The following is a 111,188-nucleotide window of genomic DNA, read 5'->3' as shown; positions in this document are numbered from 1 at the left end:
CGGGCCTGCCGCGGTGATAAACCACGGTCGAAATCCGGTTGTCGATGATCCACATCATGTCGCCGGCCTGGAACAGATATTCGGCGGCGGTCGGCGGCACGAACATCGGATTGTCGGCAAAGCCGTCATTGAGGATCAGCCGCGCATCCTCCAGCCGCACCTTGAAGGCGGAACGCTTGATCGGCTGCCAGACGAAATCCGGGTCAGCGAGCACGGCGCGCTGCTTGTCGCCGAGCAGTTGCTCCGGCTTGCCGCCGTCGAGCGCGATCTCGAACGTCGTCATCGGGAAGGTCGCGGCGTAGCCGGCGCGTTCGAGATGCTGTGCAATGTGCGGCGGCGACCACATCATGTCGGTGAAAGGCGCATGGTCGAACCCGTCGGTCATCACGCCGATCTGCTGCATCGCCGTGAGGTTGAAGTTGCCGGTGACGCGGCTCATGCCGCGCGCCGACAGCCATTGCTCGGCGGCGCGCAGCAGCGCATCGGCCACTTCGTCATCGTCGATGCAATCGAAGAAGCCGAATGCACCGTGGCGGGTGCCGTGCTTGCGGTTGGACGCGTCGTGGATCGAGGCGGCGATGCGGCCGACCGGCCGCCCATCGCGATGCGCGGAGAACAGCGCATAGCGGCCGTGGCCTTCGGTGACGAACGGGTTCTTCGCCGGATCGAACATCCGGTCGAAATCGCTCCACAGCGGCGGCACGTAAAGGCTGTCGGGCCCATAGGCGTTGAGCGCGGCGTCGAATGCCGCCCTGCGGTCGCCCTCGCGGATCTCTGATGTCATTTGGCCTCCGGGGTCAACGCCAGCAGCCGGCGCACCAGCGCCAGCGCGGTCTCAGTGGCGGGGTCGGCCGCGGTGACGGGCACCGCGAGCACGATCAGGTCGAGCGGATCGTGTCCGAGCACGATGACATGGGAGGCGTTGTTGGCTGCGATCAGCGACACGATGCGCTCGGCCGCGGGATCGGTCGGCGCCAGTCCCCACGGCGCGTCGGACCGCCGCAGCACACGCCGTGTCGACAGGAAGTCGTGCAGCAGCGGCGGATCGTAGAGCGCAAGCTCGTTCTCGCGGAAGCGCCGCGCGCTTTCGAAGATCGGGTGCCGCGCCAGCTCGGCGATCAACTGCTCCCTTGTCTGCGCCGGCGATGCCGCGACTGAGTTGAGCACGCCCGGCTCCTGCGATTCGAACAGCGCCCGCAGCGCGTCCGTCATCAACCCGATGGTCAGGACGCCGGCGATCGCAACCGCGACGAAACGGATCATCTGCGCGGCGTCGACGTCGGGCGCCATGAAGGCAGCGGCGAGGCCTAGCAGGCCCGACGAGATCAGCCGCAGCGCCATCATCGCAAGGCCGTGCCGGCGCGTCTCGGCGCCGCCGCCGGCGATCAGCATCACGGTCACGGTGAGCAGCGCGCCCAGCGCGCCGAGCCGCACGGGGATATCGGGAAACAGCGTGCGGAAATCGGTCAGGATGAACGGGATCACGACCAGCGCGCCAACCGCCATGCGGCCGATGCTGCGGTTCTCCGCAGCCATCAGCGAGGCGCGATCGCGCGTTGCCAACAGCAGCGCGCAGGTGGCGAAACCCAGCAGCTGGAACAGCGCCAGCGCCAGCGCGATCGCGTAAGGCATCGCCAGCCGTTGCAGTCCGAACAGGCCGCCGAGACCGAGCAGGATGGCGCCCGCGAGCGCCGCGATCTTGACCGCGCGCGGCGCGTGGCGCCGCAGGATGCCTTCGGTGACGATCAGGGCGCCGAGCGGGACCAGCGAGGCCGGGATCACCGAGAGGCGGTCGAGCAGGCGGCTTCCGGTCCACCAGGCAAGACCGCGGTCGAGGAACAGAATCGCGATCACGCCGAGCGCGAGCAGCAGGCGGCGCGTCAACGGGCTCCTCGGATCGCGCCGGTAGAACGTCATCATCGCCACGGCGAGCCCGATGGCGCCGCACAGATTGACGATGGAATCGGCGATCACCCCGGAGGTCATTTGCCGCCCGTCAGTTCATCGATGGCCCGCCGCACCAGCGGACGCATCAAGGCGGCGACCAGCGCATTGCGCGGCTTCTCGATCGCGGGCCGGTGCGGGTTGAGAAACCAGCCGCGACAATCGGTGCCGGAGGTGCGGCCGAGGATCAGCGCGACCGCCTCATAGGCCATCAGCATGCCGGTCGAGATCACCATCGGCGCAAACGACATCCGGCTGCGGCGGCCGGCGGCGACTTCGCCGGCGATGGCGAGGTCGACATAGTTGCGCGACGAGGAGTGCAGCATCACGTGCTCGATCTCGGCGCGCATCGCGGCGCGGCGGTCGTCCTCGGTGATTTCGGTCCAGTCCTTGCCAAGCGTCGGAAAGCCGAGGCGCTGCTCGGGCCGCGGATCGTGCGGGCGCACCACGATCACCGACGGCAGCGGCGACATATAGGCGTCGATCACCGTTGCATCGGCGCGCTTCGCGGTCCGGTACAGATGCACGCCGGCGGCGATATCGTCCATGCCGTTGACGATGACCGGGCACTGCGCGGCGATCCCGGCCAGCTCGCTGGTCCAGTTCTCGCCAAGCACCTCGATCTCGATGGTTGGATTGATCCGTTTTGCGGCTTCGGCGGCAACCGCCGCCTTCTCGCGCCCGACCTCGTCGGCGAAGGCGAACACCTGGCGGTTGAGGTTGGAGACCTCGAAGCGGTCGATGTCGGCGATCACGAATTTGCCGACGCCGGCGCGCGCCAGCGCCATGAAGGCCGCGCCGCCCATGCCGCCGACGCCGCAGACGAACACCCGCGCCTGACGCAGCAGCTGCTGCTCGTGCTCGTCGATGAAGCCGATATTGCGGCCGGTGAAGGAATAGTAGTCGAAATTCATCGCGCGGCCCCGTTATCCTGCTTGCGCGGACGCAGCGTGCCGAAGGCGCGGCTGTCGTCCATCCAGTAGACCACCGGCAGCACCAGCCGCTGCAGCGCCAGCATCGCGGACGCCGCGAGCAGCGACGGCAGCGAGCCCGAGGGCACCTCGCTCATGAGATAGCGGCGTGCGCCGGCAAGATCGACACGGCCGAGTTGCAGCACGTCGTCGCCGCGGCCGTAATCCAGCTCGCGTGCGCAGAACTCGTTGTAGATTGTGTTGCGATGTTTCGGGGCGATCTCGAAGGTCTTCTTCAGCGCGTCCGAGCCGCCGGTATAGGCGTTGGTGATGACCGAGCGCGCCTCGTCGAAGCCGGCCTCGTCGCCGACGCCGAACACCGCGCGATGCCTTGCCATGATGCCGCGCGCCAATTGGAGATGCGCAAAGCTCTGTCGCGCGCCCGGCAGCGGCGACGGGTAGACGTCCGAGAATGTATCACTGACCATGCCGACCACCGCCGGCACCTGGGTGACGTTGGAGATCCATTTCGGCCGCAGCCCGTCGCGGGCGAACAGCACCAGCGCGGTCAGGCCGTAGAGCACCCAGGACAGCCCCTGCCCGCGCACATCGGGATCGACCATGACGAGGCCGAGATGGGTGACCTCGGCCGGCTCGCCGTCGAGCGGCACGTCCATCACCGACAGCGCGTTGAAGGCGATCGGCCGCCCGGTGTCTTCCTCCGAGATCAGCGTGACGACGGCGCGCGACAGCCGCTCGGGTTCACCGGAGAAGATGCCGTAGGTCAGGCTCTCCTCGGGCAGCGTCTTGGCGGCGACGATGCGCAGCTGCTCGACCAGCGCGTCGAGCTCGTCCCTCGGCAGCGACAGACCGGGCGATTCGACGATGCGGGTGCGCTGGCCGGCCTGGGTGCGCAAGCTGAGGTCGATGGTCGGCTGCGACAGCGCCTTCAGCCAGAAGCCGCCATGGCTGCGCAGACCGTCAAAGGCGGCGCGCGCCTTGCCGAGACTCTTGGCAAGGCTCTTGCTGCCGCGCGAAGCCGGCGTGGGATTGTCCGTGGACGCCATTTCTCTGTCCCTCGGGCGCGATCTCTGCACTCGCCCCTGTTAAGGAGCCATGAGCGCAACCTGACGCTGTTTGCCGCACGGTAAACAAGGCCTTCCGGAAACGGAACAAGTTGGCCGTAAGCGGTCGGCGGCCTATCCACACCGTCATTGCGAGGAGCGATAGCGACGAAGCAATCCATCGCTCGGCATACGCGGAAGAATGGATTGCTTCGCTGCGCTCGCAATGACGGCGGGGTCGGCCAAGTCCCCGGAACGACGAAAGCGGCGGGTGAGAAACCACCCGCCGCTTCGACTTGACTTCGGCTCACCCTGCCTTGGAGACCTCCATCAGCAGGCGCTCCGCCTTGGCGTCCTCGATGCGGTTGACGAACTTGCTGCTCTCGTAATTGTCGCGCACCGTCTTGGTGAGCGTGACGCAGGTCTGGATCAGCATCACGATGCCCATCGTGAGATAGCCCTTCATCCAGAGGTCGATCGGCAGGAAGAACACGCCGACGGCGACGAGGAAGGCGGAGGCTGCAAAGGACGCGTAGGTGAAGGTAACCCAGCTGCCGCTGTGGGGTTGGATGGTCTGGTTCATGGTCGTCTCCTTGATGATAGATGGTTTGAAATTGGCTTGGTTTCAGACTTGAAGTTCAGGCTTGAGGTTTCAGGCTTGGGATTTCAGGCTGCTGGCGGGCGCTTGGCTTTCAGCCGCGCCAGCACGTCGTCAGCGGTCGATTTCATGCGCGGGCCAAAGCCCTGCTCGGCGAGCTTCTCGGCGGTGGCTGATGGTCCCGAGGCGGCGTCGATCTCGACCAACGCCTCGTCGGCGGCCTGGATCTCCATCTGTCGCTCGCGCAGCCGCTTCAGCGTCGCCTCCGCTTCCGGCAGCGTCGACTCGTAGGGGCGCACCGCCTCGATGCCGCTCCGGCGCAGCGAACGCACCGCTTCCGATGCGCGGGCCAGCCGGCGGCCGCGGTCGAGCTCGGCGATGCGCGCCTCGGCGGTGCCGACATGGCGCTTCAGCCGGGTGATCTCGGAAGCGAACAGCGCGCGTGCGGTCATCGCGGCGTCGCGCTCGGCTTCGAGATTGGCGATCGCCTGCGCGGCTTCGCGGGCGAGGTCTTCCCGGCCGCCATCGAGTGCCGCCGACGCGCGCACCTCGAGATCGGCGATCCGGGCGTTGGTGGCGTCGAGCCGCCGGCCCTCCTGCTGGTCGCCGGCGATCGCCAGCGCCAGGGTCCGCTTCGAGCGGTCGACGGCGGCGGCGGCATCGCGCATCTGCTGGTCGAGGATGACCAGCGCGGTGCGGTCTTGAAGTTCCTCTTCGGCCACCGCAACGGTGCCGCGGAAAAGAGTGAAAACAGTTTTGAACATTTCATCGCTCCCTGTTATGAGCATCGCTCATGAATCTCTTGTACCACATACTGAGCATTGCTCAAGAATTATCTGAGCGACGCTCAAGATGAAGGTTAACGAAGGATCAAAGATGTCCAAGGCATTGGAACGACGTGCAAAATTGCGAGAAGCGCTGATCGAGGCAGCGGAACGGGCGATTGCGGCAAAGGGTCTCGGCGGCCTAAAAACCCGAGAACTGGCCCAGGAAATCGGCGTCGCCAATGGCGGCGTCTACAATCTGGTCGAGGATGTCGACGAGCTGATCCTGCGCGTCGGCTCGCGCACGCTGGCGCGGCTCGATGCGTCGCTGTCGCTGGCCGAGATCGGCGGGGCGGCGGCGCCGCGCGAGATGCTGGTGCGGATCGCGGTCGCCTATTGCGACTTCGCCGCCGACAATCTCGAACTGTGGCGCGCGCTGTTCGAGCACCGCATGCAGCCCGGCAAGCCGGTGCCGGAATGGGCAATCACGGAGCAGATGGAATTGTTCCGCCACATCTACAAGCCGCTCGCCACGCTGTTTCCGCAGCGTTCGCCGGCGCAGCTCAGCGTCACTGCGCGCAGCCTGTTCTCCGCCGTGCACGGCATGGTCGCGCTCGGGCTGGAGCACAAGCTGATCGCGGTGCCGATCGGCGCGCTGCGGAGCGAGATCGCAACGTTGACGCGCGCGATGGTCGACGGACTGACGGCGAAGAAGGATTAAGCCGCGTGGCCCCAAACCGCACGATGTCCCCGCCATCCGGTCAAGCAAAGTTGCCGCAGAGCACCGTGAATTGCAGCCGTTGCCCCAGGGGACGCAGCGGCCGAGGTCAGAAAGGGGGAAAGCCACTTGCGGAATGACCGAACCGTAGCTATCTACCGCTGATCGAATTTCGGCCGAACGACTTGGCCTCGCCGCTGATAGCGTGCCTGACTGACGACCCTCACCCCCTGAACTTCGAATTCGCCCGCTGCACTCGTGAGTGCGGCTCCAAACACGCATCTATAGGACGATTTTCCATGAGCATGGGAACTGTGAAGTGGTTCAACAGCCAGAAGGGTTTCGGCTTCATTCAGCCGGACCAGGGCGGCCAGGACGTTTTCGTTCATATCAGCGCAGTCGAACGCGCCGGCATGAGCACCCTCAACGAGGGACAGAAGGTCTCTTTTGAGATCGTTGCAGACCGCCGGACCGGCAAATCTGCTGCGGACAATCTGCGCGCGGTGTAAGCTGCGACAATTGGCCATGCTGCTTTGACCACGGATGAACTGGCAAAGCCTCTGGTTACGCGACCCCGCGACCGGTCACCCGGCCGCGGGGTTCTCTTTGTCAACACCGCGCGCAATGCCCGCCAGGACCAGGACTTGAACCGTCTGCCGGCGAAACGGCCCGCGCATCGAAGCAGCTGAGGTCGCGAGCGTGTCCACCAATATCGATCCAGCTCGGCAGCACGACGACATCATGTACCCGCAGGTCCTCCCGTTTCTGCTGGTCCACGCAGGGTGTCTGGCGGCGATCTGGACGGGCGTCTCATGGCAAGCGACCGCAATTTGCGTCGCTCTGTATTGGCTGCGCATGTTTGCGATCACCGCCGGCTATCATCGGTACTTCTCGCATCGGGCTTATTCAACAAGCCGGGCCTTTCAATTCATCCTCGCATTCCTCGCCCAAAGCAGCGCTCAGAAAAGCGTCCTTTGGTGGGCCGCGAAACATCGACATCACCATCTTCATTCGGATACCGAGCAAGATGTGCATTCGCCGGGGCATAAAGGCTTCGTGCACAGTCATCTCGGGTGGATTTTTTATCGACAGCACGATGCAACTGATCTGACGAAAGTTGCGGATTTTGCCTCGTATCCGGAATTGATGTGGCTTCACAGATTGGAGGTCTTGCCGGCGATCGTGGTCGCAGGTCTGTGCTTCCTCATCGCCGGATGGCCCGGGCTCGTGGTCGGTTTCTTCTGGAGCACCGTGCTGCTGTATCACGCCACGTTTTGCATCAACTCCCTCGCGCATGTTCACGGGCGCAAGCGGTACGTTACGGGCGATGACTCCCGCAACAATTGGCTGCTGGCTCTGTTTACGATGGGTGAGGGTTGGCACAACAATCATCACGCCTACCAAAGCAGTGCGCGGCAAGGCTTCCGGTGGTGGGAGATTGATGTGACCTATTATGTTTTGGTGACTTTGTCCTTGCTCGGTATTGTCTGGGATCTGAAGGCGCCGCCCACGCTGGTTCTCCGCAACGAGCAGCGCTTGGGATCGCGTGTGATAAAGCGAACGGCTGAACAACTCGCTGGTCGCTTCAATCCCGAGTACATCGCGCAGGCCATCAAATCGTCGGTCCACGAAACCGGATTGTCGGTGCGGGAAGCGCTTGTTCTGTTACAGCATCGCGCCGACTTGCATCTGCCCAGCATACCAACGCGCGACCGGTTGTTGGCTGAAGCCCAGGCCATGTTCGCGAAGACAAGTTCGTTGGACGACATTGTCGACCGTGCGCATGAACTCCTGGTGGAGTCGGTTTGCCTCCTGCTCGCGGTTCCACCTCGGATGGCCGGCGCAAGCCCGAAACCTCAGGTGAGCCAACCGTAACATTTTGCCTTGGCCTTTTCCCGACCTCACGGCTCCATCGCGTAGGCGCGCCCGGGCTCGAGCGCGTAGATCGTCAGGAAGCGCAGCGGCCGTTCCGGATCGCAATTGCGAAACAGCGTGTGCGGAACGTCAGGGCGATCCTGCAAGGTCTCGCCCGCCCGATACTGGCGCGGCGCCTCGTCGTCATACGCGGACTCGGCAACGCCTTCGACGATGAAGACCACGCCGCCAACGGGATGCCGATGCAGCGGGGCGCCCCCGCCGGGCGGAAAGGTCACCTCGGCAACGACAAGCTCGCGATCATCGCCGGGCAAAGCGAGACGCTCAAGGGTCCTGCGGGTGACGCCGGCGAATCCGGCTTGTTGGGCTTTTGCCTGACCGTCGCTGCTTTCAGCCATTGGAACCCTTCCCTGTCACGCGCGCCTTTGCCCCATTCAGATCAAGGCTGCGGTGACTATGGGGGCGCTTCAACGACGCAACAAGCGCCCAAGCATTTCAACACATGTCGCGCGGGCGAGGCGAAGCCCTTGCCACCCCTGCTCCCACGTTGCAGGATTCCTGCGAGAACCTTCAGCAGTGGGCCTTGCATGAAAACGAGTATCGTCACGACGCGGGCGTCGGGGATCGCCGCCCTGGCGCTCATCTTTGCATTAAATGTCACGCCGGCATCTTCGGCGCAGCCCGTGCCGGAATGTTCGATGTCGATGACATTGGCGGATTGGGGCGAGAATTCGAGCGGCGATATCGACGTCGCCTCGGGCGAAAGCTGCCAGATCCCGATCGGGATCCGCGGCACGGTGACGGACTCCGCGATCTCGCAGAAGCCGGCCTATGGCAAGCTGAAGAAGATCAACGCATCGACCTTCGAATACAGGGCGAAGGCCAAGTACAAGGGCAGCGACACCTTTGCCATCAAGGCAACGGGCCAGGGGCCGAAGGCATCCGGCACCTCGGTCATCACCGTGCACGCGACGATCAAGTAGTCCCTCGGTCGCGCGCCGCCTAAACGCGACGCGCGAGCATTACATCGGTATCAGGCCGGCCGCGCGCCGGTGCGGATGATCGATCCGACATGCTGGCCACGCAGCGCCGCCGCGAGCCGGCCGGGAACGAGGCCGTTCACGACCTGCACCCGCTCGATATGCCGCGCATTGGCCATCACCTCGAGCAGCGCGGGATCGAACGGCAGCGTGCCCTTCAGCTTCGCAAGGTCGGCGAGGCTGGCCTCGCGCAGCAGCTGCGCCTTCTTCCCCTCGGGACCATTCGGATCGTCGGTGTAGACGCCGTCGACATCCTCGACGATCGTCAGGCCGGCGGCACCGAGCGCATCGGCGATCAGGAACGCACCGGTGTCGGCGCGATGCAACGGGATGCGCGAGACCGGGAATTCATGATGGTGATAGGGCGGAAACGCGCTGCCCACCACGGCGCGGGCCGCGGAGAGATGGATCGCAAGCTGGCTCGCGATGGTCGGATGCTCGATATAGGACACGCCCTCCGGCGCGAGCAGGCAGGCCAGGATGTGGCCGTTTTGGCCGGCTTCGCTCGCCGCGAGCGGCGCGAGCGAGCCGACCGGCAGGCCGAGATCGAGGCCGACGCTGTAGAGATGACGGGCGCGGATGCCGGCGCCGGTCAGGATCAGCAGGCGGTGCTCGGGCAGCAGCGAACGCAACTCGGCGACGATCGGCAGGATCGCCTCGTGGCCGCGATCCATGATGGAGCGGCCGCCGATCTTCACCACCTGCACCCAGGGCAGCAGCGGGATCGGGCGACCGCCGGCGACGGGACGGGTGAGATCGCTGTCGAGCAGGGTCTGGCGCGCGAGCGGCGAGGCGACGTGCTTGATGGTGTCGTCCATGGTCGTGTCCCTGCTCAGTTCGCGGTGATGATGGTGCCGACATGCTCGCCCGCAAGCGCACGGGTGAGGTTGCCGGGGACGAGGCCATTGACGACCTGCACCTGCCGGACATGGCGCGCGGTGGCGAGCAGATCGAGCACCGGGAATTCGAGGATCGAATCCTGCAACCCCTTGGCCTTCATCTCGGCGACCGAGATCTTCGGGATGAAGGTCGCGCCCTTCGAGGTCTTGGGGTTCGCGGTGTAGAGACCGTTTTCGTCCTTCACATAGATCATCGCCTTGCAGCCGAACTGTTCGGCGACCAGGAAGCATCCGGCGTCGGTGCGATAGGGCGGGATCATGCCCTCGGGTGCCGGCCGCATCCAGAGGCCGTAAGGCGGCATGCCGCTGAAGATCACGGCGTTCACCTCGGCAAGATAAAGCGGCACGGCCGACAGCCCGGCGCCGCTGACCGCGGAGATGCCGTGCCTGGCGAGCAGCTGGCCCAGCATCACCGCGTTCTGGTCGGCGACCGAGGCGCCGAGCTGCGACAGCACGCCGGCCGGCAGCCGCAGCCCGGCCGCGATCGAATAGAGGTGCCGGGCGCGGGTGCCCGCGCCGGTCCCGATCAGGATCTTGTGCGCCTTGCGGGCCGCGACGATCTCATCGACCAGCGGGTAGACGGCGGCGCGGCCGCGGTCGATGACGCTTTGCCCGCCGATCTTGATCACGGTGGCATCCGGCAGGATCCGGAAGTCCGATGCCGCCTCGGCCGTCGCCAGAAGCTGCGGATCGGTCAACGATCGCTGCATCAGCAGCGCTTCAAGCTCCGCCGTCGTATTCGCCATGAGAAACGTCCTTTCTCCAATGCGCCTGGCATTGCTTCCATCGGCCCGCGATGTTCGATGTCTCCACCGGTGTCTCGCAAAGACCCGTGTTCGAATTGCACGGCTAACGGCAAGCCTGGCGCGTCTCAAGCCGCAACGGCGGGGATAGACCATCGCGAATGGCACCGGCGAGTGCGTGTCGCGACACCCGCTGCGAGGCCGTTCGGAACGGGATACCTATGACGTTTTGCCGCACGCGACTCGACGATGGGTGTGACACCCACCATAGATGCTGCATTGAAATTCTGCGATCCTGAATTTGATATTAACGATTTCTTCGGAATGCGCTGATCTCAGCCGGACGATACTAATCTCAGCCTGGCCCGCCTCACGGGCCAAAATTGATTGCCTTGCACCTTGGAAATTAGCCGGTCTCGACCGGCGCACCCCACGAGGAAGCAAACCATGGCCAATTCCGCACCGGTCGTCACGATTGGTAACCACAGCCTGTTGTACAATCAGTGGCAAAAAATACAGCCATGGCTCACCTATGCCGACTCCGACGGCAATCCCGCGCAGAAATTTCAGTTCTGGGACGGCGGCACAGCTGCGAACAGCGCCTATTTCTGGACTTCCACCAACGACCATTGGGCCGCCAACACGACGATCGAAGTTTCGGCCTCTGACCTCTCCGACGTGTGGGTGCGTGCTGGTGCGGTCGGCGGCACCGAGACACTGTGGGTACGCGCTTTCGACGGGACCGATTGGGGTAACTGGACGTCTTTCACGCTCACGACGATTCCAAACACTGCGCCGGTCGTCACGGTCCCCGACGTGCAGCTGCACACCAATACTTGGACGCAAGCCAAGAATTGGCTGACCTACTCCGATGCCAACGGGGATGCAGCCACCAAATATCAATTCTGGGACAGCGGCACCTCCGCAACAAGCGCCTATTTCTGGACTTCCACCAATGATCATTGGGCTGCCAACACGACGATCGAAGTGGCGGCCGCCGACCTGGCCGATGTCTGGATCAAGGGTGGCTCGACAACCGGTGCAGAGACGTTCTGGGTCAGAGCGTTCGACGGAACAGACTGGAGCAACTGGGACAGCTTCACGCTGACGTCGGCCAATACTCCGCCCGTCGTGACAGCCGGTGATCATTCCATACATATCGATCAATGGGTCACCGTCGACAACTGGTTGACCAAGACCGATGCCAATGGCGATGCGATCACGAAGTACCAGTTCTGGGATAGCGGCACCGCCGCCACCAGCGCCTATTTCTGGACACCCGACAATTCCCACTGGGCTGCCAACACGACGATAGACGTTTCGGCTGCGGACCTCGCCAATGTCTGGATCCATGGCGGCTCGACAACCGGTTCCGAGACGATGTGGGTAAGGGGATTCGACGGAACGGAGTGGAGCTCCTGGGACACATTCACCGTGACGTCGACGCCGAACACGGCTCCGGTCGCGACCATCAACGACCAGTCGCTGCACGTCAATCAATGGGGCAAACCGCAAGGCTGGCTCACTGCCACCGATGCCGAAGGTGACACGATCACCAAATACCAGTTCTGGGACGCCGGCGCGGGCGCGACCAGCGCCTATTTCTGGACACCCGACAATTCCCACTGGGCTGCCAACACGACGATCGACGTTTCAGCATCCGATCTGGCCAATGTGTGGATCAAGGGCGGCTCGACGACCGGTTCCGAGACGATGTGGGTAAGGGCATTCGACGGTACCGCCTGGAGCAATTGGGACAGCTTTAATCTGACGTCGACCAATACTGCTCCGACCGCGACGATCAACGATCAAACGCTGAACGCCGCGCAGTGGGCGCAGCTCGTCAACTGGACGACGGCATCCGACACTGACGGCGATGCAATCACCCAATACCAGTTCTGGGACGGTGGCGGGGCTGCGACCAGCGCCTATTTCTGGACGCCCGACAATTCACACTGGGCGTCCAGCACGGTCATCGACGTCTCGGCGTCCGACCTCGCCAATGTATGGGTGCGAGGTGGCACCGCGGCCGGTACCGATTCCATGTTTGTGCGCGCTTTCGACGGAACGAGCTGGAGTGCCTGGGACAGCTTCACCGTGACCAGCCTGGCAAACCACGCACCCGATGCCTCGATCAGCAATCAGACCTTGCATGTCAACGAGTGGAGCCAGGTCGGCAACCTGGTGTCCTATGCTGACGCTGACGCGAATCCCGCGGCCGCCTATCAGTTTTGGGATGGCGGCGGCAACGCCAACAGCGGCTATTTCTGGACCTCTGCGAATTCCCATTGGGCAGCCAGCACCGTGATCGACGTCAATGCCGCCGACCTCGATGATATCTGGATGCGTGGCGGCGCCACCACCGGCAGTGAGACGATGTATGTGCGCGCCTATGATGGTATTGACTGGAGTGCGTGGCACGCGTTCACGCTCTCGACCATCGTCTAGCTGCCCCGGCGTGACGTCGTGAGGACATGCGCCGGCGAATATCGGGGGGTACGACCTAACTTGGCGTGAAGATCACCTTGCCCTTGAATGCCGCCGCCTGCGCGATCGCCTGTGAAAAATCCTCCAGGCGATAGGTGCCGACCACCGGCGCGCTGATCGCACCCGATGCGACCATCGGCACCAGATGGTCGTACATTCCGGCCAACGCTTCGTCCGTCGCAGTCTTGCCCCAATGACCGAGCCAGAAGCCGCGCACCGACACCTCGTTGAAGATCACGCTCAAGGCCGAGCCGGAGAACGGCTGTCCGCTCATCGCGCTGTAGATGACGAGCACTCCTTTTGGCGCGAGGCAGTTCATCAGGTTCAAGGCGGATGAGCCGCCGACCATGTCGAGCGCCAGCTGGATCGGCGCCCCACCCGTTTCCCTGGCGACGCGCTTGGCGAGATCCGGCCCGTCGAGCAGCACGATATCGCCGCCGACCGACTTGACCTCGTCCACGACGTCCTCGCGGCGGACGATGTTGACGGTCTTGAGCCCGAGCGACTTGGCGATGGCGATCACCGCGCGCGCCGTCGCCGAATTGGCGCCGTTCTGGATCACCCAGCCGCCGGGCGGCACTTTCACGAAATCGGTCAGCAAGAGATAGGCGGTGGCCGGATTGACCCCGATCATGGACAGTTGCTGGACATCGGCATTGTCAGGCAGCGCACGCTGCCATGATGCGGTGAATTTGACCCGCTCGGTCCAGGTCGGGACCGTGAAGGGAATCAGCGTGCGGTCGCCCTCCTTCAGATTCCTCACCTGCGATCCGGCGGCAACAACCCGCCCGACGCCCTCGATCCCGAGCGTGGCCGGCGGTGACGGCAGATAGCCGTAGCGCCCGGCGATGATCATGAAATCCGAATTGTTGATCGGCGCAGCCTCAACCGCGACCACGATCTCGTCGGGGCCGGGGCTGCCGACGTCCGGCACCTCGTTGAGCTTGACCACGTCCGCTGCACGTCCGAACGCAACGACCTGAACCGCTTTCATGGCGTGATCTCCCGATTTCGTTGTGTACTTCTAAGTACAGAATATGGATTGCGTCAATAGCCGGATCTGCCTTCACAGCAAGGTGAAGGCTTCACATCCGACGCGGGAGTACATAAAAGATGGATATGGCAAGGCCGCGCAGCTTCGATCCGGACGATGTCCTGGAAATCGCCCGCCAGATGTTCTGGCAGAAGGGCTTTCAGGCGACTTCGCTCGACGACATCACGGCGGCGAGCGGCGTCGCGAAACCCAGCCTCTATGCGGCGTTCGGCGACAAGAACGCGTTGTTCCTGAAGGTGCTGGACCGCTATCACGACGGCATCCTCGGCTGGGCCGAGCGCGTGCTGGCGCAGCCGGGGCCCACGCGGGACGTCATCAGGCAGTGGCTTACCGGCTTCATTCCCTATTGCTCGGGCGAGAAGGGACAGCGCGGCTGCCTGTCGATCAATTCCGCGACCGACGGCTCGCTCGACCAGGTCGAGCTCCGCAAGAGCATCGAGCGCTACAACCGGCGGCTTGAAGAGCTGCTGCGCGCGCGGCTGCGCACCGATCGCGCCCAGTTCAGGAAGGGCTTTGACCCTGACGTCACCGCCCACACCATCATGGTGGTGCATGCCGGACTGCTGGCGCTCGCGCACCAGAGGCCGGATTCGAAGCAGGTGAAGTCCGTGATCGACCAAGTGATGAGCCTGCTCGCCTGAGTTTGTCGGCACCCGGCCTTCCGGCAGCCCCCGCGCGCTCTCACGATTGTGATTATATGACGATTATCATCTAATTGATGTCCCGATCTCGATGACCATCTCCGGGCTGGCTGTCATGGGCTTTCCGGATTTTGGGGATCAGATGAACAAACGGTTTTGGCGTGCGGCAATCGTTCTAGTCACCGCCCTGCTGGCGAAGCCGGCGATCGGGCCGGTGCAGGCCCATGATCACGGGCATCCCGAATTGAACGCCTGGTATGAGAGCCTGCGCACCGTCAAGGGCCCCTGCTGCGACGGCAGCGACGCGAAGCGTGTCGATGACGCCGATTGGGACACCAAGGACGGCCACTATCGCGTCCGGCTCGAAGGCGAGTGGGTCGACGTTCCCGATGAGGCCGTCGTCGCCGGACCGAACCGTGCCGGCCGCACCATGGTCTGGCCGTATTATCTGGACGGGCACCCGAGGCCACGCTGCTTCATGCCGGGCAGCATGGGCTAAACACCATGAGTTAGGTTCAATCGATCTCGCAACGCGCTGACTACACCTCTCCCGCTTGCGGGGTCGAGACGAGCGAAGCTCGCTCTTAGGTCGCATCGCATCGAATATGCGATGCGGGTGGGGGCTCTCTCGGCAGCGTGACTCGCGGAGAGAGCCCCCACCCCAGCCCTCCCCCGCAAGCGGGAGAGGGGCGCACCACCTTGCGATTGCCATTCAATCTAATCTCATCATGCCTTCGGCGACCAAGCTGCGCAGGCCGGCGTCCTGCGGCACAGCTGATCAGAGATCCAGCTGGATCCGGTCCTCGCCGTTGGCCTCCGGCTTCGCCGGCACGGCGCAGCAGATCAGCACCTCGTCATCGGCTACCTCGGCGGCGGGCTGCTTCACATAGGTCACGGCGCCTGCCAGCAATCGCGTTCGGCAGGTTCCGCAATTGCCCTCCCGGCAGCTGAAGGCGGGGCTAAGGCTGCGCGCTTCCGCCAGTTCGAGCAGCGTCCCCGCCTCCGGCGTCCAGCGCGCCTCCTTCAACGAAGTGGTAAAGGCGACCGGGACCGGCGTTGTCGCCGGCGGTCGCCGCGGCGGCGCTGCGGTGACGAGGTCGGGCTTCCGAACCAGCGATGAAGGACCGAATGCTTCGGCGTGAATCCTGCCGTCGGCAATGTTGTAGCCGCGCAGGGCGTCATAGAGCGATTGGGTGAACCGCGGCGGTCCGCACAGATAGAAGTCATAGTCGTTGAACGGCAGGACGCGCGACAACAGCGCCATGTCGATCCGTCCCGCCGCGTCGTAGTCTGTGCCCTGCTCGGCGCCGTCGACATCGCCGAGGACGCGGACGATCCGCACCGCGCCGCCGGCGGCATCCACCAGCTGCTGCAATTCATTGCCGAACGCGCGGTCCTGTTTCGCATGCGCGGCCTGGATCAGGGTCGTCGGCCGGATGCCGCGGGTGCGCAGCCCCTCATAGACCACGTGGCGCAGCATCGCGAGCAGCGGCGTGATGCCGACACCGCCGGCGAGCAGCACCGCGGGCCGCTTCTCGCGCGCATCGATCGTGAAGCCGCCAGCCGGAGCGCGCGCTTCGATGATGTCGCCGACATGGATGGTATCGTGGAGATGCTGCGATACGACACCGTCGCGCTTCACGCTGATCCGGTACATGCCGTCCGACGGCGCGACCGACAGCGTGTAGGTGCGGATGACCGGCTTGTCGATACCGGGCAACGAGAGACGAATCGGCAAATGCTGTCCCGCCCGGTGCGGAAGCAACCCCGCGCCGTCGTCCGGCTGCAAATGAAACGAGCGGATCGATCGGCTCTCGTCGACGATCCCAGTGACCTTGAACGGCCGCCACTGCGTCGCGCGCTCGGCGGCGCGGATTCGGTCGGCGGTCTGCACCCAGTCGCCAGTCATCAGCGAATTCGGCGACCAGCCTTCGGCCCGGAACGCCCAGCGCAGCGGCAGCGCGCCGCGCCGGCGCACCACGCGGCGGGCACGGAAGCTCCACAGCCGCTCGGCACCCTGAAACGCCGCGATCTCCGGCGAGTCCAGCATCACCTCAGCGTCACCGCTCAGCTGCAGCAGGTCGCCGGTTTCGAAATCGACAAACACCAGCCCGGCCTTGCCGTTGACGAGGATGTTGCCGAGCGTGTTGAAGAACAGATTGCCGGCGAAATCGGGAATCGTCAGCGTGCCGTCGTCGGCGACGCGGACGAAGCCCGCCCGGCCGCCGCGATGCGAGACGTCGACCTGACGACGGTCCTCACGCTCGGCATAGGACGCCACGAAGAACGTGTCGGCTGCCCTGATCATGTCGCGCGCGGCCTGATCGAGCGCCGTGCTTGCCTCGATCTCTCCCGTGAACGGTTCGTCCGGCGCGCGCACGAAGGTGAAATCGCGAAGCTGGATATACTGCGCGCAATTGCCAAAGCTCTGATCGAGCTCGAAGCTGAGTGCCTTACCTGACGATGCACGCAGCAGCCCGTTGGCACGGTTGCGGCGCCGCGTGTGCAGTTCGATTCCGAGCAGTCCGATCGCATCGCCCGCGCGCATGCCTTCGCTGACGGGATCGCTGGCGTCAGTCCGCGCATCGATCTCGAGGCTGCGCGGTGTCGGCGAGGAAATGAAGCTGGGCCTACCGGCCAGCAACGAAGCCCAGGCGTCGCCGCTTCGGTCCACGCTGCCGACGACGATGAAGGGAATCTGCGCGAAGAAATCGCGATGCTGGTCGGGCATGAAGTCGCGCACCGCACGCTGGCCGACGGCCTCCATCTTCTCGGCGACACCAACCTGCTGCTGGATCGCCTTTTCGCCGGCATGCCAGGTCGCGAGCTTGCTCTTGGTTCGTCTGTCGCTCATCGTATCGCCCTCCCCTTCGGGGGTTGGACGGGCGCGCCCGACGGCACGCCCGGTCAGGAGGTCACGCGGCCGCCAGACCGACTGGGGTCTTGGCGAAGGCCACGAAGCCCGGCAGCGCCTCGATCCGGCGCAGCCACGCGTTGACGCGCGCATAGGCGGAGAGATCGACATTGCCTTCGGGTGCGCTGGACAGATAGCTGTAGAGCGCGACATCAGCGATTGTCGGCGCCTCACCGACCAGCCAGTCGCGCCCGGCGAGATGGGCTTCGAGCCGTTTCAGCAGAACATGCGCCCGCGCGATCACGTCGTCCGGATTGTGCTTCGCGCCGAACACGGTGATGAGGCGTGCCGCTGCGGGCCCAAACGCAAGATCGCCGGCAGCAACCGACAGCCAGCGCTGGACCGCGGCAGCGCCCTTTGCATCCTGCGGCAGCCAGTCGGTGCGGCCGAGCTTGGTCGCGAGATAGACCAGGATCGCGTTGGAGTCGGGGATGATTACGCCGTCATCATCCAGCACAGGCACCTGGCCGAACGGGTTGAGCGCGAGATATTCCGGCCGCTTCTGCGCGGCGGACTTGAGGTCGACGTCGACCAGTTCGTGCGGAATTTCCAGCAGGGACAAAAACAGCCGCGCGCGGTGCGCGTGGCCGGAGAGAGCGAAGTGATACAGCTTCATGTGCCGTTCCTGATGTGGTGGACGGGTTCATTCCCGATCGCCAGCTCAAGGTGGCCCATTGCAGCGGTTATTATAATTGCCGTCGACGGTACTTCATTATTGCATAAGTCGCAATAACACCTACTTGCGTCATGGCCGGGACTGTTCCTGCCACGACGAGGCCCTCGGCGGCGCACACGGTCGCGCGAACTGCGCCAACCTAAATCTCGACGATCACGTAACTGTCTTCGATGTGCACCGGGAACGTCTCGGCAACATACGGCCCCTTCTGCAACTCGGCGCCGCTCTCGACCGCGACCGGATAGGAGCGGATCCTGAACCGCTTCGGATCGAACCAGGACTGCCCGTTGCGCATGTCGAATTCCCAGCCGTGCCACGGACAGCGCAGCATCTCGCCGACCCGGTCGCGCTGATAGATGCCGGGCTCCGGCGAGGTCAGGCGCGCGACGCAGGCCGCCTTCTCCAGCGGCGCGCCTTCATGCGGGCAGCGATTGAGCAGCGCGAAGAACTCGCCATTGACATGGAACACGACGATGTCGCGGCCCTCGATGCCGAACACCTTGTTGCCGCCGGCCGGAATCTCACTGGTGCGCGCGACGATGTGACGGGTCATCTGTGTCCTAGAACTTGTAAACCGCGCGGGCGTTGGCATTGAAGATCTTGCGACGCTCGGCGTCCGTCAGCGGCGTCTTGAAGGCGTAGCGCGCGTCGTCATAGTCCCAATGCGGATAGTCCGACGAGAACAACAGCCGGTCGATGCCGACCCATTCGATCAGCTGCCGCAGGTGCCTGGCTTCATCCGGTTCGTCGATCGGCTGGGTCGTGAACCAGAAATGCTGCTTCACATATTCGCTCGGCCGGCGCTTCAGATGCGGCACCTCGCTGCGGAAGCGTTCGAAGTGCTGATCCATCCGCCACATCGTCGCTGGAATCCAGCCGAAGCCGCCCTCGATGAACACGATCTTCAGTTTCGGGAAGCGCTCGGGAACACCTTCCAGCACCAGGCTGGTGAGGTTCGAGGCCACCGTGTGCGCGTTCGACTGGTGCTCCTCGCAATAATAGGACGGCCAGCCGCCGCCGGTCGGAGCATGGCCGCCATAGCCGCTGACATGGATGCCGAGCGGCAGATCGAGCTCTTGCGCGCGTTCATAGATCGGCCAGTAGCGGCGGCGCCCGAGCGGCTCGTTGGCACGCGGCGAGACGTTGATCTGGATGTATTCGCCTGATTTGGCGCAGCGCTCGATCTCGGCGAGGCCGAGGTCGGAGCCGTCCTGCCCGACCAGGATCGAGGCCTTGAGGCGGGGATCGCGATGCGCCCAGAACGCCAGTTGCCAGTCGTTGATGGCGCGCTGGATCGCGGCGCCGAATTCCAGATTCTGCTGCGAGAAGATGAAGAGGTCGAGCACCTGCAGGATGCCGAACTCGACGTCGAAGGGATCGAGATGCTGCTTGCGCATGAAATCGAGGTCGGAGCCGGGCACGCCGCCGGTCGGCGGCCAGGCATCGCGCCGCGCGATCAGCGGCGAGGAGCGCGGATACGGCGTGGTGCCGATATAGGGCGTGCGCAGGTGGCTGCCATATTCCTTCAGATGCTGCTGCCAGCGTTTCGGCAGGAACTCGTTGAGGTCGCTGTGCGCGTGAAGGCTCGGATGGATGTCGCAGTCGATGATCTTCAGCCGCGTCGCCGCGGTCTTCTCCTGGTCGAGCATCGGGCGGTCGATGACGTCACTCATGCGATCCTCCTTCTTGTTTGCGCATGATCTTGTCGGAAAACCGGTTTCCACTTTTCCGGATCATGCGCGCGAATTACGAATTCAGCTTCAAACGCGGGAACGTTTCAATCGGGTTGTCTTCGCACATCCGCTTGATGATGCTGTCGGGCAGATGCGGCGGGATCGGATCGTCGCCGTCGAACTGCCAGTGCGGATAGTCGGATGCGAACAGGAACATCTTGTCGGAGCCGATCTGATCGATGATGTCGGCGACACCTGTTGCGTCCAGCGGCGCATCGAACGGCTGCATGGTGACGCGGAAATGGTCGCGGATGATCGCGGCGGGCTCGCGCTCCACCCACGGCACCTCGACGCGCACACCGCGCCAGGTCTTGTTGGCGCGCCACATGAACGCCGGCAGCCAGCTGACGCCCGACTCCATCAGCACGACGGTCAATCCGGGATACTTCCCGAACACGCCCTCATAGATCAGGCTCAACGTCTGCGCCTGGAACGCCTGCGCCTCGGCGAGATAATATTCGTAGCGGTAGGACGGCCAGCCGATCGAGCTCGGCGCGCCCCGGTAGGCACTGCCGGCGTGGATCGCGATCGGAAGCTTGTATTTCTCCGCGGCCTGATAGATCGGCCAGTAAGGCCGCCGGCCGAGCAGCGTCTCGCCCTGCGAGGGCACCAGCACCGAAACGAAGCGATTGTCGCCGGCCCTGCGCTCGATCTCCTCGACCGCTAGGTCCGGCGCCTGGATCGGCACCACGATCGAGGCGCGCAGCCGCGTGTCCCTGGCAAGCCATTCGGCCGCGATCCAGTCGTTGATCGCCCTGCAGAAGTCCGCCGCCATGTAGGAATCGAACACCGCCTGCGCGCCATAGACGACGTTGCAGATCGCGTGGCTGGCGCCGAGCTGGTCGAATGCGCCGCGCTGCACCATGGCAAGATCGCTGCCGGGCTTGCTGCCGTCCGCCGGCCGCCAGTCGGCGCGGCCGGACAGCGGCATCGACGGCGGATAGGAATTGAGGTCGAGCCCGTCGATGGCGCGGCTGACGACCTGTTCCTTCCAGTGATCACTCAGATAGGGCAGCAGCGTGGTGCGCGTTCCCCCCACCGCGGGATGGATGTCGCAGTCGATGCGCGTGGCCGCCATGGCGTTCCCCGGATTGATCTTCTTGTCGTCGTTGTTGGCGGCATCGCTGCCACGGATCGGACTGTGACGCCGATGGCGCGATCGTGCAAGCGGGTCCACGCGGGGCCGCCCTGCCCTGTGCGCGCACCGCACCTCACGCGAAGTTGCGGGATCGCCTATGAATGGCGTCACCTGTTCAGGCCGCGAGACGTGCTAGCGATTCCGCGCCGCGGAAAGCGCGGGCACCGGGAGACGGGAATGAGACTGGGCCGACTGACGATCCTCGCATGTTCATTGTTACTGGCCTCGTCGGCCACATGGGCCGCGCCTGCGACCACCTCGGGCTCGGTCGCGCTGGCGCTCGCCGGCGTCGTGGCGCCCTATTCGCCGCTGCCGGCCAAGGAGAAGAAGGCGGTCGCCGCGTTCTTTGGCGGCGACAGCAACGTCCCCATCACCAGCAAGATCACCGTCACCGCCGACAAGATCGTCTGCCGCGCCAGCAATGTCGACATCACCTCCCGCTCCTGCGAACTGACCTTCGGCGGCAACACCCGTACCGTGAAGGGACGCGAGGCCAACGCGATCTTCGCCACCGAAGCTTTGGCCGGCGTGCCGCCCGACGGCGCCGCGGGCACGATCTACGAGGCGTTGTCGAAACTGTCCTGCACGCTCGATCCGAAAGTGATCAAGGACAAGGCCGGCGGCGGCGCCGACTGCAGCTTCGAGCCGGGGAATTAGTCCCGCTCAATCTCCCTGCACGGCGACGCCCAGCCTCGCCGCGACACGGCGCGCAGTCTCTTCCCGCTGCTCCGTGATCGCGCGCACGGCCTGGCGCGACTGCTGCAGGATTTCGGGTGGCGCGGTCTCCGGCGTGCCGCTGTCGAACGGCGGCTCCGGCGCATACACCATATAGAGCTGGATCGCGCGCGCGGCATCGTCGCCGCGCAGTTCAGCCGCGAGCCGCAATGCGCCATCGATGCCTGCCGTGACTCCGGCGGCAAAGACGAAGCTTCCGTCCACCACCACGCGCTGGTTCACGGGCGTAGCGCCGAACAACGGCAGCAGATGAAACGACGCCCAATGCGTCGTCGCCCTGCGTCCCTTCAGCAGCCCGGCCGCTCCGCAGATCAGCGCGCCGGTGCAGACCGAGAAGATGCGGCATGCCCCCGCCGCCTGCCGGTTGATCCAGCCGAGCACCTCCGTGTCCTCCATCAGGGCTTGCTGACCAAAGCCGCCCGGCACATGCAGCACGTCGAGCGGCGGCGCATCGGCCAGCGTCGCATCCGGTGTCAGCCGCAATCCCTTGATGTCGCGGACGGGATCGGCGGTCTTGCCGTAGATGCGGTAGGTCGAATTCGGAATCCGCGACAGCACCTCGAACGGCCCGGTCAAATCGATTTGGTCGACGCCTTCGAACAGCAGCGAACCGATCCGCAGATGAACATCGTGAGCGATCATCGAACTTCCCTCGAACTTTCCTTGCGCTATGGACAAAGCGAATCTAGCGCGGCAGGTTTCGGCGATGACGCCAACCAGCCCACGTTTTTCGCCAAACCGCCGCCGCTCGATCGAAGTGCTGGCCTATCCGGCCGTGCAGTTGCTCGACGTCACCGGGCCATTGCAGGTGTTCGCGTCCGCCAATGCGCTGGCGGCCAAGGCAGGCAACGCCGAGCCATATGAAGTCCGCGTCGTTGCAAAGGATGGCTCACACGTCGAGTCGTCCGCCGGCGTCGGGCTCGCGGTGCATCCGCTGCCCGCGATCGGCAGCCCGGTCGACACGCTGGTGATTCCGGGCGGCGACGGCGTCAACGCCGCGGCGGCCGATGCCGTCCTGGTGGACTGGGTGCGCGAACGCGCCGGGCAGGCGCGCCGCACCGCATCGGTCTGCACCGGCGCGTTCCTGCTCGCCGCATCGGGCGTGCTCGATGGCCGGCGTGCCGCGACCCATTGGGGATTTTGCGCAGAGCTCGCCGAGCGTTTTCCCGATGTCCGCGTCGAGCCCGATCCGATCTTCGTGCGCGACGGTTCGTTCTGGACGTCGGCCGGCGTCACCTCCGGCATCGATCTGGCGCTGGCGCTGCTGGAGGAGGATCTCGGCCGCACGGCGGCGCTTGCCGTCGCCCGCTATCTCGTCGTGTTTTTCAAACGGCCGGGCGGACAGGCGCAATTCAGCGAAATCCTGTCGCTGCAAGCCACTGACGACAGGTTCAGCGCGCTGCACGACTGGATCAGCAACCATCTGGCCGGCGACCTCTCGCTGTCGACGCTGGCGAAACAGGCCGGCATGAGCGAGCGCAGCTTCAGCCGCCATTACGCCGAAGCGACCGGCTTGACGCCGGCACGCGCAATCGAGCGGCTCCGGGTCGAGGGCGCGCGGCATCTGCTCTCGGAAACGCGCCTGCCGATCAAGCGCATCTCACAGCGCTGCGGCTTCGGGTCGGAGGAAACGATGCGGCGCAGCTTCCTGCGCCTGCTGTCGACCACGCCGCAGGACTATCGCGCCAGGTTTGCGCTCTGACGTGCACGGCCGGCCGCGCGGTCGACGTGCAATGATTGACGCTAGGCGAGACCGTCTCAGCCGTTCCAGGCATATTCCTGCAACGCCGCCTCCAGCGGCGGATTGGTGACGCTGCCGGTGTAGTTGGTGATGGTCGACGCCGCCACGATGGTGATCACCTCAAGCACGAGATCCTTGTAGAAGCCGGCTGCCAGGAATCGTTCGATCTCCTCGTCGTCGAGCCGCCCACGCTTTTCGATCAGCGACCGCGCCAGCGTCGAGAGCGCGCCGAGCGTCTTGTCGGCAGGCGAGCGGCCGGCACGCATCGCGTCGACATCGGCCGGATCGAGCCCAGCCTGCAAGCCGAGCGCGGAATGCAGCGCGACCGCCCAGGCGCAGCCATTGGTCACCGCGTCGGTGAGCAGCACGGTCTGGATCTGCTGCTCGGTGAAGCTGCCGCCGTGAACCTTGTCGAAGATGCCGATGAAGCTCTGGATCAGCACGGGCGAGGTCGCCATCGCCGCCGCAAGGTTCGGGATCATGCCAAACCGCGCCTCGACCTCGCGCAAAGTAGGCCTCGAGGCTTCGGGGGCAGACTCGAGCGTATGGACAGGAAAACGCGCCATTGGAAATGCCTTTCGCGGTATTGTTGAACCCGAAGCCTCCGGTCGCAACCAGGCTGTTGCGATCCGTGCGCCGGCAATCGAGTTTGATGGAGCTGTCTAACCGCGCCCGGATATGCGCGTTCGCCAAACTCCCCACACTCCGCGCCACCAGCGGCAGCGGCGACGTTCAGCCTCGTCGCGCAGACTCCACTAGCCGCCGGCACGGTCCTTCACCCGTCGCGTCACGATCCCGAGCAGACGGCCAAGCGTGCCGGCGGCGGGGCCCTTCTTGCGCGCCAGCGCCAGCGGCGCGACGAGGCCGGTGGCGCGGTCGAGGCGGAGATAGGAGACGCCGGCGGTCTCGAGCCGCGCCATCGATTCCGGCACGATCGAAATGCCGAGCCCCGCCGCGACCAGGCTGAGCGTCGACACCATCCGCGTCGCCTCCTGCGCCACTTTCGGGCTGAAGCCCGCGGCACGACAGGCCGCAATGATGCTGTCATAGAGGCCGGGCCCGGTCGGACGGCGGTAGAGGATCAGCGGCTCGTCGGCGAGCGAGGCCAGCGAAATCCGCCGCCGCGTATCCTTGCGGGCGCGCGGATGATGGTCGGGTAACGCGACCACCATCTCCTCGTCGAGCAGATGCGTGATCGTGAGGTTCTCCAGCCGCTCGCTCGGCGCGCGCACGAATGCGGCATCGAGCCGGTCGGCCTCGACGGCTGCGATCAGCTCGCCGGTCGAGGCCTCCTCGAGCGACAGCGTGATCGCCGGCGCGCGCTCGCGCATTTCGCGCATCACGCCGGTGACGAAAGGATGGAAGGCGGCCGAAGAGGTGAAGCCGATCGCAAGCTGGCCCTCCTGGCCGCGGCTCGCGCGGCGCGCGGCTTCAACCGCGAGGTCGGCGTCGCGCAGGATCGCGCGCGCCTTGCCGACGAAGGCACGGCCGGCCGCGGTCAGCTCGACCCCGCGCGGCTGCCGGCGAAACAGCGGGGCGCCGATCGCGGCTTCCAGGGCGCGGATCTGCTGGCTCAGCGGCGGCTGCTGAATGCCGAGCCGCGCGGCGGCGCGAGTGATATGGCCTTCCTCGGCGACCGCGACGGCATAGCGGAGATGGCGCAGTTCGATCATCAGGACAATCCATATGCAATAGATATGCAAATTCGCATATCCATATATTGGATATTTGGCACGCGGCCAACTAGAGTCGGCTCAACAACAAATCGAACCGGAGCCGCCCGCCGATGGACGCCATCCCCGCCGTGCAAACCACTAAGCATCACGCACCTGACGTCGGCGAGTTGTTCACGGGCTTCTTCATCCTCGGACTGACCGGCTTCGGCGGCGTGCTGCCGCTGGCGCGCCACATGATGGTGGAGAAGCGCGGCTGGCTCACCGGCGCGGAGTTCACCGACCTGCTCGGGCTGTGCCAGTTCCTGCCCGGCGGCAACATCATCAACATGTCGGTCGCGGTCGGGCTGAAGTTTCGCGGCATTCCCGGCGCGTTCGCGGCGATCCTCGGCCTGATCGCGGTGCCGACCGCGGTCGTGATCGGCCTTGGTGTGATCTATGGCCGCTTCGCCGACGACCCGGTCGTCCGTCATCTGTTCGGCGGTCTCGCCGCCGCGGCGGCCGGGCTCCTGATTTCCACGGCGATCAAGATCGCCTGGCCGCTGCGGCGCGATGTGCTCGGCCTCTTCATCGGCGCGCTGTGCGTGCTGGCGATCGCCGTGTTCCGCTTGCCGCTGCTGCCGACCCTGCTGACGCTCGCGCCGCTCAGCATTGTTCTCCGGTCGAGGCAGGCGTCATGAGCGCAACCCTCGTCACGCTCGCGCTGATCTTCGCCGAGCTGTCGTTGCTCGCCTTTGGCGGCGGCAACACCATCCTGCCGGAGATGCAGCGTCAGGTGGTCGACGTGCATCACTGGATGACGGCGCAGGAATTCGGTGCGCTGTTCGCGCTGGCGCAGGCAGCACCCGGGCCGAACATGATGGTGGTGCCGCTGGTCGGCTGGCATGTCGCGGGCTTCTCCGGCGTGCTGGTGACATCGCTCGCCAAGTTCGGGCCGTCGTCGCTGGTGACAGGCTTCGCGCTGCGGCTCTGGGAACGCTTCAAGGATCGGCCCTGGCGCCGCACCGTGCAGGCCGGGCTGGTTCCGGTCACCGCCGGGCTCGTCACCGCCAGCGCCATTGTCATCACCCACGCATCGGCCTCGAGCTGGGGCACCATCCTGATCGCGGCCGGCGTCGCGATCGCCACCACCACGACGCGCATCCATCCGCTTGTCGCGCTCGCCGCCGGCGCGGTGCTCGGCCTGTCCGGCATCGGACAGCCCTGACGCTCTGCTTGCGGCGATGGCGTCTCGTTCCACGCGGCGATGTGCGCGCTTTCGCCGCAATGGATGCGACGTCGCCAGCGGCTATGTTGATAATGCCATGATCGACACGCTCCGCATCGACACCCGTATTGCGCGCCGCGAATTGCGCGCCGGACGTCTGCACGCAGGCAATTAGCCGGACGGCGATCGCGCGCCGTCCGGATTCCTCTACGTCACCAAATCATTTCAGTCCGTCGCGTCGCGAGATATCCGCGCGCCGGCGCTCGTGCGCCTCCGATCAACCGCAAAGATCATCCGCCATGACCCGAACCATTCAGAACAGCTTTACCGCCCCGGCATTGCCGCCGATCGTGATCACCGCGAGCGAGGCGCATCGCCTCAGCGTGCTGGCCGATTCCAGCATGGCGGTGTTTCCCCGCGTCGCCCAGTTCCTCGCACGCGAGACGGACCGCGCCCAGCTGGTCGCCGACGATGCCGATCTGCATGACGTGGTCCGCATGGGCTCGCTTGTGCGCTACCGCGACGACGAGACCGGCGACGTCAGGGAGGTCGTGCTCGTCTATCCGCACGAAGCCGACATCGCGCTGCGGCGCATCTCGGTGCTGACGCCGGTCGGTGCGGCGCTGATCGGATTGTCGGTCGGCCAGACGATCGATTTTCAGACGCCGAGCCAGCAGACGCGTTCGGTGACGGTTTTGGCCGTGACGCATGAGGGCTAGCGACTTTACGCCGCCTGATGACACTGTCCCATCTCGATCCCGTGCCGGCGCCCGCGCGCGATGCCTTCGGCGATCGCCTTCACGACGATCTCGGCGTCTTCGGGGGAGAGGTGATCGAGCGGCTGCCAGGCGCGCATGATGTCGCGTGCGCGATCGAGGTCGCCGTAGATTGCAAGGAGAGGAAGCGATTTGCTCGGCATGTCCGTTGCTCCCAACCGCAGCTGGGCGAGTCTACTCCATCTGGACAGGTCGAGCCATGCGTCCGGCAACCGCGATTGCGTGCATTGCAGATCGCCGATGCATGGCGAGGGCGTTCCTGCCCCCGCCGTCAACGCATTCGGTTACTCCGCGCCGGAGCCGCCCTGCACGATCTTCTCGTTCAGCTTCTGATCGACGGTCTCGACCGTGCGGTCGATCTCGGCGCTCGGCGTGCCGAGCTGATGCGAGATCAGCTTCACCAGCAGGTCGACGCGTTCTATGAAGGGCGCGCCGGCGGCGACCGCGCGGGCCGCCGATGACGGCTTGAGCAGGCTTTCCGCGGCCTTGGCGTATTTCGCGAACGGCACCTGATCCGCGGGATCGGCGCCGAGCTTGCGCGCGATGGCGTCGACATGATCATAGATCGCCTGCGAGCGCGTCAGGTCGCCGTGCACGGCATCGCGGATCGATTGCGGCTCCGTCGGCGTGATGCAGCGATAGTTGCCGGTCAGCAGCATCGACCACTTCGCCAGCGGCACGAACAGCGAATCGAACACCTTCAGCTTCACCGGAACGTCTTGGCCGTCGAGCGTCACCGCGTCGATGTCGGCTTCGAGCTCGCGCAGCACCTTGTTGTGCTTGTCGTCGGCGAAGGCGGACGCCTTGAAGTTGGTCGGCAGGCCGACATGCAGCACATTGGCCTTCTCCTCCGGCGGACGGAAGGCCTGCGGATCGGGCGAGCACAGCGTGACGAGGCCCGGCTCGAAGCGCTCCCACACCTGCGCGTTGGTGTAGGCCTCCTCGAGGTCCATGCCGGCGAGTGCGGGGATCCGCTTCAGATACGGCAACGGCGGCATGTTCATGATCGACAGGCAGGGCAGCTTCGCCGCCGCGATCTTGATCATCAGCACGCGAACCGTGTGGTTGGTGTATTGCGGCTCCTGCATCGCAAGGCCGACCATGTCGTAGCGCGACACGTCGACATCGGCGGGCGTGACGGCATCGAGCTTGCCCGGCAGATCGCGCGAGAAGATCGAGCGGTGCTCCTTCTCGTCGCGCAGCTTGATCCGCACCTCGGTGCCTTCGCGGTTGATCAGGTCGGCGGTGTTCTTCCGGCACACCAGGGAGACGTTGTGACCCGCCATCAGCAGCTTGGTCCCCAGCAGGGAGCCGTAGGAAGCTCCCAAAATCAGAATGTTGCGCGCCATGCTCTCTCCAATAGCCCTTCTCGCGAAAGGCTTGCTCTCCAAAATCCTGTCCGAAGCTGCTGCCGAACCGATGCCCGGTCGATATTGGCCGTCCCGCATCCACGGGCCGACGGTCGCCAAATCACCAGACAATCAAGACCGCTGGTGTATGGTATGCCACCGTCTATCGCAGATCGACAAGCGGCTGCCAAGGGGATTATCTCGCGTGCGGACTTTCGTTCCGCGGTTAAGAAGGGCATTCGAGCTTGCAAGTCGCCGCCGACCCGACGGATCGGGCTGAAGAAATCCTCGTCTCAGCTTCCCGGCTGTTTGCCCGCCACTCCTATGCCAACGTGACGATGGAGCAGGTCGCAGCATCGGTGCAGGCCGTGCCGGGCGCGCTGTATCACTATTTCCGCGACAAGGAAGATCTGATCTTCCACTGCTATCTGCGCGGCCTTGCGATCTATCGCCACGAGATCGAGGCGGCCGCCGAGCCCGGCATCGACGGGCTCGAGATCATCAGGCGCTTCGTGCGCGGCAGGCTGAGGCCCGAAGGCCAGCGCATGATCCTGTTCAGCGATATCGATGCGCTGGCCGCGCCCTACAGCAGCGAGGTCCATGCCAAGCGCTGGCAGAACGCCGCGCTGCTGGCGGACATCCTCGATCGGGGCGTGGCGGACGGCTCGATCGCCTGCGACGAGCCGCTGCTCACGGCGGTGGCGCTGATCTCCATCCTCGACTGGGTTCCGTTCTGGCTGTCCGAACGCGACTACTACACGCGGCAACAGGCGATCGATGCCATCGACGACATCATCACGCATGGCGTCTACCGGCGCGAGATCGCGCTCCCCAAAATGCCCGAGCCGCTCAGCCTCGCCCCTTTTCTCGAGGCTCGCGCAGCGTTGAACAAGCGGGCCGCCAAGTTCGACAGGATGCTGTCGATTGCTTCCGACAGTTTCAACCGAAGGGGCGCCTCGGGCACGTCGCTCGAGAGCATCGCCGTGGATGCGGGCATGACGCGCGCCGGCATCTACTATCACTTCAGTGAAAAAGAGAGCCTGCTGCTGGCCTGCCTGCGACGCGGGCTCGCCGGCGAGGTCAGCATTCGCGAGCATCTGCAAGAGCACAGCCTTGGAGCATTCGATCACATCGTTCAGCGAATTCGCCTGCTGTTGATGCTGCACGACACGCCCTGCGGCCCAAAGGCGACCTACCACAACATCAACTATCTCAACGACGCAGACCGAAAAGCCTATGTCGGAGACGTGCTGGCGACGATCCGACAAGACCAGAACAGCTATCAGCGCTGGGTCGACGAGGGCCGTTTCCGCCGCATCGATACCTATTTCGCGGAGCGCATTCTCACCGGAATGGGCCACTGGTATCCGATCTGGTTCAAGACCAGGCGTGACTGGTCTCCAGCCGAGATCGCCGATCATTTCGCGCGGCTGTTCCTCGCGGGCCTCAAGCCGCGCCGACATCCAGGCTAGATCCGCCACGGTAGCGATCCCGGTTTCCCCTTCCCCCTGAAAGGGGGAAGGTCGGGATGGGGGTCAGCCGCAGGCGACGCTCCAAGTGGAGACAGCCGATCCCCACCCGCTTCGCTCTAACGAGCGAAGCGACCTCCCCTTTTCAAGGGGAGGTTTTGGAGACGGACGACGCCGGTTCGGAACCGAGAATAAGCGTGAGCCCCATCCAAAAGTTTACCAGTAATTCAAAACTGCGCCCGATTCCGGCGACATATGGCCTATAACATCATAATACCTTCTGCTAAAACTTGACGCAGTATTCAAAGCGAAAGTTGCGAAGGCTCGGCGATTGAGGTTATGAGACGGCCTCGATCGCTAAAGATCAAGAAACACGAGCAAGGGAGAACGCAGGATGCATAGGCTGATCGTTGCCGCCGCGGCAGCGCTGACGGTGTTGGGAGGCGCGGCGTCCGCGCAGGAATCCATCAAGATCGGCTATATCGATCCGCTCTCCGGCGGCGGCGCCAGCGTTGGCGAAGGCGGCCTGAAGACGTTTCAGTATCTCGCCGACGAGTTGAACGCCAAGGGCGGCATCCTCGGCCACAAGGTCGAGATCGTCCCGCTCGACAACAAGACCAATCCGCAGGAAAGCCTGGTGCAGGCGCAGAAGGCGGTCGACGCCGGCGTCCACTACATCACCCAGGGCAACGGCTCGTCGGTCGGCGCGGCGCTGGAAGACTTCGTCACCAAGCACAATTCGCGCAACCCCGGCAAGGAAGTGCTCTACTTCAACTACGCCGCGGTCGATCCGGCGATGACCAACGAGAAATGCAGCTACTGGCACTTCCGCTGGGATGCGAACTCGGACATCAAGATGGAAGCGCTGACCAACTACATGAAGGGCCAGCCGTCCATCAAGAAGGTCTACCTGATCAACATGGACTATTCGTTCGGCCAGTCGGTGCGCACCACGGCGCGCAAGATGCTGGGCGAAAAGCGGCCGGATATCCAGGTCGTCGGCGACGAACTGCACCCGATGCTCAAAGTCACCGACTTCTCGCCCTACATCGCCAAGATCAAGGCGTCCGGCGCCGACACCGTCGTGACCGGCAACTGGGGCCAGGACTTCGCGCTGCTGCTGAAGGCGGCGGCTGACGCCGGCCTCAAGGTCAACTGGTACACCTATTATGCCGGCGGCGCCGGCGGACCGACCGCAGTCAAGCAGGCCGGCCTCGAGGGCCAGGTGTTCCAGATCAGCGAAGGCGTCCCGAACTCCGGCAACAAGGCGGCGATGGATTTCGAGAAGGACTTCCGCGCCAAGACCGGCATTTCCGTCTGGTATCCGCGCGCGGTCAACGAGATGCGGATGTTCAAGGCGGCCGCCGAGAAGGCCAATTCGATCGATCCGGTGAAGGTCGCGGCCGCACTCGAAGGCATGAAGTTCGAAGTGTTCGACGGCGGCGAGGGCTTCATCCGCAAGGACGACCACCAGTTCTTCCAGCCGATCTACATCTCCTCGTTCGGCGCGCTGGCCGACAAGACCAAGGAGCCGTTCGACGAGGAAAACACCGGCTGGGGCTGGCGCATCGTGTCCAAGATCGACACCGCGCAGACGATGCTTCCGACCACCTGCAACATGAAGCGGCCCTGATCGGCCACATCAGTCATTCCGGGATGGTGCGCAAGCACCAGACCCGGAATCTCGAGATTCCGGGTTCGCCCGCTGACGCGCGCGCCCCGGAATGACGGGTAAGTTCCTTTCACTCGACAGGCTTTACTCACGTGAACCGTTCCAGTCTCAAGCGAGTGCGCCGTGGCTGAGCTGATCGTCATCTCGACGCTCAACGGCGTCCTGTTCGGCATGCTGCTGTTCCTGTTGTCCAGCGGGCTCACCGTCATCTTCAGCATGATGGGCGTGCTGAACTTCGCGCATGCCAGCTTCTACATGCTCGGCGCGTTCTTCGGCTTTCAGCTCACCCGCTGGATCGGATTCTGGCCAGCCCTGGTGCTGGCGCCGCTGCTAGTCGGCGCGGTCGGCATGGCGGTCGAGCGCTACGGTCTGCGCAACACCCACAAGCACGGCCATGTCGCCGAACTGCTGCTGACCTTTGGTTTAGCCTTCGCGATCGAAGAGATCGTCTCGATGATCTGGGGCAAGAGCCCGGTCGACTACCGCGTCCCGGCGGCGCTCGACTTCCCGGCCTTCACCGTGTTCTCCACCAATTACCCCGCCTACAAGATCTTCATGCTGGTGATCTCGGTCGTGATCTTCATCGCGCTGCTGGTCACCTTGAAGAAGACGCGCGTCGGCCTGATCGTGCAGGCCGCGCTGACCCATCCGAGCATGGTCGGCCATCTCGGCCACAATGTCGGACGCGTGTTCATGCTGGTGTTCGGCGTCGGCAGCGCCCTTGCGGGTCTCGCCGGCGTCATCGCCGGTCCCTCGCTGGTGACGCAGTCCGACATGGCCGCGCTGCTCGGCCCGATCCTGTTCGTCGTCATCGTGTTCGGCGGCCTCGGCTCGCTGCCCGGCGCCTTCATCGCTTCGCTCCTGATCGGCTTGATCCAGACCTTTGCAGTTGCTTTGAACGGCTCGCTCGCCAGCGTGTTCGGCCCGCTCGATCCGAGCCTCGGCCCCTCGCCGCTCACGGACATCTGGAACGTCACGATCGCGCAGATCGCGCCGATCCTGCCTTATGTGCTGCTGGTGCTGGTCCTGATCTTCCGCCCCATGGGCCTATTGGGGACGCGCGAGTCATGAGCAACGCTTCCACGCCCTCCATCGCTGCGGCCAAGCAGGAGCCCGGCAGCGCCTTGAGCTTCTATGGTGTCTGGCTGCTCGCCGCGGTCGCGCTCGTCGTGCTGCCGCTGGTGTTCGGCACCGGCGGCTCGCTGACCTCCTTCAGCCTGATCGGCATCGCGATCATCTTCGCGCTGTCCTACAACATCCTGCTCGGCCAGACCGGGCTGCTGTCGTTCGGACACGCGGTGCAGTACGGCCTCGGCGGTTTCCTCGCCGTGCACGTCATGAACGCGGTCGCGAGCCACAACTGGCCGATCCCGCTGCCGGTGATCCCGCTAGTCGGCGGCATCGGCGGCATGGCGTTCGCCCTCCTCGTCGGCTGGGTCATGACCAAGCGCGCCGGCACCGTGTTCGCGATGATCTCGCTTGGCATCGGCGAGCTGGTCGCCTCGTCGTCGCTGATCCTGCGTAGCGTGTTCGGCGGCGAATCCGGCATCACCACCGACCGCACCTCGCTGATGCCGATGTTCGGCTGGACCTTCGGGCCGCAGATCCAGGTCTATTACCTGATCGCGTTCTGGGTGATGGTGTCGGCGATCGCGATGTATGCGCTGACCCGCACGCCGCTCGGGCGGATCTGCAACGCGGTGCGCGACAATCCGGAGCGCGTCGAGTTCATCGGCTACGATCCGCATGTGGTGCGCTATCTCGCCTACATGTTCGCCGGCTTCTTCGCCGGCATCGCCGGCGGGCTGACCGCGATCAATTTCGAGATCGCCAACTCGGCCTATCTCGGCGCGACGCAGTCGGGCCTCGTGCTGTTCTCCGCGTTCATCGGCGGCACCGCCTATTTCTTCGGTCCGATCCTCGGCGCCATCCTGGTGACCTATCTGCAGCTCGGGCTGACCAGCGTCACCTCGGTCTGGCAGCTCTATTTCGGCATCATCTTCATCGGCATCGTGATGTTCGCACCCGGCGGCATCGCCGGCATCCTGATGAAGCACCGCCCGCTGATCCGCGCCGGAACCCTCGGCACCGTGATCCCGTCCTATCTGGTCGCGACGATCCCGACGCTGGCGCTGGCGCTCGGCATCATCCTGACCATCGAAACCGTTGCGCGCTTCTCGGGCGGCGATGTGATCAACCTACTCGGCGTTCCCTTCGTCGCCACGGCGCCGACGACCTGGGCGGCCGCGGCGGTCCTGCTCGTCGGCGGCTTCCTGGTCGCGCGCATCACCTGGCGGCGCGTTGCGGAAGCCTGGGACCGCGCCGCGACGGTGGCCCGTGACCGGGGGTATCTCGCATGACCGCTGCCATCCAAGTCAACGCCGTCGAGAAGAGCTTCGGCAATGTCGCCATCATCCGCGATCTCAACCTGAGCGTCGCCAAGGGCGAGCGTCACGCCATCATCGGCCCGAACGGCGCCGGCAAGTCGACGACGTTCAACCTGATCAGCGGCCACATCAAGCCGACCTCCGGCGAGATCCGCCTCAACGGCGAGGTGACCTCGGGCTTGCGGCCCTTCGAGATCAACCGGCGCGGGCTGTCGCGCTCGTTCCAGGTCACCAACGTGTTCGCCCGCATGACGGTGTGGGAGAACGTCCGCTGCGCCGTGCTGTGGGCGACCGGCCACCGCTACGCGTTCTGGAAGAACGTCGACAATCTGCCCGAGGTGAAGCAGCGCACCGCGCAGATCCTCGACGACATCCATCTCAGCCACCGCCGCGACGTGCCGGCGGGCCTCTTGACCTATGCCGAGCAGCGCGAGCTCGAGATCGGCATCACGATCGCGGGCGGCGCCAGCGTCATCATGCTGGACGAACCGACCGCGGGCATGAGCCACGCCGAGACCGAGCGCGCCGTCGCGCTGATCCGCCGCCTCACCGAGGGACGCACGCTCGTGATCGTCGAGCACGACATGAGCGTGGTGTTCGGCCTCGCCGACCGCATCTCGGTCTTGGTCTACGGCCACATCATCGCCTCCGGCACACCGGAGGAGATCCGCGGCAACCCGAAGGTCAAGGAAGCCTATCTCGGCGAGGAGGTCGACTGATGCTCGAGGTCAGGAATCTTCACGCCTATTACGGCAAGAGCCACATCCTGCAGGGCGTCGATCTCGACATCGCGGCCGGCGAGGTGGTGAGCCTATTGGGGCGCAACGGCGTCGGCCGCTCGACCACCGTCAAGGCGATCATGGGCGAGGTGCCGCCGCAGGGCACCATCCGCTTCAAGGGCCAGGATATCGCGGGCCTGCCGAGCCACAAGATCGCACGCCTCGGGCTCGGCTATGTGCCGGAGCATCGCGACATCTTCCCGAGCCTGACGGTTCGCCAGAACCTGATCCTCGGCATCAAGGACCCGCGCCGCCCCGGCAAGTGGCGGCTGCAGGAGATGCTCGACATGTTCCCGAACCTCGCCGCGCGCGCCGACACGCCGGCGGGCGTGCTGTCAGGCGGCGAGAAGCAGATGCTGACCACCTGCCGCACGCTGCTCGGCGACCCCGAATTGATGATGATCGACGAGCCGACCGAAGGCCTGGCGCCACTGATCGTGCAGCAGGTCGGCGAGCTGATCGCGCGGATCGCGAAAGCCGGCGTCGCGATTCTCCTCGTCGAGCAGAAGCTGTCGATCGCGATGAAGATCTCCAACCGGGTCTACATCATGGGCCACGGCCGCGTGGTGTTCGAAGGCACCCCCGACCAGCTCAAGAGCAACGCCGCCGTTCGCGAGGAATGGCTCGAGGTGTAAGGCGGGTGACGGCGGATCGACGAAGCAATCGAACGTCGACGTAGCAGAGCCATCAGTCAGTTCGCGAACACGACCCAGACCAGCGCGACCAAGAGACTGTGGAAACAAATTATCGAAGCCAGGAATAGCCAGTCGTCCCCGGTCATGGGGCCGAAAACCACGGCCGAAGCGCGGCGACAGCGACACGCGAGCTGGGACAAGAGGTTCGACTGCATCGGACTGCCCTAGCGGAGTACACTCCGCCAGGTCTTGCTCGTCTGTGCCAGCTAGTTGAGAGCTGGTGTCAGCCCATCACCGATCGCCATTCGAGCTGCGATAGGCCCTCGGCGTGAGGCCGGTCCAGCGGACGAACGCATGCGTGAAGGAAGAGACCTCGCTGTAGCCCAATAGCCATGCGATCTTGGAAATCGGCAGCTCCTCATCTTCGAGGTAATGGCGGGCAAGGGCAATTCGAAACGCCTTGAGAACGTCTGAGAAGTCCACCCCCTCCGACGACAATGCGCGAGCGAGAGTTCTCCGGCTCATGCCAAGACGACGCGCGACCGCCTCGGCATTGGCTTTGCCGTGCGGAAGCAACTGGGCGATGTGTCCTTCGACGCGTGACTGCACGCTGCTTCGTCTCGGTGCCCGGTTAAGAAGCGCTTCGTCGGCATATTGAAGCAACATCCTGTTGAGATGCAAATCGGCCCCCACGACAGGCAATGCGCCGATCCGGGACGGAAACAAGAGCTCGTCGCTGTCCGCTGCAAATTCGATCTCGCATCCAAGAAGAGATCGCACATCCGACGGCGTTTCTCGTCTGGAGTGCTTCAACTTGATTTGCTTCGGGACCAGCCTGCCGTCAGTCAGTGCGCGGCAAATACGGATCAGCGCAACCAGCCAGAATTCCGCATGGTGACGATCCGACGACCGATCGATGTTGACATATTCGAACCCGATGGCGAAGCCGCGATCCAGAGAGCTTCGCAACCGCACACCCTCGTTGTTGATCGCGCAGTAGCGTCCGCCGATTTGCAAGGCGTCAACGAGATGCTCCGATGAAGCCATGACGTAGTACAGAAGCCCGATCTCGCCCAGCTCGAAGCCTTGAGCCAGATGGAGTCCGAAGCAGTCGTCCTGCAATTCCCTTGCGGCGAGTTCGAGCAGCCTGACCTGCGCTCGTGCATCGATGCGGCGCTTGTGGTCCTCGACGTCGTCGATTTCCAGGCCTGCAGCTGACACGATCGGGACCGGATCAACCTGCGCATCGCGCAGCCGGGCACATGCGAGACGCGCGATTCCCCCGGCAGAGCTCGGTATCGACGGCAAGGCGCTAGCAACGCGTGTGGCGGCTTTCATTCGGCACCGAACTGTGTTCGTGGCTCAACGTCGGGAGCTTCTGGGATCGTATTTTGACCTATGTCAAACGAGCTCATGGGTACGAGGCATCCGGTCTGACACCATCTCGCAATTTAACGACCCAGGATCACAAGACGCAACGGGAGCAAATCGTCTAGCCGATTGCTCCGCGGCCACTCCATTTCTGCCTTGAAACGACGGCAGTCAGCTTCCAATGGGCCCGCGCAGGGGCGAACGCGTCATGGGCTTGGTCAAGCATGCAAATTCGCTGGGACAGGCGATTGGTGCCCAAGCGAACAGCCATATGAGCTAGGTCGTGGTTGGACAAACACCTGCCCAGCATAGCGGCATTCATCGTTCAATTCATTACACGATCATTGAAGGCGAGACCGCCGGCACCTGGCGTTACTCGTTCTCCATCGGCGATCGCAACTTCTCGGGAACGGTTCAGGCGGTCCTGGGATTGCTGGCGGCACGCCGCGTGAGGATGAAGATCGATCGGATGTTAAGGCAAAACGCGTCAATTGATCATCAAGGCCGGCAGCGGGTGGAGAAAGAAGTCGAGACGCCCACTCCGCTCGTCCCGCCGGCCGATCCCAAGGACTAAGCGCGGCTGTAGCCGCGCTAGCCCGGCCGGAGCAACGCCACCACATCGCCCGCGCGCAGCGTCTGGCCGGGCTTCACCGGCACCGAGGCGATGCGGCCCGCCGCGGGTGCGTGCACGGAGATCTCCATCTTCATGGACTCGATGATGGCCAGCACGTCGCCGGCCGCGACCTTGGCGCCTTCCTCGACCAGCACCTTCCAGATGTTGCCGGGCACTTCGGAGAACGCGCCGATCTGACCGTCGGGAATCCCCGTCGCGGCGGCTGCCGCATCGATCGTTTCAGCCGGCGCCTCGTCGAGCTTCATCTCGCGCCAGCGCTGGCGCTCGGCGTCGAACGCGGCCTGCTGCGTTGCCTTGAACGCGGCGATTGACGGCTTGGCGTCGGCCAGTGTCCCGGCATAGTCGGCGTAGGAGAACTCGCCCTCTTCGATCCTGATGTCATACTGCCCGTGCGGGAACGCGGCGCGGGCGTCGAGGAGTTCATCGGCGTCGACCGGGAAGAAGCGGATCTTGTCGAAGAACCGCAGCAGCCAGGGATGGCCCGGCTCGAACACCCGCGTGGTGCGCCAGGTGTTCCAGACCTGGATGGTACGGCCGAACAGCTGGTAGCCGCCCGGCCCTTCCATGCCGTAGATGCACATATAGGCGCCGCCGATGCCGACCGCGTTCTCCGGCGTCCAAGTCCGCGCCGGGTTGTACTTCGTGGTCACCAGCCGATGCCGCGGGTCGAGCGGCGTCGCCACCGGCGCGCCGAGATAGACGTCGCCGAGGCCGAGCACGAAATAATCCGCGTCGAACACGATGCGGCGGACATCGTCCTCGCTCGCAAGTCCGTTGATGCGCCGGATGAACTCGACATTCGACGGACACCATGGCGCATCGGCGCGCACCAACTCCTGATATTTGCGCATCGCAAGCTCGGCCTCCGGATCGCGCCACGACAGCGGCAGATGCACGGTGCGGCTCGGCACCCGCATCGCGTCGACCGGCGGCAATTCGCGCTCGATCCGCCTGAGCACGTCGAGCAGCTTCGTTCGCGACAACGCCGTGCCGTCATAATGGATCTGCAGCGAGCGGATGCCGGGCGTCAGATCGATCAGGCCACTGAGCTTCGCCTCTTCCAGCGCCTGCGCCAGCACATGCACGCGCAGCCGCAGCGCGATGTCGAGCTCCATCGGACCATACTCGACCAGCAGATTGTCGTCGCCGGCGCGGCGATAGACCACCGGAGTCGGGCCGTCGTCATTCCGACCGACGATCGCCGATCCGAGCTCAGGCGCGCGCAGCACCGTGGGGCCGGCCACCGGATCGTCGCGTTTGACCGGCACGAAGCGGACGGTGTCGCCCGGCCGGAGCTGGCCGACCTTCCATAGCTCGTCGCGGGCGACCACGGCCGGACAGACGAAGCCGCCGAGGCTCGGTCCGTCGGGCCCGAGAATGATCGGCATGTCGCCGGTGAAGTCGATCGAGCCGACCGCATAGGCGTTGTCATGGATGTTCGACGGATGCAGCCCGGCCTCGCCGCCGTCGGCGCGCGCCCAGCGCGGCTTCGGCCCGATCAGCCGCACGCCGGTGCGGGCGCTGTTGAAATGCACCTCGTAGCTCGCCGCGAACAGCGTCTCGATATCCTCGTCGAGGAAGAAATCCGGCGCGCCGTGCGGGCCGTAGACGACGCCGATCTGCCACGCCGATGTGAGTTGCGGCCGCTCGTGTTCCGTGGCGCGCCGCGGCGCCGCAAGGCCCGATGGCTCGGCACCGATATGCAAGACGTCGCCGGCCTTCAGCGATCCCGTCGCATGGCCGCCGAAGGCGCCGAGCGCAAACACAGCACGCGATCCGAGAATTTCGGGCACGTCGATGCCGCCGCGCACGGCGAGGTAGGTGCGCTGCCCAGGGCCCTTGATGCTGCCGATCGCGAGCGTCTGGCCGGCGCGTACCGCGAGAGGCTCGTCATACGCGACATCGGCGCCGTCGAGCGATGCCTTCATCAGCGCGCCCGAGAGCGCGACGATCGCGTCGGTGTTGAAGCGCAAGGTCGGCCCGTTGACCGTCAGCTCCAGCGCGGTCGTTACTTCCGGATTGCCGACCACGCGATTGGCGAGGCGAAACGACCGTTCGTCCATCGGGCCGCTCGGCGGCACGCCGACATGCCAGAGATGCAGCCGGCCCGGCAATTCCTGCACCCCGCTTTGCGCCCCCGGCGCGACAACGTCGAGGGTGCGCGGGCGATAGCCGAATTCGCCAAGCACACTGGTCGCCACCTGGCCGCTGCGGAACACGTCGGAGGCTGCGATCGCACGGAGATAATCCAGATTGGTCTCGATGCCGGCGACGACCGTATCGTCCAGCGCTTTCGAAAGCCGGGCGATCGCGGCCTCGCGCGTCTCGGCTGAAACGATGATCTTGGCCAGCATCGGATCGTAGAACGGCGACACCTCGGTGCCGGTCTCGATCCAGCCGTCGATCCGCGCCTCCGGCGAAAAGCTGACCTGCGTCAGGCGGCCCGCGCTCGGGCGAAAGCCCGCGCCCGGATTCTCGGCATAGAGCCGCACCTCGATCGCAGCGCCCTTTGGCGTGAGCGCGCGCGCCTGGCCGAGCACGTCCTCGCCGGCCGCCTGCCGGATCATCCATTCGACGAGGTCGACGCCGGTGACCTGCTCGGTGACGGGATGCTCGACTTGGAGACGGGTGTTCACCTCGAGGAAGTAGAAATCCTCGCGCTCGACGTCGTAGATGAACTCCACCGTGCCGGCAGATTCATAAGACACGGCCTTGCCGAGCGACACCGCGGCCGCATGCAGCCGCCGGCGGATGTCGGCGGACAGCCCCGGCGCGGGCGTCTCCTCAAAGACCTTCTGGTTGCGCCGCTGCAGCGAGCAATCGCGTTCGCCGAGCGCGACCACGCCGCCCTTGCCATTGCCGAAGATCTGCACCTCGATATGCCGCGCGCGCGCAACGAACCGCTCGAGATAGACCCGGGCGTCGCCGAAGCTTGCCCGCGCCGTGCGCTGCACCGATTCGAAACGCTCGCGCAGTGTCGCCATGTCGTGGCACAGCTGCATGCCGATGCCGCCGCCGCCCGCCGTGCTCTTCAGCATCACCGGGAAGCCGATTGCGTCCGCCTGCTGCACCGCCTCGTCGATCGTCTCCAGCAGGCCGGAGCCCGGCAGCAGCGGCACGCCGCTGCGCTCGGCGATCTCGCGTGCCTTGTGCTTGAGGCCGAAGGCGTCGAGATGCTCAGGCCGCGGCCCGATGAACTTGATGCCGTGCTCGGCGAGCCGTTCGGCGAAACGGCGGTTCTCTGACAGGAAGCCGTAACCGGGGTGCACCGCCTGCGCGCCGGTCGCAAGGCACGCCGCCATGATCGCATCGACGTTGAGATAGCTCTCCGCGGCGGGCGCCGGACCGATCCGCACCGCCTCGTCGGCGTCGAGCACCGGCCGGGTGAAACGGTCGGCGTCGGAATAGACCGCGACCGAAGAGATGCCCATGCGGCGCAATGTTCTGCCGATCCGCCCGGCGATCTCGCCGCGGTTGGCAATCAGGACCTTGCTGAACATGCCTCACGCCTCCGGCTCGAAGATCGTCACCTGAACCGGCGTCGGAAAGAATCCGTTGCAGGGGTTGTTGATCTGCGGACAGTTCGAGATCAGGCACAGCACGTCCATCTCGGCGACCAGCTCGATGGCGTCGCCCGGCTTGGAGACGCCATCAACCACGGTGAAATTGCCGGCGGGATCGATCGGCACGTTCATGAAGAAGTTGAGATTCGGCACGATGTCGCGCTTCGACATGCCGTATTTCGCGGCCTCGATCACGAAATTCTCGCGGCAGGCGTGCTGATAGCGGGTCTGGTGCCCGAACCGCACGGTGTTGCTTTCGCACGAGCAGGCGCCCGCCGAGGTGTCGTGCAGGCCGCAGCTGTCGGCCGTCACACGCAGCATCACGCGGCCTTCGTTGGACATGATCGTGGTGCCCAGCCCGACATAGGCCGAGCCCTGCGCGCGCAGCGTATCCTGGCCGCTGTAGCGCTCGCCGAAATCACTGGCGCAATAGAACAGCGTGTCGACCGCCTGCTGGCCATGGCTATCGGTGATCCGCAGCGTCTGCCCCTTGCGGATGATCGCCGACCACGGCTTGCGCGCGGGAATTTCGACATCGAGAACGATGCGGCCGGCGGTGCGAACAGGTTGCATGGTCATCGCACGGCTCCTTCCAGGGCTTCGCCGAGATACAGCGCATTGTTCTGATAGGCGCGGGCCGCTTCCGCGGTCGCAGTCCGGCACAGATCGTCGGCCGCCGGCGCGGCCGCGCGGTAGCGCACGATCTCCACGCTCGCCTGCGGATAGGTTTTGGCGGGATCGAGCGGATGCGGGCAGTTCGACAGCGCGACCAGAAGCTCCATCTCCGCGCGCAGGTCGACGAAATCGCCCTGCTGCCGCCGCTGCTCCGACCAGACAAACTTCCCGTCGGCGTCGATCGCGACCGGTGCGAAGAAGCTGACACAGGGATGGACGTCGCGGCGATCGAGGCCAAGCTTGGCCGCAGCGAGAATGAAATTGTCGCGCGTGTTGCGGAAATTTCCTTCGCCGTATCCGGCCAGGTTGGTGGCCGCAGTCGAGCCGCCGACCACGGCATCATGCGCGGCGCTGCTGTCCTCGGTGATCCCAAGCAGCGCGCGCCCCATGTCGGACAGCAGCACCCGTCCCTTCTGCAGCCGCGCCGCCCACTGCACCTTGATGGTGTCGGCGTGGTTGAGCCGCTCGGTTGTGTCGGCACTGTTCCAGGCGAGCAGGCTGACGGTCGACGTCCCCGACGTGTTGACGATGCGCAGGGTGTCGCCGCGGTTCAGCCGCGTGGTCCAGTACCAGCCGGAGGGGATCGTCTCACGGTGCATGACAGTGTCGGCATCGATCGGCGCGGCGTCGCGCGCGGTCGGCGCCGGCAGCGCCCGCGGCGCGTGCTCCTGCCCCGCCGCCTTCAGCTCGTTATACCGCCGGGTATGCGCCGCGATCTCGGCCCTTTGTTCCTCCGTGAGGATCATGGTTGCTCCTTCAAGACGAGAGCGCCGGGCCGTCCCGGCTGATGCTCCTTGCCTGACCGGGTCGTCCCGGTCGGAGCTGGTTGAACTGACGTCCGCAACTCCGCACTGCGGCGCGGGAAGATCTCGAGGTCGCGCGACACCGTGGCGCCGTAGCGCTCGCGCTCCTCGGGGCGGTTGCGCTGCCGCTCCAGCGCGATCACCCGCGTCGCAAGTCCGAAGGCCTCGCTGAGGTCATGCGTCACCATCACGACGGTGAGATGGGTCTCGTTCCAGAGCCGCTTCATCAGGAGGTGAATGTCGGCACGAATACCCGGATCGAGCGCACCGAACGGCTCGTCGAGCAGCAGGATCTTCGGGCCGCGCATGATCGCCTGTGCCAGCGCGAGCCGCTGCTGCATGCCGCCCGACAGCGCCGACGGATATTTGCTCTCCTGGCCGGCGAGCCCGACCTCGGCGAGCAGCTTCATCGCTTCGTCGGCGGCGGCGCGGCGCGCGGCGCCGAACAGCCGGCCGGTGAATTTGGCGTCGCGCAGTTCGCGCCCGAGCATGACGTTCTGCAAAACCGTCAGATGCGGAAACACCGAGTAGCGCTGGAACACCACGCCGCGGTCAGCGTCCGGCTCGCCAGGCAACGGCTTGCCGTCGACCAGGATCTGGCCGCGGGTCGGCTGCTCCTCGCCGAGCAGCATACGCAGCAGCGTGGTCTTGCCGCAGCCGGACGGGCCGACCAGCGCAATGAAGGCGCGCGGCTCGACCTCCATCGTGATGCGCTCGAGCACGATGTGGTCGCCATATTCCTTCCAGACGTCGTCGAAGCGGATCGCGCTCATTCCGCCCTCACCGAGGCAAACCAGGGAAACAGTTTTCGCTGCGTGACGCGCAGGCCGACATCGATCAGGAACGCCAGCAGCGTGATCCAGGCGACGTAGGGAATGATGACGTCCATCGCGAGATAGCGGCGCACCAGAAAGATCCGGTAGCCGAGCCCGGAATCGGAGGCGATCGCCTCCGCCGCGATCAGGAACAGCCACGCCGGCCCGAGCTGCAGGCGCAGCACGTCGATCAGCCGCGGCAGGGTTTGCGGCATCGCGACGCGCAGCGCGATCTGCCAAGTCGAGGCGCCGAGCGTCTGTGCCTTGACGATCTGCTCGCGCGGCAGCTCCTGCACCTTCATGGCGAGATCGCGGATCATGCAAGGCAGCGTCCCGATCACGATCAGCGCAATCTTGGAATTCTCCCCGAGCCCCATCACGATGAACAGGATCGGCAACAGCGCCAGCGGCGGCACCATCGAGGTGACAGACACGAACGGCCCGAGCAGGGCGTTGGCGCCCGGCAACAGCCCGATCACGATCCCGAGCACCAGCGCAGCCGCCGTCGAGATCGCCAGCGCCGAGCCCAGTCGCCCCAGGCTGGCGACGGTGTCGGAGGCCATCAGATAGCCGCCGGTGCGCGGGTCGACCTCGAACGCCATCTGCTTGACGGCCTGCACCATGCTCGGCAGCGCCGGCAGCAGCTTGTCGTTCGGGTTCTGCGCGAGCCGCGCGCTGGAGCCGGCGAAGTAGGCGATTGCGACCAATACGAACGGCAGCGCGAGCAGATAGAATCGCGTCTGCCGTCCCGGCCGTATGTTCACAAGTCGCATGGGCAGCTCCTGCTTGGGGCGACGCGCTGCGCGTCAGAGCTTGGCGTCAGAGCTTGCCCTTGGCGGCCTCGTCCATGTAGGTCGGGTCGAAGCGCAGCTTGACGTTCGACTTGTCGCCCAGCACCGATTTGTCGGCGAGCTCGATGCCGACGGCGTCGGCCGACTTCGCGCCCTTGCCGAGCAGGTCCTTCTCGAACAGGAACTTGCGCACGCGATCCATGGTCGCGCCGACGGTCTGGCTGCGCGTGAAGGCTTCGGCGTCGGTTGCCTTGTCGAACAGTTTTGTGGTCGAGAGCTGGCTGTCGAAGCCGGCGAGGTCGGTGCCGGAGGCCTTGGCCATCGCTTCCTTAGCGGCCTTCGCCGCGGCATCGTTCGCCGTCATTTTCGACAGCGTCTCGTACCAGATGCCGACCAGCGCCTTGGCGAAGTCCGGGTTGTCCTTGGCGACCGCGGTGTTCACCACCATCAGGTCCATGATCTCGCCGGGGATCTGCGAGGAATCGAACACCTTCTTCGCGTCGGGCGAACCGAGGATTTCGGTTACGATGGGATTCCAGGTGACCACCGCGCTGACGTCAGGCGTCTTGTAGGCGGCCGCGATATCGGCGTCGGAGGTGTTGATGACCTTGACGTCCTTCTCGCTCAGCTTGCTGGTCTCGAGCGCGCGCGCCAGCAGATAATGCGACACCGAGAACTCGACCAGATTGACGGTCTGCCCCTTGATCGCGGCGAGATCAGACTTGTTCTTCAGGATCACCGCGTCGTTGCCGTTGGAGAAATCGCCCATCACGACCGCGGTGGTGTCGACGCCGCCGGCTGCCGGAATCGACAGTGCGTCCATGTTGGTGATGGTGACGGCGTCATAGCCGCCGGCGGTGTACTGGTTGATCGATTCGACGTAGTCATTGAACTGCTTGACCTCGATCGCGATGCCGTATTTGTCGGCCCATTTCTTGACGATGCCGGTGTCGGCCGCATAGCCCCACGGCATCCATCCGACATAGATCGACCAGGCGACCTTGAAGCTTTTCTTCGGCGCGGCGTCGGCCGCAGGCGCAGCCGCCAGCACGACCGCGCAGCCGATGACAACAGAGCGAAGGAAGAAAACGAATTTGTTCATTGCCGATCCCTCTTGCGAAATTTCACAAAAAGGGACTGGCGAAAAGACCATCGCTCCGCCAATCCCTTGGCTGACGAGGTCTCCCGGGCTTTTATCCCGCCGTGCACCTGCGGGGATGTCTCCCCCGCAAGCGGCTGCTCTCGGACCAGCACCTTGCTTCGCAAGATCGGAACCCTAGCGGCCAACTCGACGCCATTGATGCACGAGGCGTGCCAGCGGGCCGGCAATTGAATCTCATGAGATTTTTCCGCGCGCGCGGCGCGGCCACGACAGTGTCTTGCTTAAAGATTGCGCAGATCTGCTCAGAATTGGCTCTGTCCTTTCGCCACCGGCATCAGCAGGATCGCACGATGGCTGATGTCGAGGGAGTTCGATGCGCAAGCTTCTGAGCGTTCTGTGCGCCGGCTTCTGGCGCGGATTGCACGGCCGGTTCGGCCTGGTGCCGAATTCCGAACTAAAAGACTGATCGCAAGATCGCAAAAAAAGAGCCCCGCTCTGCAGCGGGGCTCCTGCACAGAGATCCTATTTCCGATCGGAGTTTTGCGCCGGCGTCTGCGGGCTCTGGCCTGAGCCTGACGACGGCGGGTTGTTGTTCTGGTTGGGCTGGCTGGACTGCGTGTCCCGGCCGGCATTTGACTGATTGCCGCTACCCTGACCGACGGTCGACTGGTTCTGCGGTGCAGCCTGGCCCGTCGTATTCTGCTGCGGGGCCTGCTGCTGAGCGGACGGCTGATTTCCGCTCTGGCCGGTTGTCGACTGGTTCTGCGGCGAGTTCGCCTGACCCGTGGTCTGCCCGGTCGTGTTCTGCTGGGCAGGCTGCTGAGTGCCGGTCTGGCCGGTCGACTGGTTCTGCGGCGCGTTGGTCTGACCGGTCGTCTGTCCAGTCGTGTTCTGCTGGGTGCGGCTCTGGCCGACCGTCGACGATGCGCCCGCGCCCTGACCGATCCGATCCGACAGGCCGAGTGCGGTCACCGTGCGCGTGTCGACGCTGCCGCTGGTCGTGATGCCCTCCTGACGCTGGAAGGTGATCAGCGCCTCGCGGGTCCGCGATCCCAATACGCCGTCGGCCTCGCCGACCAGCAGGCCGCGGTCGATCAGCACCTGCTGCACCTCGCGGATCTGCTGCGGGTTCAGGTCCATCATCGCAACGCTACCGCCACCACCGCCGCCGCCGCGATGGCTGAAGCGCGTCCGCGGTCCGACCGGGACCACGTCGACGACGCGGCGCTCGCGATCGAGGAACACGACTTCATCCTCGACGACGAAGAAGCTGTCGTCGCGATAATACGGGAACGCATCGATCAGCGCCGGGAAGGCGGCAACCGACACCGCGTTGAACCTCCGCGGCACCACCACGCCCGGATTGACCGCGAAGTTGATCGTACTGACATTGACACGCGGTGCGTTACGCGCCGACAGCACCGAGCGCTGGATCGTGCTCTGCTGCTGCGCGGTCACGGTGCGCCCGGCCTCGGTCTGGACCGTGGCGTTCGACTGCGCCTGGGTCTGAGCGGTTGTCCCGGCTTGTCCCTGAGCCTGACCGGTGGTCTGTCCGGAGTTCATCCGGTTTTGCGTCGTACCGGACTGCGGAGCGGCCGCGCCCGTGGTCTGGCCGGCTCGCGTATTCGGGGCTGCCGTTGTGCCCTGGCCGGTGGTCGTGTTCGCGCCCTTTGCCTGGCCCGTGGTCGTGCTCTGGCCGGTCGTCATGCCCGGCTTGCCTTGAGTCTTGCCTTGAGCCTTGTCCTGAGCCGTCCCCTGGCCGGTCGTGGTGCCCTGGCCGCGGTTCGCGGTGTTGGCGCGATTCTCCTGCTGCTGCTGGCTTTGCCGCGTCGTGGCGCTGCCGCGTTCGCGGGATTCAGATCGCCCCATCTGCTCGCGCTGGTCTCGGCCCTGGCCGACGGTCTGCTCTTGCTTGCTCTGGCTGCGCTGACCCTGCTCGGCGCGGCCGCTCTCGCGGGCCTGGCCGGTGGTCTGGCTGCGCTCGGCGGCACCGCGGCCCATCTGTCCTTCAGCCCTGCCGGTTTCTCGTGCGCCGCCCTGGCCGCGACCGACCGTCATGCCTTCGCTTCGCGATGCCCCGGGACTGCCATGCATTGCGCCGCCGGAACTGCCGGCCGACGAGCCTGCGGAGCGGCCGTGTTCACCACCGCCGCCACCGCCCGCACCGACGCTTCCGCCGCCGCCCGGGCCGCCACCACCCATGCCGCCCCCGCCACCCTCTCGCATGCCCTGCGCCGATGCGAGGCTGACGCCTGCCAACAGCACGGCCGTCGTCAGCAGAAATTTGCTCTTCATCATCTTGCTCTGCATTACCGATTCCTCCTGCAGTTTGGCGGCTATCCGGATCGCGAAGCTGGCGCCGATGGCTGGCACGCTCCGCGCCGGGGCCGCGTTCCAACAAAGCCGGCGAGCGACGCGACGCAACGGTACGCGCGTCTCGCCGGTGAACTCTGAGAAAACAGCGGCGCCGCCCGCACCGTTCCTAGACACCACCGCGACGCGACATTTCGCGCCAAGGGAACACCACACGTTCATCTTGAGTTCATCTTGAGCCAGCGGCCTGATGTCTGGTCACGCTTCAGGAACCGATGGCCACGCTTTCCCGTTTTCAATCGAAGTGTGCGTTCGTCGTCATGACGATGCTCAGCGAGCTCACGCGGATCATCGTCCGCTGCGACTGGCGGTGGATCGAAACAGGCTCCGTTCGGCTTTGAACATTGGATTCGCCGTCAACGGCAGCACCACTGCGCCCACCTCGCCGCCGGGCCCGGATCCCTTGCAGGCGCGCGGCCATACGCAACCAATGCCACTCTCCTCCGTTGACCGGCTGGGCATCATCATCGAGGAGGATCACATGCGGAAAACAGGGCTTGTTCTTGCAACCGTCGGTACGCTTGGGGTGAGCGCCATCGCGGCCCCGGCGCCCGCCGAAGCACGGTGGGGACACGGAGGGTGGGGGTGGGGTCCGGCGGTCGCGGGCGGATTGATTGCCGGCGCAGTCGTCGGCGGCCTCGCCTCGTCAGCCTACGGCTATCCCGGCTATTCCTATGGTTACGGCTACCCCGGCTACGGCTACGGTTATGGCTATTCGCCCGCCTATTACGGCAGCTATGCCTATGACGACGGCTATTACGCTGCGCCGTATCGTTGGGGCGGCGGCTACACGACGACATATTATAGCGGATACCGGCCGGCCTATTACGGCTACCGCTATCGTCACGTGGTGCGGCCGGCATACGCCTATTATCGCGGCGGCTATCCGCGCTGGCGTCATTGGTGAGATCGGCCAGAGCAACCCGGCGCGGCCAGCCGAGCTGACTGGCGCCGGCAAGAGGCCGACAAGGGTCGACCGGGTTGAGCGGCAGCGTTACCCGGCGACCCGCAGCGCGGTCACGGCGACGCAGGCGTTGCCTAACGGAATCAGCACCACCTGCGCGCCGTGCGGCAGCGCCATCGGCGCGATCACCGAGCGTGCCGGTCTGTCCGTTGAGCTTGGCGAGTTCGGCGGCCGGTGCTCAAGCCTGCACGCGCGCGGACTTCCTGTACTGCGCGGTTTCGGCGCGCAGCAGATCGCAGAATTGAAGTGCGAGACGGCTTCGCGGCCGCTGCGAAGGAAGCAGCAACATGGTGGCGATCTCCAGCCGTGGCACGAACGGCTTGAGTACAATTTTGGAGCTTGCAAAATCCCGGGCCACGATCGGGTCGACGATTGAGAAACCCAGTCCCTGCGCAACCAGGGCACAACGCTGCATGCTGTACTGGATCTCCGCGACCGTCTTGATCTCGACCTTGGCCTCATCGAGGACGCGCTCAAAGCGGGATCGATGCGGTGCGCTCGGGGAAGCTGCGATCATGGGCTCTCCCCGCAGATCTTGCGCTGCGATCGATCGCTTCGAGCGTAACCGGTGCTGGCGGGGCAGGACGCAGACCGCCTCCGTTGTCATGAGGAGCTCGTCGTCGACCGCGGCAAACCCCGCCTGCGGCCGCGCCAGCCCGACGTCGCATTGTCCCGAGGCCACCAGGCTCCAGACGCGCTCGGGGCTGTGGACGGCCACCGATACGACGATGTCGGGATTCTTCCTCAGGAAGCTGCTGACGATCTGCGGCATCAAGGAATAGGTGAACGCCGGAAGACATGCGATCCTGAGCGTCCCGCTGCCGCGCTCGCGAATGCCGCGCGCGGCGCGCGCCAGATACTCGAGGCCGGCCTGGTTTCTCTCGACCTCGCGCAGGAATATCTCGCCTTCCGGAGTCAGCGTGACGCCGCCTCGCCCGCGTTCGAACAACGCAAAGCCGATCTCGCGCTCGAGACGTGCGATCGCGCGGCTGATGAAAGGCTGTCCCACCCGAAGGCTCAAGGCGGCCTTGGTGATTCCGTTGTGGCGCACGACCTCTCGAAACAGGTCAACATGTCTTGGATTCAAGGGCATGACTAATTTGCATATGAACTGGCTTTCCGGTCATTTGACGGCATGCGCATCGGGTGCGTCAATACGGCATGTACCCGTCGAGCAACCATGCAAGCTTCGCCACCGACCGCATCCTGTTGACCAGGATCACCGGCCCGGAGTCTTCGCGCGCACAGCAGCTTCGCGAGGCAGCGATGCTGCGGCGGCTCGATCGCGGCACATCGGATCGGCCGAATGCCGCACGCCCGGCGGCGGCACGGGACCAGGTCGACACCGCGGCCGCGTTCGCAATCGAGGCCGCGGGATCGGGAGACCTGCTCGGCGTGTCCGGGTTCGGCACGATCGACCGGCACGAGAAGCGGGCTACGTTCGCTCCAATCTGGAGCATCGGACGACTGGACGAGGCCGTGCTCGTCAGTCACGTTGCGCATCTGATGACGCGGTATGCGTTCGAAGTGCTCATGGTCGAGCGGGCCGAGGTGCATCTGGACTGGCGCCTGAGGCACATGCTTGATCTCTACGCCGACCTCGGTTTCCGCCGCGAAGGCAGGCTTCGCGCATATTTCGCTGCCGATGAAGAGCCGTCCGCCGATGCTGCGGTCCTCAGCGTGGTTCGCTCTGAATGGCCCTCCGTTGTGCGTCGGCAGCGCGGGGTTCTCGCCGGCGAAACGTGGCGCTACCGGCTTCCATCCGACCGCCCTCCGTAGCGGCGGCCAAGCTCGGACAAAACGATGTCACGAGAATGCGGGCGTATGACTCAACGGTCGAGCCACCCACTCAGTGTCGTCCCTGCGAAAGTGTTTGGTCCCTGCAGATTGGTTGGATGGAATCGGTGTAGAACGAGGCGTGGCCTTTGTTAGGGAGCGCCTCGTGTCATGGAACTGAGCTTGCACGCGAACGCCACGACGACGCCGAAGACACGTGCCTACATCCAGCGCAGCCGGAAGTCGGTCGCTCAGTTGGCGGCCGAACTGGGGGTCAGCGAGACCACGATTTATCGCTGGCGCAGCCGCACGACGGTCGAAGACCGCTCGCATCGGCCGAAGCACCTCACGACAGCCTGTCCGCCCTTGAGGAACGGGCAGTGTGTGAGCTGCGGACATCGCTGCAGCTGCCGCTGGACGATATCGTCGAGGTGATGCGGCGATGCATCAACGCCAAGCTGTCCCGCAGTGCTATTCACCGCTGCCTGCAGCGCAATGGCATCAGCCGGCTTGCCAAGCCTGACAAGCCCAAAGCCGGCGTCTTCGAGAATGCCAGTATCGGCTTCATCCATATCGACGTGAAGTATCTGCCGGCACTGCAGCGCCGCACCAGCTATGCCTTTGTCGCCATCGACCGAGCCACCCGCTACGTCTTTGTCGAGGTCCATTCCAAGCGGGACGGAGCGACCGCGACCGGTTTCCTTAAGCGCTTCCTGGCTGATTTTCCGCACCAGGTTCACACTATCCTCACCGACAACGGTGCCGAGTTCACCGACCGCTTCGCCGTCGACAAGAAGAACAAGCCGCCCGGGAAGCCTTCCGGCGACCACCCCTTTGATCAACTCTGCCGACAGTGCGCCATCCAGCATCGCCTGACCAAGCCCTACCATCCGCAGACCAACGGCCTCGTCGAACACTTCAACCGGCGCATCGCCGAAGCCATTGGCCGCGAACACAAACGGGGCAGCGCGCGCCGTACCTTTGTCAACCACGCCGACCGCGACACCTTCATCGCCAAGTTCGTCCACGACTACAATCGGACCCGCCTCAAATGCCTCGGCTACCTGGCGCCAATCCAGGCCCTCGCCAATCACACGGGACCGAACACGAAAGCAGGGACCCATGACCACGAATGGTCATTGTTGCCCGATGGCTGAACGACGAATCCCTTCAACAGCATCCGCCGCGGAGTATGGGTCCCTGTTTCGCAGGGACGACGTGTGGAGGGAGCCGCAGTCCCTCGGTTCAAACACTGCTGTCTCTGGAATACTGGGTCACCCGCATGCGACGGGTGATGACACCAACAAGACAGGAAACCAACCACGTCATTGCGAGCGAAGCGAAGCTATCCTCCCACCCGCATATGCCGAGCGATGGATTGCTCGTCGCTTCGCTTTTCGCTATGACGGGTCGAGAGATTTATGGAGGTATCAAGAAACGGCTTGCCGAGCCGCAGCTCGCGGCCAAGGGCCCGCCTCCGCCCATTGGGCTTCGGCGCGGCATCCTTCTCTCGCTGCGCGAGCGAAGGATGGTGGGTGCGACAGGGATCGAACCTGTGACCCCTACCATGTCAAGGTAGTGCTCTCCCGCTGAGCTACGCACCCAAAGCGTATTTGGATCGGGTCCCTATAACGGACGGCGGCGGGGCAGGCAAGGATACAAAGTGAAGGTTTTTTGGCGAATCAGGCCGCCAGCAACTTGTTCACTTCGCTGACCAATTCCCTGAGGTGCACGGGCTTGGCCAGCACTTTGGCGTTTTTCGGCGCCTCCGAATCGGAATTGAGGGCCACCGCGGCAAAGCCGGTGATGAACATGATCTTGATATCGGGATCGAGTTCCGAGGCACGGCGCGCCAGCTCGATACCGTCCATCTCGGGCATCACGATGTCGGTGAGCAGCATTTCGAACGGCTCCTCGCGCAGCCGCTGGTAGGCCGACATGCCGTTGTCGTGCGGCGAGACCTTGAAACCCGCGTTTTCGAGCGCCTTGACCAGGAAGCGGCGCATATCGGTGTCGTCTTCGGCGAGAAGTATTTTCGGCATGGCAGGAATCGTCGAATCCGGCTTGAGGAGCAGTCCGAACAGTAAGCCCGACAGACGGTAAATTTCGGGTGAAATTTGCGTCAAGCCAGCGGCAAATGCGCGCCACCCATTTGTGGACCGAACCGGACATCGAATCAACCGGGTGCCGCATTTGCTGCTTTTAAGACGCGTTCCAGCTGAAACCACGCTCTTTTCACTTGGCAGAATGATCGCGATTACCGACAATGCGTGCCCATAAATCTCCGCTTTTCCGGCAGACTCAGTTGCTGCGGGGCGAGGCGGACGCAAGGGACGGCGCCAAGGGAATGACCGAATTTGCTGGCGAGTTGTCGCCCCCGTTCGAGATCGTTGAGCCGCAGGCTTGGCGCGCGCCGATCATCTTCAATTCCCCGCATTCGGGCTCGGTCTATCCGGCCGAATTCCTCGACGCGTCGCGAATCGATGTGGTGTCGCTGCGGCGCTCCGAAGACTCTTTCATGGACGAGCTGATCGCTGGCCTCAGCGATCGCGGCTTTCCGATCGTGCGGGTCAACTTCCCGCGCTCCTATGTCGACGTGAACCGCGAGCCCTACGAGCTCGACCCGCGCATGTTCACCGGGCGGCTGCCGAGCTTTGCCAATACGCGTTCGATGCGGGTGGCCGGCGGGCTCGGCACCATCCCGCGCGTGGTCGGCGACGGCCAGGAGATCTATCGCGAGCGGCTCGACGTCGACGAGGCGCTGCGCCGGATCGAGGTGCTCTACAAGCCCTATCACCGCGCGCTGCGCCGGCTGATCAACAAGGCGCACCAGGCGTTCGGCGCCGTGATCGTGGTCGACTGCCATTCAATGCCGTCGGTCGGCGTGTCGCGCGACGAGCCGCGCCGGCCCGACGTCGTGATCGGCGACCGCTACGGCACGAGCTGTGCGGCGCTATTGCCCGACCTCGTCGAGGAGATCATGAGCTCGCTCGGCTATTCGATCGGCCGCAACAAGCCCTATGCCGGCGGCTTCATCACCGAGCATTACGGCAATCCGGCGAGCGGCCTGCACACCGTGCAGATCGAGCTCAACCGCGCGGTCTATATGGATGAGCGCCGCCGCGAGCGCGGCCCTCGCTTCGCGCAGGTGGCCGCCGACTTTGCGACCCTGGCGGATGCGCTCGCGAAAATCCCGTTCGGCGATCTCGGCCCGTTCCAGGCGGCAGCGGAGTAATCAATCCTTCGTCGGGACTGCGATCCCGACGAAGTCATGAACCAGGAATTCAAGTTGGCGGCGCGATAAGCGCCGAACTGAATTCTCAGTTCACTTGCGGAAACGACGGCCCAAGAAAAAAGGGCCGCTTGAATGAACAAGCGGCCCAAGTCTAGGGAGGAAACGCCCAAGGAGGGCAGCGATAGCGCGAGGCGCTACCGCACCGCAACAATATGCGACCGCGCTGCACAAAACGCAAGAACTTTCGAAACATTTCTTGGGTAATGTTGGAAAGTCTGGCGAAACTGCAACAGGCCGGCAGGAGCGGCTTTCCGTATGTAGGATCAATATCTTACAAGGAAAGCCCCCGGGCGGGCAGCGCTCTGCGCATAGCTTGTATACCAGAATTCGCAACTTCGTGATCGAGACCGGGACCCGGGGCGCTTTCGAATCCGAAGCCAAATCGAAAGTCCGGAACCGCGTCATCGGGCTGGATAACACTCCGTTAATCGTGCGCGCCGCGCCGGATTGAGCTAGGCAAGACCGCATCCGATTTCTACCGCGTCGTTTGCGCAGTTCAGGGACATGCCGTGACGGTCATCGACTTTACCGCCTTCATCGGCCGCCTTGCGACCGCATCCGGCGAAACCATCCTGCCCTTCTTCCGCACCTCGCTCTCGGTCGACAACAAGAGCTCGAACGATTTCGATCCGGTCACCGAGGCCGACCGGGCGGCGGAAGCCGTGATGCGGCGGCTGATCAAGTCGAACTTCCCCCAACACGGCATCGTCGGCGAGGAGTTCGGCAATGAGCGCGAGGACGCCGACTATGTCTGGGTGCTCGATCCGATCGACGGCACGAAATCCTTCATCGCCGGCTTTCCGATCTGGGGCACGCTGATCGCGCTGCTGCACAAAGGTACGCCGGTATTCGGCATGATGCACCAGCCCTATATCGGCGAGCGCTTCTCCGGCGACAACGGCTCGGCGCATTACTCCGGCCCGTCGGGCGAACGGCGGCTCTCGGTACGGCGCTGCGCCTCGCTGAAGGAAGCGACCGTCTTCACCACGAGCCCGCTGCTGATGAATCCGGATGACCGCACCCGCTTCGGCCGCATCGAGAATGCAGCGCGCCTGTCGCGCTATGGCGGCGACTGCTACTCCTATTGCATGCTCGCCGCCGGTCATCTCGACCTCGTGGTCGAGACCGAGCTGAAGCCTTACGACATTGCCGGCCTGATCCCGATCATCACCGGCGCCGGCGGCGTCGTCACCACCTGGGACGGCAAGCCGGCGCAAAGCGGCGGCCGAATCATCGCGGCCGGCGACCCGCGCGTGCACGAAGCGGCGATGAAGCTTTTGAACGCCTGAGTTCCCTGCCTGATTCTTGAGTTGCCGGGCGTCTGATCTGCGCCCATCCTGACCGCAACCAGAAAAGCCAGGGATGGGCGACATGACGATGCGCGGCAGGCTGCTGGCAGCCCTTCTCCTGCTTCTCGCGCCCGTCACGGCTTTCGCCCAGGATTTCCCGACCAAGCCGCTCCGGCTGATCGTGCCGTTCCCGCCCGGCGGGCCGAACGACATCATCGCGCGGGTGATCGGGCAGAAGATCTCGGAGCTCGCAAGGCAGCCCGTGATCGTCGACAACCGCGCCGGCCAGGGCGGCGTGCTCGGCACCGACGCGGTCGCGAAGGCGGCGCCCGACGGCTACACGGTGGCGATCGCGAGCGCCGGCGCGCTGGCGATCAGCCCCAGCATGGAGAGGGTTGCCTACGACACGCTGAAGGATCTCGCGCCGGTGACGCTGGTCGCGACCGTGCCGGAGATGCTGGTGGTCGCCGCCAACGTGCCGGCGAGGAACATGAACGAACTGGTCGCGCTCGCCAGGGCGCAGCCGGGTAAGCTCAACTTCGCCTCCTCCGGCCCCGGCAGCCTGCCGCATCTCGCCTGCGAATTGTTCAAGCTGACGGCCAAGATCGACATCGTGCACGTGCCCTATCGCGGCGCCGCGCCGGCGGTGAACGACCTGTTGGGTCAGCAGGTGCAGATGACCTTCCTCGACCTGCCGGTGATCCTGCCGCAGATCAAGGCGGGCGCGCTGCGGCCAATCGCGCTCGGTGGGCGCGAACGCGCGCCGACCGCACCCGACGTGCCGACCACCGCCGAGGCCGGCATGCCCGAACTGGTCATCGAGAACTGGTACGGCATGGTCGCGCCCGCACGCACGCCGCCCGCGATCGTCGCAAGGCTGAACCAGCTCGCCACCGCGGCGATGGCCGATCCGATGGTCAAGCAGAAGCTCGCCGAGCAAGGCCTGACGCTGGCCGGCGACACGCCGGAGCATTTCCGCGACTTCATCGCCGCCGACATCAGGAAATGGGCGAAGGTGATCCAGGACGCCGGCGTGGTGACGACGAAATGAGCCAGCCGTCAGCGCTGCGCTTCTGCGCGCAGATAGTCCACAAGTTGCTTGGCCGCCCGCGGCAGCGCCTTGAAGCTGCGCGCGCAGATCGTCAGCCGGCGGTTGGCCCAGGCGTCGCGGATCCTTATCGTCGTGATCGGCATCGACGCCGCGCAGCGCCGCGCCGCGGTCTCCGGGATCACGGCGATGCCGACATCGGCGGCGACCATCTGGCAGATCGCGTCGAAGCCGCGCAGGCGGGCGCGGAAGCGCAGCCGCGCCCCGAGCTTTGCGGCATGCCGCGAGATATGAACCTGCAGCGCGGATGTTGCCGTGAGGCCGACGAAATCGCGGCCGACCACTTCCTGGAAGTCGATCTGGCGGCGGCCGCCGAGATCGCCGCGCCGCGACGCCACCAGCATCAAGCGGTCCTCGCTGAACAGGAAGCGCTCGACGCTGTCGGGCAGCGCGTGCTCCGCGGCGAAGCCGAGATCGGCGGCGCCGCTGGCGATCGCGGTCGCGATATCGGTGCTCTCGCGCTCCTCGACATCGACGCTGATATCGGGATGCTCGTGCAGGAAGGCCGCGAGCGCGCGCGGCAGATGCTCCGACAGGCCCGAGGTGTTGGCGAGCAGCAGCACGTTGGCGCGCACGCCGCTGGCATAGGCGGCGAGATCGCTTTGCAGCGCCTCGACATTGTGGATCACGATGCGGGCGTGGCCGAGCAAGCTCTCGCCCGCCGCAGTAAGTTCGACGCCGCGGCGGCCGCGCTTGAGCAGCGCGACGCCGAGCACTTCCTCGAGGCCCTTGATCCGCTCGCTAGCCGAAGCCAGCGCAAGGTTCGCGCGCGCCGCGCCCTGGGTGATGCTGCGCGCATCGGAAACCGCGATGAACAATTGCAAATCGGTCAGGTCGAACCGCATGACGTTTCCCACCCCATACCTTCGGGTCGTCCGAAGGCTAACTCCGTAACCTCCAGATTGTGCCGTTCGCATCGATCGGTCAATGTGCCGCCATGGTCGACCATCTCCTGATCTTCATCGCTTTCGCCTTCCTGCTCGCCGGCTTCGTCAAGGGGACGCTCGGCCTCGGCCTGCCGACGGTCGCGATGGGGCTGCTCGCAACCACGATGGCGCCGGGCCAGGCGATTGCTATCGTGATCGTGCCGGCGATCGTCACCAATATCTGGCAGACCTTCGTCGGCCCCTATCTGCGCGACATCATCAAGCGGCTGTGGCCGTTGATGCTCGGCACCGTGGCGGGCATCTGGATCAATGCCGGGCTGCTGACCGGGCCTTACGCGGCCTACGGCACCGTCGTGCTGGGCGTGCTGCTGGTGATCTACGCGATCGTCGGCCTGAGCAGGTTCAGCTTCAAGATCGCGCAGCGCGACGAGAAATGGATCGGCGGCATCGTCGGCGTCATCACCGGGCTGATCTCGGCGGCGACCGGCGTTCAGGTCATCCCCTCGATGCCTTTCATGCAGGCGATCGGCATGGAGAAGGACGAACTGGTGCAGGCGCTCGGCGTGTTCTTCACCACTGCGACCGTGGCGCTCGCCTTCAACCTCACGGCATCGGGCCTGCTGACGGCAGCCACCGCGCTGCCGGGCGCGGTCGCGATGGCGGCGTCGTTCACCGGCATGTTCATCGGCCAGGCGGTTCGCACACGGATGCACCCCGAGGTGTTCCGCCGCTGGTTCCTGATCGCGATGATCCTGCTCGGCATCTATCTCGCCGGCAGCGCACTGCTCAAGATCCACGGCTAGAGCGGCAAAGCGAGAGCCTCAAGGCGCGAGCTAGCGCGCCTCCAGCGTCGCGACGCGGACGCCGAGATAGATGAAGAGCGCGCCGAGCGAGCGGTTGATCCAGGCGATCACGCCGGCCGATTGCCTGATGTGGCCGGCAGCCCGCGCCGCGAAGGCCGCAAGGCCAAGGCACCACAGCGTGCCGCCGGTGATGAAGATCAGGCCGAGCACCAGGAAGGCGAGCGTCTTGTGCGGCGAATCGGCCGCCACGAATTGCGGCAGGAAAGCCAGGAAGAACAGCGCCACCTTGGGGTTGAGGATATTGGTCAGCGCCCCCTGCCAGAACACACGCGAGATCGAGGTCTCGCCGCCCTGCCCCGTGATGTCAGCGACTGGCCTGGCGCGCGCCAGCAGCATCTGCAGACCGGTCAGCACCAGATAGGCCGCGCCGACCAGCTTGACGACCAGGAACGCGGTCGACGAGGCCATCAGCAGCGCCGACAGCCCGATCGCCGCACCCAGCACATGAACCAGGCAGCCGCAGCTGATTCCCATCGCCGCAGCGGCTCCGCCGCGCCATCCGAGCTGAATCGTGCGCCCGATGATATAGGCGGTATCCGGCCCCGGTGTGACGTTGAGCAGCAGGCCGGACAGGACAAACAGCCAAAGTTCGTGAATTCCCAGCATGGCAGTGAGATTAACCTATGCAAGTAACCGCCCGGAAAGGATGATCAGCCAGCCGGCGCCATCCCAGCGACACACGAATTCAGTAGAGAAACCACTGTACGATCCGTTGGTCGCATGCCAATTCCTGCTACTATGCATTATAGGTGCCTGCAAACCGGGCTTCCGCCGGACCCGGCCTGTCTTGTAAGTATCGGATTCGGTCACCTCGGCTAAGTGGCCATTCCAGGGCACAGGAGACATGGAAAGACGGCTCGCTGCCATTCTTTGCGCTGACATCGCCGGCTATTCCCGCATGATGGGTGCCGACGAGGCGGGGACGCATGCCTCGTTCAAGGCGCACCGCAGCGCGATTTACCCGATCATCCTCAACCATGGCGGCCGAATCGTCAAAAACACCGGCGATGGCTTCCTCTTGGAATTTCCGAGCATCATCGGCGCGATCGAGGCCGCCGTCGCGATGCAGACCCTGATGGCCGAGCGCAACGAACATTTGCCGGCCGACCGCGCCATGCACTTCCGGATGGGCGTCCACATGGGCGACGTGATGGCCGACGAGGACGAGGTGTTCGGCGACGACGTCAACATCGCAGTCCGTCTCGAGACGGTCGCAACGCCCGGCGGCATCGCGGTGTCGGACAAGGCCCGCACCGAAGCGGGACGGCGGCTTGCCGTCACCCTCGTCGACGCCGGCCCGCACCGCTTCAAGAACATCGCCGAGCCGGTCAATGTCTGGACTTGGGCGCCGGCCGGATCCGATGCCCAGGAGCAGGTTCCGGACGACGGCCCGCATCTGCCGGGGCAATACCGGACCGCAATCGTCGGCGTGCTGCCGTTCGACAATCTGAGCGGCGGCGCCGACGAATATTTCTCGGACGGCCTGACCGAGGACCTGATCCACGCGCTGTCGCTGCAATCCTTCTACCGCGTGCTGAGCCGCAACTCGACCTTCGCCTACAAGGGCAAGAACGTCTCGACGCGGCTGATCGCGCGCGAGATCGACGCGACCTATCTGATCCAGGGTTCGGTACGGCGCGCCGGCAACAAGATCCGCGTCTCCGCCGAGCTGATCGCGCCCGAGAAGGGCGAGCAGCTGTGGACCGGCCGCTACGACCGCGACATGGGCGACCTGTTCGCGATGCAGGACGAGATCACCGCGAATCTCTCCGCCGCCGTCGCGCAGGAGATCTATCGCGCCGAAGCATCGGCACCGGCGCGCTCGCCGAACGCCGAACTGACGGCGTGGGATCGCTTCCTGAAGGGGCTGTCGCACTACTACCAGCAGACCAAGGACGATTGCGAAACCGCGATCGCGCTGTTCAAGGAAGCGATCGAGCTCGACCCCGCGCTGTCGATCGCGCGCGCCTATCTGGCGCTGATTCAGATCCAGAGCATCCAGTTCGGCTGGATTCCGAGCACGCGCGAATTGTGGGCCTCGTCGGTCAGCCTGGCCGAGAGCAGCGTGCGGCTCGACCCGCGCTCCTCGTTCGCGTTTTCGCTGCTGGCCTATCTGCACGCGATGCAGGGCCATTACGAAGCCGCGATGGACGCCATCAAGCGGGCGATCGAGCTCAACCCCTACGACATGGGCGCGCGCGGCGTGCTGGGAATCTGCCACATGGTGATCGGCGACCATCGCAAGGCGGTCGATCTGTTCTCGACGGCGGTCCAGCGCGGCAACAGCGACCCGCGCTACCAATGGGCGGCGCTGAACGCGTTCAGCCATTATCTGCTCGGGCAATATGACGCGTCGCTGTCGTGGTCGCGCGAGGGGCTGTATCTGAACCCGAACCATCTGCAGTGCCTTGCGGTGCGCACCGCAGCGCTCGCCCAGCTCGGCCGCGCCGACGAGGCCGCGCAGGCGGCCGAGGCCCTGCTCGCCAACCATCCCGAGCTGACGGTCGAGCGTCACTTGCGCAATTTCCACTGGAAGAACCCGGCCGACATCGCGCATTATCGCGACGGCCTCTTGAAAGCCGGGCTGCCGTTCGGCAAACTCGCTCTGGTTGCATCCACCTCGAAATTCGCCGTCGACTCCTGAGCGAATTCATCCACCGGTAATGGATGCTTTTTAAGCTGAAGCTTTTCAGGATGTGGTTTGATGTCCGATACGGCTGCAAGCGCGGCGCCCGCCCCGCAGATTTCTCCTGACAATCCCTGCCCGTTCCTGCGGGCGCTCGTCGCCGGCAACTATGTCGGCGGCCATATCGTGCCGCTGCCTGAACTGACCGGGACCATCGGGCGCGCAACCGGCAAGACCGGCTTCGAGGGATTCACCGCGCAGGCGAAGATCTTCATGGTGGCGCAGATCGCCAACGGCCTCGGTCCTTTCAGCCAGCTGCGCAGCCTGTTCCAGGGCGCCATTCTCGACGCGTTACGCAACGGCCCGCTCGACAAGCACGGCGCCGGCTCGCGCATCCTCGACCAGCACGCGGTGGTCCATGAGGACGAGATCGCGCGGCTCGCGACCTTCGGCAGCGACCACAAGGCACCCGACGGCAGCGTCGAACGCGGGCTGTCGGCCGCCGAGATCAAGACCTTCATGGCGGCGAACTTCCAGCGCGCCAAGGACGAGCATCCGCCGTCCTACGGCATCCTGCACTGCTACTATCCGCTCCTGATGCTAGGCGAGTGGCCGGTGCTGCTCGACATCATGGGCAAGGGCGAAGGCAAGGACCGCTATCTCAGCGTCGCCGAGGTCAGGACGCTGTTCGTGGACAAGCGCTTTCCTGACCGGATCGTCGCGCTGCTACAGCGCTAGATTTTTGTTGGACGCGTTTTCTTCACGCGAACCGGTTTCCCCTTCGCTCGAAAACGCCATGTTTCACTTGAACAGCGGCGTGCCCGGCACGAACGCATCGAACGCCGCCCAGAATTGGCCGCGGTAGCGGTCCTGCTCCTGCAGGATTTCGTGCTTGGAGCCGGCGATCACCAGATGCGAACCGGCGCGCAAGTGATAGGCGAACTCCTCGATCGCGGCCGTCGACACCACCTCGTCATTGCTCGCCGCCAGCATCAGGATCGGCTGGCGGATTTCGGACGGATACGACGTGCCGCGGAAGGTGCGCATCGCGGTGAACGCGGTGTCGGCCCATGCGATCGTCGGCGCCGCGATGCCGAGCGTCGGCTCTTCTTCCAGGATCGCCGCGTTGCGGGCATGGCGCACCGGATCGCTGGTGACGGGATTGCCGATGAAGGGCGCGAGGCCGACCAGTTCGTCGCTACCGCCGGGAACATAGCGGCCGCCCTGCCCGGCCAGCCGCATGATCCGAAGCAGCGCGCTCGGGAAGAACGACACGCGGCGGCGCGGCAGGTCGATCATCGGCGCCGACAGCACCATGCGGTCGAACCAGCGCTTGCCGGCATGCGCGAGGCGCAGCATCACCGCACCGCCCATCGAATGCGCCAGCGCGAAATAGGGCGGCGGGCAATCCGGCAGCACCACCTGCTGCACGAAGGTCTCGACGTCGACCTCGTAGTCGGCGAAGTCGCGCACATAGCCCTTGCGGGGATCGCGCAGCCGGCGCGACGAGTGGCCCTGCCCGCGCCAGTCGATCATCGCCACCGCAAAGCCACGGTCGCGCAGATCGCGCACGGTCTCGAAATATTTTTCGATCATCTCGCCGCGCCCGCCGAACACGCAGACCGTGCCCTTGCGGCCGGGCGGCGGCGCCCAGCGCGCAAAGCGCAGCTCGGCCCCGTCTGGTGTCTTGATGGTACCACTGACAACGTCGTCCGGAACCGGGTTGGCGGGAATCGAGACGAGCGTCATGAAGGGGACCGGAGTGGTGAGACAGGGTGGAGATCAAGGACGCCGGCGCCGAAAAATGCGACGCGGTTTCCGCCTCTTGAACGCGACGTGACCCCTCCCATATCATTTCCGTGCAGGCCGCTACCAGTGCTTCGGAACCGAAACATCAGGCTGCACACATCTAAGCCCGGCCCGATGGCGGGCGGGTAACTGAAACAGTCGCTCAATGGAGGACTATTCCTATGCGTAGCTACGACCTCACTCCGTTCTATCGTTCCACCGTCGGCTTCGACCGCCTCTTCAACCTGCTCGATCAGGTGACCTCGGACGGCAGCCCCGGCTATCCCCCCTACAACATCGAGCGCACCGGCGAGAATGCTTACCGGATCAGCGTTGCGGTCTCCGGCTTCTCGCAGGCCGAGCTTTCGATCGTCGCGAAGGAGAACACGCTGACGATCAAGGGCGAGAAAACCGCCAACGAGAACTCCGGCAACGGCGCCGAAGTGCTCTATCGCGGCATCGCCTCCCGCGCCTTCGAGCGCGTCTTCCAGCTTGCCGACTTCGTGCAGGTGAAAAACGCTTCGCTCGAGAACGGTCTGCTCCACGTCGATCTCGTCCGCGAGATTCCCGAGGCCAAGAAGCCCCGCAGCATTCCGATCGGCGGCGGCGAGAAGGCTCCGCAGGTCGTTGACGGCTCGGCCGGCAAGGTCGCCGCCTAAGCAACAAACCCCGCGTCAGCAGATATTGGCTGATCGCGAAAACGCCCCGGGAAACCGGGGCGTTTTTTGTTGCCGGTAACCGCTACTCCAATCCCTGCACCTTGGGCATTGCCTGGGTCGGCAGGATCGCGGGAGCGGGCGCCGGCGGCGGCGCACCCTGACCGACGGTCGGAGCCTCGGCTTGCTGGACGGCTTGCTGCGCAGCCTGGGCCTCGGCCGGCTTCGGGGCTGCGGCCTGCTCGGCCGTCGCGGGTGCAGCTGCCTGGGCAGGCTGCGGCGTGGCCGCCTGCGGGACGGCGGCCTGGGCCGCCGGGGCGGGAGCCTGGGCTGCCGCCGGCGCTTGGGCTGCCGCCGGAGCCTGGGTCGCCGGAACCTGAGCCGCCGGAACCTGGGCTTTGGCCCCCAGTGGGTTCCGCTTCGGCACCGGCACGCGGCTGGCGACATGCGGGATGGGGAGTGGCGGGCGCGGCACCCGGGCCTGGATCGGCCGCGGCATCGGCCCGACGGGACCGTCGGTCGCGCTCATTTCCTCTTCGTAATTGTCGCCGAGCCGGGAGGCCGGCGTGAAGCGGATGATGTGGCCGTCGCGGGCATCGATCACCAGCCTGCCGTCGTCGCCGCCCTGGTCGATCACCGAGATCGTGTAGACGAACCCGCGCTGTCGGGGCGCGCCAAGCGGCAGATAGCCGTTCTCGCGGAGCACGGTATAGACCTCGACCGGCGGCAACAGGCTCGGGACCCGGCCAAAGCGCGGCGGCGGCGGAACCTCGGGCATGGCGGCATAGGGCCCGTCCATGTCGGATACCCTGACCAGAAGCGGGCTGCCGATCCGGGCGGACGTCGCCAGCTGGGCCTCGGCCGAGGCTGCGCTGAGCGCGAGGGCGGCGGCAGCAACCGAACCTGTGAACAACTTCATCGCCGTAACTCCTGTCTGCCCCGCCCTGGAGCGTTTCCGCTCTCTTGCCGGCTTGCCCGGGGCAAAACTTCAGTTTCAAATTCGGCGGTCCTTGGTCCCTCCTTGGGCCAGATCACGGCGTGTTTGCTTCGAATCGGGGGCGCCACATGCCCGTCGAGCCGTTCGATCCGAGCATGCGGGCGAGGACTTCCTCGCGCTTGTGTGATAGACAAAAATTTGGCAAGGTCGAAGTTAGGACAGTAAAGCTGTCTCAATTTCGAGGCCATCCCGGCATAGGGATTGCAACGAGACCTCGGCGCCCCGAGCTCCGAGAATGCTGCAGGCAGGGCCGTCCCTCAGGGGACGTTGAAACGCCCGTCGTCTGAATTTAGGAAAATGCGGCTCGCGGCGGACGAGCGGTGGCCCGGTGGGTGCCGCAACGTCCAAGGTGCGCCAAATACGGTGGGGCCCTTACGAAAGGGAGAGGACACATGAGCGGGTCGGAATTCGAGCGCGAAAACATCGTGGCAGGAACGCTGTCGGCGACCGCGGACTCGAAAGCCGCCGAGCCCGCGCGTGAGTTGCATACTTGGCGCCCCGAAGCCGAGGGCCTGTACGATCCCAGCCTGGAAAAGGATTCCTGCGGCGTCGGCTTCATCGCCAACATCAAGGGCCAGAAGTCGCACCAGATCGTCTCCGACGCGCTGAACATCCTGTGCAACCTCGAGCATCGCGGCGCCGTCGGCGCCGACCCGCGCGCCGGTGACGGCGCCGGCATCCTGGTGCAGATCCCGCACGCCTTCTTCGCGCGCAAGACCGCGGAGCTCGGCTTCAAGCTGCCGCAGCCCGGCGAATACGCCATCGGCGCGCTGTTCATGCCGCGCGATGCCGCGTGGCGGAACGTGATCAAGAGCATCATCGCCGACGAGATCAAGAACGAGGGCTTCAAGCTGCTCGGCTGGCGCGACGTGCCCAGCGACAATTCATCGCTCGGCGTCACCGTGAAGCCGACCGAGCCCTACCACATGCAGGTCTTCATCGGCCGCAATGGTGCGGCCAAGACCGAGGACGATTTCGAGCGCCACCTCTACATCCTGCGCAAGTCGATCTCGCAGGCGATCTATCAGCGCCGCGACCGCGGCATGGCGGGCTACTATCCGTGCTCGCTGTCGTGCCGCACCGTGATCTACAAGGGCATGTTCCTCGCCGACCAGCTCGGCAAGTACTATCCCGACCTGCATGAGGCCGACTTCGACAGCGCGCTGGCGCTGGTGCATCAACGCTTCTCGACCAACACCTTCCCGACCTGGTCGCTGGCGCATCCCTACCGGATGATCGCCCATAACGGCGAGATCAACACGCTGCGCGGCAACGTCAACTGGATGGCGGCGCGACAGGCTTCGGTGCATTCGGAGCTCTACGGCAAGGACATCAGCCGCCTGTGGCCGATCTCCTATGAAGGCCAGAGCGACACCGCCTGCTTCGACAACGCGCTCGAATTCCTGGTGCAGGGCGGCTACTCGCTGCCGCACGCCGTGATGATGATGATTCCGGAAGCGTGGGCCGGCAATCCCCTGATGGATGAGCAGCGCCGCGCGTTCTACGAATATCATGCCGCGCTGATGGAGCCGTGGGACGGCCCGGCCGCAATCGCCTTCACCGACGGCCGCAAGATCGGCGCCACGCTCGATCGCAACGGCCTGCGCCCGGCGCGCTACCTCGTCACCAAGGACGACCGCATCGTGATGGCGTCCGAAATGGGCGTGCTGAAGATTCCGGAGGACCAGATCGTCACCAAGTGGCGGCTGCAACCCGGCAAGATGCTGCTCGTCGACCTCGAGCAGGGCCGCCTGATTCCCGACGACGAGATCAAGGCCGACCTCGCCAAGAGCCATCCCTACAGCGACTGGCTGCATCGCACCCAGATCCAGCTCGAGGAGCTGCCGGATGCGCCGGCCAAGGGCGTGCGCTCCAACCTGCCGCTGCTCGATCGGCAGCAGGCGTTCGGCTACAGCCAGGAAGACATCGCGATCCTGATGACGCCGATGGCGGCCACCGGCGAGGAAGCCGCGGGCTCGATGGGCAACGACACGCCGATCTCGGCGCTGTCGGACAGGCCGAAGCAGTTGTTCACCTACTTCAAGCAGAACTTCGCGCAGGTGACGAACCCGCCGATCGATCCGATCCGCGAGGAAATCGTCATGAGCCTCGTCTCGATCATCGGGCCGCGGCCGAACCTGTTCGACCTGCAGGGCGTCGCCTCGACCAAGCGCCTCGAGGTGCGGCAGCCGATCCTGACCGACGCGGATCTGGAAAAGATCCGTTCGATCTCCGACGTCGCCGAGACCCACTTCAAGTCGCGCACGCTCGACACCACCTTCCACGCCGGGTTCGGCGCGGCGGGCATGGAGCAGGTGCTCGACGAGCTCTGCGCACGTGCCGAGGGCGCGGTGCGCGAGGGCATCAACATCATCATCCTGTCGGACCGCATGACCGGCACCGACCGGATTCCGATCCCGTCGCTGCTGGCCTGCGCCGCCGTGCATCATCACCTGATCCGCACCGGCCTGCGCACCTCGGTCGGCCTCGTCGTAGAATCCGGTGAGCCGCGCGAGGTGCATCACTTCGCCTGCCTCGCCGGCTACGGCGCCGAAGCGATCAACCCCTATCTCGCGTTCGAAACCATCCTCGCGATGAAGGACCGGCTGCCCGGCGCGCTCGACGACTACGAGATCGTCAAGCGCTACATCAAGTCGATCGGCAAGGGCCTGCTCAAGGTGATGTCCAAGATGGGCATATCGACCTACCAGTCCTATTGCGGCGCGCAGATCTTCGACGCGGTCGGCCTGAAGGCCGACTTCGTCGCCAAGTATTTCGCCGGCACCCACACCCGAATCGAGGGCGTCGGCCTCGGCGAAATCGCCGAGGAGACCGTGCGGCGTCATACCGACGCGTTCGGCGACGGCCAGATCTACAAAAGCGCGCTCGATGTCGGCGGCGAATATGCCTACCGCACCCGTGGCGAGGACCACGCCTGGACCGCGGAATCGGTCTCGACGCTGCAGCATGCCGTGCGTGGCAATTCGCAGGAGCGCTACCGGGCGTTCGCCAAGATCCTCAACGAGCAGTCCGAGCGTCTCTTGACGCTGCGCGGCCTGTTCCGGATCAAGAGCGCCGAGGACGACAAGCGCAAGCCGGTCAAGCTCGAGGACGTCGAGCCGGCCAAGGACATCGTCAAGCGGTTCTCGACCGGCGCGATGTCGTTCGGCTCGATCTCGCGCGAGGCGCACACCACGCTCGCGATCGCGATGAACCGGATCGGCGGCAAGTCGAACACCGGCGAAGGCGGCGAGGAGTCCGACCGCTTCAAGCCGATGCCCAACGGCGACTCGATGCGCTCGGCGATCAAGCAGGTCGCCTCGGGCCGGTTCGGCGTGACGACGGAATACCTCGTCAACTCCGACATGATGCAGATCAAGATGGCGCAGGGCGCGAAGCCCGGCGAAGGCGGCCAGTTGCCCGGCCACAAGGTCGACGCGACGATTGCCCGCGTCCGGCATTCGACGCCGGGCGTCGGCCTGATCTCGCCGCCGCCGCATCACGACATCTACTCGATCGAAGACCTCGCCCAGCTGATCTACGACCTCAAGAACGTCAATCCGGACGGCCAGGTCTCGGTCAAGCTGGTGTCGGAAGTCGGCGTCGGCACGGTTGCCGCAGGCGTCGCCAAGGCGCGCGCCGACCATGTCACGATCGCGGGCTTCGAGGGCGGCACCGGTGCCTCGCCGCTGACCTCGATCAAGCATGCCGGCTCGCCGTGGGAGATCGGTCTTGCCGAGACCCATCAGACGCTGGTGCGCCAGCAGCTGCGCAGCCGCATCGCGGTCCAGGTCGATGGCGGCTTCCGCACCGGCCGTGACGTCGTGATCGGCGCGCTGCTCGGGGCCGACGAGTTCGGCTTCGCCACCGCCCCCCTGATCGCGGCGGGCTGCATCATGATGCGCAAGTGCCACCTCAACACCTGCCCGGTCGGCGTCGCGACCCAGGATCCGGTGCTGCGCAAGCGCTTCACCGGCCAGCCCGAGCACGTCATCAACTACTTCTTCTTCGTCGCCGAGGAAGTCCGCGAGATCATGGCGCAGCTCGGCTACAAGACGTTCGACGAGATGGTCGGCCAGGTCCAGATGCTGGACCAGACCGCGCTGGTCTCGCACTGGAAGGCCAAGGGCCTCGATTTCTCCAAGCTGTTCGTGCGGCAGAAGGAGGAGAAGGGCCAGACGATCTATCACTCGGAGAGCCAGAACCATCATCTGGAAGCCGTGCTCGACCGCCGGCTGATCGAGAAGGCGCAGGCCGCGCTCGATCGCGGCGCCCCGGTCAAGATCGAGGAAGAGATCAACAACACCGACCGTTCCGCCGGCGCGATGCTGTCGGGCGCGGTGGCCAAGATCTACGGCCATGCCGGCCTGCCGCTCGACACCATCCATGTCGGCCTGAAGGGCACGGCGGGACAGGCGTTCGGCGCCTGGCTCGCCAAGGGCGTCACCTTCGAGCTCGAGGGTGAAGGCAACGACTATGTCGGCAAGGGCCTCTCGGGCGGCTGCATCATCGTCAAGCCGCCGAAGATCTCCGGCATTGTGCCGGAAGAGTCGATCATCGTCGGCAACACCGTGATGTACGGCGCGATCGCGGGCGAGTGCTACTTCCGCGGCATCGCCGGCGAGCGCTTCGCGGTGCGCAACTCCGGCGCGGTCGCGGTCGTCGAGGGCGCCGGCGATCATTGCTGCGAATACATGACCGGCGGCATCGTCGTGGTGCTCGGCAAGACCGGACGCAACTTCGCGGCCGGCATGTCCGGCGGCATCGCCTATGTGCTGGACGAGGCCGGCGACTTCGACAAGCTGTGCAATCTTTCGATGGTCGAACTCGAGCCGGTGCTGTCGGAGGAGATGATCAACGCCGACACCTACCACCACTCCGGCGATCTCGAGGCGCATGGCCGGGTCGACGTGTTCCAGAACCTGCTCGACTCCGACGTGGAGCGGCTGCACGTCCTGATCACGCGTCACGCCAAGCTGACGGGTTCGAAGAAGGCGGCGGAGATCCTCGCCGACTGGAAGAGCTGGCTGCCGAAATTCCGCAAGGTGATGCCGGTCGAGTACCGCCGCGCGCTGAAGGAAATGAAGGCGAACGCCGACGCCGAGCCGAAGATCGCGATCGGCGCGTAGGGTTCATCACGCGTCATTCCGGGGCGCGCAAGGCGCGAACCCGGAATCTCGCAAGGCAACTTCAAGATTCCGGGTCTGCGCCTTCGGCGCAGCCCGGAATGACGGAACAACTGAGATGCAGGGGCATCGGGTTTCAATGGGTAAGATCACAGGTTTTCTCGAGATCGAGCGGCATGACCGCAAGTACGAGCCGGTCGCCGATCGACTCAAGAACTTCAGGGAATTCGTCATTCCGCTGAGCGAGAAGGACACGCGCGACCAGGCCGCGCGCTGCATGAATTGCGGCATTCCCTATTGCCACGGCACCGGCTCGACCGCGCCGGGCACGCCGGGCTGCCCGGTCAACAACCAGATCCCCGATTTCAACGACCTCGTCTATCAGGGCAACTGGGAAGAGGCCTCGCGCAATCTGCACTCGACCAACAATTTCCCCGAATTCACCGGCCGCATCTGCCCGGCGCCTTGCGAGGCGTCCTGCACGCTCAACATCGACGACAACCCGGTCACCATCAAGACCATCGAATGCGCGATCGTCGACCGCGCCTGGGACAATGGCTGGGTGAAGCCGGAGATCGCGGCGCAGAAGACCGGCAAGAAGGTCGCCGTGATCGGCTCGGGTCCCGCCGGCATGGCCGCCGCGCAGCAACTCGCGCGCGCCGGCCACGAGGTGCATGTCTACGAGAAGTTCGCCAAGGCCGGCGGCCTGCTGCGCTACGGCATTCCCGACTTCAAGATGGAGAAGGGCATCATCGACCGCCGCGTGGCGCAGATGGAGGCCGAGGGCGTCACCTTCCATTACGGCAAGGCCGTCGGCGGCTCGACGCCGGGCGCGATCGATCCGCAGGAGCTCGCCAAGCAGTATGACGCCGTGGCGCTGACCGGCGGCGCGGAAGCCCCGCGCGACCTGCCGATCCCCGGCCGCGAGCTTTCCGGCATCCACTTCGCGATGGACTTCCTGCCGCAGCAGAACCGCCGCGTCTCCGGCGAGCCGCTGAACGGCGCCGCCGACATCCTCGCCGGCGGCAAGCATGTCGTCGTGATCGGCGGCGGCGACACCGGATCGGACTGCATCGGCACCTCGTTCCGGCAAGGCGCAACGTCGGTGACCCAGCTCGAGATCATGCCGGCGCCGCCCGAGCACGAGAACAAGGGCGTGACCTGGCCGAACTGGCCGCTGAAGATGCGGACGTCGTCGAGCCAGGCCGAAGGGGCGGTGCGCGAATACGCCGTGCTGACGACCAAGTTCGAAGGCGTCGACGGCAAGGTGACGAAGCTGCATTGCGTCAAGGTCGACGACAAGTTCAAGCCGCTGCCCGGCACCGAGTTCACGCTCGACGCCGAGCTCGTGCTGCTGGCGATGGGCTTCGTCCATCCGGTGCACGAAGGGCTGCTCAAGACGCTGGGCGTCGAGCTCGACCAGCGCGGCAACGTCCGCGCCTCCCTGCAGGACTACCAGACCTCGCGCGCGAAGATCTTCTCTGCCGGCGACATGCGCCGCGGCCAGTCGCTGGTGGTCTGGGCGATCCGAGAAGGCCGCCTGTGCGCGCGCTCGATCGACACCTTCCTGATGGGGAAGACCGATCTGCCGGGGTAAGCGCGTCAGCCGCCACGCCACTGCAGCCACACACTGAACTGTCATCGCCCGCGAAAGCGGGCGATCCAGTATTCCAGAGACGTCAAGGCTTGAACGGACAGGCCGCGGCGTACTGGGTGCCCGCCTTCGCGGAGCACGACACCTCATTTGAGATGCGACTCGCGCATTTTCACCGCTAATTCTGCACCCGCACGCCGAGCATCACCACCGTTGACGCCGAGCTCTGTCCCGGCTGGTTGGAATCCAGCCAGTCGCGGCGCAGCGTGCCCTTGATCCAGAGGCTGCGGGTCATCTTGTAGATCAGGTCGCCTGACACCGAATAGATCGTGTCGTTGCGGTTGTCGCCCTGGTAGTCGAGCGTGCCGTAGGTGAACTTGCCGATGCCGGTCAGCCAGCGGCGGAAGTCGTGGTCGACCTCGACGGTGTAGGTGCGCGACAGCACGCCCGAGGTGCCGGGCAGCGTGGTCTCGCCGAGTTGGGTGTCGGAATAGAATTTGGCCGTGGTCAGCGGCGTCGCATTCCAGGTCAGCGAGGCGGTGGTCAGCAGGCCCTTGAGCGGGCTAAGCCGCGGATCGACATAGTCGCGCCTAGCATAGCCGATCGAGACCTCGCCGAAAAGAATCCGGGTGAACTCGAACGATGTGCCGACCTTGGCGTAACCGCCCGACGAATTGCGCGCGTAACCGTTGCGGTCGAGATAGAGATCGTGGAAGCGGCTGTCGCCCTCCACTTCCACGAACGGCTTCACCGCCGGATTGAGCTCATAGCTGACGCGGCCGACACCGCCATACTGCGTGAAGTTGCGATCGTCGTTGGACGACGAGGTGCCGTCGGTCAGCTTCGACCACTGATAGTCGGTGCGGTCGACGGTGCCGCCGAGCGAAACCTGCATGCGGTTGAAATGCTGGTCGATGCCGAAGGTGCCGCCGACCGTGCTGTAGATCGGATATCTTGCGAGGCCGGCCTGCACGTTCGGGCTGCCGGGATTGTCGGTCGAGACCAGCAGGCGGGCCTGCCCCAGCAGATGCGTGTCCTTGGTGACGTCGAGACGGCCGTCGATATGGCCGGTGAAGTTCGGACGGTCGATGTCGAGCGGCGCCGACAGCGGCGTGCCGTCGGCGTTCGGCGTCAGCCCGGAGCCATAGCCGTTGAAGGAGCCGCGCAAATCGGCGACGACGGCGTGACGCTCCCAGTCGGAGACCGCGAGGAATTCCGGCGCGACCATGTAGAACGCCCTGCCCTGCGGCAAGTAGAGCCGACCGGGGTTGGTGTCGTAGCCGGCCATCACCTCGACCGCGGTCTTGACCATGAACGAGCCGGCATAATCGCCGACCGCGCCGAACGGATCGTCGTCGATCTTGAGCCGCTTGCGCGGCGGCTGGCCGACGATGGTGCCGGCCATCGCCGGCGGCAGCGGCGTCTTGTTGGCGGTCTCCGAGGGCGGGATCGACAGCCGCAGCTGCCCCGTGGCGTTCAATGGCGCCGACGTCGGCGGCGGCGAGCCGGGTCCCGCCGGCGGCTTCGGTTTGGCCTGACCCGGATAGTATTTCGGCTTCTGGCGCTTGCGGTTGAGCGAGTCATAGCCCGACGTCGAGGCGCCGTTCGCCGCGGGGAGCCCGTAGGTCGGGACCTGCCCGATCCGCGTCGTCGATGTTGATGTCGATGAAGACGAGGAGGAACGGCGATCGCGATCGGCGTCGGGCAGCCTCAGGCCGTTGAGCGGATCCATGGCGTCGGCCGTGGTCCGGCGCAGCGGCGAATCTTGCGTGATCACCTGACTCTGGCGATTGGGGCTGAACAGATCGGGCGTCACGGTCTGGGCCGCGGCGAACCCGGTGGTCACGGTCAGCGCCAAGACGGTCACGGCAGGGCATGGCAAAACCGCGCGGACGAGGCGTCCACGCCGGTCTTGGCCGCTTGCTGGCCGCCGCAACACGATGGAAAAACTCCAACGAATTCACATACTTGTCGGACGCGCTCCGCCGGGCGGCGGAAAACGTCGTTAATGGAGTTAAAACAATTATGGTTAATGAGCCGTTGAGGATCGGCCGCCGCGCGTCGCATCGCGGAATCGAACGTGCTAAGGGAGACGCCCGGGTGCAAAACCCTCCCTTGGAATCCTAAATGGCCAAACCGAAACCGCTGATGACCAAATCATCCGGCCCCGATGACGGCGCCGTTCAATCGGCGCTCCGCACCCTCGATGCCGAAGCAAGCGGCGTCGCAGCCCTCTCCGCGGCACTGAAGTCCGACCTCGGCGCGCCGTTCGCGGCCGCGTCCGAGTTGATCGGCAATGCCAAGGGACGGCTGATCGTCACCGGGCTCGGCAAGTCCGGCCATATCGGGCGCAAGATCGCCGCGACCTTTGCCTCGACCGGCACGCCGGCGTTCTTCGTGCACGCCGCCGAAGCGAGCCATGGCGACCTCGGCATGATCACGATCGATGACGTGATCCTGGCGCTGTCATGGTCCGGCGAGCAGCCGGAGATGCGCAACCTGATCGCCTATGCCGCCCGCTTCGGCATTCCGCTGATCGCGATGACGGCCGACAAGGACTCGACGCTGAGCAAGGCGGCCGACGTGCAGCTGACGCTGCCGAAGGCCCGCGAGGCCTGCCCGCACAATCTGGCGCCGACCACGTCCTCGCTGATGATGCTGGCGCTCGGCGATGCGCTGGCGATCGCGCTGCTCGAGGGCCGCGGCTTCACCTCGACCGATTTCAGCGTGCTGCATCCGGGCGGCAAGCTCGGCGCGCTCCTGAAATATGCCCGCGACCTGATGCATGGCGGCGACGCGCTGCCGCTGAAGCCGCTCGGCACCAAGATGTCGGACGCGCTGGTCGAGATGACCTCCAAGGGTTTTGGCTGCGTCGGCATCGTCGACCTCCACGGCCATCTCGTCGGCATCGTCACCGACGGCGATCTGCGCCGGCAGATGCGCCCCGACCTTTTGACGCTGTCGGTCGACGAGGTCATGACCAGGACGCCGAAGACGATCAGCCGCGATACGCTGGCCGGCGAAGTGCTGGAGCTGCTCAACGCCTCGAAGATCACCACGCTGATCGTGACCGATGCGAAGAAGCCGGTCGGCATCATCCATCTGCACGATCTGCTGCGGGCGGGCGTGGCGTAGAGCCGCGCTTTCTTCCGTCATTGCGAGCGAAGCGAAGCAATCCATCTCTCCCCGCGCGGAGACGTGGATTGCTTCGTCGCTTTGCTCCTCGCAATGACAACTATGCTGGAAATCTTGCCGCGGTTTCTTCCAGCGGCAGGGCCAGCGCGTTGGCGAGGTAGGAGACCGTGCGGTAGAAGCCGCACAAGAGGATGATCTCCAGGATCTGGTCCTCATCGTAATGCGCCGACAGCGCCGCGAATTCCTCCTCACTCAATGTTGCGCGGGCATGCAGCGCGTTGACCGCCGCGATCATTGCCTGTTCGGCCTGCGACCAACAGCTGGCATCGGCCGCACCGCGCACGGTGGCGTGGACCTGCTGCTCCGTCAGTTCGGCGGCCGCGCCGAACGCTGTGACGTGGACGCCCCACTCATATTCGCAGGCATTGAGTGCGCAGGTGCGGTCGATCACGATCTCCCGCTCCCTGAGCGACAACGGCCCGCGGTCCAACAGGCTGCCGCCGCGAAACTTCTCCCAGGCGCGCGGATGGCCCGCCATCACGCGGAACAGCACCAGCGGCGGCTTGCCGCGCATGATGCGGTCGAAATGCTGTTGAACGTCCGCCGGATAGGGCGGATCGAGCGGCGCGAGGCGTGACATGGCCTGATCCCGTTGCTACATTTAATGTAGCGACACGCTACAATATTTGTAACGACTCGCAAGAGGGATTCGAAAGGATTTTGCGACATGCCGAAGCAGGGCCCAGTCACAAGACCCGGCGTCCGCGGCTCGCGGTCCGGCCGCCCGATCATGGCGCTGCTCGATCTCTTGGGACGGCGCTGGACCTTGCGCATCATCTGGGAGCTGCGCGAGGGCGCGCTGACCTCGCGCGCGCTGCGCACCGCCTGCGACGAGGCCTCGCCGACGATCCTGCAGACGCGATTGACCGAGCTCCGCGAGGCCGGGTTCGTTGAACTATCGGAGGATGGTTACGGCCTCACCACGCTCGGCTGCGAGTTATTTGCGACATTCACGCCGCTCAACCGCTTCGCCGAGCGCTGGAGCAAGCAGGGCGGCAGCTAGACCTCGGCGGCCGTCAGTGTGTAGCCCGCATGAGCGGAGCGACATGCGGGCCCGGTTTCCCCGGGTATCGCGGAGCCTGTCATCGGGCGCGCATGCGCGCGACCCGTTGGCTCACCCGGGCTACGGATTACTCGCCCGAAGCAGCATCGGACGCTCGGGGCCGAGTCGTCGTCGATGGCTCAGGCCAGACTAAGCGATCGCCACCGTCAGGCTGGCGCCGTCGGCGCGGACGACCTTCACCCGGCTGCCGGCCGGCGCATCGGGGCCGGCGACGCGCCACACCGTATCGTCGATCCGCACCGTGCCTGATCCGTCAACGATCGGCTTCTCCAGCGTGAATTCGCGGCCGACCAGGGCTTCGTTGCGGCGGTTGAGGAAGGGATTGGTCTTGCTTGCCGCCGTCGCGCCCTTCGCGAAATGCCGCCACGCCGGCACCGCCAGGGCGGCGAACACTGCGAACATCAAGAGCTGTATCTGCCAGGACGGCGTGAAGGCGAACGACAGCAGGCCGACCAGCAGTGCCGCGAGCCCGAGCCAGAACAGGAACACCCCGGGCGCCACAAGCTCCAGCGCCATCAGGATGAAGCCGAAGATCAGCCAGTTCCAGGTACCCAATGTCGAAAACATCTCGGCCATGACGTGACCTCTACCATTGCGGGCGCGACGCCGTCACGCCCTTACCGCTGCGGCGGCACCGGAGGCGGCGCCGTCGGGCCGGCCGGCGGCACTGAGCCGCCGCGCCGTGCTGCGGCCGTAGCGGACGCCGCACTCTCGCCGAAGGTAGCGCGGGCGATCTCGCCGATGCCGGCCAGCGAGCCCAGCACACTCGAGGTCTCGATCGGCAGCATCAAGACCTTCTGGTTCGGCGATTCCGCGAGTTGGCCGAACGCCTTGATATACTTGTCGGCGATGAAATAGTTCAGCGCGGCGACGTCGCCCTTGGCGATCGATTCCGACACCATCTGGGTAGCCTTGGCCTCGGCCTCGGCAAGCCGTTCGCGCGCCTCGGCGTCGCGGAAGGCGGCCTCGCGGCGGCCCTCGGCCTGCAGGATCTGACCCTGCTTGGCGCCCTCGGCGCGCAGGATTTCGGATTGCCGCTGGCCCTCGGCCTGCAAAATGTCGGCGCGCTTGACGCGCTCGGCCTTCATCTGCCGGCCCATCGCCTCGACGAGGTCGGCCGGCGGCACGATGTCCTTGATCTCGATGCGGTTGACCTTGACGCCCCAGGGCGACACCGCGGCGTCGACCACGCGCAGCAGCCGCTCGTTGATCTCGTCGCGATGCGACAGCACCTGATCGAGATCCATCGAGCCCATCACCGAGCGGATATTGGTCATGGTCAGGACGGTGATCGCCTGGTTGAGATTGGCGACCTCGTAGCTTGCCTTGGCGGCATCGAACACCTGGTAGAACGCGACACCGTCCACCGTCACGGTAGCGTTGTCCTTGGTGATCACCTCCTGCTCGGGGATGTCGATCACCTGCTCCATCATGTTGATCTTGCGCCCGATGCGATCGAAATAGGGCACGATCAAATTGAGGCCGGGCGACAGCGTGCGGGTGTATTTGCCGAACCGCTCGATGGTCCAGTCAAAACCCTGCGGAACGGTCTTGATCCCGGCGAACAGCGTAACGATGACGAGAAGAACAAACGCGATCGCGAAAACGTCGAAGCCAGTCATAAAGTCCTCCAGGGCCGGCGAGACCGTCGCCAGTCACGGTCGTGCATTGGTCGGCAGGACCGCTCCGCCGGTTCAGCCGGCTGTTGTTCTCCCTAGCACATAGGAAGCTGCTGTCGGATGACCAGATGCCAACGAATGCCCGTGCCCGGTGTCACGGATCGTTAACAATCAAATCCAGCCTTGTTAAATCCAGCCTTGTTAGATCCAGCCTTGCAGCTCGCGCAGCACGAGCTGGCGGATCACGTCCATGCCGCCGTCGCTGTCGTTGAGGCAGGGGATCGCCGCGAATTGCTCGCCGCCATTGTGCCGGAAGATCTCGGCATTCTCCTGCGCGATCTCCTCCAGCGTCTCCAGGCAATCGGCGGAGAAGCCGGGCGTGACCACGGCAATGCGCCGCACGCCGTCCTTGGCGAGTTTCTCGACCGTCTTGTCGGTATAGGGCTGCAGCCACTCGGCCTTGCCGAAGCGCGACTGGAAGGTGAGGATCAGCCGGTTGGCATCGAGCCCGAGCCGCTTGCGCAGCGCATTGGTCGTGGCGATGCATTGCGCCTGATACGGATCGCCCTTGTCGACATACTCCTTCGGCATGCCGTGGAACGACGCGACGATGATCTCGGGGTGGAACGGCAATGTCGCGAGGTGCGCATTGATCGAGACCGCAAGCGCCTCGATGTAGTCGGGATCGTCGTAGTAAGGCGGCGTCACCCGCAGGATCGGCTGCGCGCGCATGCCGGCCAGCACGCGAAACGCCTCATCGCAGACCGTCGCCGACGTCGCGGCGGAATATTGCGGATAGAGCGGCACCACCAGCAGCCGGCCGCAGCCCTGCGCCGCCAGCGCCTCGATGCGCTGCTTGATCGAGGGGTTGCCGTAGCGCATCGCCCAGTCGACCACGACGTGGTCGTGATCGGCGATCGCCTCCGCCAGCTTGTCGGCCTGCGAGCGCGTGATGGTCTTCAGCGGCGACTCGTTCTTCTCGGTGTTCCAGATCTTCAGATAGTCGCGCGCCTTGCGGGCCGGACGGACCCGCAGGATGATGCCGTTGAGGATCAGCTTCCAGAGCAGGCCCTGATCCTCGATCACCCGCGGATCGGACAGAAATTCCTTGAGATAGACCCGCACGCCGGCGGCATCCGCCGTATCGGGCGTGCCGAGATTGACCAGCAGCACGCCGACGCGTTCCGGCTTCGGCGCCGCGGCAGACTTCGCGCTCTCGAAGGGGATCACCGTGCTCATGATGGCCTTGCGCTTGATATCCTTCGCCTGGGAGCTTTGGGCTTCGCGCGTTGCTCCAACCTTGTCAAGCCGAGTGCGGGTTGGCTACGTTCCCCTGCGGAATAAGGGGGAACCATGACGATCGCCGAATGGTGCGTCTTCGGGACGCTGATGCTCTCGCTGCTGACGATCGTGTCGGTGAAGTGGACCGGCTTCCGCAGCTTCGACAATGCCAGGCCGCGCGATCCCGACTTCTACGACGACCCGATCCGCTCGCGGGCGCTCGGCGCGCACCAGAACGGCATCGAGGCCTTCCCGTTCTTCGCCTTCGGCGTGCTGCTCGCCGAATTCCGCGTCGGCCCGCTGCGACTGATCGACGAGCTCGCCGTGCTGTTCCTGATCGTGCGGATCGCCTACGTCTTCACCTATATTGGCAATCGCCCGACGCTGCGCTCGATCCTCTGGAGCATCGGTTTCGCGATCAACATCGCGATCTTCCTGCTGCCGGCGATCAGGGGCTATCTGACGAGTTGAGCCTGTTTCTTCTCCCTCTCCCCGTTCTTACGGGGAGAGGGCTGGGGTGAGGGACCGTCTCCGCAAATTCGATGGAAGCAAGCGTGCGGAGACTCCCCCTCACCCGAAATTCGCGCACGCGAATTTCGACCTCTCCCCGCAGGCGGGGCGAGGTGACTTCAAAGGCACGTCGCCCGTTCGGCCGCGACATAGCCGAACAGCAGCCCGAGCCCGAACAGCAGCACAAGGCCCGCGGCGGCGAACTCCAGGCCGCGCATGATGACCATGCCGCCGCCGTCGCGCGCCGCGCTCAGCCGCTCCGCCACGCCGCGCGCCGACACCGCGACCAGCGCGATCGCCGCCACCGTGATGGCGGTGCCGAGCCCCATCACGAAGGTCGCGGCAATGCCGGCCCAGAACAGGCCCTGCGCCAGCGCGAACACCAGCACCAGGATCGCGCCCGAGCAGGGCCGGATCCCGACCGTGAGGATCGCGCCGAGCCCCCGCCGCCAGCCGCCAGGACCGGCGAGCTCGGCCGGCGTCGGCCCGTGCGAATGGTCGCAATGCTCGTCATGGACGTGCTGCGCGTCATGCCCGTGATCGTGACCGTGATCATGATGATGCCCGTGATCGTCATGCGCGTGACGGTGACGGTGATCATGGCCGTCATGGTGATCGTGATCATGGTGGTCGTGATCGTGCTGATGCGCGCCGGCCATCGCCAGCGTCGGGCGCGGCATCTGCAGCGCACGGAAGAAGCCGCCGCCCTTGACCCACACCAGCCGGGCGCCGAATGCCGCGATCAGCGCGTAGCTTGCGATCTCGATCGCCTTCTCCGCCCCGCACATGGTCTTCGCGGTCGCGTTGAGCAGCCAGGCACAGATGCCCACGATCAGAACGGCGACCACCGACTGCATCAGCGCCGAGGCGAACGACAGCACGATGCCGCGCCGCGCGGTCTCGCGATTGGCGACCATGTAGGATGAGATCACCGCCTTGCCGTGGCCGGGGCCGGCGGCATGGAAAATCCCGTAGGCAAAGGAGATCACAAGCAGGGTCCAGACCGCCGAACCGTCGGATTTCGCGGCGCGGATGGTCTGGGAGATCTCGCGGTAAAACTCCGACTGTTTCGCCAATAGCCAACCGACCAACCCGCCCTGCGGCTCCGCCGCGCGCGGCGCGCCGAACGGATTCTGTGCCAGCAGCGCATGAACGGCGCCATCGAGCAGCGCAAACGCCGTCAGTACGGCCGCGGCCACGGCGAGGCCGCGCGTCATGCGCGAGACGATCGGCGTCATGGGCACTCCACCGAGACCTTGTTGGCGAACATCATGCCGAAATTGCCGTTGCCGCCGTCGAGAAAGGTCTGCTCGCCGAGCTTCTGCGCGGCGGCGGTGCCGTCGCTATTCGGCCGCTCGAACTGCATCTTGCAGTTCGCCGCGGCGCCGACCAGCTTGACCGGCTCCTTCTCGGCATACTGGAAGTCGATGAAATAGGTCGGGTCGAACACTTCGAGCGAGAGCTGCCTGGCCTTGAACGGCGTCTTCACCGGCAAGGTGAAGTGCAGCGTCAGCGCCGAATCCTTGTATTCGAGGAAATAGTCGACCGGCTCGGTGAACTTCTGCTTCTTGCCGTCGCCCTTGGCGAAGGTGAAGTAGGCGTATTCCTTCAGCGATTCGACATTGGTCTGCGCCAGCGGCGCCAGCTCCTCGCGGCTGTAGGCGCCCTTCACCTTGGTCTCGATGCCCTGCAGCGCGTAGGTCGAGAACATGTCGTCAAACGTCCAGGCGTGCCGGACCCCCGTGATGGTGCCGTCGGGCGCGTAGATCAGCTCGCTCCTGGCGACGATCCAGACATGCGGATGAGCCTCGGCGGCCGCCGTGCCGAGCACGACGGACACCGCGACCACGAGCCAGCCGATCAGCCGGTTCAACGACGGCCGCACCTCAGGCCGCCTCAGGCGTTTCGAGCAGGCCACGGCGGCGCAGCAGCGCGTCCGGCTCGGGCTCGCGGCCGCGGAAGGCGACATAGGCCTCCTCCGGATCGCGCGAGCCGCCCGACGAATAGATGTCGTCATGCAGCCGCTTGGCGGTCGCGGGATCGAAGATGTCGCCGGCCTCCTCGAAGGCGCCGAAGGCGTCAGCATCCATCACCTCCGACCACATGTAGCTGTAGTAGCCGGAGGCATAGTGGTCGCCGGAGAAGATGTGGCCGAACTGGGTCGGCCGGTGCCGCAGCGAGATTTCGGCGGGCATGCCGATCTTCTCCAGCTCCTTCTGTTCGAAGGCGCGGACATCCCAGCTCGCCGCTGCCGGCTGGGTGTGGAATTCGAGGTCGACCAGCGCGGAGGAGACGAACTCCACGGTGGCAAAGCCCTGGTTGAACTTGCGCGCGGCAAGGAAGCGCTTGAGCAGGTCGTCCGGTAGTGCCTCCCCGGTCTCGTAGTGGCGGGCGAAGCGCTGCAGCACCTCGGGCCGCTCCTGCCAGTGCTCATAGAGCTGCGAGGGCAGTTCGACGAAGTCGGTGAACACGCTGGTTCCGGACAGTGACGGATAGGTCACGTTGGACAGCATGCCGTGCAGGCCATGGCCGAACTCGTGGAACAGGGTCCGCGCGTCGTCGGGCGACAGCAGCGACGGCGCGCCATCGGCGCCCTTGGCGAAGTTGCAGACATTGATGACCAGCGGCGCGACGTCGCCGTCGAGCTTCTGCTGGTCGCGCAGCGAGGTCATCCAGGCGCCGGAGCGCTTCGAGGGTCGCGCGAAGTAGTCGCCGTAGAACAGCGCCTTGTGCTGGCCATCGCGGCCCTTGACCTCCCAGACCCGGACGTCCGGATGCCACACCGGGATATCCTTGCGCTCCTCGAAGGTGACGCCGAACAGGCGGGTGGCGCAGTCGAACGCGGCCTCGATCATGTGGTCGAGCACCAGATAGGGCTTGATCGCGGAATCGTCGAAATTGGCGCGGCGCTGGCGCAGCTTCTCGGCGTAGTAGCGCCAGTCCCAGGACGCGAGGGTGAAATTGCCGCCCTCCTCCGCGATCAGCGCCTGCAGCGCGTCGCGGTCGGCGAGCGCCCGCGCTCGCGCCGGCTTCCAGACCCGCTCCAAGAGGCCGCGTACGGCCTCCGGCGTCTTGGCCATGGAATCCTCGAGGCGGTAGGCGGCGTAGGTCGGGAAGCCCAGGATCTTGGCGGTCTCCTCGCGCAGCCTGAGGATCTCCACGATGGTCGCGTTGTTGTCGTTGGCGTTGCCATTGTCGCCGCGCGCCGTGAAGGCCTTGTAGACCTTCTCGCGCAGGTCGCGCCGCGACGAGCTCTGCAGGAACGGCTCGACCGAGGAGCGCGACAGCGTCACGATCGCCTTGCCTTGCATGCCGCGCTCTTCCGCCGCAGCCTTGGCAGCCGCCACAAATGTGTCGGAGAGGCCGGCGCGGTCGGCCTCGCCGAGCTCCATGAACCAGTCCTGTTCGTCGCCGAGCAGATGATGGCTGAATGAGGTGCCGAGATGGGCGAGGCGCTCGTTAATCTCGGCCATGCGGGCCTTTGCCGCATCGTCGAGGCCGGCGCCGGAGCGGCGGAAGCGGGTGTAGGTGCGTTCCAGCAGCCGCATCTGCTCGCCAGTCAGGCCGAGGGAGGCGCGCTTCTCGTGCAGCATGGCGATGCGGCCAAACAGCACAGCGTTCATCATGATCGGATTCCAGTGCCGCGCCATCCGGGGCGACACCTCCTTGTCGATCTCCAGGATCGCCGGGCTCGAATGCGCCGAGACCAAGTCGTAGAACACCGCCGAGACCTTCGACAGCAGCTTGCCGGAGCGCTCCAGCGCGGTGATGGTGTTGTCGAAGTCGGGCAGCGCCGGATCATGGGTGATCGCAGTCACTTCCGCGGAATGATCGGCGAAAGCCTGCTCGAAAGCGGGCAGGAAATGCTCCGGCTTGATCTCGGCGAACGGCGGCGTCTCGAGCGGCGTCCGCCATGCCTTCAGGAGGGGGTTGGCAAGAGCCTGAGCCTTGGCGTCTGCGCTGGTTTCTGACATCGAATGTCCCGTTTTTCGCCTTGAAAATGCTGCCCAATCTATATCACGCGATACGGCATTTTTGGGCCTTTTGCGCTTGATAGATGGGCACTTTTCGGAGAGATTGCGCCCCCTGAACAGGACCTATTTCATGACCATGCAGCCCTCCACCTCAGGCAACCGCACCATCGCCTGGCCAAGCGTCATCACCGTGATCTCGGCGGCGATCCTGATCGGCGCGGAAGTGTTCGGCGCGGCGTTCGCCGGCGGCTGGGCGCTCGCGATTCTGCTCGGGCTCGACGACGTCGCCGCGCACATCCTGCAGGCGGTGCTGTTCGGCATCGGCGTGCTGATCATGATCGCCTTCATCCGCGCAGCTCAGCGCGTCGAGCCGTTCACGCGTCGCGCGTGAGTTTGAGCGATTCAAGAAAGCACTGCGGCACAAGGCTAAAACGCACACACGCTTCGTTAGTCATTCTTAACAGCCGTTCATCTTCAGCGCGTCCGACGCGTGCTGCGCGCGACATCGCAAGCACGCGTTAGGGAAATTTGCCGCTATCGCAAAAAAATTCTTGCGCCACGAAGTCAAAAGACTTATTTCCTGCCTTGCCCAATTTCGCACGTGCCTGTGGTCGTGTGTCAGTCGGTAGGTATCCGGACAAGAGGCCGGACAGCCGCCAAGGGGTGGAAGAACCGAGGGTCGCTTACGTCCATCAGGACACGAGGCGGCCAGCATCTCTCTCCAGGGATGCCGTTGAAGGTCTCACCACTCTTTGCAACCGTGACTGGCAGCCGGAGGCGAACCGGCGCACCCCGCTCTCAACGGGGGACGCGACTTAAAGCAACGACGGATCGGGCTTTTTTGGTCTCTACCGGCGGTCCAACGCCGGCCCGGGCTACTGAAAAGGCTTGTCCTTCATTGCCAGGTGATCGGGCGGGAAACTCTCCCAACCAATCCACGGCAGCACAGTCTGGTTTGAGTCTCTTGGCCTCAACGCGCCTCCATCGCGCGATGTGGCCGAAGCGCTCTTACCCGACGTCACGTTGATGCGGATCCCGTCGCTGGGACCGTTGGAGAGTGCCATGACTGAACGTATCCAGGAATTCCTGCGCCACCGCCGCCAGGATGGACTCGACACCGAGCCGTGCCTCGTCGTCGACCTCGAAGTCGTGCGCGACAACTACCAGACCTTCGCCAAGGCGCTGCCGGACAGCCGCGTGTTCTACGCGGTGAAAGCCAACCCGGCGCCCGAAGTGCTGTCGCTGCTGGCCTCGCTCGGCTCCTGCTTCGACACCGCGACGGTTGCGGAAATCGAGATGGCGCTGGCCGCCGGTGCGACGCCGGACCGCATCTCCTATGGCAACACGATCAAGAAGGAGCGCGACATCGCGCGTGCCTTCGCGCTCGGCATTCGCCTGTTCGCGGTCGATTGCGCCGCCGAGGTCGAGAAGATCGCCCGCGCCGCCCCCGGCGCCAAGGTGTTCTGCCGCATCCTCTATGACTGCGCCGGCGCCGAGTGGCCGCTGTCGCGCAAGTTCGGCTGCGACCCGGAGATGGCGGTCGACGTGCTCAACCTCGCCAAGCGCCTGGGCCTGGAGCCGTGCGGCATCTCGTTCCATGTCGGCTCGCAGCAGCGCAAGGTGAAGGCGTGGGACCGCGCGCTCGCGATGGCGTCGACCGTGTTCCGTGACTGCGCCGAGCGCGGGATCAACCTCACCATGGTCAACATGGGCGGCGGCTTTCCGACCAAGTACCTCAAGGACGTTCCTCCGGTCCTGCAATATGGCCGGTCGATCTTCCGCGCGCTGCGCAAGCATTTCGGCAACCAGATTCCGGAGACGATCATCGAGCCGGGCCGCGGCATGGTCGGCAATGCTGGAATCATCGAGACCGAAGTCGTTCTGATCTCGAAGAAGAGCGACGAGGACGAGGTGCGCTGGGTCTATCTCGACATCGGCAAGTTCGGCGGTCTCGCCGAGACGATGGACGAGTCGATCCGCTACGCCATCCGCACCCCGCATGACGGGGCGGACATGACGCCGTGCGTGCTCGCGGGCCCGACCTGCGACAGCGCCGACGTGCTGTACGAGAAGCTGCCGTATCCGCTCCCGGTGACGCTCGAGATCGGCGACAAGCTGCTGATCGAAGGCACCGGCGCCTATACGTCGACCTACTCGTCGGTGGCGTTCAACGGCATTCCGCCGCTGAAGACCTACCACATCTGACCCGCCTCCTTTTCGAGGCCCGATAAACCGGGAGCCGGCCCCGCCGGCTCCTCCCCGATCATTTTTGATTTTCCTGAACGACGCTTGCCGCGGCGTACGACATGCCGTTGCAAGCGGGGACTGACGTGCCATGACTGCAAAACGGAACACCCCCGTTGCCCTCATCCGAGATGCCGCCCCGTTCGCGATCCGTGCGGAGCGTGGCTCGGACGTCGTCGCACGCGAAGCGCTGCTGGATGCCTGCTTTGGCTGTAATCGCCATACGCGCACCTGCCAGCGCCTGCGCGACGGACGCGCGCCCGCCGAAGGCCTGAGCCTTGCGGCCGTGCGCCAGGACGGCCGGCTGGTTGGAACCGTGCGGTCGTGGCACGTCAGCGCGGGGGGCCGCAGCGCGCTGATGCTGGGGCCGCTGGCAGTCGATGACGACTGCCGCGGCCTCGGCGTCGGCGCCGCGCTGATGCAGCGTGCGCTGGCGGTGGCCAAGGCGCGCGGCCACGGCGCCGTGATCCTGCTTGGCGATGCGCCCTACTACGCCCGCTTCGGCTTCACCGCGGCCAAGACCGGCGAGTTGTCGCTGCCGGGCACGTTCGAGCGCGAGCGGCTGCTCGGCGTCGAGCTTGTCGCAGGCGCGTTGGATGGCGCCTGGGGCATGATCACGCCGACCGGCGCGCCGCTGCCCGAGGCCAAGGCACCGCGGACGCGATCCCGGACCCGGAAGGCACCGCTCGCCGTGCCGCACGCGGCGTAAGGCGGGCCGCCATGTCGGAACACCTTCCCATCACCGATGGCGCGCGCCCGCGTTGGCGCGGCCTCGTCACCACGGTCATGCTGATTCTGATCTCGGTGATGATCGTCAGGGATATCCTGGGCCGGCGCTGGACCGGCACGTCGCCATCGCCGCCGGACAGCACGCTGCAGTCCCATTAGTGCCGGCCGCACCAGGCCTGAACCAAGGGGTTGCGCGGGCGCCAAAAATGCCCGTAAACCCCGCGCAAAGCCATTTTCAGTCGAGGTCCAATATGTCCCGCCGCCTGATTTCCACCGGCTCGCCCTTTGAGAAGACCGCCGGCTACAGCCGTGCCGTGATCGACGGCGACTTCGCCTTCGTCGCGGGAACCACCGGCTATGACTACGCCACGATGACCATGCCATCAGATGTCACGAGCCAGTCACGGAACTGCTTCAAGACCATCGAGGCCGCCCTCAAGGAGGGAGGCTTTGCGATGGCCGACATCGTCCGCGCGACCTACTACCTCACCGACGCCCGTGACGTGGATGCCCATTTCGCGGTCTGCGGCGAGGTCCTCGGCGACATCCGCCCGGCCGCAACGATGCTGATCGTCGCGGGGCTCTACAAGCCCGAGATGAAGGTCGAGATCGAAGTCACCGCGAAGCGTCGCAACCCCTGATCCACCCTATCCGCCGCTAGGCACTCTCCTGGAGAAAATGATGAGCCCCGCCTCGCAGATCTACGCGAAGATCACAGGTCCCATTGTTATGATCGGCTTCGGCTCGATCGGCAAAGGCACGCTGCCTTTGATCGAGCGGCATCTCGATTACGACAAGTCGCGCGTCACCGTGATCGACCCCAAGGACGAGGGCCGCAAGGCGCATTGCGAGAAGCACAACGTCAAATTCATCCAGAAGGCCGTGACCAAGGACAATTATCGCGACCTGCTGAGCCCGCTGCTCACTGAAGGCGGCGGCCAGGGCTTTTGCGTCAATCTGTCGGTCGATACCGGCTCGACCGACATCATGGAGCTGTGCAACGAACTCGGCGCTCTCTACATCGACACCGTCAACGAGCCCTGGCTCGGCTTCTATTTCGATTCCTCGAAGGGCCCGGAAGCGCGCTCCAACTACGCCCTTCGCGAAGTGACGCTGGCCGCCAAGAAGGCGCGCCCCGCGGGCTCGACGACGGCCGTCTCCTGCTGTGGCGCCAATCCCGGCATGGTCTCGTTCTTCGTCAAGCAGGCGCTGCTCAACGTCGCCGCCGATCTGAAGCTCAATGCCCCGAAGCCGAAGACCAAGGCCGAATGGGCGGACTTGATGCGGCAGGCCGGCGTGAAGGGCATCCACATCGCCGAACGCGACACCCAGCGCTCCAAGTCGCCGAAAGAGCCTGACGTCTTCGTCAACACCTGGTCGGTGGAAGGTTTCCTGTCGGAAGGCGTGCAGCCGTCCGAACTCGGCTGGGGCACCCATGAGAAATGGATGCCCGAGAATGCGCATACCCACGAAGCCGGCTGCGGCGCCGCCATCTATCTGATGCAGCCCGGCGCCAACACGCGCGTACGCACCTGGTGCCCGACCCGCGGCGCGCAGTATGGCTTCCTCGTCACCCACAACGAGTCGATCTCGATCGCCGATTACTTCACGGTGCGTGACGCATCGGGCACGGCGATCTATCGGCCGACCTGCCACTATGCCTATCACCCGGCCGACGACGCCGTGCTGTCGCTGCATGAAATGTTCGGCCGCGCAGCGAAGATGCAGGAAAAGCATCACATCCTCGACGAGAACGAGATCGTCGACGGCATCGACGAGCTCGGCGTGCTGCTGTTCGGCCATGACAACAATGCCTACTGGTACGGCTCGCAGCTCTCCATCGAGGAGACCCGCAAGCTCGCGCCCTATCAGAACGCCACCGGCCTGCAAGTGACCTCCGCCGTGCTCGGCGGCATGGTGTGGGCGCTGGAAAACCCGAACGAAGGCATCGTCGAGGCCGACGAGATGGACTTCGATCGTCTGCTGGAAATCCAGCTACCCTATCTCGGCCCCGTGAAGGGTTTCTACACCGACTGGACCCCGCTGACGGATCGTCCGGGACTGTTTCCGGAAGATATCGACACCAGCGATCCCTGGCAGTTCAAGAATATTCTGGTGCGCTGACAGGGTCATCCCGGGATGCGCGCTTAGGCGCGCAGACCCGGGATCTCGAAATCGTGGCGCGAGATTCGCAGGTGCGCGAGTGCGCACCATGGTCCATCGCCGACGCGATGCCCCGGAATGACTTCGTCATCTCGCCATGTAGTCGAACGCGACCGAGCCGAGGCCGAGGGTCAGGTCTGCCTTGAAATGCAGCGCCGAGACCACCTCGCGCACCGGCAGGCGGGCGACATCGCATAGCGCGTGCGGAAACAGGCCGAGCGCGGCGGGGCCGGTCCAGGCCTCCTTCAGCGTGATGTCTTCCAGATGAAACCGCACCAGCTCGCAGATCCGCGGGCTGCCGTCGACATGCGGGATGATCTTCAGAATGAAGTTCGGCGCCGTCATCGACTTCAAGACGGTGTCGTGGTCGACCTTGCGATGCTTGTAGCCCATGGTGGCGGAGGCGCAGAGCACCGAGCCGTAATGCAGCGAGCCGACCAGCACGTCGCTCTCGACCTCGATCCTGGGCTTTGCCAGCTTCTTCGGAAATCCCCACAGCTCGCGGCCGCCGGCGATCGGGCCTTCATCGTCGAGATACATCGCGTGGGTGTAGGCGCCCTCCTCGCCCCTGAAGCGAACCGGGATCACCTGCCCGGTCTCGGTGTAGTCGCCGAAACCGGTCGAGTCCGGCATGCGGATGAACTCGTACTTCACCACCGGCTCGGCGACCTCGAGCGGCTCCGGCACCACGGCGGCGAGCGCTTCCGGGTCGGTCTTGTAGGTGATGATGAAATATTCGCGGTCGAAGAACCGGTAGGGCCCCGGCGGAAACGACGGGTTGGTGAGCGGCATCGAATAGGCGGTGCGCCGGACGTCCTCGATCTTCATGGCAGGCCCCATCTGTCGTTGGCGAGACGACAGATTATGGAGTGTGCCGGTGGCGGAGGCGAGACCGTATAATCGGCAGCGTCCGTCAAATCCGCGTCACAATGCGGGCCGCGGCGCGCTTACTTTTTCTCGATCGGCGGCGCGGTCTTCTCCGCGGGCGCGGGCGGCAGCACCGGCTTGGCGCCGGCCTTCCGTGCCTCATCGTCGGGACGCGCGGGCTGCGGCGCCGGCGTGGTCGGCCGCTCGCCGCCCGGCTTCGACTCGGCCGGCGGCGCCGTCTGCTGCGGCTCGGGCGTCGGCGTCGGTTGCAGCGGCTGGGTCGCCTGCGCGATCTCCTGCGGCGGAGCGGCATAGATCGCGTGCAGCGAAAGCACCGCGATCGCAACGCCCGCTGCCACCAGCGTCGAGGCGATCAGCATGTCGATTCGCAACCTGGTCCGATCCACAGCCATCTCGTTCACCTGCGCCTTGTCCACGGGGTCAACGATCCCGCCACGGCATGGTTCCGAAGCGGTGCCTGCGGGAACCTCGGCTCAATCCGTGGTGCTGACCTCCCAGGTCGCGTGCCGCACGCCGGGCTGATGCTGCAGGTCGACCACCACGGCGTTCAACTCGTTGGGCTCGACCGCGGTCGAGACCAGCGTCGCCACGATCTCGAGGAAGTCGTCGCCGGCCTCGACCACGTCGACATCGGCAACCGGGTAGTTCGCTGCCTCCAGCTTCTCGACCAGGCGGTCGCGCATGTCGGGCAATGCCTCGGGAGTGACCGCGAGCTTGAAGTAGTAGGTCGCCTCCGAGGCCTTCTCGTTCAGCGGGATGCGGTTGATGGCGTTGACCAGCGGACGCAGCAGCGTGTTGCCGGCGATCACGAACACGGTCAGCGCCGCCGCCTGCGCCACGAGGTCGGCACCAGAGCAGGAGCCGACCGCGGCCGAGGCCCACAGCGTGGCCGCGGTGTTGAGGCCGCGCACATCCATGCCCTGCTTCATGATGACGCCGGCGCCGAGGAAGCCGATCCCCGACACCACATAGGCGATCACCCGCACCGCGCCGTCGGCGCCGGCCAGATGCATCGCGAGGTCGACGAAGGCGGCAGCGCCGACCGCGACCAGCACATTGGTGCGCAGACCCGCGGTGCGCTGCCGGTACTGCCGCTCGGCACCGATCAGGGTGCCGAACACAAAGGCCGTGATCAGGCTGACCAGCGTGTCGATGAAGTCGGCGAGCTGGAACGTGGTGAGAAATCGCATGACGCTGCGGCCCCGGCGCGAGCTTCGTCTTTTGACGCGTTTTCTTCACGCGAACCGGTACCCACTTCGCTCGAAAACGCTTCGTCTGCCGCGATCTCTTACATTTCCACGATGCCCGCGTCACCATCTTCCGTGCCGAAGGCGAGCAGCGTGCCCTTGGCATTCCATCCGAGCGCCGACACCGCAGTGCCGGCGTTCCGGCGCACCAGGATCTCGGCGCCGTCCTCGAGCCGGACCATCAGCACAGTGCCGTCGGCATAGCCGACCGCCATGATGTCGTTCTTCGGATGGCAGGCGACCACGGCGACCCGCGCCGGCATCGGCGCCAGCATCGCCGGCTCCTTGCCCATCGGGCCGTCCTTGCTGGTGAACGGCCAAACGATCACGGTATCGGCGCCCGAGGTCGCGAGCCCCTTGCCGCCGACACTCCATGACATCGAGCGCACCCGGCCAGGATAGCCGCTCATCCGCATATGCCGGTTGTCGGCGAGCCGCCAGCCATGCATCGCGGGCTCGTGCATCGCGGTGACGAGGAATTTGTTGTCCGGGCTGAACATGACGGCGAGATGCGAGCCGGCCCATTCCAGAAACTCCGGATTGGCCGCCATGTTGGGAAACCACAAGGTCACGCCGTTGTAATGCGCGATCGCAAGCCGCAGGCCCTTCGGCGCAAAAGCAAGCCCGCCGACGGTCGACGGTACCTCGAAGGTTTTCTCCTCGCCCTTGGGATTGCGCACGAACGCGGTCTTGCCCGCCGACCATGCCAGCGTGCCGTCGCTGTGCAGGGCGACGTTGTCGATCCAGCGCCGCTTGGCGTCGGTCGCAATGACAGCGGTCTCGCCCTTGGCGTCGATCGCGACCAGCTTGCCGTCGTCACCGCCGGTGACGAGCCGCTTGCCGTCGGAGGCGGCGCACAGGATGGCGCCGAAATGCGTCTGCGTCCGTGTGATCTCGCCTTCGGCGGTCGCGATCGCAACACCCTCCTCGGCGCCGACGAAGAACGCGCGGTCGCCGAGGAAATGTACCGAGCTCACCGCCGCGCCGAGCGGCAGCGGCTTGACGCGGTCGGTGATCGAAACGATGGAAGAAGGGGCCTCGCCCGGATCGAACTCTTTCATCACGTGGTGATGCACTGCTCGAAGCCGTCGCGGATCGCCTGCTCGGGCAGTTCGCGACCGATGAACACGACGCGGCTCTCGCGCTTCTCGCCGTCCTTCCATTTCCGCTGATGGTCGCCCTCCAGCATCATGTGGACGCCCTGGAACACGTAGCGGTCGTCATCGCCGGTGAAGGCGAGGATGCCCTTCGAGCGCAGGATCTTCTGGCCCTCGGTGGCGACGAGCTGCTGCAGCCAGGGCATGAACTTGGTCGGGTCGAGCGGCTTCTCGGAACGCAGCGACAGCGATTGCATGTCCTCGTCGTGATAATGCTTCAACCCGCCATGGCCGTGGTCGTGATCATGGTGGTGATGATGATTATGGTCATGGTGATGATGATCGTGATCATGGTCGTGATCGTCGCCGGCCTCGAGGAAATCCGGCTCGATCTCCAGGATGCGGTCGAGATCGAACGCGCCGCGCTCCAGCACGTCGGTCAGCCCGACCTGGCAACGCTCGGTGCGGTGCAGCTTGGCATAGGGATTGATGCCGCGGATGCGGGCTTCGACCTCGGCGAGTTCGGGCTTGGAGACCAGGTCGGTCTTGTTCAGCACGATGACGTCGGCGAACGCGATCTGGTTCTTGGCTTCCGGCGCGTCCTTGAGGCGGTCGCTCAGCCATTTGGCATCGGCGACGGTCACGACCGCGTCGAGCCGGGCGTTCTTCTGCACGTCCTCGTCGACGAAGAAGGTCTGCGCGACCGGCGCCGGATCGGCAAGGCCGGTAGTCTCGACGATGATGGCGTCGAACTTGCCCTTGCGCTTCATCAGGCCGTCCATGATGCGGACGAGGTCGCCGCGCACCGTGCAGCACACGCAGCCATTGTTCATCTCGAACACTTCCTCATCGGCGCCGATGATGAGGTCGTTGTCGATGCCGATCTCGCCGAATTCGTTGACGATGACGGCGTATTTCTTGCCGTGGTTTTCCGACAGGATGCGGTTCAACAGCGTGGTCTTGCCGGCGCCGAGATAGCCCGTCAGCACGGTCACAGGAATTTTTTGCGAAGCTTCAGCCATAACAACTCCAAAGGAACTCTTTGTTTGAACATGATCTTATCGGAAAACCGGACCCCACTTTTCCGGATCATGCTGGTCCGCGCTCAACCCAGACAGGGAGGCCCCTGCCCTACTCGGCGAGCGCGCTGGTCAGGGCCTTTATATTGTGCCTGACCATATCAATGTAAGTGGGTGCATCGCCCTTTTCGGCCGTCAAACCGTCCGAATACAGGGTGCCGCCGACCCGGGCGCCGGTCTCGGCCGCGATCCGCTCGATCAGGCGGGGATCGCTGATATTTTCGAGAAAAACTGCCGGAATTTTCGCAACCTTGATCTGGGCGATGATGGCGGCGATATCGCGCGCGCTGGGCTCGGAATCCGTGGACACGCTGAGCGGCGAGAAGAACGTGACGCCGTAGGCGTCAGCGAAATAGCCGAAGGCGCCATGGGTCGAGATCACCTTGCGCCGCGCCTCCGGCACTTTCGCCACCGCCTCATGCACCTCGCGGTCGAGCGCCTCGAGCTTGGCCAGATAGGCGTCGGCATTGGCCTTGAAGATGCCTGTCTGGTCGGGGGCCGCGGCGATCAGCCCGTCGCGAATATTGACGACGTAGATCTTCGCATTGGCCACGGATTGCCAGGCATGCGGATCGTCATGGCCGCCCATCTTCCGTGGCATGATCCCCTTGGTCGCCACCGCGACCGGTGCCTTGCTGCCCGAGGCCTGCAGCAGCCGCGGCATCCAGCCCTCGAAGCCGAGACCATTAATCACCACGAGCTTGGCGTCGGCGACCTTCTTGGCATCCGCCGGCGTCGGCGCGTAGACATGCGCGTCGCCGTCGGGCCCGACCAGCGCCGTCACGTCGACATTATTGCCGCCGACATTGTGCACCATGTCGGCGAGGATCGAGAAGCTCGCGACGACATTGATGCGTTCGGCGGCGCGCGCCGGTCCACTCGCCAGCAGCAGCGCCAGACCAATCAAACCGAACAATCGCCGCATCGTACTCACGCCTCGAGATGGCGGCCGGGAAACAGCTGCCGCACCAGGCCGCTGACATTGCCGAACAGCAGCGACACAATATAGAGCCCCGCCGCAACCAGGATGATCGCGGGGCCTGAGGGAATCCGGGTCTGGTACGACAGCACGAGTCCGGCATAGCCCGACAGCATCGCGCTCGCCACCGCGATGCAGATCATGGTGGTGATGTCGCGCGACCAGAACCGCGCAATGCCCGCGGGCAGGATCATCAGTCCGACGCCGAGCAGCGTGCCGAGCGCGTGGAAGCCGTTGACGAGGTTGACCACGACCAGCGCGAGGAAGGCGAGATGCGCCGGCGCGCCGGCCCGGCTCACGGTGCGCAAAAACACCGGATCGACGCATTCGATCACCAGCGGGCGATAGATCACCGCGAGCACCAGGAGCGTGAGGGTGGCGTTGAACGCGATCACCAGCAGCGTCTGGTCGTCCATCGCCAGGATGTTGCCGAACAGCACGTGCAGCAGGTCGATATTGGTGCCCTTGATGGACACGATGGTGACGCCGAGCGCGAGCGAGACCAGATAGAAGGTCGCAAGCGAGGCGTCCTCCTTCAATTCGGTGGTGCGGGCGACGAGGCCGGCGAGCAGCGCCACGGCAAAGCCCGCGATCAGGCCGCCGGTCGTCATCGCGAACAGGTTGAGCCCGGACAGCAGGAAGCCGATCGCCGCCCCCGGCAGGATCGCATGCGCCATGGCGTCGCCGACCAGGCTCATCCGCCGCAGCATCAGGAAAACGCCGATCGGCGCACCGCCGAGCGACAGCGCGATCACCGCCGCCAGCGCGCGGCGCATGAATTCGAATTCGGTGAAGGGCGTGACCAGCGCGTCGGATAGCATCGGCGTCAGGCGGCCCGCGAGCGTGGATCGGCGGCGCAGGCCGCGGCGCTATCGTCGAACGCCTCGCACATCCGCATTGCGACCATCAGATTGTCCGCCGTCAGCGCCTCGGCGGTCGGTCCCCATTCGACCGGGCCGCGCGCCAGCAGCAGCGTCTCCGGGAAATTGTTGCGCACCATGTCGAGGTCATGCAGCGCCGCCAGCACGGTGCGCCCCTCGCCGTTCCACCGCTTCACCAGCGCCAGCAGGTCGGCGGTGGTCTTGGCGTCGATGGCGTTGAACGGCTCGTCGAGCACGATCAGCCGGGCGTCCTGCAACAGCACGCGCGCGAACAGCATGCGCTGGGTCTGGCCGCCGGACAGCGTGCCGATCGGGCGGTTCTCGAATCCGTTGAGGCCGACGGCGGCGAGCGCCGCCAAGATCTTCTCGCGCGCGGCCTTGCCGATGCCGCCGAAGAACCCGGTGGAGCGCCACAGCCCGGTGCCGACGAAATCGAACGCCGAGATCGGGAAGCTGCGGTCGATGTCGGCAGACTGCGGCAGATAGGCGATGTCGCGATGATCCAGCCCGTCGAGATCGATCACGCCGGACAGCGGCTTGAGCACGCCGGCGATGCCGCGCAGCAGGGTCGACTTGCCGGCGCCGTTCGGGCCGATCACGGCGAGCAGCGCACCGGCCTCGACGGCGCCATTGAGATGATGCACCGCCGGGTGGCGGTCATAGCCGAGCGTGACGTCACGGAAGGTAACAAGAGCAGCCACTGGTCTCACCTCATCGCCAGCCAGACGACAGCCCACAGGCAGGCACTGACCGCGAGCGCCGCGAGCAGTCGGCCCGGCACGGGCATGCGCAGGATCGACCAGTGCGCGGCCTGCGCCGGATGCGCGTGCGGGGCGTGGCTGTGCCCGTGGGGGGCGTGGCCGTGATGGTGGTCCTCGTGGGTGTGCGTATGCGCCATGGAACGACTGTTATATTATAACATAACGCGAGTCTACAAAGGAGGAACTCATGGCGGACCCGCAAAACCGGGGAGATTTGAGCCGCGCCGGCAGAGTGACGTCCCGGTCGACAGCTTTGCCGGAAACCTGCCTGGATGGGAACCGTTGGCTACCTGCGCCGGAGCGAAGGCAGACCCGTGCGCAGTTCTCTCCGCGTCGTCCTGGCGAAGGCCGAGACAACGGCGAATCCGTGGTGCAGATTGCGAGGCCCGCCTGCGCGCCTCAAATTCAGTGTCGTCCCGGCGCAGGCCGGGACCCATACGCCGCGGCGGGTGTTGTTGACGGGACTCGTTATTCCAACGGTGCGTAATAATCGGCATTTGTGGTTATGGGTCCCGGCTTTCGCCGGGACGACACTGAGTGTGTGGAGCCGCGAGTAAAACAAACTTCTGCGCTCTCGCGATATGAATTGCCCGAGCTTTGACTTTTCAATCCGCCCTCTCTTGAACTGAGGGCGCGGGAAAGCCGGGTGTCGATCGCACCCATGGGCTCCGTGCGGGGACTTGACACGTTTTGCTGAGTTGTCCGTCGGCAAATCACCGATTGGCGTGGGGAAAATACCGGCGGAACGCCTTCGGCGACGGAGAGGCTGCCCTATGCGAAGAGGCAGCCCTATGCGACCAGCACATAGACCAGCATGGCAGCGGTGATCGCCATCCAGACGAGCGAGAGGCGGAAATACAGCAGGTCCCAATTCATGGGCGCGAGCGTACACGCCCGCGCTGACGTCAACCTTTCACCAGGTTAAGGCATCGCGGATTTAGTAACTAAGCACGCCAGCGGAATGGATCAGTGGTTGGCACGCCGAAAGACACAGCCCTGGCCCTCAATTTATGAACATGGCAATCGCCACGAGGATGACCGGGCTTAGCCCCATCAGTACGACAAACACGCTGTAAAGTAGGTTGCCCATAACGCCGCCCTACGTTGGAAGGGGAAGCTATGCCGGGCGGAACTCGGCAAGCCAGTGCAGTTTGTGCCAGCGGTGTTCGAGCTTTGGGAATTACCCAGTTATCTCCGGGGCCTAGCTGGACATCCCCGTAACACTACGGGGGCGACACAGCTCAGGCAGAGAAAAGGGCGACGAGCGCCACCACCGCCAAAGCGGTAGCGACGCACCCTGCGATCATGACCCAGTCCTGACGCTTCGCCATGCCGGGCACGCTCACCCGGCCAGCGCAGGTCGCGTTGACCTAGGTCAACCGGCCAAAATCATTCATCGGCCGTCGAGGCATCACGCAACGAGGCAGCCTCACGCCTCGCGCGCGTAACTCTTCAACCTTGCCTCGAGCACCGCGATCACCTGGTCGCGGACCGGATCGCGGGAGCCTTTCAGCCAGGCGGCGGCGAGCGGCAGGCGGCCGGCGCTGCTGCCGCGCTTCAGGCGGAGCGGCACAAAGCGGACGCCTGATATCGCCATCCGTGCGGTCCAGCGCGGCACGATGGCGACGCCGAGCCTTGCTGCGACCATGTTGACGATGGTCTGCTTCTCGTCGGCGATCTCCTGGATAAGCGGCGTCAGCCCGGCCTCGAACAGCTTTTTATGCAGCCAAGACGTTATGCCCGGCGCAAGGCCGGGCATAACGCGTTGTGGGGGAAGCGATCGAGCTCGTGTGCTCTCCGGCAAGAGCCGGGCGCGTCGTCACAGTGCGGGGGTCCACCTGTTGCGATGACGGTAGAGCTTTGACAGGCTGAAGTTTCCGACCTCTTGTTCGCCCTTGCGGAAAATGGCTATCGCCTTCTGAACGCTCATTTCCGAAATGATATCGGGCCGGCTTCCACAGAGCATGACGAGCTCGAAGATCAGATTGGTGAGGGCGGGCATATCGGTCCATTGCTGCGTCTGATAGGGCTCCTCCCAATGAGCCCAGGCCCAATCTTCGATCAGATAGAGACCATCGCTCTTGAGATAATGGAACGACGCCTCGAAGCTTGCTCGCGAGAGCTCGTATTGATGCGAGGCGTCGTCGATAATCATATCTATTCGCTGGCCGGGGAATTCCGTCCTGATGATGGTCTGGACGCGCGCGGTGTCGCCTTGCGACGTATTGTAGTATAATTTGACGCGGTCCGTCAGACCGTGGTCGCGGATCAGGCCAAGCACCGCTGGGCTCGCAGGTCTGATATCGATCCCGACGAACTTGATACGTTCCTCGATCGCGGCAAGAAGCAAAGCCGAACCACCTTCGAAGATGCCGAATTCCAGGATATTGGTAACCCCGTTCTCGCGAATGAGGCTTTTGTAGCGATCAATCATCCCGCGGTTCTTGATGATCGCGATGGAATCCTTCGTCGTCCTGGCATCATTGAAGTTCTGCCTGATCAGGCCAAACTTCATGTTGTTGATCACGAAGGTATTCTCATCACTCCAGACTTCATCCATTGGGAACCCCCTGTCGATATTGACTCAATTAACTGATCGCTGTTGTTTGCCCTGTGGCGTGCAGAGCCTCTCCTGCCAGATAAGCGGTATTTTTTCTCCATCCTCCGACGGTGCTTGGCGCAATTCCTCGCCTGCAATCTGCATGCCTGGCGGACATGGCCACGCAGTTGTCATCGAATCACTGGCCGATTTGCACCCGGCGCCAGCCGTTGTAGTTGAGATCGATGACGAACCGACGGCACACGCCTTCGGATCGATCCGCGTCGGCCACACCAGCTTGAACGGCGGAAGTGTCGGGCGTCGGCCCGCCGCGTTGGCGATCACTTTGAGACGCCGCACGCCTTCAGACAGCGTCGGCTGAATCCAGCCGCCTTCGGAGCTCTCGTTCCAGGCATAGATCACAACGCTCTTGAAGCGATCGTTGCGCGGATTGTTGGCCGCCTGACTGATTGCAGCACGGATTTGCCGTGTCCATTCCTCATCGGTGGCAGGTTGACACCAGTCCGGATTCGGCTTGCGAGTTTTCAGTTCCTGAGGATCGCGCAAAGCCGGTCGATAATCCCAGCCAAGCGTCACGGTTGGCAGGAAGCCTCCAGAACCATTCTGGGCTTCGGCTTGCCAGGCTTTCTGTGCAAGAGCCGCGCAACTGGCGTACGGCAGGGATTTTCCATTCGACCCAAGGGCGGTCGCATATGTACTCGCCGCATCAAATCCTATCCTGTGAGCAACGGGCTCCGTCTCGGACAGGTTGAAGAGCAAGGCAACCAGGTAGAGATCTCGGCCGGTCGCGGCCTTGACCCGATCCCTCATATCCTTCAGGGCCGCCTTTGTACCCTCTTCACCCCCAAGCCCCTTTATCCACGGGGTCATCGTACCAAGCAGGAAGAACACAGGCGCCGAGCCGTCGCTCGCCCGCATGTAATCCGGCCCGGCTACCGCTTTGCTGATTGCATCACTCACCATCGGCACATCACGAGGGGGGAATGACAGGTTGAAATTCAGCGCGTATTTGATGCCGAGCTTGTCTGGAAGCCGAAGAAAATTTCCCAACGCCCGATTGAGCGCCACGGCTCGACTGGGATCGCGTCCCCAGGAAGAACTCTCCAGGTAGTAGCCGAAGATGAAATAATCCAAGCCTGCGGACTTCGCGTAATGCACGTCCGCATTCAGTGCTCGTTCGGTGTTTCCGGGAAAACCGAGATTTCCGTTCGGCAGACGCTCTGTGTAATACGGAGCGCGCGCGCGCAATCCAGGGTCGGCCAGGACCTGCCCATAGGGACTGTCGAGACTCCAATTGTCCCACCGAATGGCACCTAATGAGACCTTGCTCGACGAGGCCGGTGCCGCAGTTGGTACGGCGGGCGCTGCGGGTGCCACGGCGGAAGGACTGCCCTTGCTCACCTGAGCCATGGCTGGGAGTGAGGAGACTGCCGTCGCAAGCACAACAAGCAGACGGATCGAGCAGTGTCGGGCTGTCCACATCATCACTTTCCCTTGGTCCAAAGCCGCCATGATGCGGCTCGGGATTTCGGTTGTTACTCGACATGCATTCAAGAAGTAACAAAGGGCGCTTATGTGGCGGCGCACTGCAATCGTATCCGTTGAAGCGGAACATCGATGCAACAGCGTGACATCAGACTTGCCTTGGTTCTCGCGAGCATTGCGCCGCGATTCACATTAGGTCGAAGCAGAACGGGATCGTTGGAACTTTCTGCGCCATGCGTTTCAGTTGATCGAGGAACTTTCTGCCGCCGAAATGGGCACAGGCACTACCGCGCTCCACGCCTCGCGACGACACGGTTGAAAAATCGAATGATCCTTCCATTGGTTGAAGACAGAGGCTCCGCGTTTTGCAACACAGGTCCCGAATCCATCGATCCGCAAAACGCGTGGTGGAATGGATTCCGAGCTCGCGCTTCGCACGCCCCGGAATGAAGAGAGAGAGAGAGAGAGAGAGAGAGAGACGTGTTCACGCCTCGCGCGCGTAACTCTTCAACCTTGCCTCAAGCACCGCGATCACCTGGTCGCGGACCGGATCGCGGGAGCCTTTCAGCCAGGCGGCGGCGAGCGGCAGGCGGCCGGCGCTGCTGCCGCGCGTCAGGCGGAGCGGCACAAAGCGGACGCCTGATATCGCCATCCGTGCGGTCCAGCGCGGCACGATGGCGACGCCGAGCCTTGCTGCGACCATGTTGACGATGGTCTGCTTCTCGTCGGCGATCTCCTGGATACGCGGCGTCAGTCCGGCCTCGTCGAACAGTTTTGTCGTCAGATCGTGGCTGTGCGGCCGCGAGCGGCGTTCCGGCACGATCAGGGGCTGATCCGCGATGTCGGGCAGCACGATCTGCTTGCGCCGCGCCAGCGCGTGCTTGTGCGACAGCGCCACCACGGCGGTCTCCTGCAACAGCGGGACAAACTCGATGCGGCGGTCGGGCCGCTCCGGCGGGCGCACGAAGGCGAGGTCGAGCGCGCCAGACAGCAGCTTCGGCAGCAGGCGGATGGTCTTCTCCTCGAGCAGTTGCACGGCAACATCAGGATGGGCGGCGCGGAGGTCGCGCAGCAGCGGCGGCAGCAGGCCGGCCGCCGCGCTGTCGATCGCGCCGATCCGGAAGCGGCGCGCCTGTGGCTTGCGCAGCCGACGGCGAAAGCCGTTCTCGATCGCCTCAGCGCGGCCGAGCAGCGCGCGGCTCTCGCGCAGCAGCACAGCGCCGTCCTCGGTCAGCGACACCGCGCGCGTGGTGCGCGCGAACAGCCGCACCCCGAGATCCTCCTCCAGCAGCTTGATGTGGCGGCCGAGCGCCGACGGCATCATCTGCAGGCGCTGCGCCGCGCGGCCGAAATGCAGCTCCTCGGCAGCCGCGACGAAGCAACGAAGCTGGTGCAGTTCCAAGACGTCGCTTCCTTATGCCCCGCGTTCGTCATGGCCGGGCTTGTCCCGGCCATCCACGTCTTTCTTTGCCGCCAAGACGTGGATGCCCCGCACAAGGCCGGGCACGACGCCAAGTGAGACCGGGTCCGATTATATCATTTTTTTGTATAAACCGGCGTGGGTTGAAGCGGAAGGGCGCGAGCTTCTAGGCTTTGCGATGGCGTGCGACAGGCGCCGTCCCAACAAACAAGACGAACCCGGGGGAAGAAGCCCATGGAAAGCCAGCTTGGCGCGCGCGTATTGCGCAAGATCTCACTGCGCATCGTGCCGTTCATCATGCTGCTGTACTTCGTGGCGTTCATCGACCGCGTCAATATCGGCTTCGCCTCGCTGACCATGAACAAGGACATCGGCCTGTCGCCGACCGTCTATGGCTTCGGCGCCGGTATCTTCTTCTGGGGCTACTTCCTGTTCGAGGTGCCTTCCAACATCATCCTGCACAAGATCGGCGCGCGGATCTGGATCGCGCGGGTGATGATCACCTGGGGCCTGGTCTCGGCGGCGATGGCGCTGGTGCAGGGTGCGACCAGCTTCTACGTGCTGCGCTTCCTGCTCGGCGCCGCCGAAGCCGGCTTCTTCCCCGGCATCATCCTCTATCTGTCCTACTGGTTCCCGGCGCGGCAGCGCGCCGCCGTCACCGCGCTGTTCATGGCGGCGGCGCCGCTGTCGACCGTGCTCGGCTCGCCGCTCTCCGGTGCGCTGCTGGAGATGGACGGACTGCTCGGCTTCAAGGGCTGGCAATGGCTGTTCGTGCTGGAGGCCGTGCCCGCCGTGCTGCTCGGCTTCGTCGTGCTGGGCTTCCTGACCGACCGGCCGGAGCAGGCCAGATGGCTGGCCGACGACGAGCGCGCCTGGCTGGTCAAGACCATGAAGGCCGAGAACGACGGCAAGGCCACGACCGCGAGCCACAGCATCTGGCGCGGCCTCGCCGACCCGCGGGTGCTGGCGCTGGCTCTGGTCTATTTCGGCACCTCGGCCGGGCTCTACACACTTGGGGTGTGGGCGCCGCAGATCATCAAGGCGTTCGGCCTGTCGTCGATCCAGGTCGGCTTCCTCAACGCCGTACCGGCGACGGTTGCCGTCATCGCAATGGTGCTATGGGCGCGACATTCCGACCGCACCGGCGAGCGCACCTGGCACGTGGTGCTGGCCTGCCTGATGGCCGCGGCGGGACTTGCGCTCGCCGGGCTGTGGACCGGCCTTGCCGCCGTGATCGCGGCGCTGACCCTGGTCAATATCGGCATCTCCTCGTCGAAGCCGCCGCTATGGAGCATGCCGACCATGTTCCTGTCCGGCTCGGCCGCCGCGGCCGGGATCGCCACCATCAACTCGATCGGCAATCTCGGCGGCTTCGTCGGGCCGGCGATGATCGGCTGGATCAAGGAACGCACCGGCAGTTTCGACGGCGGTCTTTATTTCGTCGCCGGCCTCCTGGTGCTCTCGGCCGTGCTCACGCTGCTGCTGTCGCGCGCGCAGAGCGCGCCGGCACAATCCGAACCGCAACCAAATCCCATGCGAACCCGCTAACCACTCATCCGGAGACAACCCATGCGTACCCATTCCATCGCCGCCATCCCCGCCGACGGCATCGGCCCCGAAGTGATCTCCGCGGGCGTCCGCGTGCTGGAGGCTCTGGCGAAGCGCAGCGGCGACATCAGCTTCAACGTCAAGACCTTCGACTGGGGCTCGGACTATTACAAGAAGCACGGCGTGATGATGCCGGCCGACGGGCTCGCGGAGCTGAAGAACTTCGACGCGATCTATTTCGGCGCGGTCGGCGCACCCGATGTGCCCGACCACATCACGCTGTGGGGCCTGCGGCTGCCGATCTGCCAGGGCTTTGACCAATACGCCAATGTGCGGCCGACCAAGATCCTGCCCGGCGTCGCCTCGCCGCTGCGCAATGTCGGCGTCGGCGATCTCGACTGGGTGATCGTGCGCGAGAATTCCGAAGGCGAATATGCCGGCATGGGCGGCCGCGCACACAAGGGCCTGCCGGAAGAGGTCGGCACCGAAGTCGCTGTCTTCACCCGGGTCGGCGTGACGCGGATCATGCGCTATGCGTTCCAGCTCGCGCAGTCGCGGCCGCGCAAATTCCTCACCGTGGTGACCAAGTCGAACGCGCAGCGCCACGGCATGGTGATGTGGGACGAGATCGCGGCCGAGGTAGCGAAGGACTTCCCCGACGTCACCTGGGACAAGATGCTGGTCGACGCCATGACGGTGCGGATGACGCTCAATCCGAAGAGCCTCGACACCATCGTCGCAACCAATCTGCACGCCGATATCCTCTCCGACCTCGCCGGCGCGCTGGCCGGCAGCCTCGGCGTGGCGCCGACCGGCAACATCGACCCGCAGCGCCGCTATCCCTCGATGTTCGAGCCGATCCACGGTTCGGCCTTCGACATCACCGGCAAGGGGATCGCCAACCCGGTCGCGACGTTCTGGACCGGTGCGCAGATGCTGGAGCATCTCGGCGAGAAGGACGCCGCGGCGCGCCTGATGGCCGCGGTCGAGAAGGTGTGCGCGGCCGGCGTGCTGACGCCCGACGTCGGCGGCAAGGCGACGACGAAGGAAGTCACCGATGCGGTGGTTGACGCGATCCATGGGTCGAATGTTTAAGGCGGCGACGGTCCCGTCGCATCACGCAGTGAGGCGAGCGCGCTAGTCGGACTCCCTTCCCCCTTGTGGGGGAGGATTGGGGAGAGGGGTACCGCTTGCTCCGCTCTCCATGAGGATTAGCGACGCCCGCTGCGCACGCTGATCAACGATTGCCCTATCTCTCGCCGTCTCGCCCGGGGCCACCCCTCACCCCACCCTCTCCCACAAGGGGAGAGGGTGCCTGAGAGGGGTGCTCACCTCACGAAAGCGTGCCCGCCTCCGCGCAATTGGTCAGCCGCGCGGGCACGCCGATGGCGGTGCAGCCGGCGGGCACATCCGTCGTCACCAGCGCGCCGGCGCCGATCCTGGCGAAATCGCCGATCGAGAGATGTCCGATCACCGTGGCGCCGGCGCTGAGCAGCACGCCGTGGCCGATCTTCGGCGCGCGGCGCGGATCATCCTGATGCCGCGCGATGGTGACGTTCTGCAAAATCGTGACCTCGTCGCCGACCGAGGCCAGCGCGCCGATGATGATGCCGGTGCCGTGATCGAGGAAAACCGCCGTTCCAATCCGGGCCGACGGGTGAATGCTGATCTGCAATTGGTCCGCCGTCGCGCTTTGCATCATGAGCGCAAGGTCGGGGCGGTCCTGGCGCCACAGCCAGTTCGACACCCGCCAGGCCTGCAGCGCGACGAAGCCCTTGAAGTTGAGCAGCGGCGGCAGGAAGCCCGTGATCGCGGGATCACGGCGCACGATGGCCGTGAGATCGGTGGCCGCGGCATCGACCAGCACGGGCTCGGCCGCATAGGCTTCGCGGGCGGTCCGCGCGAACTGTGCGCGATCCTCTTCCGCGCGGCTGATATGCCGGCCGATCAGAAAAGCGAGCGCCCCGCCGAGGTCGCCCTGATCGAGAATGAAGGCGGCCGACGCCTCGAGGAACGGATCGGCAGCGATCGCCGCCTCCGCCTCGCGCCGGATCGCAAGCCAGAGCTCGCCGGCCGTCACTGTCGCTGATCCCGCCATAGTCTTCACCTCATCGTCCGGATCCCAAACGATAGAGTGGGCGTCACCATCCCAAAATGCAAACCGCCCGCTTGCTCATCGCAAACGGGCGGCTCAGGGCCATCAGGTTCTATGGGGGCACATCGCCTGAAGGCTAGCGCTTGCCTCGCGCGATCAGCTCTGCGGCGGCTGGTCGGTCGGCGGGGTCGGACGGGTCTTGTGCTGCGCCATGAAGGCGTCGAACTCTTCCTTGTCCTTGGCGTGGCGCAGGCGATCGAGGAAGTTCTTGAACTCGACCTGCTCCTCCTCGAGACGGCGCAGCGTGTCCTGGCGGTACTCGTCGAAGGCACGGTTGCCGCTGGAGGGCGGACCGAAGCCGCCGAACGGGAAGCCGCGGCGCTCCATGCGGCTCTTCATCCGCTCCATCTTGTCCTGCATGCGCTCCATCTTGTTCGCCCAGCGATCCTGATCGTAGTGACTCCAACAGGCCATCTTTCTGCTCCCGAGTGTGAAAAAGAGAAGGGCGAGGCCGATCGGCCACCAGATCATGAAGCCGAGGATGATCCCGGCGATCTTCAGGGGATGCCACGGCGTCGCGTAGAAGTAGGGACGGTAGGGCTCTTCGACGGGGCCGCGCCAGCGATTGACATCAGCGGTGTAGGCCATTTCCTTCTCCATCACGGCATCACGCCGTTGTGAATGTAAATAACATTTACATAGGTAACCGATCCCTTGGGAAAGTCAAGCAGCGCGGGTGACGCACCCCTCGGATTATTTTTGGCTTGGCCGTTGAACCTTATTTCGGCTTGCCCCAAGGACCAGACCTTTCGCCGGCCGGCTTGTCGTCGGCGGCCGCGGTTCCAGGCCGGCGGTCGGTCGGGAAGCCGAGGCCGCGCAGATAGATCAGCACTTCGGCCTCGAGCAGATCCTCCGGCGACATCGGCAGCTTGCGCCGCGCGGCATCGCCGCGGCCGAACAGCGAGGCGACACCGTGCGACATCGCCCAGATGTGCAGCGCCATCATCATCGCCGGCGGACGCGGCATGCCGGGCGGCGCCAGTGCCGCGAGCCGCTCGGCAGCGGCGCGGATGATCGCGAAGGCGCGCTCGCTTGCGGCCATCAAGGTCGGATTGGAATCGACCGGCAGGCCGGATTCGAACATCGCGGAATAGAACGCGGGCTCCTCGCGGGCAAAGGCGAGATAAGCCTTGCCGACCCGCTCGAACGCCGTGACGGTGTCGGGGCGGCCGTCGTCCCAGGCCTGCGTCAGCAGCGATTCGAACTGCTCGAAGCCGCGCTGCGCGATGCTGGCGATCAACTCGTCGCGGTCGCGGAAGTGGCGGTACGGCGCGGCCGGGCTGACGCCGGCCATCCGCGCGGCATCGGCGAAGGTGAAGCCGGCCGGCCCCTTCTTCGAGATCAGGTCGAGCGCGGCCTGCAGCAACGCCTCTTTGAGATTGCCGTGATGATAGCCGCGCTCGGCGCGGCCTTGGTCCTTGCGCCAGCTCATGTGAACGGCTTTTACATGAGCCCGCGGTAAAGGTCACTAGCGGGGCGGCAACGCGTCCATCAAGATTAACGGGTGTGACGCGGCCTCGCTGCACGCGCTTGACGGCAGTACCCCGGCTCAAGCATGGATCGATCTTCTCCTTCCCCCTGAAAGGGGGTCAGCCGCAGTCGACGCTGTATGCGGGGAGAGCAGATCCCACCCGCTTTGCTCTGGCGAGCAAAGCGACCCCCTTTTCAAGGGGAGGTGAATTCTCCCGCCTTAGCGGCCCGGGATCGGTAGCACCGGCATGATCTCCACGGCCTCGCCCGGGAAGATCGAGAAATGCGGGTGGTTCTCGAACAGCTTTGCCGCCGCTTCATGCGAGGGCGCGCGCACCACGGTGAAACCGGTCATCAGATTGGCGATGTCGGTGACGCCGCCCTGCCCGACCTGCTTGGTCTTGCCGAGCGGTCCGCCCATCTCGACGATCACGTCATGATGCTTCTCGACCCAGGCGCCCCAGGCCGCCATGCCCTGCTGCTCCTTGGCACGGCGTTCGGCCTCGGGCAGCGCGTTCCAGGCTGCCATCCGCGAGCCGGTTTTACCGCCGCCGAGATAGACGGCGAGGAAGGTGTTGGTGCTCATGTTGCGTCTCCGTTGTGGTCGTTGTTGGTGGACGATGGTTCGGTGATACGGTGACGCTTTGAAGCGGCATCGTTTCTCGTTGAATGTTCAGCGCAGCGCCTTGCCCCAGCCGCCCTGCGGATGCTCGAAGGTGGCGGCCGCCTGCTGCACCTCTTCGGAGAAATCGGCCATCTCCTGCACCTGGCGGATCTCGATCATCTCGTTGGCGGTGGCCGGGCACTTGCTGGCCCATTCGATGGCCTCGGCGCGCGAGGCGACCTCGATCATCCAGAAGCCGCCGATCACTTCCTTGGCCTCGGTGAACGGGCCGTCGATCACGACCGGCACGCCGGTGTCGAACTTGACGCGCGCGCCGGCGGCCGGCGGATGCAGGCCTTCCAGCGTGATCAGCACGCCGGCGTCCTTCAGCGCCTGATTGTACCGCATCATCGCGGCGACCCGTTCGGGGTCGAGCTCGAGCTTGGCCGGCGCGGACTCGTAGCCGAGCGGGATCATCAGCATCATGAAACGCATTGGTCGGATTTCCTTGCCTGTTGAGTAACTCGCAATCTTCACCCTCGTCATGCCGGGAAGCCCCACGCGGCGCCGGCCCGGAATCCACGACTTGCGACGATGATCATGTATTCCGGGCGCATCGCCGGCGCGATATCGCGGAATGACGTCGGGTGTCATTTCTTGCCCACCTGCGCGCGCAGGCGCTCTCCCCGCTCGCGCAGCTCGGGCGTCAGCGCCTCGCCGAAATCCTCCGCGGCAAACACCTGGCGGATTTCGATCTCGGAGCCGCCGTCGAACGGCGCGCGCTTCATCCAGTCGATCGCTTCATCGAGCGACTTGGTCTCGATCAGCCAGAAGCCGGCGACCAGATCGCTGCTCAGGCCGAACGGGCCGCGCGACACCGTGCTCTGCCCGCCGGCATATTTGACGCGGGCACCCCTGCTGGTCGGATGCAGCCCCTCGCCGGCCTGCATCACGCCGGCCTTGACCATCTCCTCGTTGAACTTGCCCATCGCCGCGAGCAGCTCGGTGCTCGGCATCACGCCGGCCTCGGTGTCCCTGTTCGCCTTCACGATCACCATGAACTTCATCGTCCTGCTCCGTTGTCTTGTTCAGCTGCTTTGCCGGTATCTCCGGTGCTCGTCTCAAGGACGACGCGGGGCTTGCCACGCCGACAGGCCAAGCAAAATTATTTGGGAGGTCATTGCATCGCTCGCCACAGCCCTCAGCGGTCTTGCCTGACAAGTTCGCCGTCCTGGTGCGACGGGCCGAAATAGACGTCGATGCGCGACACCTTGTCGCCGTCGAACACGAAGAACTCGGTGTTGCGAAAGCTCTTGCCGTCGCGGGCGACGCAGCGATAGGTGACGAAGGCCTCGACGCCGTCGACCATGATGCGCTCGATCTCGTGGCGGCCGATCCAGCCGGAGTCGCGCCAGCACTCGGCGAAATAGGTCGGCTTGTCGATGTTCTCGCCATAGGGCGTCGAGAAGCGGAAATCCTCCGCGAACGCCGCCTCGACGCTCGCGCGGTCATTGGCGAGGTAGGCGGCGAAGAGGGAGCGGATGATCTCCGCCCTGTTGCCAGCTGCAGCCATGTCGTCTCCCACACGTATTCGCCCGGGGCCCCGGAGCGACCAGCGCTCCGGAAACCCGGGCCTCAGCGAGATGACGAACGGGGCGGCGCGAAAGCGACATCCCGCCACGATTTATTTTTGGAACCGGGTCGGAGGCCGGCTTGCGTCAGGTTTCCCGCGGGAACATGCCGAAATAGGGCTCGGCCTCCCTCAGCACGCGCGCGAAGGACGGCCGCGCCATCAGCCGCTCGAGATAGGCGGCCAGATGCCGATGGCCATCTCCGAACGGCTCGACCTTGTTGCCGTAGAACATCGTCGGCGCGGCCGCGCAATCGGCCAACGAGAAATGCTCGCCCATCATCCAGCCGCCACGCGCGCGTCGCGGATCGAGCTGCTGATCCAGGATCGCATAGGAGGTGCGGAGTTGCGCCCGCGCCTCGGCGACGCCATGCGGATCCTTGCTGTCCGCAGGCCGCAGCCGGTCGCCGACGACCTTCTGCATCGGCAGGTGGACATAGAGATCGAGGAAGCGATCGCGCAGCCGGATTTGCAGCGCGAGGTCCGGGTCCTCGGGGATCAGCCTGACGGCACCGGGATAATGCCGGTCGAGATATTCGATGACGATGCTCGATTCCGGCACCGTCTCATCCCGCGTCTCGTCGCGGAGCACCGGAAATCGGCCGATCGGCGACAGCGCGAGCAGCGCCGCGCGCTCGGCGGGATCGCCGAGATTGACCATGTTCGGCGTGAATGGCGTGCCGTTCTCATAGAGCGCAATCAGCGCCTTCCAGCAGAACGAGGACAGCGGATGGTAATGCAGGGTAAGCGACATCGGAACTCCATCATGGAATGAGTGACCGGAGGACGAGCCCGGGACCGCCCTTCCGACATCTCGTGCCGTGATATTTTTATGGCGATTCTTATTGCGGTCGGCGGGCGTGGACCAAGCATCGAACGCGACGCACATTCATCGAGGACGCGAATCACGTCGCGGCATCGATCGGTGAAAAGTGGCCGGCGATATCAGGCTTCGTAATAGGTCCATCAGCATCGCTGAACTAGACGCGTTTCAATCACCCCGCATCAGACGAAAGTCATCATCGATTTTCGTCCGTATGATTACGGTGAACATCGCGTGCTGCCTGTGGATGATAACGTGCACTCTGAAAAAAACCTTTGCGAATTGAGGCGGATGCATGCGCGGAACTTGGCGTTATGCAGTTCGTGCCAAGCGCGCGCGAGCAACAGGCTTTACCGATGCTAAACGGCTCGCTGCAACCTTTCCGTGAGTTGCCGCGATCCGCTTTTCCCCATCCCTTTTATTTGGACCTTCACGGAGCCCTGATGTTCAGTTTCAGCAACAAGGCCAAGATCGAGAATGCGCTGGCGCAGACTGCCGCGATCGGCAAATCGCAGGCGGTGATCGAGTTCAAGCTCGACGGTACCATCGTCGACGCCAACGAGAACTTCCTCAATGCGATGGGCTATACGCTCGACGAGATCAAGGGCAAGCACCACAGCATGTTCGTTGATCCGGCCACGCGCGGCAGCCAGGACTATCGCGCGTTCTGGGCCGACCTGAACCGCGGCGTATTCCAGGCCGCGCAGTACAGGCGCATCGCCAAGGGCGGCCGCGAGATCTGGATCCAGGCCTCCTACAACCCGATCCTGGACAAGGGTGGCAAGCCGGTCGGCGTGATCAAGTTCGCCACCGACATCACCGCGCAGAAGATCCACAGCATGGAGGATGCCGGCAAGATCGCCGCGATCGGCCGGGCGCAGGCGGTGATCGAGTTCGACATGGACGGCACCATCGTCAATGCCAACGAGAACTTCCTCGGCGCTATGGGCTATTCGCTCGCCGAGATCCGGGGCAAGCACCACAGCATGTTCGTGCCGCCCGCCGATCGCGACAGCGTGGCCTATCGCGATTTCTGGGCGCGGCTGAACCGGGGCGCGTTCGAGGCCGGCGAATTCAAGCGGCTCGGCAAGGGCGGCAAGGAAATCTGGATCCTCGCCACCTACAACCCGATCCTCGACGACCGCGGCAAGCCGTTCAAGGTCGTCAAGTTCGCCACCGACGTCACGCAGCAGAAGGTGAAAACTGCCGACAATGACGGCCAGATCGATGCGATCGGCAAGTCGCAGGCCGTGATCGAGTTCAACATGGACGGCACGATCCGCACCGCGAATCCGAACTTCCTCGCCGCGATGGGCTATTCGCTTGCCGAGATCCAGGGCAAGCATCACAGCATGTTTGTCGAGCCCACTGAGGCGAGCGCGGCCGGCTACCGCGAGTTCTGGGGGGCGCTGAACCGCGGCGAATTTCAGGCCGCCGAATACAAGCGTATCGCCAAGGGCGGCCGCGAGATCTGGATCCAAGCCTCCTACAACCCGATCCTCGATCTCAACGGCAAGCCCTACAAGGTGGTGAAGTACGCCACCGACATCACCGCGCAGGCGATCGGCCGCAAGAAGGCCGACAGCGCGCGCGGCCTGATCGAGGCGGTCGCCGCCGGCAGCGAGGAGATGAGCGCCTCGATCCGCGAGATCTCGGAAACCATGACCAAGTCGAAGCAGAACGCCGCGGTCGCCACCGGCCGGGTCGAGGCTGCCGACGGACAGGCGCAGAAGCTCAACGCCGCAGCGCAGGCGATGAGCGGCATCGTCGAGATGATCTCGAGCATCACCGGGCAGATCAACCTGCTGGCGCTCAACGCCACGATCGAGTCGGCGCGCGCCGGCGAAGCCGGCCGCGGCTTCGCGGTGGTTGCCTCCGAGGTGAAGAGCCTCGCCAATCAGGCCAAGCAGGCGACCGACACGATCTCCTCGGAAATCGACGCGCTGAACTCGATCGCCGCCGAAGTCGTGAGCTCGCTGTCCGAGATCAAGGCGGCGATCGCCGGCGTCAACGAATACATCACCTCCACCGCCGCCGCGGTCGAGGAGCAGAGCATCGTGACGCAGGACATGTCCACCAACATGCAGCGCGCCTCTGCCGAACTCGCAGCGTAAGCCACGGTGCGATCCTCGAAGGATGGGCGGCCCGGGCTGGGGGCCGTGCATCCTTCGAGACGCGCCGCTTTGCGGGCTCTTCAGGATTGCGGCGAGAGGGTCGGCGTGCCGTAGGAAGCCGATACTCCACACTCCCCGGCTGGTGGGCCGTGCACCCTTCGAGGCTCGCTACGCTCGCGCCTCAGGGTGACGGAGAGACAGAGAGCAGGCCGCGTGTCGCCGTCGGGTTGACACGTCGGAGTAAAGGTCGCAGACGGTCGGGACTTCCTGCCCGGACCGATGGACCATCCGATGAATTCCGCTTCCCCCAAAGTCGCACTCGTGACCGGCGCCGCGCGTGGCATCGGGCTTGCCGCGGCGAAACGCTTTCTCGCCGACGGCTGGCGCGTCGCGCTGCTCGACATCGAGGGTGAATTGCTGCGCGCGGCGGTCACGGCGCTGAAGCAGCCCGACGACACGCTGGCGCTGACCTGCGACGTATCGGACGCCGCTGGCGTGGCAGCCGCGATCTCTGCGATCACGGACCGGTTCGGCCGGCTCGACGCGCTGGTCAACAATGCCGGCATTGCCGTGTTCACGCCGGTGCTGGAGACCTCGGACGCCGACTGGAGCCGGATCATGGCGGTCAACCTCACCGGCCCGTTCCTGTGCACCAAGGCGGCCGCGCCGTTAATGCGGGAGCATGGCGGCGGTGCAATCGTCAACATCACCTCGATCTCGGCGGTGCGCGCCTCGACGCTGCGCTCGGCTTACGGCACCAGCAAGGCCGGCCTCGCGCATCTCACCAAGCAGCTCGCGGTCGAACTCGCCTCGCTCGGCATCCGCGTCAACGGCGTCGCGCCCGGGCCGGTCGAGACCGCGATGGCCAAGGCCGTCCACACGCCGGAGATCCGCGCCGACTATCATGACGCCATCCCGCTCAACCGCTATGGGCTGGAGGAGGAGCTGGCG

107 protein-coding genes, 1 tRNA gene and 1 riboswitch (2 of these 109 only partly in view) are annotated in these 111,188 nt (G+C 65.0%); of the genes, 44 read left to right on the top strand and 64 right to left on the bottom strand.

Annotated features, from left to right (window positions below):
* The 6 genes from ACVMIH_RS33405 to ACVMIH_RS33380 all read right to left on the bottom strand — a co-directional run.
* Positions 1-784 carry the 5' portion of a GNAT family N-acetyltransferase gene (locus ACVMIH_RS33405; RefSeq protein ID WP_076827623.1) on the bottom strand. The gene continues 338 nt to the left of window position 1, outside the view, so 784 of the gene's 1,122 nt are visible here — the first part of the coding sequence; its start codon is at positions 782-784; the stop codon falls past the left edge of the window.
* Entirely contained in the window at positions 781-1,986 is a 1,206-nt protein-coding gene (locus tag ACVMIH_RS33400) for a hypothetical protein (protein WP_456864727.1), read from the bottom strand. Before ACVMIH_RS33400 ends, ACVMIH_RS33405 begins: the two co-directional genes overlap by 4 nt.
* The gene (locus ACVMIH_RS33395) at positions 1,983-2,858 is read right to left on the bottom strand and encodes a HesA/MoeB/ThiF family protein (protein ID WP_076827627.1); all 876 of its coding nucleotides are present in this window, start codon (positions 2,856-2,858) and stop codon (positions 1,983-1,985) included. Before ACVMIH_RS33395 ends, ACVMIH_RS33400 begins: the two co-directional genes overlap by 4 nt.
* The gene (locus ACVMIH_RS33390; protein ID WP_456853243.1) at positions 2,855-3,922 is read right to left on the bottom strand and encodes a hypothetical protein; all 1,068 of its coding nucleotides are present in this window, start codon (positions 3,920-3,922) and stop codon (positions 2,855-2,857) included. The genes ACVMIH_RS33395 and ACVMIH_RS33390 overlap by 4 nt, the downstream gene beginning before the upstream one ends.
* A 304-nt stretch (positions 3,923-4,226) precedes the next feature.
* Positions 4,227-4,502: a YiaA/YiaB family inner membrane protein gene (locus ACVMIH_RS33385; RefSeq protein ID WP_038384293.1), complete on the bottom strand. Its 276-nt coding sequence runs from the start codon at positions 4,500-4,502 to the stop codon at positions 4,227-4,229.
* Positions 4,503-4,585: 83 nt separating this feature from the next.
* The gene (locus ACVMIH_RS33380) at positions 4,586-5,281 is read right to left on the bottom strand and encodes a PspA/IM30 family protein (RefSeq protein ID WP_456864726.1); all 696 of its coding nucleotides are present in this window, start codon (positions 5,279-5,281) and stop codon (positions 4,586-4,588) included.
* Between the two features lie 112 nt (positions 5,282-5,393).
* Between ACVMIH_RS33380 and ACVMIH_RS33375 the strand changes: the two genes are divergently transcribed.
* From ACVMIH_RS33375 to ACVMIH_RS33365, 3 genes are all read left to right on the top strand, one after another.
* Positions 5,394-6,002: a TetR/AcrR family transcriptional regulator gene (locus tag ACVMIH_RS33375; protein ID WP_456864724.1), complete on the top strand. Its 609-nt coding sequence runs from the start codon at positions 5,394-5,396 to the stop codon at positions 6,000-6,002.
* Between the two features lie 296 nt (positions 6,003-6,298).
* Positions 6,299-6,508 (top strand): cold-shock protein, encoded by a 210-nt coding sequence (locus tag ACVMIH_RS33370; RefSeq protein ID WP_028341292.1) that lies wholly within the window; start codon positions 6,299-6,301, stop codon positions 6,506-6,508.
* Positions 6,509-6,740: 232 nt separating this feature from the next.
* On the top strand, positions 6,741-7,874 hold the full coding sequence (locus ACVMIH_RS33365) for an acyl-CoA desaturase (protein ID WP_253590514.1): 1,134 nt from the start codon (positions 6,741-6,743) through the stop codon (positions 7,872-7,874).
* 26 nt (positions 7,875-7,900) lie between these two features.
* On the opposite strand, the gene ACVMIH_RS33360 is transcribed toward ACVMIH_RS33365, so the two are convergent.
* Positions 7,901-8,272: a cupin domain-containing protein gene (locus ACVMIH_RS33360; RefSeq protein WP_456864722.1), complete on the bottom strand. Its 372-nt coding sequence runs from the start codon at positions 8,270-8,272 to the stop codon at positions 7,901-7,903.
* A gap of 300 nt (positions 8,273-8,572) precedes the next feature.
* Between ACVMIH_RS33360 and ACVMIH_RS33355 the strand changes: the two genes are divergently transcribed.
* Positions 8,573-8,857: a hypothetical protein gene (locus ACVMIH_RS33355; RefSeq protein WP_456864721.1), complete on the top strand. Its 285-nt coding sequence runs from the start codon at positions 8,573-8,575 to the stop codon at positions 8,855-8,857.
* Positions 8,858-8,907: 50 nt separating this feature from the next.
* Here ACVMIH_RS33355 and ACVMIH_RS33350 read toward each other — a convergent pair whose 3' ends face one another.
* Complete coding sequence (locus tag ACVMIH_RS33350) at positions 8,908-9,732, bottom strand: amino acid kinase family protein (RefSeq protein WP_316398829.1); 825 nt, start codon at positions 9,730-9,732, stop codon at positions 8,908-8,910.
* Positions 9,733-9,746: 14 nt separating this feature from the next.
* Complete coding sequence (locus tag ACVMIH_RS33345; protein WP_456864719.1) at positions 9,747-10,559, bottom strand: amino acid kinase family protein; 813 nt, start codon at positions 10,557-10,559, stop codon at positions 9,747-9,749.
* Between the two features lie 444 nt (positions 10,560-11,003).
* On the opposite strand from ACVMIH_RS33345, the gene ACVMIH_RS33340 reads away from it, so the two are divergent.
* On the top strand, positions 11,004-13,004 hold the full coding sequence (locus ACVMIH_RS33340; RefSeq protein WP_456864717.1) for a hypothetical protein: 2,001 nt from the start codon (positions 11,004-11,006) through the stop codon (positions 13,002-13,004).
* Between the two features lie 55 nt (positions 13,005-13,059).
* Here the strand turns inward: ACVMIH_RS33340 and ACVMIH_RS33335 are convergent, their stop codons facing one another.
* Complete coding sequence (locus ACVMIH_RS33335) at positions 13,060-14,037, bottom strand: zinc-dependent alcohol dehydrogenase family protein (protein WP_057017898.1); 978 nt, start codon at positions 14,035-14,037, stop codon at positions 13,060-13,062.
* 119 nt (positions 14,038-14,156) lie between these two features.
* On the opposite strand from ACVMIH_RS33335, the gene ACVMIH_RS33330 reads away from it, so the two are divergent.
* The gene (locus tag ACVMIH_RS33330) at positions 14,157-14,738 is read left to right on the top strand and encodes a TetR/AcrR family transcriptional regulator (RefSeq protein ID WP_245311535.1); all 582 of its coding nucleotides are present in this window, start codon (positions 14,157-14,159) and stop codon (positions 14,736-14,738) included.
* Between the two features lie 142 nt (positions 14,739-14,880).
* Positions 14,881-15,237, top strand: a complete 357-nt coding sequence (locus ACVMIH_RS33325; protein WP_057017927.1) for a hypothetical protein — start codon at positions 14,881-14,883, stop codon at positions 15,235-15,237.
* 279 nt (positions 15,238-15,516) lie between these two features.
* Here the strand turns inward: ACVMIH_RS33325 and ACVMIH_RS33320 are convergent, their stop codons facing one another.
* The 5 genes from ACVMIH_RS33320 to ACVMIH_RS33300 form a co-directional block, all read right to left on the bottom strand.
* Positions 15,517-17,592 carry an FAD-binding oxidoreductase gene (locus ACVMIH_RS33320; RefSeq protein WP_456864715.1) on the bottom strand — a complete coding sequence of 692 codons (2,076 nt, stop codon included), beginning with the start codon at positions 17,590-17,592 and terminating at the stop codon, positions 15,517-15,519.
* Positions 17,593-17,653: 61 nt separating this feature from the next.
* A complete protein-coding gene (locus tag ACVMIH_RS33315) occupies positions 17,654-18,268 on the bottom strand; it encodes a glutathione S-transferase family protein (RefSeq protein ID WP_456864713.1) in 615 nt (204 codons plus the stop codon).
* 199 nt (positions 18,269-18,467) lie between these two features.
* Entirely contained in the window at positions 18,468-18,881 is a 414-nt protein-coding gene (locus ACVMIH_RS33310; RefSeq protein ID WP_456864711.1) for a Rieske (2Fe-2S) protein, read from the bottom strand.
* 7 nt (positions 18,882-18,888) lie between these two features.
* A complete protein-coding gene (locus ACVMIH_RS33305) occupies positions 18,889-20,001 on the bottom strand; it encodes an amidohydrolase family protein (protein ID WP_456864709.1) in 1,113 nt (370 codons plus the stop codon).
* Positions 20,002-20,074: 73 nt separating this feature from the next.
* Positions 20,075-21,139, bottom strand: coding sequence for an amidohydrolase family protein (locus ACVMIH_RS33300; protein ID WP_456866594.1), 1,065 nt, complete (start codon positions 21,137-21,139; stop codon positions 20,075-20,077).
* 237 nt (positions 21,140-21,376) lie between these two features.
* Here ACVMIH_RS33300 and ACVMIH_RS33295 point away from each other — a divergent pair, with 237 nt between their 5' ends.
* Complete coding sequence (locus ACVMIH_RS33295) at positions 21,377-21,856, top strand: hypothetical protein (RefSeq protein WP_456864707.1); 480 nt, start codon at positions 21,377-21,379, stop codon at positions 21,854-21,856.
* 6 nt (positions 21,857-21,862) lie between these two features.
* Here the strand turns inward: ACVMIH_RS33295 and ACVMIH_RS33290 are convergent, their stop codons facing one another.
* Positions 21,863-22,576: a DJ-1/PfpI family protein gene (locus tag ACVMIH_RS33290; protein WP_057017904.1), complete on the bottom strand. Its 714-nt coding sequence runs from the start codon at positions 22,574-22,576 to the stop codon at positions 21,863-21,865.
* 64 nt (positions 22,577-22,640) lie between these two features.
* Here ACVMIH_RS33290 and ACVMIH_RS33285 point away from each other — a divergent pair, with 64 nt between their 5' ends.
* Positions 22,641-23,636, top strand: a complete 996-nt coding sequence (locus tag ACVMIH_RS33285; RefSeq protein WP_229192419.1) for a GlxA family transcriptional regulator — start codon at positions 22,641-22,643, stop codon at positions 23,634-23,636.
* Between the two features lie 56 nt (positions 23,637-23,692).
* On the opposite strand, the gene ACVMIH_RS33280 is transcribed toward ACVMIH_RS33285, so the two are convergent.
* Together ACVMIH_RS33280 and ACVMIH_RS33275 are read right to left on the bottom strand one after the other, a co-directional pair.
* Positions 23,693-24,241, bottom strand: coding sequence for a carboxymuconolactone decarboxylase family protein (locus ACVMIH_RS33280; RefSeq protein WP_076827645.1), 549 nt, complete (start codon positions 24,239-24,241; stop codon positions 23,693-23,695).
* A gap of 189 nt (positions 24,242-24,430) precedes the next feature.
* Entirely contained in the window at positions 24,431-25,348 is a 918-nt protein-coding gene (locus ACVMIH_RS33275) for a LysR family transcriptional regulator (protein WP_199805264.1), read from the bottom strand.
* Between the two features lie 113 nt (positions 25,349-25,461).
* Here ACVMIH_RS33275 and ACVMIH_RS33270 point away from each other — a divergent pair, with 113 nt between their 5' ends.
* From ACVMIH_RS33270 to rnk, 3 genes are all read left to right on the top strand, one after another.
* Positions 25,462-26,028 carry a chromate transporter gene (locus tag ACVMIH_RS33270; protein ID WP_456864705.1) on the top strand — a complete coding sequence of 189 codons (567 nt, stop codon included), beginning with the start codon at positions 25,462-25,464 and terminating at the stop codon, positions 26,026-26,028.
* Positions 26,025-26,555 (top strand): chromate transporter, encoded by a 531-nt coding sequence (locus tag ACVMIH_RS33265; RefSeq protein ID WP_057017908.1) that lies wholly within the window; start codon positions 26,025-26,027, stop codon positions 26,553-26,555. The genes ACVMIH_RS33270 and ACVMIH_RS33265 overlap by 4 nt, the downstream gene beginning before the upstream one ends.
* Positions 26,556-26,854: 299 nt before the next feature.
* The gene (gene rnk, locus ACVMIH_RS33260) at positions 26,855-27,274 is read left to right on the top strand and encodes a nucleoside diphosphate kinase regulator (protein ID WP_456864703.1); all 420 of its coding nucleotides are present in this window, start codon (positions 26,855-26,857) and stop codon (positions 27,272-27,274) included.
* A gap of 5 nt (positions 27,275-27,279) precedes the next feature.
* Here rnk and ACVMIH_RS33255 read toward each other — a convergent pair whose 3' ends face one another.
* Both ACVMIH_RS33255 and ACVMIH_RS33250 read right to left on the bottom strand, forming a co-directional pair.
* The gene (locus ACVMIH_RS33255; RefSeq protein WP_076827654.1) at positions 27,280-27,474 is read right to left on the bottom strand and encodes a hypothetical protein; all 195 of its coding nucleotides are present in this window, start codon (positions 27,472-27,474) and stop codon (positions 27,280-27,282) included.
* 141 nt (positions 27,475-27,615) lie between these two features.
* Entirely contained in the window at positions 27,616-28,680 is a 1,065-nt protein-coding gene (locus ACVMIH_RS33250; RefSeq protein ID WP_456853275.1) for a ketopantoate reductase family protein, read from the bottom strand.
* Positions 28,681-28,925: 245 nt separating this feature from the next.
* Here ACVMIH_RS33250 and ACVMIH_RS33245 point away from each other — a divergent pair, with 245 nt between their 5' ends.
* From ACVMIH_RS33245 to ACVMIH_RS33220, 6 genes are all read left to right on the top strand, one after another.
* Positions 28,926-30,152, top strand: a complete 1,227-nt coding sequence (locus ACVMIH_RS33245) for a TetR/AcrR family transcriptional regulator (protein ID WP_076827656.1) — start codon at positions 28,926-28,928, stop codon at positions 30,150-30,152.
* A gap of 391 nt (positions 30,153-30,543) precedes the next feature.
* A complete protein-coding gene (locus ACVMIH_RS33240) occupies positions 30,544-31,782 on the top strand; it encodes a branched-chain amino acid ABC transporter substrate-binding protein (RefSeq protein WP_057017914.1) in 1,239 nt (412 codons plus the stop codon).
* A 162-nt stretch (positions 31,783-31,944) separates the two neighbouring features.
* Entirely contained in the window at positions 31,945-32,892 is a 948-nt protein-coding gene (locus ACVMIH_RS33235; protein ID WP_016847025.1) for a branched-chain amino acid ABC transporter permease, read from the top strand.
* Positions 32,889-34,181, top strand: a complete 1,293-nt coding sequence (locus tag ACVMIH_RS33230) for a branched-chain amino acid ABC transporter permease (RefSeq protein ID WP_057017915.1) — start codon at positions 32,889-32,891, stop codon at positions 34,179-34,181. The genes ACVMIH_RS33235 and ACVMIH_RS33230 overlap by 4 nt, the downstream gene beginning before the upstream one ends.
* A complete protein-coding gene (locus tag ACVMIH_RS33225; protein ID WP_028332917.1) occupies positions 34,178-34,927 on the top strand; it encodes an ABC transporter ATP-binding protein in 750 nt (249 codons plus the stop codon). Before ACVMIH_RS33230 ends, ACVMIH_RS33225 begins: the two co-directional genes overlap by 4 nt.
* A complete protein-coding gene (locus ACVMIH_RS33220) occupies positions 34,927-35,622 on the top strand; it encodes an ABC transporter ATP-binding protein (protein WP_050385202.1) in 696 nt (231 codons plus the stop codon). Before ACVMIH_RS33225 ends, ACVMIH_RS33220 begins: the two co-directional genes overlap by 1 nt.
* A 291-nt stretch (positions 35,623-35,913) precedes the next feature.
* Here the strand turns inward: ACVMIH_RS33220 and ACVMIH_RS33215 are convergent, their stop codons facing one another.
* Positions 35,914-36,960 (bottom strand): AraC family transcriptional regulator, encoded by a 1,047-nt coding sequence (locus tag ACVMIH_RS33215; RefSeq protein ID WP_229191778.1) that lies wholly within the window; start codon positions 36,958-36,960, stop codon positions 35,914-35,916.
* A 316-nt stretch (positions 36,961-37,276) separates the two neighbouring features.
* Here ACVMIH_RS33215 and ACVMIH_RS33210 point away from each other — a divergent pair, with 316 nt between their 5' ends.
* A complete protein-coding gene (locus ACVMIH_RS33210) occupies positions 37,277-37,567 on the top strand; it encodes a hypothetical protein (protein ID WP_057017917.1) in 291 nt (96 codons plus the stop codon).
* A 17-nt stretch (positions 37,568-37,584) separates the two neighbouring features.
* Here the strand turns inward: ACVMIH_RS33210 and uca are convergent, their stop codons facing one another.
* From uca to ACVMIH_RS33175, 7 genes are all read right to left on the bottom strand, one after another.
* Positions 37,585-41,127: an urea carboxylase gene (uca, locus tag ACVMIH_RS33205; protein ID WP_456864700.1), complete on the bottom strand. Its 3,543-nt coding sequence runs from the start codon at positions 41,125-41,127 to the stop codon at positions 37,585-37,587.
* A 3-nt stretch (positions 41,128-41,130) separates the two neighbouring features.
* Positions 41,131-41,769: an urea amidolyase associated protein UAAP2 gene (locus ACVMIH_RS33200; RefSeq protein WP_141339589.1), complete on the bottom strand. Its 639-nt coding sequence runs from the start codon at positions 41,767-41,769 to the stop codon at positions 41,131-41,133.
* A complete protein-coding gene (locus ACVMIH_RS33195) occupies positions 41,766-42,611 on the bottom strand; it encodes an urea amidolyase associated protein UAAP1 (protein WP_456864698.1) in 846 nt (281 codons plus the stop codon). Before ACVMIH_RS33195 ends, ACVMIH_RS33200 begins: the two co-directional genes overlap by 4 nt.
* Positions 42,608-43,441, bottom strand: a complete 834-nt coding sequence (locus ACVMIH_RS33190) for an ABC transporter ATP-binding protein (protein ID WP_057017920.1) — start codon at positions 43,439-43,441, stop codon at positions 42,608-42,610. Before ACVMIH_RS33190 ends, ACVMIH_RS33195 begins: the two co-directional genes overlap by 4 nt.
* Complete coding sequence (locus ACVMIH_RS33185) at positions 43,438-44,256, bottom strand: ABC transporter permease (RefSeq protein WP_076827666.1); 819 nt, start codon at positions 44,254-44,256, stop codon at positions 43,438-43,440. The genes ACVMIH_RS33190 and ACVMIH_RS33185 overlap by 4 nt, the downstream gene beginning before the upstream one ends.
* A 46-nt stretch (positions 44,257-44,302) precedes the next feature.
* Positions 44,303-45,376, bottom strand: coding sequence for a putative urea ABC transporter substrate-binding protein (locus ACVMIH_RS33180; protein WP_057017922.1), 1,074 nt, complete (start codon positions 45,374-45,376; stop codon positions 44,303-44,305).
* Between the two features lie 78 nt (positions 45,377-45,454).
* Positions 45,455-45,565: riboswitch (guanidine-I (ykkC/yxkD leader) on the bottom strand.
* A 333-nt stretch (positions 45,566-45,898) separates the two neighbouring features.
* A complete protein-coding gene (locus ACVMIH_RS33175) occupies positions 45,899-47,686 on the bottom strand; it encodes a peptidoglycan-binding protein (protein WP_456853282.1) in 1,788 nt (595 codons plus the stop codon).
* A 544-nt stretch (positions 47,687-48,230) separates the two neighbouring features.
* On the opposite strand from ACVMIH_RS33175, the gene ACVMIH_RS33170 reads away from it, so the two are divergent.
* Positions 48,231-48,656, top strand: coding sequence for a hypothetical protein (locus ACVMIH_RS33170; protein ID WP_229193406.1), 426 nt, complete (start codon positions 48,231-48,233; stop codon positions 48,654-48,656).
* 235 nt (positions 48,657-48,891) lie between these two features.
* On the opposite strand, the gene ACVMIH_RS33165 is transcribed toward ACVMIH_RS33170, so the two are convergent.
* The gene (locus ACVMIH_RS33165; protein WP_076827668.1) at positions 48,892-49,806 is read right to left on the bottom strand and encodes a LysR substrate-binding domain-containing protein; all 915 of its coding nucleotides are present in this window, start codon (positions 49,804-49,806) and stop codon (positions 48,892-48,894) included.
* Positions 49,807-49,922: 116 nt separating this feature from the next.
* Between ACVMIH_RS33165 and ACVMIH_RS33160 the strand changes: the two genes are divergently transcribed.
* Both ACVMIH_RS33160 and ACVMIH_RS33155 read left to right on the top strand, forming a co-directional pair.
* On the top strand, positions 49,923-50,492 hold the full coding sequence (locus ACVMIH_RS33160) for a GNAT family N-acetyltransferase (RefSeq protein ID WP_229193408.1): 570 nt from the start codon (positions 49,923-49,925) through the stop codon (positions 50,490-50,492).
* A 146-nt stretch (positions 50,493-50,638) separates the two neighbouring features.
* Positions 50,639-51,646: a DDE-type integrase/transposase/recombinase gene (locus ACVMIH_RS33155; RefSeq protein ID WP_456864696.1), complete on the top strand. Its 1,008-nt coding sequence runs from the start codon at positions 50,639-50,641 to the stop codon at positions 51,644-51,646.
* Positions 51,647-52,018: 372 nt separating this feature from the next.
* Here the strand turns inward: ACVMIH_RS33155 and ACVMIH_RS33150 are convergent.
* A tRNA-Val gene (locus ACVMIH_RS33150) sits at positions 52,019-52,093 on the bottom strand.
* Positions 52,094-52,171: 78 nt separating this feature from the next.
* The gene (gene cpdR / locus ACVMIH_RS33145) at positions 52,172-52,531 is read right to left on the bottom strand and encodes a cell cycle two-component system response regulator CpdR (RefSeq protein ID WP_016843340.1); all 360 of its coding nucleotides are present in this window, start codon (positions 52,529-52,531) and stop codon (positions 52,172-52,174) included.
* A 305-nt stretch (positions 52,532-52,836) separates the two neighbouring features.
* On the opposite strand from cpdR, the gene ACVMIH_RS33140 reads away from it, so the two are divergent.
* The 3 genes from ACVMIH_RS33140 (at position 52,837) to ACVMIH_RS33130 (ending at position 56,124) form a co-directional block, all read left to right on the top strand.
* Positions 52,837-53,724, top strand: coding sequence for an N-formylglutamate amidohydrolase (locus ACVMIH_RS33140; protein ID WP_057016267.1), 888 nt, complete (start codon positions 52,837-52,839; stop codon positions 53,722-53,724).
* Between the two features lie 569 nt (positions 53,725-54,293).
* The gene (gene hisN, locus ACVMIH_RS33135; protein WP_057016257.1) at positions 54,294-55,073 is read left to right on the top strand and encodes a histidinol-phosphatase; all 780 of its coding nucleotides are present in this window, start codon (positions 54,294-54,296) and stop codon (positions 55,071-55,073) included.
* An 82-nt stretch (positions 55,074-55,155) separates the two neighbouring features.
* Complete coding sequence (locus tag ACVMIH_RS33130; RefSeq protein WP_456853292.1) at positions 55,156-56,124, top strand: tripartite tricarboxylate transporter substrate binding protein; 969 nt, start codon at positions 55,156-55,158, stop codon at positions 56,122-56,124.
* Positions 56,125-56,132: 8 nt separating this feature from the next.
* On the opposite strand, the gene ACVMIH_RS33125 is transcribed toward ACVMIH_RS33130, so the two are convergent.
* A complete protein-coding gene (locus ACVMIH_RS33125) occupies positions 56,133-57,026 on the bottom strand; it encodes a LysR family transcriptional regulator (RefSeq protein ID WP_057016256.1) in 894 nt (297 codons plus the stop codon).
* A gap of 92 nt (positions 57,027-57,118) precedes the next feature.
* On the opposite strand from ACVMIH_RS33125, the gene ACVMIH_RS33120 reads away from it, so the two are divergent.
* Positions 57,119-57,871, top strand: coding sequence for a sulfite exporter TauE/SafE family protein (locus tag ACVMIH_RS33120; protein ID WP_057016255.1), 753 nt, complete (start codon positions 57,119-57,121; stop codon positions 57,869-57,871).
* A gap of 30 nt (positions 57,872-57,901) precedes the next feature.
* Here ACVMIH_RS33120 and ACVMIH_RS33115 read toward each other — a convergent pair whose 3' ends face one another.
* Positions 57,902-58,537, bottom strand: a complete 636-nt coding sequence (locus ACVMIH_RS33115) for a LysE family translocator (RefSeq protein WP_057016254.1) — start codon at positions 58,535-58,537, stop codon at positions 57,902-57,904.
* A 238-nt stretch (positions 58,538-58,775) separates the two neighbouring features.
* Between ACVMIH_RS33115 and ACVMIH_RS33110 the strand changes: the two genes are divergently transcribed.
* Together ACVMIH_RS33110 and ACVMIH_RS33105 are read left to right on the top strand one after the other, a co-directional pair.
* Positions 58,776-60,575 (top strand): adenylate/guanylate cyclase domain-containing protein, encoded by a 1,800-nt coding sequence (locus ACVMIH_RS33110; protein ID WP_057016253.1) that lies wholly within the window; start codon positions 58,776-58,778, stop codon positions 60,573-60,575.
* 60 nt (positions 60,576-60,635) lie between these two features.
* Positions 60,636-61,295, top strand: a complete 660-nt coding sequence (locus ACVMIH_RS33105; protein WP_456864694.1) for a hypothetical protein — start codon at positions 60,636-60,638, stop codon at positions 61,293-61,295.
* Between the two features lie 63 nt (positions 61,296-61,358).
* Here the strand turns inward: ACVMIH_RS33105 and ACVMIH_RS33100 are convergent, their stop codons facing one another.
* Positions 61,359-62,306 carry an alpha/beta hydrolase gene (locus ACVMIH_RS33100; RefSeq protein WP_456864692.1) on the bottom strand — a complete coding sequence of 316 codons (948 nt, stop codon included), beginning with the start codon at positions 62,304-62,306 and terminating at the stop codon, positions 61,359-61,361.
* A gap of 221 nt (positions 62,307-62,527) precedes the next feature.
* Here ACVMIH_RS33100 and ACVMIH_RS33095 point away from each other — a divergent pair, with 221 nt between their 5' ends.
* Positions 62,528-63,004 (top strand): Hsp20 family protein, encoded by a 477-nt coding sequence (locus ACVMIH_RS33095; RefSeq protein WP_076827682.1) that lies wholly within the window; start codon positions 62,528-62,530, stop codon positions 63,002-63,004.
* Positions 63,005-63,086: 82 nt separating this feature from the next.
* Here ACVMIH_RS33095 and ACVMIH_RS33090 read toward each other — a convergent pair whose 3' ends face one another.
* On the bottom strand, positions 63,087-63,920 hold the full coding sequence (locus ACVMIH_RS33090; protein WP_456783582.1) for a hypothetical protein: 834 nt from the start codon (positions 63,918-63,920) through the stop codon (positions 63,087-63,089).
* Between the two features lie 470 nt (positions 63,921-64,390).
* On the opposite strand from ACVMIH_RS33090, the gene gltB reads away from it, so the two are divergent.
* A complete protein-coding gene (gene gltB / locus ACVMIH_RS33085) occupies positions 64,391-69,127 on the top strand; it encodes a glutamate synthase large subunit (protein ID WP_057016248.1) in 4,737 nt (1,578 codons plus the stop codon).
* A gap of 136 nt (positions 69,128-69,263) precedes the next feature.
* Positions 69,264-70,721: a glutamate synthase subunit beta gene (locus tag ACVMIH_RS33080; RefSeq protein WP_456864690.1), complete on the top strand. Its 1,458-nt coding sequence runs from the start codon at positions 69,264-69,266 to the stop codon at positions 70,719-70,721.
* 175 nt (positions 70,722-70,896) lie between these two features.
* On the opposite strand, the gene ACVMIH_RS33075 is transcribed toward ACVMIH_RS33080, so the two are convergent.
* Complete coding sequence (locus ACVMIH_RS33075) at positions 70,897-72,585, bottom strand: outer membrane beta-barrel protein (protein ID WP_456864688.1); 1,689 nt, start codon at positions 72,583-72,585, stop codon at positions 70,897-70,899.
* 260 nt (positions 72,586-72,845) lie between these two features.
* Between ACVMIH_RS33075 and ACVMIH_RS33070 the strand changes: the two genes are divergently transcribed.
* Positions 72,846-73,853: a KpsF/GutQ family sugar-phosphate isomerase gene (locus ACVMIH_RS33070; protein WP_229192679.1), complete on the top strand. Its 1,008-nt coding sequence runs from the start codon at positions 72,846-72,848 to the stop codon at positions 73,851-73,853.
* 100 nt (positions 73,854-73,953) lie between these two features.
* On the opposite strand, the gene ACVMIH_RS33065 is transcribed toward ACVMIH_RS33070, so the two are convergent.
* Positions 73,954-74,493 carry a carboxymuconolactone decarboxylase family protein gene (locus tag ACVMIH_RS33065; RefSeq protein ID WP_456864686.1) on the bottom strand — a complete coding sequence of 180 codons (540 nt, stop codon included), beginning with the start codon at positions 74,491-74,493 and terminating at the stop codon, positions 73,954-73,956.
* Positions 74,494-74,580: 87 nt separating this feature from the next.
* Here ACVMIH_RS33065 and ACVMIH_RS33060 point away from each other — a divergent pair, with 87 nt between their 5' ends.
* Positions 74,581-74,916: a winged helix-turn-helix transcriptional regulator gene (locus tag ACVMIH_RS33060; RefSeq protein ID WP_456864684.1), complete on the top strand. Its 336-nt coding sequence runs from the start codon at positions 74,581-74,583 to the stop codon at positions 74,914-74,916.
* Between the two features lie 189 nt (positions 74,917-75,105).
* On the opposite strand, the gene ACVMIH_RS33055 is transcribed toward ACVMIH_RS33060, so the two are convergent.
* The 3 genes from ACVMIH_RS33055 to hemH form a co-directional block, all read right to left on the bottom strand.
* Positions 75,106-75,552, bottom strand: a complete 447-nt coding sequence (locus ACVMIH_RS33055) for an NfeD family protein (RefSeq protein ID WP_057016243.1) — start codon at positions 75,550-75,552, stop codon at positions 75,106-75,108.
* 41 nt (positions 75,553-75,593) lie between these two features.
* Positions 75,594-76,598, bottom strand: coding sequence for an SPFH domain-containing protein (locus tag ACVMIH_RS33050; RefSeq protein ID WP_076827695.1), 1,005 nt, complete (start codon positions 76,596-76,598; stop codon positions 75,594-75,596).
* 198 nt (positions 76,599-76,796) lie between these two features.
* Positions 76,797-77,834 (bottom strand): ferrochelatase, encoded by a 1,038-nt coding sequence (gene hemH, locus ACVMIH_RS33045; RefSeq protein ID WP_057016241.1) that lies wholly within the window; start codon positions 77,832-77,834, stop codon positions 76,797-76,799.
* 114 nt (positions 77,835-77,948) lie between these two features.
* Here hemH and ACVMIH_RS33040 point away from each other — a divergent pair, with 114 nt between their 5' ends.
* Positions 77,949-78,347: an MAPEG family protein gene (locus ACVMIH_RS33040; protein ID WP_456864682.1), complete on the top strand. Its 399-nt coding sequence runs from the start codon at positions 77,949-77,951 to the stop codon at positions 78,345-78,347.
* A 158-nt stretch (positions 78,348-78,505) separates the two neighbouring features.
* On the opposite strand, the gene ACVMIH_RS33035 is transcribed toward ACVMIH_RS33040, so the two are convergent.
* The 3 genes from ACVMIH_RS33035 to ACVMIH_RS33025 are packed head-to-tail and all read right to left on the bottom strand — an operon-like array spanning position 78,506 to position 82,360.
* Positions 78,506-79,624 carry a nickel/cobalt transporter gene (locus ACVMIH_RS33035; RefSeq protein ID WP_456864680.1) on the bottom strand — a complete coding sequence of 373 codons (1,119 nt, stop codon included), beginning with the start codon at positions 79,622-79,624 and terminating at the stop codon, positions 78,506-78,508.
* Complete coding sequence (locus ACVMIH_RS33030) at positions 79,621-80,259, bottom strand: DUF1007 family protein (RefSeq protein ID WP_168857883.1); 639 nt, start codon at positions 80,257-80,259, stop codon at positions 79,621-79,623. Before ACVMIH_RS33030 ends, ACVMIH_RS33035 begins: the two co-directional genes overlap by 4 nt.
* Before the next feature lie 13 nt (positions 80,260-80,272).
* Positions 80,273-82,360 carry a M3 family metallopeptidase gene (locus tag ACVMIH_RS33025; protein ID WP_456864678.1) on the bottom strand — a complete coding sequence of 696 codons (2,088 nt, stop codon included), beginning with the start codon at positions 82,358-82,360 and terminating at the stop codon, positions 80,273-80,275.
* Positions 82,361-82,490: 130 nt separating this feature from the next.
* Here ACVMIH_RS33025 and ACVMIH_RS33020 point away from each other — a divergent pair, with 130 nt between their 5' ends.
* The 6 genes from ACVMIH_RS33020 to ACVMIH_RS32995 all read left to right on the top strand — a co-directional run bounded on the left by ACVMIH_RS33020 (position 82,491) and on the right by ACVMIH_RS32995 (position 87,457).
* Positions 82,491-82,751: a hypothetical protein gene (locus ACVMIH_RS33020; protein ID WP_028332864.1), complete on the top strand. Its 261-nt coding sequence runs from the start codon at positions 82,491-82,493 to the stop codon at positions 82,749-82,751.
* A gap of 671 nt (positions 82,752-83,422) precedes the next feature.
* Positions 83,423-84,565 carry a type III PLP-dependent enzyme gene (locus ACVMIH_RS33015; protein WP_456853303.1) on the top strand — a complete coding sequence of 381 codons (1,143 nt, stop codon included), beginning with the start codon at positions 83,423-83,425 and terminating at the stop codon, positions 84,563-84,565.
* Between the two features lie 130 nt (positions 84,566-84,695).
* Positions 84,696-85,313: a GNAT family N-acetyltransferase gene (locus tag ACVMIH_RS33010; protein WP_057016238.1), complete on the top strand. Its 618-nt coding sequence runs from the start codon at positions 84,696-84,698 to the stop codon at positions 85,311-85,313.
* An 11-nt stretch (positions 85,314-85,324) separates the two neighbouring features.
* Positions 85,325-85,492, top strand: a complete 168-nt coding sequence (locus ACVMIH_RS33005; RefSeq protein ID WP_199805203.1) for a hypothetical protein — start codon at positions 85,325-85,327, stop codon at positions 85,490-85,492.
* 92 nt (positions 85,493-85,584) lie between these two features.
* Positions 85,585-85,974, top strand: coding sequence for a RidA family protein (locus ACVMIH_RS33000; RefSeq protein ID WP_028332860.1), 390 nt, complete (start codon positions 85,585-85,587; stop codon positions 85,972-85,974).
* A gap of 40 nt (positions 85,975-86,014) precedes the next feature.
* Entirely contained in the window at positions 86,015-87,457 is a 1,443-nt protein-coding gene (locus ACVMIH_RS32995; protein WP_028341360.1) for a homospermidine synthase, read from the top strand.
* 126 nt (positions 87,458-87,583) lie between these two features.
* On the opposite strand, the gene ACVMIH_RS32990 is transcribed toward ACVMIH_RS32995, so the two are convergent.
* The 13 genes from ACVMIH_RS32990 to ACVMIH_RS32930 all read right to left on the bottom strand — a co-directional run bounded on the left by ACVMIH_RS32990 (position 87,584) and on the right by ACVMIH_RS32930 (position 99,875).
* Positions 87,584-88,324, bottom strand: coding sequence for an acetoacetate decarboxylase (locus ACVMIH_RS32990; RefSeq protein ID WP_076827705.1), 741 nt, complete (start codon positions 88,322-88,324; stop codon positions 87,584-87,586).
* Positions 88,325-88,443: 119 nt separating this feature from the next.
* Positions 88,444-88,776 (bottom strand): hypothetical protein, encoded by a 333-nt coding sequence (locus ACVMIH_RS32985; protein ID WP_168857865.1) that lies wholly within the window; start codon positions 88,774-88,776, stop codon positions 88,444-88,446.
* 81 nt (positions 88,777-88,857) lie between these two features.
* Positions 88,858-89,574, bottom strand: coding sequence for an MgtC/SapB family protein (locus tag ACVMIH_RS32980; RefSeq protein ID WP_456864675.1), 717 nt, complete (start codon positions 89,572-89,574; stop codon positions 88,858-88,860).
* 98 nt (positions 89,575-89,672) lie between these two features.
* A complete protein-coding gene (locus tag ACVMIH_RS32975) occupies positions 89,673-90,692 on the bottom strand; it encodes a WD40 repeat domain-containing protein (protein ID WP_057016236.1) in 1,020 nt (339 codons plus the stop codon).
* Positions 90,692-91,750: a CobW family GTP-binding protein gene (locus ACVMIH_RS32970; RefSeq protein WP_057016235.1), complete on the bottom strand. Its 1,059-nt coding sequence runs from the start codon at positions 91,748-91,750 to the stop codon at positions 90,692-90,694. Before ACVMIH_RS32970 ends, ACVMIH_RS32975 begins: the two co-directional genes overlap by 1 nt.
* Positions 91,751-91,859: 109 nt before the next feature.
* A complete protein-coding gene (locus ACVMIH_RS32965) occupies positions 91,860-92,732 on the bottom strand; it encodes a metal ABC transporter substrate-binding protein (protein WP_057016234.1) in 873 nt (290 codons plus the stop codon).
* A gap of 5 nt (positions 92,733-92,737) precedes the next feature.
* Positions 92,738-93,607 carry a metal ABC transporter permease gene (locus ACVMIH_RS32960; RefSeq protein ID WP_016842589.1) on the bottom strand — a complete coding sequence of 290 codons (870 nt, stop codon included), beginning with the start codon at positions 93,605-93,607 and terminating at the stop codon, positions 92,738-92,740.
* Between the two features lie 5 nt (positions 93,608-93,612).
* Positions 93,613-94,368, bottom strand: coding sequence for a metal ABC transporter ATP-binding protein (locus tag ACVMIH_RS32955; RefSeq protein ID WP_057016233.1), 756 nt, complete (start codon positions 94,366-94,368; stop codon positions 93,613-93,615).
* 5 nt (positions 94,369-94,373) lie between these two features.
* Complete coding sequence (locus ACVMIH_RS32950) at positions 94,374-94,565, bottom strand: hypothetical protein (protein ID WP_057016232.1); 192 nt, start codon at positions 94,563-94,565, stop codon at positions 94,374-94,376.
* 1,292 nt (positions 94,566-95,857) lie between these two features.
* Positions 95,858-96,187 carry a LysR substrate-binding domain-containing protein gene (locus tag ACVMIH_RS32945; RefSeq protein ID WP_456864672.1) on the bottom strand — a complete coding sequence of 110 codons (330 nt, stop codon included), beginning with the start codon at positions 96,185-96,187 and terminating at the stop codon, positions 95,858-95,860.
* 60 nt (positions 96,188-96,247) lie between these two features.
* Positions 96,248-96,988 (bottom strand): class I SAM-dependent methyltransferase, encoded by a 741-nt coding sequence (locus ACVMIH_RS32940; protein ID WP_057016230.1) that lies wholly within the window; start codon positions 96,986-96,988, stop codon positions 96,248-96,250.
* Positions 96,989-97,012: 24 nt separating this feature from the next.
* The gene (locus ACVMIH_RS32935; RefSeq protein WP_456853310.1) at positions 97,013-98,500 is read right to left on the bottom strand and encodes a hypothetical protein; all 1,488 of its coding nucleotides are present in this window, start codon (positions 98,498-98,500) and stop codon (positions 97,013-97,015) included.
* Between the two features lie 457 nt (positions 98,501-98,957).
* Positions 98,958-99,875 carry a LysR family transcriptional regulator gene (locus tag ACVMIH_RS32930; protein WP_456864670.1) on the bottom strand — a complete coding sequence of 306 codons (918 nt, stop codon included), beginning with the start codon at positions 99,873-99,875 and terminating at the stop codon, positions 98,958-98,960.
* A 252-nt stretch (positions 99,876-100,127) separates the two neighbouring features.
* Here ACVMIH_RS32930 and ACVMIH_RS32925 point away from each other — a divergent pair, with 252 nt between their 5' ends.
* Together ACVMIH_RS32925 and ACVMIH_RS32920 are read left to right on the top strand one after the other, a co-directional pair.
* Positions 100,128-101,441, top strand: a complete 1,314-nt coding sequence (locus ACVMIH_RS32925; RefSeq protein ID WP_057016227.1) for an MFS transporter — start codon at positions 100,128-100,130, stop codon at positions 101,439-101,441.
* 21 nt (positions 101,442-101,462) lie between these two features.
* Positions 101,463-102,536, top strand: coding sequence for a tartrate dehydrogenase (locus ACVMIH_RS32920; protein ID WP_456864668.1), 1,074 nt, complete (start codon positions 101,463-101,465; stop codon positions 102,534-102,536).
* Between the two features lie 238 nt (positions 102,537-102,774).
* Here ACVMIH_RS32920 and ACVMIH_RS32915 read toward each other — a convergent pair whose 3' ends face one another.
* From ACVMIH_RS32915 to ACVMIH_RS32880, 8 genes are all read right to left on the bottom strand, one after another.
* Positions 102,775-103,539, bottom strand: a complete 765-nt coding sequence (locus ACVMIH_RS32915) for a serine O-acetyltransferase (protein WP_057016225.1) — start codon at positions 103,537-103,539, stop codon at positions 102,775-102,777.
* 153 nt (positions 103,540-103,692) lie between these two features.
* Positions 103,693-104,184 carry a DUF2852 domain-containing protein gene (locus ACVMIH_RS32910; protein ID WP_057016264.1) on the bottom strand — a complete coding sequence of 164 codons (492 nt, stop codon included), beginning with the start codon at positions 104,182-104,184 and terminating at the stop codon, positions 103,693-103,695.
* Positions 104,185-104,314: 130 nt separating this feature from the next.
* Positions 104,315-105,028, bottom strand: coding sequence for a TetR/AcrR family transcriptional regulator (locus ACVMIH_RS32905; protein ID WP_050385230.1), 714 nt, complete (start codon positions 105,026-105,028; stop codon positions 104,315-104,317).
* 258 nt (positions 105,029-105,286) lie between these two features.
* Positions 105,287-105,652, bottom strand: a complete 366-nt coding sequence (locus ACVMIH_RS32900; protein ID WP_057016224.1) for a YciI family protein — start codon at positions 105,650-105,652, stop codon at positions 105,287-105,289.
* An 87-nt stretch (positions 105,653-105,739) separates the two neighbouring features.
* Complete coding sequence (locus ACVMIH_RS32895; protein WP_092087574.1) at positions 105,740-106,165, bottom strand: YciI family protein; 426 nt, start codon at positions 106,163-106,165, stop codon at positions 105,740-105,742.
* 155 nt (positions 106,166-106,320) lie between these two features.
* The gene (locus ACVMIH_RS32890) at positions 106,321-106,737 is read right to left on the bottom strand and encodes a YciI family protein (RefSeq protein ID WP_253624962.1); all 417 of its coding nucleotides are present in this window, start codon (positions 106,735-106,737) and stop codon (positions 106,321-106,323) included.
* Positions 106,738-106,871: 134 nt separating this feature from the next.
* Positions 106,872-107,243, bottom strand: coding sequence for a nuclear transport factor 2 family protein (locus ACVMIH_RS32885; protein WP_057016222.1), 372 nt, complete (start codon positions 107,241-107,243; stop codon positions 106,872-106,874).
* A gap of 145 nt (positions 107,244-107,388) precedes the next feature.
* Positions 107,389-108,054 carry a glutathione S-transferase family protein gene (locus ACVMIH_RS32880; RefSeq protein ID WP_456864666.1) on the bottom strand — a complete coding sequence of 222 codons (666 nt, stop codon included), beginning with the start codon at positions 108,052-108,054 and terminating at the stop codon, positions 107,389-107,391.
* Positions 108,055-108,566: 512 nt separating this feature from the next.
* Here ACVMIH_RS32880 and ACVMIH_RS32875 point away from each other — a divergent pair.
* Complete coding sequence (locus tag ACVMIH_RS32875; RefSeq protein ID WP_456864664.1) at positions 108,567-110,237, top strand: methyl-accepting chemotaxis protein; 1,671 nt, start codon at positions 108,567-108,569, stop codon at positions 110,235-110,237.
* Between the two features lie 291 nt (positions 110,238-110,528).
* Positions 110,529-111,188, top strand: the 5' portion of a protein-coding gene (locus tag ACVMIH_RS32870) for an SDR family NAD(P)-dependent oxidoreductase (protein WP_456864662.1). It continues 129 nt past the right edge of the window; 660 of the gene's 789 nt are visible here — the first part of the coding sequence; the start codon lies at positions 110,529-110,531; its stop codon lies off the right edge, out of view.

The sequence above is a fragment of the Bradyrhizobium sp. USDA 4503 genome (genome assembly GCF_054055815.1).
The sequence above is the reverse complement of the archived record's forward strand: the minus strand, read 5'-3'. Positions and strand labels throughout refer to the sequence as shown.

Excerpts from the sequence above, each read along its gene's own strand:
- ACVMIH_RS33400 (WP_456864727.1), bottom strand. The coding sequence starts at position 1,986 with ATGACCTCCGGGGTGATCGCCGATTCCATCGTCAATCTGTGCGGCGCC.
- ACVMIH_RS33395 (WP_076827627.1), bottom strand. The coding sequence starts at position 2,858 with ATGAATTTCGACTACTATTCCTTCACCGGCCGCAATATCGGCTTCATC.
- ACVMIH_RS33390 (WP_456853243.1), bottom strand. The coding sequence starts at position 3,922 with ATGGCGTCCACGGACAATCCCACGCCGGCTTCGCGCGGCAGCAAGAGC.
- ACVMIH_RS33385 (WP_038384293.1), bottom strand. The coding sequence starts at position 4,502 with ATGAACCAGACCATCCAACCCCACAGCGGCAGCTGGGTTACCTTCACC.
- ACVMIH_RS33380 (WP_456864726.1), bottom strand. The coding sequence starts at position 5,281 with ATGTTCAAAACTGTTTTCACTCTTTTCCGCGGCACCGTTGCGGTGGCC.
- ACVMIH_RS33375 (WP_456864724.1), top strand. The coding sequence starts at position 5,394 with ATGTCCAAGGCATTGGAACGACGTGCAAAATTGCGAGAAGCGCTGATC.
- ACVMIH_RS33370 (WP_028341292.1), top strand. The coding sequence starts at position 6,299 with ATGAGCATGGGAACTGTGAAGTGGTTCAACAGCCAGAAGGGTTTCGGC.
- ACVMIH_RS33365 (WP_253590514.1), top strand. The coding sequence starts at position 6,741 with ATGTACCCGCAGGTCCTCCCGTTTCTGCTGGTCCACGCAGGGTGTCTG.
- ACVMIH_RS33360 (WP_456864722.1), bottom strand. The coding sequence starts at position 8,272 with ATGGCTGAAAGCAGCGACGGTCAGGCAAAAGCCCAACAAGCCGGATTC.
- ACVMIH_RS33355 (WP_456864721.1), top strand. The coding sequence starts at position 8,573 with ATGTCGATGACATTGGCGGATTGGGGCGAGAATTCGAGCGGCGATATC.
- ACVMIH_RS33350 (WP_316398829.1), bottom strand. The coding sequence starts at position 9,732 with ATGGACGACACCATCAAGCACGTCGCCTCGCCGCTCGCGCGCCAGACC.
- ACVMIH_RS33345 (WP_456864719.1), bottom strand. The coding sequence starts at position 10,559 with ATGGCGAATACGACGGCGGAGCTTGAAGCGCTGCTGATGCAGCGATCG.
- ACVMIH_RS33340 (WP_456864717.1), top strand. The coding sequence starts at position 11,004 with ATGGCCAATTCCGCACCGGTCGTCACGATTGGTAACCACAGCCTGTTG.
- ACVMIH_RS33335 (WP_057017898.1), bottom strand. The coding sequence starts at position 14,037 with ATGAAAGCGGTTCAGGTCGTTGCGTTCGGACGTGCAGCGGACGTGGTC.
- ACVMIH_RS33330 (WP_245311535.1), top strand. The coding sequence starts at position 14,157 with ATGGATATGGCAAGGCCGCGCAGCTTCGATCCGGACGATGTCCTGGAA.
- ACVMIH_RS33325 (WP_057017927.1), top strand. The coding sequence starts at position 14,881 with ATGAACAAACGGTTTTGGCGTGCGGCAATCGTTCTAGTCACCGCCCTG.
- ACVMIH_RS33320 (WP_456864715.1), bottom strand. The coding sequence starts at position 17,592 with ATGAGCGACAGACGAACCAAGAGCAAGCTCGCGACCTGGCATGCCGGC.
- ACVMIH_RS33315 (WP_456864713.1), bottom strand. The coding sequence starts at position 18,268 with ATGAAGCTGTATCACTTCGCTCTCTCCGGCCACGCGCACCGCGCGCGG.
- ACVMIH_RS33310 (WP_456864711.1), bottom strand. The coding sequence starts at position 18,881 with ATGACCCGTCACATCGTCGCGCGCACCAGTGAGATTCCGGCCGGCGGC.
- ACVMIH_RS33305 (WP_456864709.1), bottom strand. The coding sequence starts at position 20,001 with ATGAGTGACGTCATCGACCGCCCGATGCTCGACCAGGAGAAGACCGCG.
- ACVMIH_RS33300 (WP_456866594.1), bottom strand. The coding sequence starts at position 21,139 with ATGGCGGCCACGCGCATCGACTGCGACATCCATCCCGCGGTGGGGGGA.
- ACVMIH_RS33295 (WP_456864707.1), top strand. The coding sequence starts at position 21,377 with ATGAGACTGGGCCGACTGACGATCCTCGCATGTTCATTGTTACTGGCC.
- ACVMIH_RS33290 (WP_057017904.1), bottom strand. The coding sequence starts at position 22,576 with ATGATCGCTCACGATGTTCATCTGCGGATCGGTTCGCTGCTGTTCGAA.
- ACVMIH_RS33285 (WP_229192419.1), top strand. The coding sequence starts at position 22,641 with ATGACGCCAACCAGCCCACGTTTTTCGCCAAACCGCCGCCGCTCGATC.
- ACVMIH_RS33280 (WP_076827645.1), bottom strand. The coding sequence starts at position 24,241 with ATGGCGCGTTTTCCTGTCCATACGCTCGAGTCTGCCCCCGAAGCCTCG.
- ACVMIH_RS33275 (WP_199805264.1), bottom strand. The coding sequence starts at position 25,348 with ATGATCGAACTGCGCCATCTCCGCTATGCCGTCGCGGTCGCCGAGGAA.
- ACVMIH_RS33270 (WP_456864705.1), top strand. The coding sequence starts at position 25,462 with ATGGACGCCATCCCCGCCGTGCAAACCACTAAGCATCACGCACCTGAC.
- ACVMIH_RS33265 (WP_057017908.1), top strand. The coding sequence starts at position 26,025 with ATGAGCGCAACCCTCGTCACGCTCGCGCTGATCTTCGCCGAGCTGTCG.
- rnk (WP_456864703.1), top strand. The coding sequence starts at position 26,855 with ATGACCCGAACCATTCAGAACAGCTTTACCGCCCCGGCATTGCCGCCG.
- ACVMIH_RS33255 (WP_076827654.1), bottom strand. The coding sequence starts at position 27,474 with ATGCCGAGCAAATCGCTTCCTCTCCTTGCAATCTACGGCGACCTCGAT.
- ACVMIH_RS33250 (WP_456853275.1), bottom strand. The coding sequence starts at position 28,680 with ATGGCGCGCAACATTCTGATTTTGGGAGCTTCCTACGGCTCCCTGCTG.
- ACVMIH_RS33240 (WP_057017914.1), top strand. The coding sequence starts at position 30,544 with ATGCATAGGCTGATCGTTGCCGCCGCGGCAGCGCTGACGGTGTTGGGA.
- ACVMIH_RS33230 (WP_057017915.1), top strand. The coding sequence starts at position 32,889 with ATGAGCAACGCTTCCACGCCCTCCATCGCTGCGGCCAAGCAGGAGCCC.
- ACVMIH_RS33225 (WP_028332917.1), top strand. The coding sequence starts at position 34,178 with ATGACCGCTGCCATCCAAGTCAACGCCGTCGAGAAGAGCTTCGGCAAT.
- ACVMIH_RS33220 (WP_050385202.1), top strand. The coding sequence starts at position 34,927 with ATGCTCGAGGTCAGGAATCTTCACGCCTATTACGGCAAGAGCCACATC.
- ACVMIH_RS33215 (WP_229191778.1), bottom strand. The coding sequence starts at position 36,960 with ATGAAAGCCGCCACACGCGTTGCTAGCGCCTTGCCGTCGATACCGAGC.
- uca (WP_456864700.1), bottom strand. The coding sequence starts at position 41,127 with ATGTTCAGCAAGGTCCTGATTGCCAACCGCGGCGAGATCGCCGGGCGG.
- ACVMIH_RS33200 (WP_141339589.1), bottom strand. The coding sequence starts at position 41,769 with ATGACCATGCAACCTGTTCGCACCGCCGGCCGCATCGTTCTCGATGTC.
- ACVMIH_RS33195 (WP_456864698.1), bottom strand. The coding sequence starts at position 42,611 with ATGATCCTCACGGAGGAACAAAGGGCCGAGATCGCGGCGCATACCCGG.
- ACVMIH_RS33190 (WP_057017920.1), bottom strand. The coding sequence starts at position 43,441 with ATGAGCGCGATCCGCTTCGACGACGTCTGGAAGGAATATGGCGACCAC.
- ACVMIH_RS33185 (WP_076827666.1), bottom strand. The coding sequence starts at position 44,256 with ATGCGACTTGTGAACATACGGCCGGGACGGCAGACGCGATTCTATCTG.
- ACVMIH_RS33180 (WP_057017922.1), bottom strand. The coding sequence starts at position 45,376 with ATGAACAAATTCGTTTTCTTCCTTCGCTCTGTTGTCATCGGCTGCGCG.
- ACVMIH_RS33175 (WP_456853282.1), bottom strand. The coding sequence starts at position 47,686 with ATGCAGAGCAAGATGATGAAGAGCAAATTTCTGCTGACGACGGCCGTG.
- ACVMIH_RS33170 (WP_229193406.1), top strand. The coding sequence starts at position 48,231 with ATGCGGAAAACAGGGCTTGTTCTTGCAACCGTCGGTACGCTTGGGGTG.
- ACVMIH_RS33165 (WP_076827668.1), bottom strand. The coding sequence starts at position 49,806 with ATGCCCTTGAATCCAAGACATGTTGACCTGTTTCGAGAGGTCGTGCGC.
- cpdR (WP_016843340.1), bottom strand. The coding sequence starts at position 52,531 with ATGCCGAAAATACTTCTCGCCGAAGACGACACCGATATGCGCCGCTTC.
- ACVMIH_RS33140 (WP_057016267.1), top strand. The coding sequence starts at position 52,837 with ATGACCGAATTTGCTGGCGAGTTGTCGCCCCCGTTCGAGATCGTTGAG.
- ACVMIH_RS33130 (WP_456853292.1), top strand. The coding sequence starts at position 55,156 with ATGACGATGCGCGGCAGGCTGCTGGCAGCCCTTCTCCTGCTTCTCGCG.
- ACVMIH_RS33125 (WP_057016256.1), bottom strand. The coding sequence starts at position 57,026 with ATGCGGTTCGACCTGACCGATTTGCAATTGTTCATCGCGGTTTCCGAT.
- ACVMIH_RS33120 (WP_057016255.1), top strand. The coding sequence starts at position 57,119 with ATGGTCGACCATCTCCTGATCTTCATCGCTTTCGCCTTCCTGCTCGCC.
- ACVMIH_RS33115 (WP_057016254.1), bottom strand. The coding sequence starts at position 58,537 with ATGCTGGGAATTCACGAACTTTGGCTGTTTGTCCTGTCCGGCCTGCTG.
- ACVMIH_RS33110 (WP_057016253.1), top strand. The coding sequence starts at position 58,776 with ATGGAAAGACGGCTCGCTGCCATTCTTTGCGCTGACATCGCCGGCTAT.
- ACVMIH_RS33105 (WP_456864694.1), top strand. The coding sequence starts at position 60,636 with ATGTCCGATACGGCTGCAAGCGCGGCGCCCGCCCCGCAGATTTCTCCT.
- ACVMIH_RS33100 (WP_456864692.1), bottom strand. The coding sequence starts at position 62,306 with ATGACGCTCGTCTCGATTCCCGCCAACCCGGTTCCGGACGACGTTGTC.
- ACVMIH_RS33095 (WP_076827682.1), top strand. The coding sequence starts at position 62,528 with ATGCGTAGCTACGACCTCACTCCGTTCTATCGTTCCACCGTCGGCTTC.
- ACVMIH_RS33090 (WP_456783582.1), bottom strand. The coding sequence starts at position 63,920 with ATGAAGTTGTTCACAGGTTCGGTTGCTGCCGCCGCCCTCGCGCTCAGC.
- gltB (WP_057016248.1), top strand. The coding sequence starts at position 64,391 with ATGAGCGGGTCGGAATTCGAGCGCGAAAACATCGTGGCAGGAACGCTG.
- ACVMIH_RS33080 (WP_456864690.1), top strand. The coding sequence starts at position 69,264 with ATGGGTAAGATCACAGGTTTTCTCGAGATCGAGCGGCATGACCGCAAG.
- ACVMIH_RS33070 (WP_229192679.1), top strand. The coding sequence starts at position 72,846 with ATGGCCAAACCGAAACCGCTGATGACCAAATCATCCGGCCCCGATGAC.
- ACVMIH_RS33065 (WP_456864686.1), bottom strand. The coding sequence starts at position 74,493 with ATGTCACGCCTCGCGCCGCTCGATCCGCCCTATCCGGCGGACGTTCAA.
- ACVMIH_RS33060 (WP_456864684.1), top strand. The coding sequence starts at position 74,581 with ATGCCGAAGCAGGGCCCAGTCACAAGACCCGGCGTCCGCGGCTCGCGG.
- ACVMIH_RS33055 (WP_057016243.1), bottom strand. The coding sequence starts at position 75,552 with ATGGCCGAGATGTTTTCGACATTGGGTACCTGGAACTGGCTGATCTTC.
- ACVMIH_RS33050 (WP_076827695.1), bottom strand. The coding sequence starts at position 76,598 with ATGACTGGCTTCGACGTTTTCGCGATCGCGTTTGTTCTTCTCGTCATC.
- hemH (WP_057016241.1), bottom strand. The coding sequence starts at position 77,834 with ATGAGCACGGTGATCCCCTTCGAGAGCGCGAAGTCTGCCGCGGCGCCG.
- ACVMIH_RS33040 (WP_456864682.1), top strand. The coding sequence starts at position 77,949 with ATGACGATCGCCGAATGGTGCGTCTTCGGGACGCTGATGCTCTCGCTG.
- ACVMIH_RS33035 (WP_456864680.1), bottom strand. The coding sequence starts at position 79,624 with ATGACGCCGATCGTCTCGCGCATGACGCGCGGCCTCGCCGTGGCCGCG.
- ACVMIH_RS33025 (WP_456864678.1), bottom strand. The coding sequence starts at position 82,360 with ATGTCAGAAACCAGCGCAGACGCCAAGGCTCAGGCTCTTGCCAACCCC.
- ACVMIH_RS33020 (WP_028332864.1), top strand. The coding sequence starts at position 82,491 with ATGACCATGCAGCCCTCCACCTCAGGCAACCGCACCATCGCCTGGCCA.
- ACVMIH_RS33015 (WP_456853303.1), top strand. The coding sequence starts at position 83,423 with ATGACTGAACGTATCCAGGAATTCCTGCGCCACCGCCGCCAGGATGGA.
- ACVMIH_RS33010 (WP_057016238.1), top strand. The coding sequence starts at position 84,696 with ATGACTGCAAAACGGAACACCCCCGTTGCCCTCATCCGAGATGCCGCC.
- ACVMIH_RS33005 (WP_199805203.1), top strand. The coding sequence starts at position 85,325 with ATGTCGGAACACCTTCCCATCACCGATGGCGCGCGCCCGCGTTGGCGC.
- ACVMIH_RS33000 (WP_028332860.1), top strand. The coding sequence starts at position 85,585 with ATGTCCCGCCGCCTGATTTCCACCGGCTCGCCCTTTGAGAAGACCGCC.
- ACVMIH_RS32995 (WP_028341360.1), top strand. The coding sequence starts at position 86,015 with ATGAGCCCCGCCTCGCAGATCTACGCGAAGATCACAGGTCCCATTGTT.
- ACVMIH_RS32990 (WP_076827705.1), bottom strand. The coding sequence starts at position 88,324 with ATGAAGATCGAGGACGTCCGGCGCACCGCCTATTCGATGCCGCTCACC.
- ACVMIH_RS32985 (WP_168857865.1), bottom strand. The coding sequence starts at position 88,776 with ATGGCTGTGGATCGGACCAGGTTGCGAATCGACATGCTGATCGCCTCG.
- ACVMIH_RS32980 (WP_456864675.1), bottom strand. The coding sequence starts at position 89,574 with ATGCGATTTCTCACCACGTTCCAGCTCGCCGACTTCATCGACACGCTG.
- ACVMIH_RS32975 (WP_057016236.1), bottom strand. The coding sequence starts at position 90,692 with ATGAAAGAGTTCGATCCGGGCGAGGCCCCTTCTTCCATCGTTTCGATC.
- ACVMIH_RS32970 (WP_057016235.1), bottom strand. The coding sequence starts at position 91,750 with ATGGCTGAAGCTTCGCAAAAAATTCCTGTGACCGTGCTGACGGGCTAT.
- ACVMIH_RS32965 (WP_057016234.1), bottom strand. The coding sequence starts at position 92,732 with ATGCGGCGATTGTTCGGTTTGATTGGTCTGGCGCTGCTGCTGGCGAGT.
- ACVMIH_RS32960 (WP_016842589.1), bottom strand. The coding sequence starts at position 93,607 with ATGCTATCCGACGCGCTGGTCACGCCCTTCACCGAATTCGAATTCATG.
- ACVMIH_RS32950 (WP_057016232.1), bottom strand. The coding sequence starts at position 94,565 with ATGGCGCATACGCACACCCACGAGGACCACCATCACGGCCACGCCCCC.
- ACVMIH_RS32945 (WP_456864672.1), bottom strand. The coding sequence starts at position 96,187 with ATGCCCGGCCTTGCGCCGGGCATAACGTCTTGGCTGCATAAAAAGCTG.
- ACVMIH_RS32940 (WP_057016230.1), bottom strand. The coding sequence starts at position 96,988 with ATGGATGAAGTCTGGAGTGATGAGAATACCTTCGTGATCAACAACATG.
- ACVMIH_RS32935 (WP_456853310.1), bottom strand. The coding sequence starts at position 98,500 with ATGGCGGCTTTGGACCAAGGGAAAGTGATGATGTGGACAGCCCGACAC.
- ACVMIH_RS32925 (WP_057016227.1), top strand. The coding sequence starts at position 100,128 with ATGGAAAGCCAGCTTGGCGCGCGCGTATTGCGCAAGATCTCACTGCGC.
- ACVMIH_RS32920 (WP_456864668.1), top strand. The coding sequence starts at position 101,463 with ATGCGTACCCATTCCATCGCCGCCATCCCCGCCGACGGCATCGGCCCC.
- ACVMIH_RS32915 (WP_057016225.1), bottom strand. The coding sequence starts at position 103,539 with ATGGCGGGATCAGCGACAGTGACGGCCGGCGAGCTCTGGCTTGCGATC.
- ACVMIH_RS32910 (WP_057016264.1), bottom strand. The coding sequence starts at position 104,184 with ATGGCCTACACCGCTGATGTCAATCGCTGGCGCGGCCCCGTCGAAGAG.
- ACVMIH_RS32905 (WP_050385230.1), bottom strand. The coding sequence starts at position 105,028 with ATGAGCTGGCGCAAGGACCAAGGCCGCGCCGAGCGCGGCTATCATCAC.
- ACVMIH_RS32900 (WP_057016224.1), bottom strand. The coding sequence starts at position 105,652 with ATGAGCACCAACACCTTCCTCGCCGTCTATCTCGGCGGCGGTAAAACC.
- ACVMIH_RS32895 (WP_092087574.1), bottom strand. The coding sequence starts at position 106,165 with ATGCGTTTCATGATGCTGATGATCCCGCTCGGCTACGAGTCCGCGCCG.
- ACVMIH_RS32890 (WP_253624962.1), bottom strand. The coding sequence starts at position 106,737 with ATGAAGTTCATGGTGATCGTGAAGGCGAACAGGGACACCGAGGCCGGC.
- ACVMIH_RS32885 (WP_057016222.1), bottom strand. The coding sequence starts at position 107,243 with ATGGCTGCAGCTGGCAACAGGGCGGAGATCATCCGCTCCCTCTTCGCC.
- ACVMIH_RS32880 (WP_456864666.1), bottom strand. The coding sequence starts at position 108,054 with ATGTCGCTTACCCTGCATTACCATCCGCTGTCCTCGTTCTGCTGGAAG.
- ACVMIH_RS32875 (WP_456864664.1), top strand. The coding sequence starts at position 108,567 with ATGTTCAGTTTCAGCAACAAGGCCAAGATCGAGAATGCGCTGGCGCAG.